Annotated in this window: 93 protein-coding genes, 2 tRNA genes and 1 riboswitch; of the genes, 37 read left to right on the top strand and 58 right to left on the bottom strand. The window is 72.5% G+C overall.

Annotation, left to right across the window (positions count from 1 at the left end; all coding sequences use genetic code 11):
• Positions 1 to 172 precede the first annotated feature (172 nt).
• The 3 genes from ACIGXE_RS18290 to ACIGXE_RS18300 form a co-directional block, all read right to left on the bottom strand.
• Entirely contained in the window at positions 173 to 1657 is a 1485-nt protein-coding gene (locus ACIGXE_RS18290) for a cellulase family glycosylhydrolase (RefSeq protein WP_399748510.1), read from the bottom strand.
• A 90-nt stretch (positions 1658 to 1747) separates the two neighbouring features.
• Positions 1748 to 2713 (bottom strand): zinc-binding dehydrogenase, encoded by a 966-nt coding sequence (locus tag ACIGXE_RS18295; protein WP_399748512.1) that lies wholly within the window; start codon positions 2711 to 2713, stop codon positions 1748 to 1750.
• Between the two features lie 372 nt (positions 2714 to 3085).
• Positions 3086 to 4297, bottom strand: a complete 1212-nt coding sequence (locus ACIGXE_RS18300; RefSeq protein ID WP_399748514.1) for an NADP-dependent malic enzyme — start codon at positions 4295 to 4297, stop codon at positions 3086 to 3088.
• Between the two features lie 535 nt (positions 4298 to 4832).
• On the opposite strand from ACIGXE_RS18300, the gene ACIGXE_RS18305 reads away from it, so the two are divergent.
• From ACIGXE_RS18305 to ACIGXE_RS18315, 3 genes are read left to right on the top strand one after another with little or no spacing between them, the layout of a single operon-like run.
• Positions 4833 to 5810, top strand: a complete 978-nt coding sequence (locus ACIGXE_RS18305) for an ABC transporter substrate-binding protein (RefSeq protein WP_399748516.1) — start codon at positions 4833 to 4835, stop codon at positions 5808 to 5810.
• Between the two features lie 32 nt (positions 5811 to 5842).
• Positions 5843 to 6784: an amino acid ABC transporter permease gene (locus ACIGXE_RS18310; protein WP_399748518.1), complete on the top strand. Its 942-nt coding sequence runs from the start codon at positions 5843 to 5845 to the stop codon at positions 6782 to 6784.
• Positions 6781 to 7542, top strand: a complete 762-nt coding sequence (locus tag ACIGXE_RS18315; RefSeq protein WP_399748520.1) for an amino acid ABC transporter ATP-binding protein — start codon at positions 6781 to 6783, stop codon at positions 7540 to 7542. Before ACIGXE_RS18310 ends, ACIGXE_RS18315 begins: the two co-directional genes overlap by 4 nt.
• A 126-nt stretch (positions 7543 to 7668) precedes the next feature.
• Here the strand turns inward: ACIGXE_RS18315 and ACIGXE_RS18320 are convergent, their stop codons facing one another.
• Positions 7669 to 8442, bottom strand: a complete 774-nt coding sequence (locus tag ACIGXE_RS18320; protein ID WP_399748522.1) for a class I SAM-dependent methyltransferase — start codon at positions 8440 to 8442, stop codon at positions 7669 to 7671.
• A 95-nt stretch (positions 8443 to 8537) separates the two neighbouring features.
• On the opposite strand from ACIGXE_RS18320, the gene ACIGXE_RS18325 reads away from it, so the two are divergent.
• Positions 8538 to 9167, top strand: coding sequence for a CGNR zinc finger domain-containing protein (locus ACIGXE_RS18325; protein ID WP_399748524.1), 630 nt, complete (start codon positions 8538 to 8540; stop codon positions 9165 to 9167).
• Here the strand turns inward: ACIGXE_RS18325 and sodX are convergent.
• The gene (gene sodX, locus ACIGXE_RS18330; RefSeq protein ID WP_399748526.1) at positions 9071 to 9505 is read right to left on the bottom strand and encodes a nickel-type superoxide dismutase maturation protease; all 435 of its coding nucleotides are present in this window, start codon (positions 9503 to 9505) and stop codon (positions 9071 to 9073) included. The two genes, ACIGXE_RS18325 and sodX, sit on opposite strands and share 97 nt — an antisense overlap.
• Positions 9506 to 9647: 142 nt before the next feature.
• On the opposite strand from sodX, the gene sodN reads away from it, so the two are divergent.
• Positions 9648 to 10043, top strand: coding sequence for a superoxide dismutase, Ni (sodN, locus tag ACIGXE_RS18335; protein WP_399748528.1), 396 nt, complete (start codon positions 9648 to 9650; stop codon positions 10041 to 10043).
• A gap of 90 nt (positions 10044 to 10133) precedes the next feature.
• Here sodN and ACIGXE_RS18340 read toward each other — a convergent pair whose 3' ends face one another.
• Genes ACIGXE_RS18340 through ACIGXE_RS18350 form a run of 3 tightly spaced genes read right to left on the bottom strand, consistent with a single transcriptional unit; the run spans position 10134 to position 12042 of the window.
• Positions 10134 to 10595 (bottom strand): GNAT family N-acetyltransferase, encoded by a 462-nt coding sequence (locus ACIGXE_RS18340; protein WP_399748530.1) that lies wholly within the window; start codon positions 10593 to 10595, stop codon positions 10134 to 10136.
• A complete protein-coding gene (locus tag ACIGXE_RS18345; protein ID WP_399748532.1) occupies positions 10592 to 11092 on the bottom strand; it encodes a hypothetical protein in 501 nt (166 codons plus the stop codon). Before ACIGXE_RS18345 ends, ACIGXE_RS18340 begins: the two co-directional genes overlap by 4 nt.
• Positions 11089 to 12042, bottom strand: coding sequence for a LysR substrate-binding domain-containing protein (locus ACIGXE_RS18350; protein ID WP_399748534.1), 954 nt, complete (start codon positions 12040 to 12042; stop codon positions 11089 to 11091). The genes ACIGXE_RS18345 and ACIGXE_RS18350 overlap by 4 nt, the downstream gene beginning before the upstream one ends.
• Before the next feature lie 190 nt (positions 12043 to 12232).
• Here ACIGXE_RS18350 and snpA point away from each other — a divergent pair, with 190 nt between their 5' ends.
• A complete protein-coding gene (gene snpA / locus ACIGXE_RS18355) occupies positions 12233 to 12874 on the top strand; it encodes a snapalysin (protein WP_399748536.1) in 642 nt (213 codons plus the stop codon).
• Between the two features lie 45 nt (positions 12875 to 12919).
• On the top strand, positions 12920 to 13378 hold the full coding sequence (locus ACIGXE_RS18360; RefSeq protein ID WP_399748538.1) for a group II truncated hemoglobin: 459 nt from the start codon (positions 12920 to 12922) through the stop codon (positions 13376 to 13378).
• A gap of 33 nt (positions 13379 to 13411) precedes the next feature.
• Here the strand turns inward: ACIGXE_RS18360 and ACIGXE_RS18365 are convergent, their stop codons facing one another.
• The 5 genes from ACIGXE_RS18365 to ACIGXE_RS18385 form a co-directional block, all read right to left on the bottom strand.
• A complete protein-coding gene (locus ACIGXE_RS18365) occupies positions 13412 to 13831 on the bottom strand; it encodes a DUF6304 family protein (protein WP_399748540.1) in 420 nt (139 codons plus the stop codon).
• A gap of 42 nt (positions 13832 to 13873) precedes the next feature.
• Positions 13874 to 14191, bottom strand: a complete 318-nt coding sequence (locus tag ACIGXE_RS18370) for a hypothetical protein (RefSeq protein WP_399748542.1) — start codon at positions 14189 to 14191, stop codon at positions 13874 to 13876.
• A gap of 26 nt (positions 14192 to 14217) precedes the next feature.
• Positions 14218 to 14802: a dihydrofolate reductase family protein gene (locus ACIGXE_RS18375; protein ID WP_399748544.1), complete on the bottom strand. Its 585-nt coding sequence runs from the start codon at positions 14800 to 14802 to the stop codon at positions 14218 to 14220.
• A 96-nt stretch (positions 14803 to 14898) separates the two neighbouring features.
• Complete coding sequence (locus ACIGXE_RS18380) at positions 14899 to 15948, bottom strand: family 2 encapsulin nanocompartment cargo protein polyprenyl transferase (RefSeq protein ID WP_399748546.1); 1050 nt, start codon at positions 15946 to 15948, stop codon at positions 14899 to 14901.
• 113 nt (positions 15949 to 16061) lie between these two features.
• Positions 16062 to 17477 (bottom strand): family 2B encapsulin nanocompartment shell protein, encoded by a 1416-nt coding sequence (locus tag ACIGXE_RS18385; RefSeq protein WP_399748548.1) that lies wholly within the window; start codon positions 17475 to 17477, stop codon positions 16062 to 16064.
• 254 nt (positions 17478 to 17731) lie between these two features.
• Between ACIGXE_RS18385 and ACIGXE_RS18390 the strand changes: the two genes are divergently transcribed.
• Entirely contained in the window at positions 17732 to 18322 is a 591-nt protein-coding gene (locus ACIGXE_RS18390) for an N-acetylmuramoyl-L-alanine amidase (RefSeq protein WP_399748550.1), read from the top strand.
• A 107-nt stretch (positions 18323 to 18429) separates the two neighbouring features.
• Positions 18430 to 19356: a 1-aminocyclopropane-1-carboxylate deaminase/D-cysteine desulfhydrase gene (locus ACIGXE_RS18395; protein WP_399748552.1), complete on the top strand. Its 927-nt coding sequence runs from the start codon at positions 18430 to 18432 to the stop codon at positions 19354 to 19356.
• Here ACIGXE_RS18395 and ACIGXE_RS18400 read toward each other — a convergent pair.
• Entirely contained in the window at positions 19335 to 20930 is a 1596-nt protein-coding gene (locus ACIGXE_RS18400; protein WP_399748554.1) for a Na+/H+ antiporter, read from the bottom strand. The genes ACIGXE_RS18395 and ACIGXE_RS18400 overlap by 22 nt on opposite strands.
• A 56-nt stretch (positions 20931 to 20986) precedes the next feature.
• On the opposite strand from ACIGXE_RS18400, the gene ACIGXE_RS18405 reads away from it, so the two are divergent.
• From ACIGXE_RS18405 to ACIGXE_RS18415, 3 genes are all read left to right on the top strand, one after another.
• On the top strand, positions 20987 to 21247 hold the full coding sequence (locus tag ACIGXE_RS18405) for a UBP-type zinc finger domain-containing protein (protein WP_399748556.1): 261 nt from the start codon (positions 20987 to 20989) through the stop codon (positions 21245 to 21247).
• 237 nt (positions 21248 to 21484) lie between these two features.
• The gene (locus ACIGXE_RS18410) at positions 21485 to 21898 is read left to right on the top strand and encodes an anti-sigma regulatory factor (protein ID WP_399748558.1); all 414 of its coding nucleotides are present in this window, start codon (positions 21485 to 21487) and stop codon (positions 21896 to 21898) included.
• The gene (locus ACIGXE_RS18415) at positions 21895 to 22878 is read left to right on the top strand and encodes an RNA polymerase sigma factor SigF (RefSeq protein WP_399748560.1); all 984 of its coding nucleotides are present in this window, start codon (positions 21895 to 21897) and stop codon (positions 22876 to 22878) included. Before ACIGXE_RS18410 ends, ACIGXE_RS18415 begins: the two co-directional genes overlap by 4 nt.
• A 204-nt stretch (positions 22879 to 23082) precedes the next feature.
• On the opposite strand, the gene ACIGXE_RS18420 is transcribed toward ACIGXE_RS18415, so the two are convergent.
• Positions 23083 to 23532: a hypothetical protein gene (locus tag ACIGXE_RS18420; protein ID WP_399748562.1), complete on the bottom strand. Its 450-nt coding sequence runs from the start codon at positions 23530 to 23532 to the stop codon at positions 23083 to 23085.
• Between the two features lie 143 nt (positions 23533 to 23675).
• Between ACIGXE_RS18420 and ACIGXE_RS18425 the strand changes: the two genes are divergently transcribed.
• Together ACIGXE_RS18425 and ACIGXE_RS18430 are read left to right on the top strand one after the other, a co-directional pair.
• Positions 23676 to 24644 carry a diacylglycerol/lipid kinase family protein gene (locus ACIGXE_RS18425; protein ID WP_399748564.1) on the top strand — a complete coding sequence of 323 codons (969 nt, stop codon included), beginning with the start codon at positions 23676 to 23678 and terminating at the stop codon, positions 24642 to 24644.
• Positions 24645 to 24963: 319 nt separating this feature from the next.
• On the top strand, positions 24964 to 25221 hold the full coding sequence (locus ACIGXE_RS18430) for a WhiB family transcriptional regulator (protein ID WP_003953983.1): 258 nt from the start codon (positions 24964 to 24966) through the stop codon (positions 25219 to 25221).
• A 292-nt stretch (positions 25222 to 25513) separates the two neighbouring features.
• On the opposite strand, the gene ACIGXE_RS18435 is transcribed toward ACIGXE_RS18430, so the two are convergent.
• On the bottom strand, positions 25514 to 26980 hold the full coding sequence (locus ACIGXE_RS18435) for a sensor histidine kinase (protein WP_399749085.1): 1467 nt from the start codon (positions 26978 to 26980) through the stop codon (positions 25514 to 25516).
• A 401-nt stretch (positions 26981 to 27381) separates the two neighbouring features.
• Positions 27382 to 27981, bottom strand: a complete 600-nt coding sequence (locus tag ACIGXE_RS18440; protein WP_399748566.1) for a TetR/AcrR family transcriptional regulator — start codon at positions 27979 to 27981, stop codon at positions 27382 to 27384.
• A gap of 85 nt (positions 27982 to 28066) precedes the next feature.
• Between ACIGXE_RS18440 and ACIGXE_RS18445 the strand changes: the two genes are divergently transcribed.
• On the top strand, positions 28067 to 28819 hold the full coding sequence (locus ACIGXE_RS18445; protein ID WP_399748568.1) for an SDR family oxidoreductase: 753 nt from the start codon (positions 28067 to 28069) through the stop codon (positions 28817 to 28819).
• A gap of 336 nt (positions 28820 to 29155) precedes the next feature.
• Complete coding sequence (nagB, locus tag ACIGXE_RS18450) at positions 29156 to 29941, top strand: glucosamine-6-phosphate deaminase (protein ID WP_399748570.1); 786 nt, start codon at positions 29156 to 29158, stop codon at positions 29939 to 29941.
• 139 nt (positions 29942 to 30080) lie between these two features.
• Here nagB and ACIGXE_RS18455 read toward each other — a convergent pair whose 3' ends face one another.
• From ACIGXE_RS18455 to ACIGXE_RS18470, 4 genes are all read right to left on the bottom strand, one after another.
• Positions 30081 to 31601 carry a glycoside hydrolase family 3 protein gene (locus tag ACIGXE_RS18455; protein WP_399748572.1) on the bottom strand — a complete coding sequence of 507 codons (1521 nt, stop codon included), beginning with the start codon at positions 31599 to 31601 and terminating at the stop codon, positions 30081 to 30083.
• A 10-nt stretch (positions 31602 to 31611) separates the two neighbouring features.
• Positions 31612 to 32475 carry a carbohydrate ABC transporter permease gene (locus ACIGXE_RS18460; RefSeq protein WP_399748575.1) on the bottom strand — a complete coding sequence of 288 codons (864 nt, stop codon included), beginning with the start codon at positions 32473 to 32475 and terminating at the stop codon, positions 31612 to 31614.
• Entirely contained in the window at positions 32472 to 33464 is a 993-nt protein-coding gene (locus ACIGXE_RS18465) for a carbohydrate ABC transporter permease (protein WP_399748577.1), read from the bottom strand. Before ACIGXE_RS18465 ends, ACIGXE_RS18460 begins: the two co-directional genes overlap by 4 nt.
• 76 nt (positions 33465 to 33540) lie before the next feature.
• Entirely contained in the window at positions 33541 to 34824 is a 1284-nt protein-coding gene (locus tag ACIGXE_RS18470; protein ID WP_399748579.1) for an extracellular solute-binding protein, read from the bottom strand.
• A 292-nt stretch (positions 34825 to 35116) separates the two neighbouring features.
• On the opposite strand from ACIGXE_RS18470, the gene ACIGXE_RS18475 reads away from it, so the two are divergent.
• From ACIGXE_RS18475 to ACIGXE_RS18500, 6 genes are all read left to right on the top strand, one after another.
• Complete coding sequence (locus ACIGXE_RS18475) at positions 35117 to 35881, top strand: GntR family transcriptional regulator (protein WP_399749087.1); 765 nt, start codon at positions 35117 to 35119, stop codon at positions 35879 to 35881.
• A 109-nt stretch (positions 35882 to 35990) separates the two neighbouring features.
• Entirely contained in the window at positions 35991 to 36245 is a 255-nt protein-coding gene (locus ACIGXE_RS18480; protein ID WP_399748581.1) for a DUF3311 domain-containing protein, read from the top strand.
• Positions 36242 to 37864 carry a monocarboxylate uptake permease MctP gene (mctP, locus tag ACIGXE_RS18485; RefSeq protein ID WP_399748583.1) on the top strand — a complete coding sequence of 541 codons (1623 nt, stop codon included), beginning with the start codon at positions 36242 to 36244 and terminating at the stop codon, positions 37862 to 37864. The genes ACIGXE_RS18480 and mctP overlap by 4 nt, the downstream gene beginning before the upstream one ends.
• A gap of 125 nt (positions 37865 to 37989) precedes the next feature.
• Complete coding sequence (locus ACIGXE_RS18490) at positions 37990 to 38508, top strand: GNAT family N-acetyltransferase (protein WP_399748585.1); 519 nt, start codon at positions 37990 to 37992, stop codon at positions 38506 to 38508.
• Positions 38509 to 38518: 10 nt separating this feature from the next.
• A riboswitch (cobalamin riboswitch) is annotated at positions 38519 to 38689 on the top strand.
• Between the two features lie 127 nt (positions 38690 to 38816).
• On the top strand, positions 38817 to 41168 hold the full coding sequence (locus tag ACIGXE_RS18495; RefSeq protein WP_399748587.1) for a ribonucleoside-diphosphate reductase subunit alpha: 2352 nt from the start codon (positions 38817 to 38819) through the stop codon (positions 41166 to 41168).
• Positions 41168 to 42184 (top strand): ribonucleotide-diphosphate reductase subunit beta, encoded by a 1017-nt coding sequence (locus tag ACIGXE_RS18500; protein ID WP_399748589.1) that lies wholly within the window; start codon positions 41168 to 41170, stop codon positions 42182 to 42184. The genes ACIGXE_RS18495 and ACIGXE_RS18500 overlap by 1 nt, the downstream gene beginning before the upstream one ends.
• Before the next feature lie 69 nt (positions 42185 to 42253).
• Here the strand turns inward: ACIGXE_RS18500 and def are convergent, their stop codons facing one another.
• The 8 genes from def to ACIGXE_RS18540 form a co-directional block, all read right to left on the bottom strand.
• Complete coding sequence (gene def, locus ACIGXE_RS18505; RefSeq protein WP_399748591.1) at positions 42254 to 42883, bottom strand: peptide deformylase; 630 nt, start codon at positions 42881 to 42883, stop codon at positions 42254 to 42256.
• A 67-nt stretch (positions 42884 to 42950) separates the two neighbouring features.
• Complete coding sequence (locus ACIGXE_RS18510) at positions 42951 to 43931, bottom strand: tetratricopeptide repeat protein (RefSeq protein ID WP_382537495.1); 981 nt, start codon at positions 43929 to 43931, stop codon at positions 42951 to 42953.
• A gap of 79 nt (positions 43932 to 44010) precedes the next feature.
• Entirely contained in the window at positions 44011 to 45348 is a 1338-nt protein-coding gene (locus tag ACIGXE_RS18515) for an HD-GYP domain-containing protein (RefSeq protein WP_399748594.1), read from the bottom strand.
• Entirely contained in the window at positions 45345 to 46964 is a 1620-nt protein-coding gene (locus tag ACIGXE_RS18520; RefSeq protein ID WP_399748596.1) for an HD-GYP domain-containing protein, read from the bottom strand. Before ACIGXE_RS18520 ends, ACIGXE_RS18515 begins: the two co-directional genes overlap by 4 nt.
• 153 nt (positions 46965 to 47117) lie before the next feature.
• The gene (gene rsrA / locus ACIGXE_RS18525; RefSeq protein ID WP_399748598.1) at positions 47118 to 47420 is read right to left on the bottom strand and encodes a mycothiol system anti-sigma-R factor; all 303 of its coding nucleotides are present in this window, start codon (positions 47418 to 47420) and stop codon (positions 47118 to 47120) included.
• Entirely contained in the window at positions 47417 to 48073 is a 657-nt protein-coding gene (locus ACIGXE_RS18530) for a sigma-70 family RNA polymerase sigma factor (RefSeq protein ID WP_399749089.1), read from the bottom strand. Before ACIGXE_RS18530 ends, rsrA begins: the two co-directional genes overlap by 4 nt.
• A gap of 255 nt (positions 48074 to 48328) precedes the next feature.
• On the bottom strand, positions 48329 to 48961 hold the full coding sequence (locus ACIGXE_RS18535; protein WP_399748600.1) for an alpha/beta family hydrolase: 633 nt from the start codon (positions 48959 to 48961) through the stop codon (positions 48329 to 48331).
• Positions 48962 to 49023: 62 nt separating this feature from the next.
• Positions 49024 to 49839, bottom strand: a complete 816-nt coding sequence (locus tag ACIGXE_RS18540; protein ID WP_399748602.1) for an SOS response-associated peptidase — start codon at positions 49837 to 49839, stop codon at positions 49024 to 49026.
• Between the two features lie 50 nt (positions 49840 to 49889).
• On the opposite strand from ACIGXE_RS18540, the gene ACIGXE_RS18545 reads away from it, so the two are divergent.
• The 4 genes from ACIGXE_RS18545 (at position 49890) to ACIGXE_RS18560 (ending at position 53416) form a co-directional block, all read left to right on the top strand.
• Positions 49890 to 50576, top strand: coding sequence for a M50 family metallopeptidase (locus ACIGXE_RS18545; protein ID WP_399748604.1), 687 nt, complete (start codon positions 49890 to 49892; stop codon positions 50574 to 50576).
• A 42-nt stretch (positions 50577 to 50618) separates the two neighbouring features.
• Positions 50619 to 51971, top strand: coding sequence for a 3-phosphoshikimate 1-carboxyvinyltransferase (gene aroA, locus ACIGXE_RS18550; protein WP_399748606.1), 1353 nt, complete (start codon positions 50619 to 50621; stop codon positions 51969 to 51971).
• Positions 51972 to 51974: 3 nt separating this feature from the next.
• Positions 51975 to 52985 (top strand): ribosome small subunit-dependent GTPase A, encoded by a 1011-nt coding sequence (gene rsgA, locus ACIGXE_RS18555; RefSeq protein ID WP_399748609.1) that lies wholly within the window; start codon positions 51975 to 51977, stop codon positions 52983 to 52985.
• Positions 52986 to 53092: 107 nt separating this feature from the next.
• A complete protein-coding gene (locus ACIGXE_RS18560; protein ID WP_399748611.1) occupies positions 53093 to 53416 on the top strand; it encodes a DMT family transporter in 324 nt (107 codons plus the stop codon).
• Here the strand turns inward: ACIGXE_RS18560 and ACIGXE_RS18565 are convergent.
• On the bottom strand, positions 53308 to 53988 hold the full coding sequence (locus ACIGXE_RS18565; RefSeq protein ID WP_399748613.1) for a TetR/AcrR family transcriptional regulator: 681 nt from the start codon (positions 53986 to 53988) through the stop codon (positions 53308 to 53310). The genes ACIGXE_RS18560 and ACIGXE_RS18565 overlap by 109 nt on opposite strands.
• 106 nt (positions 53989 to 54094) lie before the next feature.
• Here ACIGXE_RS18565 and hisN point away from each other — a divergent pair, with 106 nt between their 5' ends.
• The 3 genes from hisN to ACIGXE_RS18580 all read left to right on the top strand — a co-directional run bounded on the left by hisN (position 54095) and on the right by ACIGXE_RS18580 (position 56116).
• Complete coding sequence (gene hisN, locus ACIGXE_RS18570; RefSeq protein ID WP_399748615.1) at positions 54095 to 54889, top strand: histidinol-phosphatase; 795 nt, start codon at positions 54095 to 54097, stop codon at positions 54887 to 54889.
• A 175-nt stretch (positions 54890 to 55064) separates the two neighbouring features.
• Complete coding sequence (locus tag ACIGXE_RS18575; RefSeq protein WP_399748618.1) at positions 55065 to 55451, top strand: cyclic nucleotide-binding/CBS domain-containing protein; 387 nt, start codon at positions 55065 to 55067, stop codon at positions 55449 to 55451.
• Between the two features lie 245 nt (positions 55452 to 55696).
• Entirely contained in the window at positions 55697 to 56116 is a 420-nt protein-coding gene (locus tag ACIGXE_RS18580; protein ID WP_399748620.1) for a Fur family transcriptional regulator, read from the top strand.
• Positions 56117 to 56234: 118 nt separating this feature from the next.
• Here ACIGXE_RS18580 and ACIGXE_RS18585 read toward each other — a convergent pair.
• From ACIGXE_RS18585 to ACIGXE_RS18600, 4 genes are all read right to left on the bottom strand, one after another.
• Positions 56235 to 56308, bottom strand: a tRNA-Met gene (locus ACIGXE_RS18585).
• Positions 56309 to 56381: 73 nt separating this feature from the next.
• Positions 56382 to 58340 carry a tetratricopeptide repeat protein gene (locus ACIGXE_RS18590; RefSeq protein WP_399748622.1) on the bottom strand — a complete coding sequence of 653 codons (1959 nt, stop codon included), beginning with the start codon at positions 58338 to 58340 and terminating at the stop codon, positions 56382 to 56384.
• A gap of 183 nt (positions 58341 to 58523) precedes the next feature.
• A tRNA-Met gene (locus tag ACIGXE_RS18595) sits at positions 58524 to 58597 on the bottom strand.
• 50 nt (positions 58598 to 58647) lie between these two features.
• On the bottom strand, positions 58648 to 61617 hold the full coding sequence (locus ACIGXE_RS18600) for a UPF0182 family protein (RefSeq protein WP_399748624.1): 2970 nt from the start codon (positions 61615 to 61617) through the stop codon (positions 58648 to 58650).
• Positions 61618 to 61773: 156 nt separating this feature from the next.
• Between ACIGXE_RS18600 and ACIGXE_RS18605 the strand changes: the two genes are divergently transcribed.
• Positions 61774 to 62328 carry a PPA1309 family protein gene (locus tag ACIGXE_RS18605; RefSeq protein WP_399748626.1) on the top strand — a complete coding sequence of 185 codons (555 nt, stop codon included), beginning with the start codon at positions 61774 to 61776 and terminating at the stop codon, positions 62326 to 62328.
• A 17-nt stretch (positions 62329 to 62345) separates the two neighbouring features.
• Here the strand turns inward: ACIGXE_RS18605 and ACIGXE_RS18610 are convergent, their stop codons facing one another.
• The 4 genes from ACIGXE_RS18610 to ACIGXE_RS18625 all read right to left on the bottom strand — a co-directional run bounded on the left by ACIGXE_RS18610 (position 62346) and on the right by ACIGXE_RS18625 (position 65690).
• Positions 62346 to 63434, bottom strand: a complete 1089-nt coding sequence (locus ACIGXE_RS18610; protein ID WP_399748628.1) for a PDZ domain-containing protein — start codon at positions 63432 to 63434, stop codon at positions 62346 to 62348.
• 56 nt (positions 63435 to 63490) lie between these two features.
• Positions 63491 to 63715 (bottom strand): hypothetical protein, encoded by a 225-nt coding sequence (locus tag ACIGXE_RS18615; protein WP_399749090.1) that lies wholly within the window; start codon positions 63713 to 63715, stop codon positions 63491 to 63493.
• A gap of 312 nt (positions 63716 to 64027) precedes the next feature.
• Entirely contained in the window at positions 64028 to 64501 is a 474-nt protein-coding gene (locus ACIGXE_RS18620) for a molybdenum cofactor biosynthesis protein MoaE (RefSeq protein WP_399748631.1), read from the bottom strand.
• Between the two features lie 79 nt (positions 64502 to 64580).
• Complete coding sequence (locus tag ACIGXE_RS18625; RefSeq protein WP_399748633.1) at positions 64581 to 65690, bottom strand: SDR family oxidoreductase; 1110 nt, start codon at positions 65688 to 65690, stop codon at positions 64581 to 64583.
• A gap of 270 nt (positions 65691 to 65960) precedes the next feature.
• Between ACIGXE_RS18625 and ACIGXE_RS18630 the strand changes: the two genes are divergently transcribed.
• Complete coding sequence (locus ACIGXE_RS18630) at positions 65961 to 67397, top strand: zinc-dependent metalloprotease (RefSeq protein WP_399748635.1); 1437 nt, start codon at positions 65961 to 65963, stop codon at positions 67395 to 67397.
• The gene (locus ACIGXE_RS18635) at positions 67394 to 67918 is read left to right on the top strand and encodes an NUDIX hydrolase (protein WP_399748636.1); all 525 of its coding nucleotides are present in this window, start codon (positions 67394 to 67396) and stop codon (positions 67916 to 67918) included. The genes ACIGXE_RS18630 and ACIGXE_RS18635 overlap by 4 nt, the downstream gene beginning before the upstream one ends.
• 74 nt (positions 67919 to 67992) lie before the next feature.
• Here ACIGXE_RS18635 and ACIGXE_RS18640 read toward each other — a convergent pair whose 3' ends face one another.
• The 4 genes from ACIGXE_RS18640 to ACIGXE_RS18655 all read right to left on the bottom strand — a co-directional run bounded on the left by ACIGXE_RS18640 (position 67993) and on the right by ACIGXE_RS18655 (position 71788).
• Positions 67993 to 68748, bottom strand: coding sequence for an AIM24 family protein (locus ACIGXE_RS18640; RefSeq protein ID WP_399748638.1), 756 nt, complete (start codon positions 68746 to 68748; stop codon positions 67993 to 67995).
• Positions 68749 to 68767: 19 nt separating this feature from the next.
• The gene (locus tag ACIGXE_RS18645; RefSeq protein ID WP_399748640.1) at positions 68768 to 69448 is read right to left on the bottom strand and encodes an AIM24 family protein; all 681 of its coding nucleotides are present in this window, start codon (positions 69446 to 69448) and stop codon (positions 68768 to 68770) included.
• A gap of 14 nt (positions 69449 to 69462) precedes the next feature.
• Entirely contained in the window at positions 69463 to 71097 is a 1635-nt protein-coding gene (locus tag ACIGXE_RS18650) for a TerD family protein (protein ID WP_399748642.1), read from the bottom strand.
• 115 nt (positions 71098 to 71212) lie between these two features.
• Positions 71213 to 71788: a M48 family metallopeptidase gene (locus tag ACIGXE_RS18655; RefSeq protein ID WP_399748644.1), complete on the bottom strand. Its 576-nt coding sequence runs from the start codon at positions 71786 to 71788 to the stop codon at positions 71213 to 71215.
• A 157-nt stretch (positions 71789 to 71945) separates the two neighbouring features.
• Between ACIGXE_RS18655 and ACIGXE_RS18660 the strand changes: the two genes are divergently transcribed.
• Complete coding sequence (locus ACIGXE_RS18660) at positions 71946 to 73169, top strand: TOMM precursor leader peptide-binding protein (protein ID WP_399748646.1); 1224 nt, start codon at positions 71946 to 71948, stop codon at positions 73167 to 73169.
• Between the two features lie 40 nt (positions 73170 to 73209).
• Positions 73210 to 74559, top strand: coding sequence for an ABC1 kinase family protein (locus ACIGXE_RS18665; RefSeq protein WP_399748648.1), 1350 nt, complete (start codon positions 73210 to 73212; stop codon positions 74557 to 74559).
• A gap of 11 nt (positions 74560 to 74570) precedes the next feature.
• Here the strand turns inward: ACIGXE_RS18665 and ACIGXE_RS18670 are convergent, their stop codons facing one another.
• The 5 genes from ACIGXE_RS18670 to ACIGXE_RS18690 all read right to left on the bottom strand — a co-directional run bounded on the left by ACIGXE_RS18670 (position 74571) and on the right by ACIGXE_RS18690 (position 78448).
• Positions 74571 to 74753, bottom strand: a complete 183-nt coding sequence (locus ACIGXE_RS18670; RefSeq protein WP_399748650.1) for a hypothetical protein — start codon at positions 74751 to 74753, stop codon at positions 74571 to 74573.
• A gap of 123 nt (positions 74754 to 74876) precedes the next feature.
• The gene (locus ACIGXE_RS18675) at positions 74877 to 75200 is read right to left on the bottom strand and encodes a hypothetical protein (protein ID WP_399748652.1); all 324 of its coding nucleotides are present in this window, start codon (positions 75198 to 75200) and stop codon (positions 74877 to 74879) included.
• On the bottom strand, positions 75197 to 75574 hold the full coding sequence (locus ACIGXE_RS18680) for a WhiB family transcriptional regulator (protein ID WP_399748654.1): 378 nt from the start codon (positions 75572 to 75574) through the stop codon (positions 75197 to 75199). Before ACIGXE_RS18680 ends, ACIGXE_RS18675 begins: the two co-directional genes overlap by 4 nt.
• 174 nt (positions 75575 to 75748) lie before the next feature.
• Positions 75749 to 76093, bottom strand: a complete 345-nt coding sequence (locus ACIGXE_RS18685; RefSeq protein ID WP_399748656.1) for a hypothetical protein — start codon at positions 76091 to 76093, stop codon at positions 75749 to 75751.
• Between the two features lie 171 nt (positions 76094 to 76264).
• Positions 76265 to 78448: an ATP-dependent DNA helicase UvrD2 gene (locus tag ACIGXE_RS18690; RefSeq protein WP_399748658.1), complete on the bottom strand. Its 2184-nt coding sequence runs from the start codon at positions 78446 to 78448 to the stop codon at positions 76265 to 76267.
• A 155-nt stretch (positions 78449 to 78603) separates the two neighbouring features.
• Here ACIGXE_RS18690 and ACIGXE_RS18695 point away from each other — a divergent pair, with 155 nt between their 5' ends.
• On the top strand, positions 78604 to 78861 hold the full coding sequence (locus ACIGXE_RS18695) for a mycoredoxin (RefSeq protein ID WP_399748659.1): 258 nt from the start codon (positions 78604 to 78606) through the stop codon (positions 78859 to 78861).
• Between the two features lie 127 nt (positions 78862 to 78988).
• Here ACIGXE_RS18695 and nudC read toward each other — a convergent pair whose 3' ends face one another.
• The 6 genes from nudC to ACIGXE_RS18725 form a co-directional block, all read right to left on the bottom strand.
• A complete protein-coding gene (gene nudC, locus ACIGXE_RS18700; RefSeq protein ID WP_399748661.1) occupies positions 78989 to 79936 on the bottom strand; it encodes an NAD(+) diphosphatase in 948 nt (315 codons plus the stop codon).
• A gap of 66 nt (positions 79937 to 80002) precedes the next feature.
• The gene (locus ACIGXE_RS18705) at positions 80003 to 81421 is read right to left on the bottom strand and encodes a dipeptidase (protein WP_399748663.1); all 1419 of its coding nucleotides are present in this window, start codon (positions 81419 to 81421) and stop codon (positions 80003 to 80005) included.
• A 10-nt stretch (positions 81422 to 81431) separates the two neighbouring features.
• On the bottom strand, positions 81432 to 85064 hold the full coding sequence (locus ACIGXE_RS18710; protein WP_399748665.1) for a UvrD-helicase domain-containing protein: 3633 nt from the start codon (positions 85062 to 85064) through the stop codon (positions 81432 to 81434).
• A gap of 64 nt (positions 85065 to 85128) precedes the next feature.
• The gene (locus ACIGXE_RS18715; protein ID WP_399748667.1) at positions 85129 to 85953 is read right to left on the bottom strand and encodes a hypothetical protein; all 825 of its coding nucleotides are present in this window, start codon (positions 85951 to 85953) and stop codon (positions 85129 to 85131) included.
• Positions 85954 to 86133: 180 nt separating this feature from the next.
• Positions 86134 to 89475, bottom strand: a complete 3342-nt coding sequence (locus tag ACIGXE_RS18720; protein WP_399748669.1) for an ATP-dependent helicase — start codon at positions 89473 to 89475, stop codon at positions 86134 to 86136.
• Positions 89476 to 89679: 204 nt separating this feature from the next.
• Positions 89680 to 90021 carry an MGMT family protein gene (locus ACIGXE_RS18725; protein WP_399748671.1) on the bottom strand — a complete coding sequence of 114 codons (342 nt, stop codon included), beginning with the start codon at positions 90019 to 90021 and terminating at the stop codon, positions 89680 to 89682.
• A gap of 180 nt (positions 90022 to 90201) precedes the next feature.
• Here ACIGXE_RS18725 and ACIGXE_RS18730 point away from each other — a divergent pair, with 180 nt between their 5' ends.
• Both ACIGXE_RS18730 and ACIGXE_RS18735 read left to right on the top strand, forming a co-directional pair.
• Complete coding sequence (locus ACIGXE_RS18730) at positions 90202 to 92823, top strand: lysylphosphatidylglycerol synthase domain-containing protein (protein WP_399748672.1); 2622 nt, start codon at positions 90202 to 90204, stop codon at positions 92821 to 92823.
• Between the two features lie 197 nt (positions 92824 to 93020).
• The gene (locus ACIGXE_RS18735) at positions 93021 to 94592 is read left to right on the top strand and encodes an alpha/beta hydrolase (RefSeq protein ID WP_399748674.1); all 1572 of its coding nucleotides are present in this window, start codon (positions 93021 to 93023) and stop codon (positions 94590 to 94592) included.
• 77 nt (positions 94593 to 94669) lie between these two features.
• Here ACIGXE_RS18735 and moeZ read toward each other — a convergent pair whose 3' ends face one another.
• From moeZ to ACIGXE_RS18760, 5 genes are all read right to left on the bottom strand, one after another.
• Positions 94670 to 95848 (bottom strand): adenylyltransferase/sulfurtransferase MoeZ, encoded by a 1179-nt coding sequence (gene moeZ / locus ACIGXE_RS18740; RefSeq protein ID WP_399748676.1) that lies wholly within the window; start codon positions 95846 to 95848, stop codon positions 94670 to 94672.
• A 63-nt stretch (positions 95849 to 95911) separates the two neighbouring features.
• The gene (locus ACIGXE_RS18745; RefSeq protein ID WP_399748678.1) at positions 95912 to 96649 is read right to left on the bottom strand and encodes a spherulation-specific family 4 protein; all 738 of its coding nucleotides are present in this window, start codon (positions 96647 to 96649) and stop codon (positions 95912 to 95914) included.
• A complete protein-coding gene (locus tag ACIGXE_RS18750; RefSeq protein ID WP_399748680.1) occupies positions 96637 to 97599 on the bottom strand; it encodes an NAD-dependent epimerase/dehydratase family protein in 963 nt (320 codons plus the stop codon). The genes ACIGXE_RS18745 and ACIGXE_RS18750 overlap by 13 nt, the downstream gene beginning before the upstream one ends.
• Positions 97600 to 97724: 125 nt before the next feature.
• A complete protein-coding gene (locus tag ACIGXE_RS18755) occupies positions 97725 to 99137 on the bottom strand; it encodes a hypothetical protein (protein WP_399748682.1) in 1413 nt (470 codons plus the stop codon).
• A gap of 13 nt (positions 99138 to 99150) precedes the next feature.
• Positions 99151 to 100836, bottom strand: coding sequence for a DUF3492 domain-containing protein (locus ACIGXE_RS18760; protein WP_399748684.1), 1686 nt, complete (start codon positions 100834 to 100836; stop codon positions 99151 to 99153).
• Positions 100837 to 101034: the final 198 nt, after the last annotated feature.

Consider the following 101034-nt stretch of genomic DNA (forward strand, 5'->3'; position numbering starts at 1 on the left):
GGTGGCGTCCTCCACGAGCGAAGCGAAGTGGAGCACGCAGTCCGGACACCTCCCTCCCCCGCGGAGGCCCCGGACCCCGCGAACCCACGGGTGAAGGCCCAACACAGACGGCAGGCGTAAGCCCCCGGCCGGCCCCGCGCGTACACCCGTCAGCCCCCGACCGCCAACCCCCTCAGCCCCGCCGGACGTAAGCCCCCTCCACGCCGCCCGCCGCAAGGCCCACCTCGGCCGCAACGCCCACCTCGGCCGCAAGGCCCACCTCGGCCGCAAGGCCCGCACCCCCACCCGGCCGACGCACCGTCACCGTCACCCGCTCCCCCGGCGCCGCCAACACCACCGCCTTCCCCCGCTCGGGCCGGAGCACGATCGCCCTCCCCCGGACCGCGACCTGCCACGCGCCCGGGGGCAGGGAGAGTTCGGTGGCGTGGGAGCCGCGAGGGCCGGCGGAGTCGTACTCCAGGCGGTAGACGCCGGCCCCGGCGTCGTAGGCGTCGGCGCGGACCGTGCCGGCGACGGCCTCCGCGTAGGGCTCGGCGGTCAGTTCCTTGTTGGTGCGGAAGGCACCGGCGCCGTCCACCGCGCAGTAGCCGCCGCCGTAGCACCACTCCCAGCCCGCCCAGCCGGAGCTGTAGCGCCCGAGCGAGGCCATGGCCTCGCGGAAGAAGCGGTTCATGTTCGGCAGGGAGTTGTTGAGCGGTCCCCACTCGCCGACCACCACGGGGACCTTGTACTCCTTGGGGTACGCGGTCACGGCCTGCTCGTAGCTCTCGATCCAGCCGGCCGCGGGATCGTAGTCGGCGCCCGCCTCCATGGCGGTGTTGTAGAAGTGCGGGGCGTAGACGACCTTGGGGTCGTCGATGCGGCCGAGGCCGGTGGGGACGCCCTCGCCGACGATCGGGGTCGGCTCGACGAAGACCCAGCCGTCCCGGTCGGCCGAACGGACCGCGTCCGCAAGCCGGTTGTACATCGGCGTCAGCTGCTCGCGTTCGATCCGGCGGGCGGCGGTCGGCAGGTCCTCGCCCTCGCGCAGCTCGCCCATGGGCTCGTTGATCAGGTCGTAGCCCAGGACGGCCGGGTGGTTCCGGAAGCGCTCGGCGAGCACGCGCCACATCCGGGCCTGGGCGCGCCGCAGGTCCGGGTCCTCGTAGAGGTGGGTGAAGGCGCGCTGGACGGCCGGCTCGAAGTACTCGGCGAACCAGTCGTCGGGGTGCGGGGTGAAGGGCAGCCCGTCCGTCCGGGTGGCCCAGGCCGGGATGCCCCGGTGGCCGAACGCGGGCCCGAAGACGTCCTGGTGGGCGTCGAGGACCACGAGCACGTCGTACTTACGGGCCCAGCCCAGGATGCGTTCGATCTTCCGGAGGTACGCCTGGCTGTACCGGCCCGGCTGCGGCTCCAGGTCGTCCCAGAAGACCACCAGGCGGGCGAAGCCGAAGCCCTTGGCCCGCATGTCGCGGAAGTGCTTCTCGGTGATGCCGCTGAGCGCCTGCTCGCCGCGGTGGGCCTTGTCCGCGAGGTTCCAGCCGCGCAGGGTGAGCGCGCGGCCGCGGACGTCGGTGAGGGCGGGTATCCCGTCCCCGCCGCCGGAGTCGGCGTGAGCGGCCGTCGGGGCGAGCAGCGAGGCGAGAACGGCGCCCGCCACAAGGGTGGTTCGCAACAAGGGGACCTCCGGCACGACGATGGTGAGCGTTGTTCACGTTTCGTGTGCCGGAGATCCCATCAGCAGTACTGACGAGTCATCAAGAGGTCGTCACGAGTTGGTGAGGACGATCTTTCCGAAGAGGTCTCCCGACGCCATCTTCTCGAAGCCCTCGCGGGCCCGGTCGAGCGGCAGCACCTCGTCGATCAGCGGCCGCACTCCCGTCGCGGCGCAGAACGAGAGCAGGTCCTCCAGCTCGTCCTTGGAGCCCATGGTCGAGCCGACCACCTTCAGCTCCAGGAAGAAGATCCGGGTCAGCTCGGCGTGCGAGGGCCGGTCACCGCTGGTGGCACCGGAGATGACGAGGGTGCCGCCGGGGCGCAGCGACTTGACCGAGTGCGACCAGGTCGCGGCGCCGACGGTCTCGATGACCGCGTCCACGCGCTGAGGCAGGCGCACCCCGGGCTCGAAGGCGTCGACGGCGCCCAGCTCGACGGCCCGCTTCCGCTTGGCCTCGTCCCGGCTGGTGGCGAAGACCCGCAGGCCGGCGGCCTTGCCGAGGGCGATGGCGGCCGTGGCGACGCCGCCGCCCGCGCCCTGCACGAGGACCGAGTCCCCGGGCCGTACACCCGCGTTGGTGAAGAGCATCCGGTACGCGGTGAGCCAGGCGGTCGGCAGGCAGGCGGCCTCCTCGAAGGAGAGCTCCTTCGGCTTGGGCAGCACGTTCCAGCTGGGCACGGTGACCCGCTCGGCGAAGGTGCCCTGGTAGCGCTCGGTCAGGATGGAGCGCGGCTCGTCGGGGCCGACACCGTGTCCGGTCTGGCCGATGACGGAGTGCAGGACGACCTCGTTGCCGTGCTCGTCGATGCCCGCGGCGTCGCAGCCGAGGATCATCGGCAGCTTCTCCTCGGGAAGTCCGACCCCGCGCAGCGACCACAGGTCGTGGTGGTTGAGCGAGGCGGCCTTGACGGTGACGGTGGTCCAGCCGGGCCGCACCTCGGGCTCGGGGCGTTCCCCCAGTTCGAGGCCGTTCAGGGGCTGGTCGCGGTCGATTCGGGCAGCGTAGGCGGCGAACATGGGCCCGACATTAGGGGCCGACGCCGATCTCGCGGAACCACGCACCGGTGTGACGCATGTCAACCGGCCCCGATCCGGCTCGGCCGCACCCCCCGCAAGCCGTACCCCCCGACCGCAAGCCACACCCCTGGCCGCACCCAGCAAGCCGTACCCCCTCGGCCGCACCCTGACCGCAAGCCGCCCCCCTGGCCGCACCCCCAGCAAGCCGCACCCCCTGGCCGCGCCCCGCAAGCCGCACCCCGACCGCAAGCCACACCCCCGTACGCCACCCACGCCGTAACCCCTGGGCCGCACCCTCAGACCACACGAGAGGGCCCCGTACGTCTCCCGTACGGGGCCCTCTCGTGTGGGACGGCCGAAGTGGCTCCACCGTCAGCGGCGGGCGACGCCCTCCGCGCGGGCGGCGGCGGCGACCGCGGCCGCGACGGCCGGGGCGACCCGCTCGTCGAACGGCGACGGGATCACAAGGTCGGCGGCGAGCTGGTCGCCGACGACGCCGGCGATGGCGTCGGCCGCGGCGATCTTCATGCCCTCGGTGATCCGGGAGGCCCGGACCTGCAGCGCGCCGGCGAAGATGCCGGGGAACGCGAGGACGTTGTTGATCTGGTTCGGGTAGTCCGAACGGCCGGTGGCCACGACCGCCGCGTACTTGTGCGCGACGTCCGGGTGCACCTCGGGGTTCGGGTTGGCCATGGCGAACACGAAGGAGTTCGGCGCCATGGACGCGACCGCCTCCTCCGGGACCGTGCCGCCGGAGACGCCGATGAAGACGTCCGCGCCGGCGAGGGCGGTCTCCAGGGAGCCCGAGAGGCCCGCCTTGTTGGAGAGCTCCGCGATCTCGCGCTTGACGTCCGTCAGGTCCTCGCGGTCGGCGCTCACGATGCCCTTGCGGTCGGTCACCGCGACGTCGCCGATGCCGGCCTCCAGCAGGAACTTCGCGATGGCCACACCGGCCGCACCGGCGCCGGAGATGACCGCGCGCAGGTCGCCGAGGGTCCGGTCGGTCAGCTTCGCCGCGTTGCGGAGCGCGGCGAGGGTGACGATCGCGGTGCCGTGCTGGTCGTCGTGGAAGACGGGAATGTCCAGGCGCTCCTGGAGCTTGCGCTCGATCTCGAAGCACCGGGGCGCCGAGATGTCCTCCAGGTTCACGCCGCCGAAGGACGGGGCGAGCCGGACGACGGTCTCGACGATCTCGTCGGTGTCCGTGGTCGCGAGCGCGATCGGCACCGCGTCGACGCCGCCGAACTGCTTGAAGAGGATGGCCTTGCCCTCCATCACCGGAAGCGAGGCCTCCGGACCGATGTCGCCGAGGCCGAGCACGGCCGTGCCGTCGGTCACGACGGCCACGACCTGGGACTTCCAGGTGTAGTCGTTGACCAGCTCGGGCTGCTCCGCGATTGCCGTGCACACCTTGGCGACGCCGGGCGTGTACGCGAGGGACAGGTCGTCCTTGTCGCGCAGCGGCACCGTGGCCTGGATGGCCATCTTGCCGCCGCGGTGCAGCGCGAAGGCCGGATCGAAGGGCTCGCCGGGAGCCCCTTCCGTACCGCTGTCGCTGCGAGGATTGACGATCTCCGCTGCCATGTGGGTTGACCCCTTAAGTCTTCTTCATTTTGAGGGTGGCCACTCCCTGTTGAGGAGGTGGGCGGGTCCCGCGGCCGCCGTGTCTGGCAGCCGCGCGGGCGCGCCGCACAACGCGCCCTGAGCCCCGGATGAGGGGTGTAAGGATCCTTCTTACCGGACGGACGGGTCCGGAGACGAGTCGATACCGCATCGGTGATGCGACTCATACGTACTGCGACCGGGCGCAGACAGAGAACGACACGTCACTCGATGTCCCGATAGATGCATTCCCTACCCGAATAGCGGTGTTCGTGTCGTCCGAATGGCGAGATCGGCGGGATAATTTTCGGTGCGGGGAACACATCCCCGAAGAAGTTCCCCCTTGGGGGGACTGGTCTCCGACATTCCGGGACGTCCCGTTACCCGATTTTGACATCCGGGCCCATCGGATTGAGGCAGTCCGAATGGCAAGATGCGTGAATCACACGAGGTCGCGGCACTCGAAGGTGCGTGCGCGGCCTAAGGCAACTCCCTCACACGCCGGAGGAACCCGACCATGACCGCACGCTCCACGCGCTGTACGACCGTCGCCAAGACCCGCACCTCCCGTCTTGCCGCGGTCGCCGCCATCGCGGTCGCCGGCTCCATGCTGCTGACCGCCTGTGGCGACCAGACCGAGGGCGGCTCCACGAAGGAGGGCGGCTCCTCCTCCGCCGCCGCGAGCAAGGCCCCGCTCTTCTCGAAGCTCCCGGCCGACATCCAGAAGTCCGGCGTCATCAAGGTCGGCACGGACGCCACGTACGCCCCGATGGAGTTCAAGAAGGGCGAGCAGATCGTCGGCGTCGACCCCGACATCGCCGCCGCCCTCTCCAAGCAACTCGGTGTGACCTTCCAGTTCGAGAGCGGCACGTTCGACACCCTCCTCACCGCGCTGCCGACCGGGCGCACGAACATCGTCATGTCCTCGATGACCGACACCAAGGCCCGCCAGGAGGGTCTGGACGACAAGGGCAACAAGACCGGCACCGGCGTCGACTTCGTCGACTACTTCACCGCCTCCACCGGCATCCTGGTGAAGAAGGGCAACCCGGAGAACATCAAGTCCCTCGACGACCTGTGCGGCAAGAAGCTGGCGGTCCAGCGCGGCACCACGTACGAGCAGGCCGCCAAGGACCAGGCCGAGAAGTGCAAGAAGGAGGGCAAGCCGGCCCTCACCTTCGAGTCCTTCCCGACCGACGCCGAGGCCCAGACCCGCGTGAAGGCCGGCGGCGCCGTCGCCGACCTCAACGACTCGCCGGTCGCGGCCTACATCGCCCAGACGGCCGGTGGCGGCAACGACTTCGAGGCCATCGCCAACAAGACCGACGCGGGCTTCTTCGGCATCGCCGTCGACAAGAAGAACACCCAGCTGCGGGACGCCCTCGCCGCGGCCCTGGACGCGGCCATCAAGGACGGCAGCTACAAGGCCGCCCTCGACAAGTGGAACGCCGGGGACGGCGCCATCCCCGCGGCCAAGATCAACGGCGGCTCCTGACCCTCGTCCCGCAACACCGAAGGGCAGTCGCTGTGACTGACAAGATCGACAAGGTTCCGGCCGGGGCGTCCCCCGCCCCGGCGGGGACCCCGCCGGAGGCGATCAAGGCCATTCCGGTGCGCCACTACGGCCGCTGGATCGCCGGCGTCCTGGTCGTCGCCCTCCTGGCCCTGCTGGGCTTCGCCTTCTCGCAGGGCGACGTCCGCTGGGCCACCGTGCCGGAGAAGCTCTTCGACCCGAGCATCCTCTCGGGCCTGTGGCACACCATCCTGATCAGCGTGGCCTCGATGGCGCTGGGCCTGGTGCTCGGCATCGTCTTCGCGATCATGCGCCTCTCGAAGAACCCGGTGACCAACGGCGTCGCCTGGCTCTACATCTGGATCTTCCGGGGCACCCCGGTCTACGTCCAGCTGCTCATCTGGTTCAACCTCGCCCTGATCTTCCCGATCTTCAACATCGGGTTCTACAAGGACGAGATGACCGACGTCATGACCCCGTTCCTGGCAGCCCTCCTGGGCCTCGGCCTCAACGAGGGCGCCTACATGGCGGAGATCGTCCGCGCGGGCATCCAGTCCGTCGACGAGGGACAGACCGAGGCCGCGCACGCGCTCGGCATGTCCCAGGGCAAGACCATGCGCCGGGTGATCCTGCCGCAGTCGATGCGGGTGATCATCCCGCCGACCGGCAACGAGTTCATCAACATGCTGAAGACCTCGTCGCTGGTGGTCGCGGTCCAGTACCCGGACCTGCTGCGGGCCGCCCAGGACATCGCCTCCACCTCGTTCGCGGTGATGGAGATGTTCTTCGTCGCCTCGATCTGGTACCTCGTCCTGACGACGGTGTTCAGCATCGGCCAGTTCTACCTGGAGCGGCACTACGCGAAGGGATCGCTGCGCTCGCTGCCGCCGACGCCGTGGCAGAAGGTCAAGGCGAACCTCTCCCGACTCTCCAACCGTGAGGCGGTGGCCAAGTGACTGCCATGGTGAAGGCCGAGGGCGTCCACAAGTCCTACGGCGCCGCGCACATCCTCAAGGGCATCGACCTGGAGGTGCAGAACGGCGAGGTGTTCTGCCTGATCGGCCCGTCCGGTTCCGGCAAGTCCACCTTCCTGCGCTGCATCAACCACCTGGAGAAGATCAGCGCCGGCCGGCTCTCGGTCGACGGCGAGCTGGTCGGCTACCGCCAGAAGGGCGACAGGCTCTACGAGCTGAAGGACAGCGAGGTCGCGGCCCAGCGCCGGGACATCGGCATGGTCTTCCAGCGCTTCAACCTCTTCCCGCACATGACGGCCCTGGGCAACGTCATGGAGGCTCCGGTCCAGGTGAAGGGCGAGTCCAAGGCGGTGGCGCGCGAGCGCGCCGAGCGCCTGCTCGACCGGGTCGGCCTCGGCGACAAGATGGGGAACTACCCCTCGCAGCTCTCGGGCGGCCAGCAGCAGCGCGTGGCCATCGCCCGCGCGCTGGCGATGGAGCCGAAGCTGATGCTCTTCGACGAGCCGACCTCGGCCCTCGACCCGGAGCTCGTGGGTGACGTCCTGGACGTCATGCGCGACCTGGCGGAGTCGGGCATGACGATGGTCGTCGTCACGCACGAGATGGGCTTCGCCCGTGAGGTCGGCGACTCGCTGGTCTTCATGGACGGCGGCGTCGTCGTCGAGTCGGGCCACCCGCGGGACGTCCTGGGCAACCCGCAGCACGACCGGACGAAGGCGTTCCTGTCGAAGGTGCTGTAAGGCGCCACAGCGCTACGAAAGGGGCGGTACGGGCAAGAACCCGCACCGCCCCTTTCGCGTACGCCCACCGGCTGCGCGCCTCACGGACGCCCGCCGTACGCGCCTTTCACGTACGCCCGTCCCGGCTCAGCGCACGGCGAGGACCAGGCTGTCGGAGGGCGAGGCCCACACGGTCCGGGCCTCGGCGAAGCCGGCGGCGAGCAGGGTGTCGGCGTGCCAGCGGGGCGAGGGCGCGTCGCCGTCGGCGTGCTCGCCGTAGATCTCGAAGCGGCGGGCGGTCGGCCCGGCGAGGACCGGGTCCTTGGCGGCGAGCGCCCACCAGTCGGCCCAGTCGAGGACGCCGGCGGCCTTCTCGCGCTCCATGCGGGCGTGCCGCCGGTCGCGCTCGGCGGCGTTGATGCGGGGAGTGGCCTGGTCGATCATGTGGTCGGCGTTCATGAAGACGCCGCCTTCCCGCACGATGCCGGCGAGCTGCCCGTAGAGGGCGGCCAGGGGGTCGCTGTGCAGCCAGTGGAGGGCGGTGGCGGTCAGGACGGCGTCGTACGAGTCGTGGGGCAGCGCGTCGACCCACGCGGGGTCCTTGAGGTCGGCGGTCACGAAGGTGACGCGGTCGTCGCCGGCGAAGTACCCCTCGGCGATGGCGAGCAGGGCGGGGTCGAGGTCGACGCCGGTGCTCGTGGCGCGCGGGAACCGGGAGAGCAGCCGGTCCGTGATACTTCCCGTACCGCAGGCGAGGTCGAGCACGCGGGGCTCCGGCCCCACGAGCGCCTCGACCATGTCGAGCATGACGCCGAACCGCTCCTCGCGGTCGGGCATGTACCACTCCTGCTGGCGGTCCCAGCTCTGCTGCCAGGCCGCCCAGTCGGTTCCGGTCGTGTGCGCGTCCGTGCTGCCGGTCATGGCTCCGCCTCCACTGCCGTCGTAATACCCTCGAAGGGAAAGCGTCGCTTACCCTTTCCCGCCCCGACCCTAGCCCGCCGGAGTAAGGACTACAAGTGGAACTGGCCTATTACTCGGATTACGCCGTGCGTCTGGTCAACACCGAGGAGCCGGCCCGCAACAAGGACTCGCTCACCTCCGTCGAGGCGGTCCGGGAGCTCTTCGGCACGGCGTCGCAGATGGCCCGGCGTGCGACGGACGCCGACGTGACCCGCTTCCGTTCGGTACGCGGCCGGCTGCGCGCGGTCTTCACGGCCGCGGACGAGGGCGACCACACGGGAGCCGTGGACCTGCTGAACTCCCTGCTCCTGGAGTTCCCCGTCAGCCCGCAGATCTCCGGCCACGACTACCTCGACGAGGAGGGGCGGCCGCGCTGGCACATGCACCTCGCGGATCACCCGTCGAACGCGACCGCGGGCTACGCGGCCATCGCCGCGATGGGGCTCGCCTTCCACCTGACGGAGTTCGGCGCCGACCGCCTCGGCCTGTGCCAGGCGGCCCCGTGCCGCAACGCCTACCTGGACACCTCCACGAACCGCTCCCGGCGCTACTGCTCCGACCGCTGCGCCACCCGCGCCAACGTGGCCGCCTACCGCGCCCGCAAGCGCCAGGAGGCCCTCGACGCCGAACGCACCGGCCGCACGGAGGACAGCAGCCAGGAGACGACCACTCCGACCGACCGCTGACGCCCGGGGGTGACGGGCCGGTACCGCGCCCGCACCCGCCCGAGCACGAGCTGGTCGGGTACGACCCCGAACACCCGGCTGTCCCCCTCGGCGTCCGGATTGTCCCCGAGCACCCACCAGCCGGCGTCCCGCCGCTCGACGAGCCGTTTCACGATGAGCAGGTCCTGCTGCAGGGGATGCCGCAGCACGGCCACGTTCCCGGGCCGCAGCCGCGCGCCGTAATGCACGAACAGCTGATCGCCGTGGAGCAGCGTGGGCACCATCGACACCCCCGTCACCTCGGCGATCCCGAACGGGGCCCCGGACTCCCGCCCGGGCTCACGCCCCGATTCCACCATTCGACACCTCCCGGTCCGATCGTCCACGAGACCCATGGTGACCCTGGACTTTTGTCCTAAGCACCAGGGGGCACTCGCGAAAACAAGCTCCTCACCGAGTAATCTCCCACTTGAGAAGACGATCACGAGGAAGGACAGCAGCATGCTCTCCCGCCTGTTTGCCCCCAAGGTGAAGGTCAGCGCCCACTGCGACCTGCCCTGCGGCGTGTACGACCCGGCCCAGGCCCGCATCGAGGCCGAGTCGGTCAAGGCCGTCCAGGAGAAGATGACCGCCAACGAGGACCCGCACTTCCAGGCCCGCGCCACGGTCATCAAGGAGCAGCGCGCGGAGCTCGCCAAGCACCACGTCTCGGTGCTGTGGAGCGACTACTTCAAGCCCCCGCACTTCGAGAAGTACCCCGAGCTGCACGTGCTCGTGAACGACACCCTGAAGGCCCTGTCGGCGGCGAAGGCCTCGACGGACCCGAAGACGGGCGAGAAGGCGCTGGAGCTCATCGCCGAGATCGACCGCATCTTCTGGGAGACGAAGAAGGCCTGACCTTCCTCCCCACCCCGAAGGGGCCCGGCCGCCCGGCGGTCGGGCCCCTTCGGCGTATCCGGTCGCCGGCGCCTTCGACGCGGGGCCGGCTCAGTCCACCGGCAGGGAGAAGCGGCGCTTCTCCTTCGACGTGGCGCCCAGGCGGTCGTAGAAGCGGATGGCGCCGTCGTTCCAGGTCGGGGTCTGCCATTCGACGCGGGTGACGCCCAGGGCGCGGGCCTCCCTGCGGATCGCGGCCATCAGGAGGGCGCCCAGGCCGTGGCCACGGGCGGTCTCGGTGAGGTAGAGGCAGTCCATGTGGAGGTACTCGGCCGCCTCCCAGGTGGAGAGCTCCAGGGAGCAGGTCGCGTAGCCGGCGACGGTGCCGTCGGGGAGTTCCGCGACCAGGCAGCGCAGACGGGGGCTCTCCGTGGCGAAGAGGAGGCCGTGGAGGCGGGCGGCCAGGTCGGGGTGCGGCGGCGCGGCCTTCTCGTAGGCCGCGTGTTCGGCCGCGAGTTCGGCGACCCGCGGCAGGTCCTCGGGGTGGGCGCGGCGGGCGACGGGGACGGTCATCGGACCTCCCCCGCCAGGGCGTCCGCCGCCCACGCCGCCACCCGCTGCTCCGCGGGTCCCGTGCCGTCGAGGACGTGCCGGACGAAGGCCTCGCGTTCGTGGGCGAGGATCGCCGCCTCCCAGACGCAGGGGGCGAGCCCGGCGCGGCCCGGGCGGAGTTCGGCCGGGCGCCCGGCCGGGCCGGTCCAGATCGCGAGGTCCGCCATGTGGCCCTCGATCCAGCTGTGCACGAGGACGTAGTCGCCGTCTCCGCCCGCGTGCGCGATCAGCACCGCGAGGCCCAGCGAGCCCCGGTGGCGGCCCAGCGCCAGGTGGTCCTCCGCCAGGCGCAGGAAGGGGGCCAGCTCCGCCTCGCCCACCGTACGCCCGGGAGCCGCCAGGCCGTACGGCTTGAGGGTGTGGCCGGAGATCCGCCTCGGCCCCAACGGGCGGGCCTCGCGCGTGTGGTGGCCCTTCGACAACGCCATGACGGCGTCCCATTCCCCGTGATCGTTCATACCGTCATCATGCACGGTCCCGCCGTCCCGCCCGCGCGCAGCCACCGGCGGTACGGTGCCGCGCGCAGGGCCGCCTCGCGGTAGGCGGCGGCCAGTTCCGCGTACGGCCGGTCGAGCGGCACCCCCGGCGCCGCGTACAGCAGCAGCCGGACGGCCAGCGGGTCGCCGCGCAGGGGGCGGACGGCCATGTCCTCCCGCGGGACCGAGGTGGGCTGGCACGGGGCCACCGCCTCGCCGAGGGCGATGAGCGAGGCGGCGGTGTGGTAGTCGGCCTGCAGCACCGGCGGGTCGAGACCCGCCGCCGCCAGGACGCGGCGCAGGCCGTCCCATTCGCCGTCGACGGCCGGGTCGACCGTCCAGCGGTCGTGGGCCAGGTCGGTGAGGTCGACGACCTCGTGGCCGGCCGCCGGGTGGTCGCGGGCCATGGAGACGAACTGCGGCTCGCGCTCCACCAAAACGCGGCCTTGGAGGCCGTCCGGGACGCGCAGCGGGCAGCCCTCGACCTCGTGGACGAAGGCCAGGTCGAGCTGTCCGGCGGCCGCCGTGCGGAGCAGGGCGTTGGCGGAGACGTCCACGCGCAGCGCGATGTCGGTGCCCGGCTGCCCCTGCCGGAGCCGGCGCAGCCAGCCCGGCAAGGCGCGGCTGGCCGTGGAGCCCACGCGGAGCGCCAGGCCGCCGGTGCGGGCCGCGGCGGCCCGCGTCTCGGCGATCAGCGCCGCCAGGCCTTCGACGAGCGGGCGGGCCCGGCTGAGCACGCTGCGACCGAGCGGCGTGGGGTGGCAGCCGGTGCGGCCGCGGGAGAAGAGCTCGGCGCCCAGGGCGTTCTCGATGCGGCGGAGCTGGGTCGTCAGCGAGGGCTGGCTGACGCCGAGTTGGCGGGCGGCCTTGTGCAGGCTGCCGGTGTCCGCGATGGCGCAGAGCGCCCGCAGGTGCCTCACCTCCAGCTCCATGGTCAGAGGTTAGGGGCGCTTTCGGGACTCGCGCCAGACCACCCCGTCGATTCGCACGATGCGCCAACTCGCTTGGCCACAGGGCTTGTTGGAGGGCAGGTGATGCGATCGTGTTATCGGCGGATGACATCATTCCCCACCCGCCCCGGCTCCCCCGACACTCTCCTCAACCCCACAGGAGGAGCCCCCCATGCGTCATCCGAAGGTCCTCACGTCCCTGCTCACCGCCGCCCTCGGTGCCGGCCTCACCCTCTCCCTCGGCGCCGCCCCGGCCTCCGCCGACCAGCCGGCCGACCGGTCGTACGCGGCCTACGCCGGTTCGGCCGAGGAGGCCAGGGCCAACCAGGCGTTCTTCGACGCCGTCGTGAAGTCGGTCGCGAAGAAGCGGGCCGCCACGCCTGGTGCCACCGCCGTCACCGTGGTCTACAGCGCCGCCAACGCACCCAGCTTCCGCACCCAGATATCCCGTTCCGCGCAGATCTGGAACAGCTCCGTCGTCAACGTCCGCCTCGTGGAAGGAAGCAACGCCGACTTCGCGTACTACGAGGGCAACGACTCCCGCGGCTCGTACGCGAGCACCGACGGGCACGGCAACGGCTACATCTTCCTCGACTACCGGCAGAACCAGCAGTACAACTCCACTCGCGTCACCGCCCACGAGACCGGACACGTCCTCGGTCTCCCCGACCACTACAGCGGCCCGTGCAGTGAGCTGATGTCCGGCGGCGGCCCCGGCACGTCCTGCCAGAACGCGTATCCGAACTCCCAGGAGCGGTCGCGCGTCGACCAGTTGTGGCGCTACGGGCTCGCCACGGCCTTCAAGGCGGGCTAAGCGAGCCGGGGGTGAGGAGCGGGGCCGCTTGGTAGCGTGCGGGGCATGCCCGATGAGCGGAGCACCACCCTGTACGAGGCCGTGGGCGGCGCCGAGGCGCTGCGCAGGCTCTCCGACACCTTCTACGAGGCGGTCCTCGCGGACCCCCTCCTCGCCCCCGTCTTCGCCGACTTCACCCCCACCCATGTCGAACACGTCGCGGTGTGGCTGGCCGAGGTCTTCTCCGGTCCGGCCGACTTCACGGCGCGCCACGGCGGCCATCACGCCCTGCTGACCGCGCACCTCGGACTCGGCATCACCGAGGAGCAGAGGCTGCGCTGGATGGAGCTGATGACGGCGGCCGTGGAGAAGGAGCTGCCGGACGACGCACTGCTGCGCCGCCGGGTGGTGGAGTACTTCGACTGGGGAACCCGGATCGCCAAGGACGTCTCGGCCTCGGCGCCGGGTACGGATCTGGGCGAGCCCGGGCCCACGCCCCGCTGGGGCTGGGACGGTCTCGCCTAGCGGTCCCTCAGGGGGACGGGGCCCTGCCGTCCGTCACGCCGCCTGCGGCAGCCTCCGGCCGAACTCCGTGCCCGGCGGCAGCTGGCGGCGGACCCGGTTCAGGGCCTCCTCGAAGTCGCCGCCCGCGACGCCCGACTCGTAGGCGGCGCCGCCGTAATGGAGGGTGAGGCTGAGGTCGGCGCGCTCGCCGAGGGTCAGCAGGCAGCTGAGCGTGGCCTGCTGGGCGGTGCCGTCCGTGAGGACGGGGAGCGGGAGGTCCCACTCCAGGACGCACCCGGTGAGGGCCTGCCCGCCCTCGTCCGCGGCGCTCAGCGCGGCGAAGCTCGCGCCCGTGTACTCGATTCCCCTGATGCGGGTGGCGACCCGGCTCCCGTCGGCCGTGATGACGATCGCTTCCGCACCACGGCGGTCCCGGTACCAGCCGGTCCAGACTTCTGTCGACTCCGATGACATGCGCGGACTGTAGCGGTATGACCGGCTCCGGCGCGCGGCCGGTCACCCTGGGGCCGGACTTCTCCCGGTCTCGTCGTTCTTGCCGGTCACGTGCGTGGTCGTGGCTTCCGCACCGTCGTCCGCGGCGGTTGCCGCACCGTCACCCCCGCCGGCCCGGGAGGCCTCCGCGGAGCCGTCCTCTCCGTGCTCGGGCTCGTACAGCTCGCACCGCGGGTTGCGGCAGGGCTGCACCTCCCACTCCGGCACCCAGGCCCCCAGGACCTTGTGCCGCTTCGCGAGCACGTGACGGGGCTCCCCGCAGGCCGGGCAGGGGTGCTCGGCCCGGGGGTCCCGTGTGGTGTGCGGCGCCAGGTCGGCCATGTCTCCAGCCTAGGGCGCGGCCCCCGTCACCGCTTCCTGGTGTACGTCCGCACGACGACCCCGTTGCCGAAGCTCCGCACGTCCGCGAGCGCGAAGTCGCGGATGCCGAAGCCGGTGCCGAACATCGGCGTTCCGGAGCCGTAGACCTGCGGGTAGGACTTGATGACGAGCTCGTCGATCTCGTCGACCAGCTGACCCGCGACCTGGCCGCCGCCGCAGAGCCAGATGTCCAGCGAGCTGTCCTCGGCCTTGAGCTCGCGCACCCTCGCGGCGAGGTCGTCGGCGATCAGCTCGACGTTCGGGTCGGGCGACTCGGTGAGCGAGCGGCTCGCGACGATCTCGCGCAGATGGGCGTACGGGCTGGTGATGCCGGCGTCCAGGGCGAGGCGGTACGAGCCGAGGCCCTGGATCACCGTGTCGAAGCGCTTGTTGGGCACGCCCGCGAGGCCGACGGCCTCCCGGAAGGCGGTGGGGATCGTGTCCGGGTATTCGGTGTTCATGAAAGCGGCGTACTCCTCGTCCATGAACTGGAACATGGAGGAGGCGTCGCCATGGGGGTCGCCGATGAAGCCGTCGAGGGTGCAGGCGACGTAGTACGTGAGCTTGCGCAAACCGGGATCTCTTTCCCTAGGGGGCGTGGTGCATGCTGACCACTGCATCCATAGTGCTTCAGTTGTAGTGGTTGCGCAAGCCCCTTTTCGAAAGACTCAGCGAGTGCGCCGCGTCACGAACTCCGCGAGCGCCAACAGATCCCCGGCCGCCGACAGGTCCGGCACCGCACGGGAGAGTTGCTCCACCGCCCGGGCCATCCGCTCCGCCGCCTGGTTCTGCGCCCAGTCCCGGCCACCGGCCCGCTCCACCGCGTCCGCCGCGGCCCGCACCGCCTCGGCGTCGAGCACCGGGCGGGCGTAGAGCTCGGCCAGCTCCTCCCCCGCCGGGGTGCCCGAGGCGAGCGCCGCGACCACGGGCAGCGACTTCTTGTGGGCGGCGAGGTCGGCGCCGGCCGGCTTGCCCGTGCGCCCCGGGTCGCCCCAGATGCCGATCAGGTCGTCGATCAGCTGGAACGCGAGTCCGGCCTCGCGGCCGAACGCGTCCATCGCCGCGACCGCCTCCTCGCCCGCCCCCGCGTAGAGCGCGCCGAGCGCGCACGCGCAGCCGAGCAGGGCGCCGGTCTTCGCGGTGGCCATGGCGGTCACCTCGTCCAGGGACACCTCGCGCGGACCGCGCTCCTCGAAGGCGCAGTCCGCCTGCTGGCCCGCGCAGAGCTCGATGACGCAGGCGGCGAGCCGGGCCGAGGCCGCGCCGGCGGCCGGGTGCGGGTCCTCGGCCAGCAGCCGCAGCGCGAGCGCGTTCATGGCGTCGCCCGCGAGCAGCGCGTCCGGAATGCCGAAGACGGCCCAGGCCGTCGGTCGGTGACGGCGCGTCGGATCCTCGTCGATGATGTCGTCGTGGAGCAGGGTGAAGTTGTGCGCCAGCTCCACCGCCGCTGCCGCCCGCACCGCGGGCGCCGGGTCGGCGCCGAAGGCGCGGGTCGCGGCGAGCACCAGGGCGGGCCGGAGGACCTTGCCGCCCGCCCCGCTCGTCGGGGTGCCGTCCGCCTCCTCCCAGCCGAAGTGGTACGCGGCGATACGCCGTATCTGCCCCGGCAGGGACGCGACGGTCGTCCGCAGCTGGGGGTCGACGACGCCGCGCGCCCGGTCCAGGAGCAGCACGGCGCCCTGTTCTCCGGTCGTGGTCTCCGCGCTGGTCGCGGTCATGTTCGCAGTCACCTTCCTCGCGGGGCCCTGCACGGGCCCGGGGTTCGCGGTCCTCGGACGGGGAGGGAGGGGTGGGGGCCCGTCGGCCCGGCCCCCACCCCGGGGGCGCCGGCTCAGCGCCAGCGGCTGACCTCCACGTTCTCCAGAACGCCGAGGGCGTCCGGGACGAGGACGGCCGCCGAGTAGTAGGCCGTGACCAGGTAGGAGATGAGGGCCTTCTCGTCGATGCCCATGAAGCGGCAGGACACGCTGGGCTCGATCTCGTCCGGGAGGCCGGTCTGGTGCAGACCGATCACGCCCTGGTCCTTCTCGCCCGTGCGCATGCAGATGATCGAGGTGGTGCGGGCGTCGGAGACCGGGATCTTGTTGCACGGGTAGATCGGGACCCCGCGCCAGGTCATGATCCGGGTGCCGTCGACGTCGATCGTCTCGGCGACGAGGCCCCGCTTGTTGAGCTCGCGGCCGAAGGCGGCGATGGCGCGCGGGTGCGCCAGGAACATCTTGGAGCCGCGCCGGCGGGACAGCAGCTCGTCCATGTCGTCCGGGCCGGGCACGCCGTCGTGGGGCTGGAGGCGCTGCCCGTAGTCGCAGTTGGAGAGGAGCCCGAACTCCTTGTTATTGACGAGCTCGTGCTCCTGACGCTCGCGCAGCGCCTCGACCGTGAGCCGCAACTGCTGCTCGGTCTGGTTCATGGGCTGGTTGTAGAGGTCGGCCACACGCGTGTGGACCTTGAGCACCGTCTGGGCGACGCTCAGCTCGTACTCGCGCGGGGAGGCGTCGTAGTCCACGTACGTGTGCGGGACCAGGGCCTCGCCGACATGGCCCGCGGAGAGGTCGATGGCGGCCTCGCCGTACTTGTTGGTGCGCTGGTGCGGCAGCGCGGCGGCCTCGGCGAGGTGCCCGGCGAGCGAGCCGGCCCGCTCCGCGAGGTTGAGCACGTCGGCCCGGGTGAGCTCCAGGACGGTGCAGGCGGTGGCGGCGCGGGCGGTCCACTCCCAGGTGGCGTCGGCGCCGAGGAGGGCGGCGTCGCCGAAGTGGGCACCGTCGGCCAGGACGCCGAGGACGGTCTCGTCCCCGTACGGCCCCTCGCCGATCTGCTCGACCTTTCCGTGGGCGAGGAGGTGGACCCGGTCGGTGGACTCGCCACGGGTGGCGATGACCTCGCCCGCGGCGTAGGCGCGCTGGCGGCAGCGGGCGGCCAGCTCGGTGAGGGCGTCCTCGTCGTCGTACCCGCGCAGGGCGGGGAGCTCGCCGAGCTCGGCGGGGATGACGGTGACGCGCTCGCCGGTCTGCACGAAGGTGACGCGGCCGTCCCCCACGGAGTAGCTGAGCCTCCGGTTCACCCGGTACGTACCGCCCTGGACCTGCACCCACGGCAGCGCGCGCAGCAGCCAGCGGGAGGTGATCTCCTGCATCTGCGGGGCCGACTTGGTGGTGGTCGCCAGGTTCCGCGCGGCGGCGGTGCCGAGACTCTGCTGCGGTGCGGCCTGACCCGCGCGGACCTCGTCGCCAACCGAACCAACGGACATGGAACTCCCTCTCGTACGACAAACCTGCGAGAGGAAGCCTTTCAGCACGGAGCGTGGTCGCGCCATTACACAAACGAGTGGGAGTTGACGGTGTTCCACGAGGGCACGGCGCACGATTTCCACTCGAACAGCCCAGGGCCCTGTCCGGATCGGCTCGCACACGGTCCGAACGGATGGCACCGGAGCGCTTCCCTCCGGTACTTCCGAAGCAGAGCAAGGAACCGCCGCGCTCTCCTGCCCGAAAGGAGTCGGCCATGGCCCCACCCATGTCCGCGAGCCGCTTCCTCCACGCCCTCCGCGACGAGGGTCTGACGGTCGTCGAGGTCGGCGACTGGCGCACCCACAACCGCAACCACAAGGGCCCCTGGGGCCCCGTGCACGGCGTGATGATCCACCACACCGTCACCCGTGGCACCAGCAACACCGTACGTATCTGCCGGGACGGTCACTCGTCCCTGCCGGGGCCGCTGTGCCACGGCGTGATCGCCAAGGACGGCACCGTCCACCTGGTCGGCTACGGCAGGGCCAACCACGCGGGCCTCGGCGACGACGAGGTGCTGCGGGCGGTCATCGCCGAACAGCGCCTGCCGCGCGACGACGAGGCCACCACGGACGGCAACCGGCACTTCTACGGCTTCGAGTGCGAGAACCTCGGCAACGGCGAGGACCCCTGGCCGAAGGTCCAGCTGGAGGCCATCGCCAAGGCCGCGGCGGCGCTCTGCCGGGTGCACGGCTGGACCCAGCGCTCGGTGATCGGCCACCTGGAGTGGCAACCGGGAAAGGTGGACCCGCGCGGCTTCTCCATGGCGTCGATGCGCGAGCGGATCGCCGACCGGCTCCGCTGACCGCCGCCGTCCCCACGGCACGGTCCCGCCTCCCCCCACCGGCCCCGGCCACCGGCCCGCCCCCACCGTCCGCCACCACCCCCTCCTCCACCGGCGACAATGTCCGGGTGAACGCGTTCGATCCCGCCCGCCTGCGGCCCCGGCTCCCCTCCCCGCTGGAGCCGGTCGAGGACGAGCGCTTCGCCCGGCACGGCCTGACGCTGCTGCTCAAGCGCGACGACCTGATCCACCCCGACCTGCCGGGCAACAAGTGGCGCAAGCTCGCGCTCAATCTGCGGGCCGCCGCCGGCCGCCCGGTGCTCACCTTCGGCGGCGCGTACTCCAACCACCTGCGGGCGACCGCCGCCGCCGGCCGGCTCCTCGGCTTCGCCACGATCGGCGTGGTGCGCGGCGACGAGCTGGCCGGCCGCCCGCTCAACCCCTCGCTCGCGCGCTGCGCGGCGGACGGCATGCGCCTGGTGTTCGCGGACCGCGCCACGTACCGCGCGAAGCACGAGCCCGGGGCCATGGCCCGGCTCCTGGCGCTCGCCGGGGCCCCCGAGGGCGTCTACGTCGTCCCGGAGGGCGGCAGCAACGCGCTCGCCGTCGAGGGCTGCGTGGAGCTGGGGCGCGAGCTCCGGGGCGCGGCCGACGTGGCGGCCGTCGCCTGCGGCACGGGCGGCACGCTCGCCGGTCTCGCGGCCGGATTCGACGGCCGGGTGCTGGGCGTCCCGGTTCTCAAGGGCGGCTTCCTGGGCGAGGAGATCGCCGCCCTCCAGGAGGCGGCGTTCGGCGGCCCGCGGGGCGACTGGCGGCTCGACGAGCGCTTCCACGGCGGCGGTTACGCCCGTACGACGCCCGAGCTCGACGCCTTCGCACGGGACTTCGAGGCGCGTCACGGGGCGCGGCGTGGACTCGCCATCGAGCGACTGTATGTGGCCAAAATGCTCCACGGACTGGTGACGCTCGCCGCGGAGGGCGCCTTCCCGGCGGGCACCCGGATCGCGGCGGTGGTCACCGGCGCGCCGGAGCCTCAGCCCGTCTCCTCGCGGTAGGCGGCGGCCTCCTCCAGGTCCAGGCGGCGCAGCAGGGTGCGCATCATCTCGTCGTCGATGCGGCGGGCGTCGCGCAGCTGTACGAAGACCTCGCGCTCGGCGTCGATCATCTCGCGGGCGAGCCGCCGGTAGGTGTCGTCGGCGGTCTCTCCGGTGACCTCGTTGACGGCGCCGAGCCGCTCCCAGACGGCGTTGCGGCGCCGTTCCAGCACCGTACGGAGCCGGTCCGCGAGGGGCGGGGGCAGGGAGTTGCGCGGGTCGGCGAGGAGCGCGTCGAGGCGTTCCTCGGCGGCCCGGGAGGCCTCGCTCTGGGCCTGCGCCTCGGCGAGCGTCTCCTGGTAGCGGTCGCGGCCGGGCAGCTTCAGGATCCGGATGAGCGGCGGCAGGGTGAGGCCCTGGACGACCAGGGTGCCGATGACGGTGGTGAAGGTGAGGAAGAGGACCAGGTTGCGGGCCGGGAACGGGACCCCGTCGGTGACGACGGGGATGGAGAAGGCGATGGCCAGCGAGACGACGCCCCTCATGCCGGCCCAGCCGACGACCAGCGGCGCCCGCCAGTCCACCTCCGGCTCGCGCTCCCGGATGCGGGCGGACATCCAGCGGGGCAGGAAGGTGGCGGGGTAGACCCAGACGAAGCGGACGACGACCACGGCGAGGAAGACCCCGGCCGCGTACCGGGCCGCCTCCCCGATGCCGTACCGGCCGAGCCCCTGGACCACGTACGGCAGCTGGAGGCCGATCAGCGCGAAGACGCCGGACTCCAGGATGAAGGCGACCATCCTCCAGACCGCCTCCTCCTGGAGCCGGGTGGCGAAGTCGACCTTCCAGTTCTTGTGCCCGAGGAAGAGGCCGACCACGACGACGGCGAGCACGCCGGAGGCGCCGACCTCCTCGGCGGCGGCGTAGGCGATGAAGGGAATGAGCAGGGAGAGGGTGTTCTGGAGCAGGGCCTCGTGGAGATGGGTGCGCAGCCAGTGGATGGGCACCATGAGGACCAGTCCGACGCCGATGCCGCCGAGCGCGGCCAGCGCGAACTCCCCCAGACCGCCGGCCCAGCTGATGCCCTCCCCCACGGCGGCGGCGAGGGCGACCTTGTACGCGGTGATGGCCGTGGCGTCGTTCACCAGGGACTCGCCCTGGAGGATGGTGGTGATCCGGTGCGGCAGGCCGAGCCTGCGGGCGATGGCGGTGGCGGCGACCGCGTCGGGCGGGGCGACGACCGCGCCGAGGACGAGCGCGGCGGTCAGCGGCAGGTCGGGCACGAGGACGTAGGCGAGCCAGCCCACGGCGACGGTCGCGAAGAGCACGTAGCCGACGGAGAGCAGGGCGACGGGCCGGATGTTGGCCCGCAGGTCGAGGTACGAGGACTCGACGGCGGCCGTGTAGAGGAGCGGGGGCAGGATCAGCGGCAGCACGATGTGCGGGTCGAGCGTGTAGTCGGGCACCCCTGGCACGTAGGAGGCGGCGAGGCCGACCGCGACCAGGAGCAGCGGCGCCGGCACCGGGGTCCTCCGGGCGAAGCCCGCGATCGCGGCGCTCGCCGCGACCAGCGCCACCAGCTGCAGTGCGTCCATGCCCGATCCCCGTTCGTGCCCTCACGTCACTCGTGCCACAACGTAACCTGGCCATCATGAGCGAGTGCCTGCACGTTGCCGAAATGCCGCGCCCCGAACCGGCGCCGCTGAACGACACCTGCCCCGAGTGCCTGGCCGACGGCACGCACCCCGTCCAGCTGCGGCTCTGTCTCAGCTGCGGGCACGTCGGCTGCTGCGACTCGTCCCTGGGGCGGCACGCGACGGCGCACTTCACGGCCACCGGTCACCCGGTCATGCGGACCTTCGAGCCGAACGAGCGCTGGCGCTGGTGCTTCGTGGACGGTTCGATCGTCTGACGGCTGGGTACGTCACCCCTCCGCGGGTTCTCCGCGGCCGCCGGGCAGCCGGGGTGCGTCCTACGGGTCCGGTCCTCAAGGGGGGCGGTCCTCGGGGCGGTCCGTACGGGCCCCCGGAGACACGGCGGGACGGATCGCGATAGCGTCTCGGCGGACTGCGCAACCGACTGCGTACCGCCTGGTTCGGGAGGTTCCTCCCCGGACCCCGAAAGAGCTTGTGCCACCTTGGAGGTGAGGGTGTCCCAGATCGCAGGCGAGCCCGGGACCCAGGACTTCGTGGAAGTCCGGCTGCCCGCTGCGGGTGCCTACCTGTCCGTGCTGCGTACGGCCACGGCCGGTCTCGCGGCGCGCTTGGACTTCACCCTCGACGAGATCGAGGACCTGCGGATCGCCGTCGACGAGGCGTGCGCGATCCTGCTCCAGCAGGCGGTGCCGGGGTCGGTGCTGAGCTGTGTGTTCCGGCTGGTCGAGGACTCGCTCGACGTGACCGTGTCGGCTCCGACCACGGACGGCCGGGCGCCCGAGCGCGACACCTTCGCCTGGACGGTGCTGTCGGCACTGGCCGGGAAGGTGGAGTCGTCCGTGGCCGACGACCAAACGGTGTCCATCAGCCTGTACAAACAGCGCGGCGCGGGGCCAGGCCCGGCGTGAGGAGCGGGGACGCGACGGCCGGCATCCCTGAGCAGCAGGCCCGGCCGCACCCGGAGACGGATGCCGGAGTCGAGGCCGGGGTCCGGGTCGAGGTCGGGGTCGGAGTCGAGGTCGCTACGGATCACGCGGAGCAGGCGGACCAGATGAGCGAGCAGGAGCAGCAGGAAGCGGTTCCCGAGGTTCCCGAGGGCCCAGCGGCCCACGAGGAGCACGGGAGTCCCGTCCCGCACGACCGGACCGGGGCGCGGGCACTCTTCGTCGAGCTGCGCGGCCTTCCGGAGGGTTCGCCGGAGAAGGCGGCGCTGCGCGACCGGCTGGTGCGGATGCACCTGCCGCTGGTGGAGCACCTGGCCCGGCGCTTCCGCAACCGCGGCGAGCCGCTCGACGACCTGACGCAGGTGGCGACGATCGGCCTGATCAAGTCGGTGGACCGGTTCGACCCGGACCGCGGGGTGGAGTTCTCCACGTACGCGACCCCCACCGTGGTCGGCGAGATCAAGCGCCACTTCCGTGACAAGGGCTGGGCGGTGCGGGTGCCCCGGCGCCTGCAGGAGCTGCGGCTCGCCCTGACGACGGCGACGGCGGAGCTGTCGCAGCAGCACGGGCGCTCCCCGACGGTGCACGAGCTCGCGGAGCGGCTCGGGATCTCCGAGGAGGAGGTCCTGGAGGGGCTGGAGTCGGCGAACGCCTACTCGACGCTCTCCCTGGACGTGCCGGACACGGACGACGAGTCGCCGGCGGTCGCGGACACCCTGGGCGCCGAGGACGAGGCCCTGGAGGGGGTCGAGTACCGCGAGTCGCTCAAGCCGCTCCTGGAGGACCTGCCGCCGCGCGAGAAGCGCATCCTGCTGCTGCGCTTCTTCGGGAACATGACCCAGTCGCAGATCGCGCAGGAGGTGGGCATCTCGCAGATGCACGTCTCCCGGCTGCTGGCGCGCACGCTGGCACAGCTGCGGGAGAAGCTGCTCGTCGAGGAGTGAGCGACGGGCGCTCGTGAAGGGGCCTGGCCGGGGCTGGGGAGCAGCCTGGCCGGGTGCCACGGTGCCGGTGGCTGGTGCCACGGCGCCTGGTGCCACGGGCGCGTGGTGCTGCGGCGGGCGTGGCGCTACGGAAGGTGGCGCTACGGAGGGTGGCGCGCGTGGTGCCACCGGCGAGCGCTCGGAGCGTGCGGCTGGAGCGAGCGGCTACGGAGCGTCCTGGCCGGGCCGCTTGATGCCGAGCGCCTGGGTCGTGGCCGGACTGACCAGCATGACCAGGCCGGTCACGGCCAGGATCGCGAGGGCGATACCGGCCGGGATCAGGACCTCGTCGTGGAGCAGCTGCCAGGCGACGGGCAGCGCCAGGATCTGCATGATGACCGCCGGGCCACGGCTCCACGAGCGCCGCAGCCACAGGCCGCGGGCGGCGACGAGCGGGATGAGCCCGAGGGCGATGAGGGTGACCCCGCCCATGAGGGCCGAGGTGAGGTCGCCCGGCCGGTCGGCGAGGGTGCTCACCAGCAGGTAGAGGCCGCCGGCCGCCAGGGCGAGGCCCTCCACGCCGGCCACGACGGCCGCGGCGGTGAGACGCCCGGGCCGCGGGCCCTGCTCCGTACGCTCCGTCTTGCTCATGTCCGCACTGCTCGCACTGCTCATGCAGGCAGGGTAGCCGGGGCGGCCCGGAGGCGAAGGGCGCGGGCCGGAACGGAGCCGGCCCGCTCCGGCCGGAGGGGCGGCCGGGGACGAGTGAGGACGGACCGGACTGCGCCGGGTACCGCCGGGTAGGTACGCTGGCGACCATGCGCGCGCTTCTCGTGGTCAATCCGGCAGCAACCACCACCAGTGCCCGCACACGTGACGTGCTGATCCACGCGCTGGCCAGCGAGATGAAGCTGGAGGCGGTCACCACCGAGTACCGGGGCCACGCCCGCGACCTGGGGCGCAGGGCCGCCGACTCGGACGACGTCGACCTGGTGGTGGCCCTCGGCGGCGACGGCACGGTCAACGAGGTGGTCAACGGACTGCTGCACGCCGGGCCCGATCCCGACCGGCTGCCGGGTCTCGCGGTGGTGCCGGGCGGCTCCACCAACGTCTTCGCCCGGGCGCTCGGACTGCCGAACGACGCCGTGGAGGCGACCGGGGCGCTGCTGGACGCTCTGCGTGAGCGGCGGACACGGACGGTGAGCCTCGGGCTCGCCTCGGGGACCCCGGGCACGGAGGACGAGGGCGTACCGGAGCGCTGGTTCACCTTCTGTGCCGGATTCGGGTTCGACGCGAGTGTGATCGGCCGGGTCGAACAGCAGCGGGAGCGGGGCAAGCGTTCGACCCACGCGCTCTATCTGCGTCAGGTGGTGCGCCAGTTCCTGGGCGAGCAGAACCGCCGGCACGGGACGATCTCCCTGGAGCGCCCCGGTGAGGATCCTGTGGAGAACCTCGTCCTCTCCATAATCTGCAACACCTCCCCCTGGACCTACCTGGGGAATCGTCCGGTGTACGCGTCGCCCGAGGCCTCCTTCGAGACGGCCCTCGACGTGCTCGGACTGAGCCGGCTGTCCACCCCCGCCGTGGCCCGGTACGCGACCCAGCTGCTCACCTCGACCCCGGAGCGGGGACCGCACGGGAAGCACGCGCTGACGCTGCACGATCTGACCGACTTCACCTTGCATTCGAAGGTGCCGCTCCCCCTCCAGATGGACGGAGACCACCTGGGACTGCGTACGAGCGTGACGTTCACAGGCGTTCGCCGTGCACTGCGTGTGATTGTGTGACCAGAAGGACCGAAAGTCCTTCTACTCGAACGTTTAGGCTGCCCTCCACCCCCTAGAAGTACGGCTGTGACGGAGCCGACACCGAGGAATCAAAAAAAACTTTCCGGAAGGGGTTGTATCCGTTGCTGGGGTTTGGGAGTCTCTTCTTGGCGATCGGGACGGCCCGCAAGACCGGCCTCCACTGAGAGCCAGAACCCCTCCTCTGTAACAAGGACCACACCAGTTCACCTGGCAGTCGGCCCTTCCCTTGCGGGGGGATTCGTGAAAGCGTTCACATTCACAAGCAACTCGCACGTAACACCTGAGAGAGGTAGCAGCCATGGACTGGCGTCACAACGCCGTTTGTCGTGAGGAAGACCCCGAGCTGTTCTTCCCCATCGGCAACACCGGTCCTGCGCTGCTGCAGATCGAGGAAGCCAAGGCCGTCTGCCGCCGCTGCCCCGTCATGGAGCAGTGCCTGCAGTGGGCGCTCGAGTCCGGCCAGGACTCCGGCGTCTGGGGTGGCCTCAGCGAGGACGAGCGCCGCGCGATGAAGCGCCGCGCCGCCCGCAACCGGGCGCGTAACGCGAGCGCCTGAGCCACCTGCACAGCCTGAGGCCCGGCGGCGCGTACACCGCGTACGCATTCACCGCCCCCCGAGCCGCAGCGCGCAGCAGTAACCCACAGCATTCGAGCCCCGGACCGATTCACTTCGGTCCGGGGCTCGCTGCTGTGAACCAGGGTCGTGGACTCATGAACTCGGGTTCGTGAACTCGGGTTCGTGAAGCCAGGTTCATGGAGTCAGGTTCGTGACGTCAGGTTCGTGAACTCACACCGGTGAACTCGCATCGGTGAACTCACACCGCTGACTTCGCCCCGGTGAACTCCCTTTATTTCTGCGGCTGTACGGGAATGTCGAGGACGACCCGCGTGCCGCGCTCCGCGCCCGGCTGCATGTCGAAGCTGCCGCCGAGCTCGCCCTCGACGAGCGTCCGGACGATCTGCAGACCGAGGTTGCCGGCCCGCTGCGGGTCGAAGCCCTCGGGCAGTCCGCGCCCGTCGTCCTTGACCGTGATGAGGAGACGGGCGTCGGCGCGGGGCTCGCCGCGGACGGCGGTGACCTCGACGGTGCCCTGCTCCCCCGGCGCGAAGGCGTGCTCCAGGGCGTTCTGCAGGATCTCGGTGAGGACCATGGAGAGCGGAGTGGCGACCTCCGCGTCCAGGATGCCGAAGCGCCCGTTGCGCCGGCACGACACCTTGCCCGGGGAGATCTCGGCGACCATCGCGATCACCCGGTCGGCGATCTCGTCGAACTCGACCCGCTCGTCCAGATTCTGGGACAGCGTCTCATGGACGATGGCGATCGAACCGACGCGCCGCACGGCCTCGTTCAGCGCCTCGCGCCCGCGGTCGGAGTCCATCCGGCGGGCCTGCAGGCGCAACAGGGCGGCCACGGTCTGGAGGTTGTTCTTCACCCGGTGGTGGATCTCCCGGATGGTGGCGTCCTTGGTGATCAACTCGCGCTCGCGGCGGCGCAGTTCGGTGACGTCCCGGAGCAGCACGAGGGACCCGATCCGGGTGCCCTTGGGCTTGAGCGGGATCGCCCGCAGCTGGATCACTCCGCCGTTGCCCTCGACCTCGAACTCGCGCGGGGCGTAGCCGGAGGCCATCTTGGCCAGGGCCTCGTCCACCGGGCCGCGGGAGGGGGCGAGTTCGGCGGTGATCTGGCCGAGGTCCTGGCCGACGAGGTCGGCGGCCAGGCCGAGGCGGTGGTACGCGGAGAGGGCGTTGGGCGAGGCGTACTGGACGACGCCCTCGGCGTCGAGCCGGATGAGCCCGTCGCCGGCCCGCGGCGAGGAGTCCATGTCGACCTGCTCGCCGGGGAAGGGGAAGGAGCCGGCGGCGATCATCTGCGCCAGGTCGGAGGCGGACTGGAGGTAGGTGAGCTCCAGGCGGGACGGGGTCCGCACGGTGAGCAGGTTGGTGTTGCGCGCGATGACGCCGAGGACGCGGCCCTCACGCCGTACGGGGATGGACTCGACCCGTACGGGGACCTCCTCGCGCCACTCGGGGTCGCCCTCGCGCACGATCCGGCCCTCGTCGAGGGCGGCGTCGAGGAGCGGGCGGCGGCCGCGCGGGACCAGGTGGCCGACCATGTCGTCCTGGTACGAGGTGGGGCCGGTGTTCGGCCGCATCTGGGCGACGGAGACGTACCGGGTGCCGTCCAGGGTGGGGACCCACAGCACGAGGTCGGCGAAGGACAGGTCGGAGAGCAGCTGCCACTCCGACACCAGCATGTGGAGCCAGTCGAGGTCGGACTCGCTCAGAGCGGTGTGCTGGCGTACGAGGTCGTTCATGGAGGGCACGTGAGCGAGCGTACCCGTCGGAATTAACAGGCGGTGAACCTGGATCTCCGGGCGTCCGTGTTGGAGGATGGCCCCGGTACGACCGTGTGCGCATGGATGGACAGACAAGAATGGTCTAGTCCACAATGCCTTTCATAGAAGCCTCCATCCTCCCCGCACAGGAGGATGGACGAGGTACCCGGCGCTCTCTGCCCTGACTGCGCCGAGACCTCCCACACGGCCGAGGGACCGCACACCCCCGGCCGGGCAACTCCGGGCTGCGGTGCCGGACGGGTTGAGGGTCCCGTCGGGCGCCGCGGCCCGCGGGTGCGTCTTCACCGTTTCCCCGGACCCGGATCCCCGGGCCCCGCCCGCATCACCCGACGCCGGGCTCTCCCCGGGCCGGGCACGCGTCACCCCTCCCCGGGCCAGGCCTCCATCGCCGCCTCGGCGAGCCGTTCCAGCTCCTCCCGCGTCGCACCGTCCCTGGCCTGCTGGGACATGCCCATGAGGACGGCCCCGCACAGCCGCGCGAGGGTGGCGGAGTCGGTGGCGGCGGGGAGCTCGCCCGACTCCACGCCCCGGCGGATGAGCCCCTCGATCCGCGCGATGTTGGCGTTCCGCCGGTCGCGCAGGGCGTCGGCGACCTCGGGGGTGGAGCAGTTGACCGCCGCGGAGATCATCAGGCAGCCGGGCGGGTGGGCCGGGTCGGTGTAGTGAGCCGCGGCCTCGATCAGCATCCGGCGGATGCCGCCGCGCGCCGTCGGCTCCTGGGTGAAGGCCTCCGCGCCGAAGGCCCCGTGCGACCGCGCGTACTCCTCCACGACCTCTTCGAACAGCGTCTTCTTGTCGCCGAAGGCCGCGTACAGGCTCGGCGCGCTGATGCCCATGACGCGGGTGAGGTCGGAGACGGAGGTCGTCTCGTACCCGTGCTCCCAGAAGGCCATCGTCGCCTGCTCCAGCGCCGTATGGCGGTCGAAGGAGCGGGGGCGGCCGCGCTGCTTGGTCGTCATGCCGAAATTCTATAGCGAGCACTACGGAACGTGGGGTACGGTTCTTTCTGTAACGACCGCTAGGGAATGCGAGGGGGGCGTCGTCATGGGCGTGCTCAAGGGGAAGACGGCACTGGTCACGGGCGGCAGCCGGGGCATCGGGCGAGGGATCGCCGAGCGCCTGGCGCGCGACGGCGCGCGCGTCGCGGTGCACTACGGGACCAACGAGGCGGCGGCGAAGGAGACGGTCGCGGGGATCGCGGCCGCCGGCGGGGAGGCCTTCGCGATCGGCCAGGAGCTGGGGGTCCCGGGGGACGCGGAGGCACTGTGGAGCGCCTTCGACGCCCACGCGGACGGCCTGGACATCCTGGTGAACAACGCGGGGATCGGCGCGTCGGAGCCGTTCGCCACGATCGGCGAGGAGGAGTACGAGCGGATCTTCGCGGTCAACACCAAGGCTCCGTTCTTCCTGGCACAGCTGGGGGCCGAGCGGCTGCGCGACGGGGGGCGGATCGTGAACGTCTCGACCGGCCTGTCGCACGCGGCGGCGATGCCGGACCTGATCGCCTACGCGATGTCGAAGAGCGCCCTGGACGTGTTCACGCGCTATCTGTCGAAGGTGCTCGGCCCGCGCGGGATCACCGTGAACGCGGTGGCACCGGGCATCGTCGACACGGACATCAACGCGGGCTGGCTGCGGGGGAACGAGGAGGCCCTGGCGGGCGCCGCGGCGATGTCGGCCCTACGGAGGATCGGCACTCCCGAGGACATAGCCGACGTGGTGGCCTTCCTGGCCTCGCACGACGGGCGCTGGGTGACGGGTCAGTGGATCGACGCGACGGGAGGTTCGCTGGACTGAGCCGGGGGTGTCGGGCGGGTTGGGGGGCGAGGGGGTCGAGGTCAGCGGGTGGGCGCGGGGTGACTGCCGGGAGGAGGCGAGGTGCGGGGGCGGGTGCGGCACCCGGAGTGCGGGGACCCGGCGCGGCACCCGGGGTGCGGGACTGGGCGCGGCGCCGAGGGGTGCCGGGTGGGGTTCGAGTGGCTGGGGAGACGGGGGCGGCCGACGATGAGAAGGGCCCGTCCCGCAGGCCGGAACGGCATGGGCGGACGGCCCGCGCTCTGCTAGATTTGAGCCTAGATTGGTCTATACCACCCGGCTCCTCACCAGCCCCTCATTCAGATCGGCAGGCTCAGCGTGGAAGTTGTCATCGTCAAGGACGCCAAGGCGGGCGGAGAGCTCATCGCGGACGGCATCGCCGACCTCCTGCGCCGCAAGCCCGACGCGCTGCTCGGCGTGGCCACCGGATCGACCCCGCTGCCCATCTACGACGCCCTGATCGCCCAGGTCCGGGCGGGCTCCGTGGACGCCTCCCGGGCCCGGATCGCCCAGCTCGACGAGTACGTGGGCCTGCCCGCCGGGCACCCGGAGTCCTACCGCTCCACGGTGCTGCGCCAGGTCGTCGAGCCGCTCGGGCTGTCCGCGGACGCCTTCATGGGCCCGGACGGCTCGGCGGAGGACGTGCAGGCGGCCTGCGAGGCCTACGACGCGGCGCTGGCCGAGGCCGGCGGCGTCGACCTGCAGATCCTCGGCATCGGCACCGACGGGCACATCGGCTTCAACGAGCCGTGCTCCTCGCTCGCCTCGCGCACCCGGATCAAGACGCTCACCGAGCAGACCCGGGTGGACAACGCCCGCTTCTTCGACAACGACATCGACCAGGTGCCGCACCACGTCATCACCCAGGGCATCGGCACCATCCTGGAGGCCCGGCACCTGGTGCTGCTCGCCACCGGCGAGGGCAAGGCCGAGGCCGTGGCGCAGACGGTCGAGGGCCCGGTCGCGGCGCTCGTGCCCGCCTCCGCGCTCCAGCTGCACCCGCACGCGACGGTGGTCGTGGACGAGGCGGCCGCCTCCAAGCTGAAGCTCGCCGACTACTTCCGCCACACCTTCGCGAACAAGCCGGCCTGGCAGGGCATCTAGGGCCCGTCCGGCGGGTCGGGGCCCGGCAGGCCCCGGGCTCCCCGCGCACCCGGGTACGCGAAGGGGCCCGGCGCCTGATGCAGGCGCCGGGCCCCTCTCCCGTACCACCTCGTCCGTCCCCCCGAGCGGAGGCGGCGGCTCAGCGGCCGGCGATGACCTCGGCCGCGGCCCGGCCGCAGACGCGGGCGGCGCCGTGGGTGGCGATGTGCAGGGCCCCACGGGGCTCCGACTCGTTCAGACCCATCTCCACCACCACGGTGTCCGGGCGGGCCGCGAGCAGGGCGTCCAGGGCTCCGGACATCCACGGGTGCCGGTGGGCGTCGCGGACGACGGCGACCACGCGCCGCTCCCCCGCGGCGGCCAGGACGGCGTCCACGGTCGCCTCGGCCCCGAAGGAGCCGGTGGCGGTGCCGGGGAGCAGCCGCTCCAGCTCGGCGGCGATCCCCCACGGGGTCTCGTCGCCGACGGCGAAGTTGACGACCGGGGTGAAGGAGGCCACGTAGGGGGCGCCGGTGACCGGCTCGTACGGGCTCCGGCCCGGGGTGACCTCGAGGGCCCGGCGAGCGGCGACGAGGCCTACGTCGGTGCCGGGCGCGGTCCCCTCCTGTGACGCCGCGCCCGGCCCCGATCCAGCCCCCCTGACCCGGTGCGCCTGGGTCCAGGCCGCCAGGGCGCGCACGCGCGCCGCGGCGTCGGCCAGCCGCTCCTCGGGCAGTTCACCGGTCCGTACCGCGTTCACCAGCGCGTCGCGCAGGCGCAGTACGGTGTCCTCGTCGGCCAGCCCGCCGCCGACGCAGATGGCGTCGGCGCCCGCGGCGATCGCGAGGACGGATCCGCGCTCGATGCCGTACGTCGACGAGATGGCCTGCATCTCCATCCCGTCGGTGACGATCAGGCCCTCGAAGCCCAGCTCCTGGCGCAGCAGACCGGTGAGGATCTGCGGGCTCAGGGTGGCCGGACGGTCGGGGTCGAGCGCGGAGAGCAGGATATGCGCGCTCATCACGGCTTTGGTACCCGCTGCGATGGCGGCGCGGAAAGGTGCCAGCTCACGGGCGTGCAGTGTGGCGAGGTCCACATCGATCCGGGGCAGCGCGTGGTGCGAGTCGACGCTGGTGTCGCCGTGCCCGGGGAAGTGCTTCGTGCACGCGGCGACGCCCACGGACTGCAGGCCGTCGACGTAGGCCACGGTGTGCCGGGCGACCAGCTCGGGGTCGGCGCCGAAGGAGCGGACCCCGATGACCGGGTTGGCGGCGTTGGAGTTGACGTCGGCGGACGGCGCCCAGTTGAGGTCGACCCCGCAGGCGGCGAGCCGACGGCCGAGCTCGCGGGCGACGGCCCGGGTGAGCTCGACGTCGTCGACGCTGCCGAGCGCGTAGTTGCCGGGGAAGGAGGAGCCCTCCTTGACCTCCAGGCGGGTGACGTCACCGCCCTCCTCGTCGATGGCGACCAGGACGTCGTCCCGCTCGGCGCGCAGCTGGGCGGTGAGCGCGGCCAGCTGTTCGGGGGTGACGATGTTGCGCCCGAAGAGGCCGACCGAGGAGAGCCCCTCGCCGATCCGGCGGAGCAGCCAGTCGGGGGCGGTGGTGCCGACGAAACCCGGCTGGAGGACGGTGAGCGCGTCCCGGGTCAGGGTGTCCGTGCCGGTGGTGAGAGTGGTCATGGGGCGGACGTCATCCCTTCACTGCGCCGGCCGTCAGACCCGCGGCCATCTTGCGCTGGACGAGGAGGAAGAGGATCACGATGGGGACGGCCATCATGGTCGAGCCGGCCATCATCGGGGCGTACTCGGTGCCGTTCTTGGTGATGAAGTTGGAGAGCCAGACGGTGGCCGTCTGGTTCTGCTGGCTCATCAGCATCAGGGCGTAGAGGTACTCGTTCCAGGCCTGGATGAAGCCGTAGACCGAGGTGGCGACCATGCCCGGGGCGAGCAGCGGGAAGACGACCCGGAGGAAGGCGCCGGTGGGGGTGCAGCCGTCGACCTGGGCGGCCTCCTCCAGCTCCTTCGGGATGTTGACGATGAAGCCGCGCAGCGTCCACACCGTGAAGGGCAGGATGAAGGTCAGGTAGGTGATGATCAGGCCGCTGAGCTTGTCGTACTGCCCGAGGTCGTTGAGCAGCAGGAAGACCGGGATGATCATGGCGACGAGCGGGACCATCTGGACGGCGAGGATGCCGACGATGACGATCTTCCGGCCGCGGAAGGCGAAGCGGGAGATGGCGAGGGCGGCGAGCAGGCCGACCGCGATGCCGATGACGACCACGACGGACGAGACGAGCAGGCTGCGGGTGACCGGCCCCCAGAAGTCCGCGATGTCCAGGGCACGCTTGAAGTTCTCGAGCGTGAAGGTGGACGGGAAGAAGTGCGGATCGGGGTCGATCGCGTCCTTGGCCGGCTTGAAGGCCGTGTTGAGCATCCAGTAGACCGGGAAGCCGGCGGTGACGAAGACGAGCAGGCCGAGCAGGTTCCAGCCGAGCTTCGACCTGCGCGGGCGGCGCGGGGCGCGGGTGGCCGCGGTGGCCTTGACGGTGCTCATTCGACATCTCCGATCTTGAGCATCTGGCGCATGTAGACCGCCACGACGCCGAGCAGCAGCACGACCGTGACAAGCGCGATCGCGGAGCCGGTGCCGTAGTCGTTGACGACGAACGCCTTGTCGAACGAGTACGTGGTGAGCAGCTGGAACTCGGCCTCGGGGTGCCCGTTGCGCATCACGTAGACCTGCGGGAAGACGCCCATGTCCCAGATCACCGAGAGCGTCGTCAGCATGACGATGACCGGCTTGAGGATGGGCAGGGTGACGTAGCGGAAGACGCCCCAGGCGCCGGCGCCGTCGAGGCGGGCGGCCTCTTCGAGCTCCTTGGGCACCTGGGTGAGGCCGGCGGTCAGGGTGATGACCACGAAGGGCACGGCCCCCCAGACCACCAGGAGCATGATCACGGCTAGGCCCTGGGGGCCGCTGGCGAACCAGTTGTGGCCGATCATGTCGACGCCGGGGAGGCGGCTGAGCAGCCAGTTGAGCACGCCGTAGTCGGCGTCGAAGAGCCACTTGAAGATGGCCGTGGCGACGATGATGGGCATGCCCCAGCTCGCCACGAGCACGATGTTGATCAGCACCTTGACCCAGCCGGAGACGCGCTGGAGGAGCAGGGCGATCAGCATGCCGACGACCATGGTGACGATCACCGCGCCGGCCGCGAAGATCACGGTCCGCAGCACGACCGCCCAGAACTCGCTGTCGCCGAGGATCTTGGTGAAGTTCTCCAGGCCGGCCGACTCGGGCTCCTGGAAGCCCCAGAGCTGCGGCTGGCCGAACTTCTGGAACGAGAGGGTGACCAGGCGGACCAGCGGATAGCCGAGCACCAGCAGGAGCACGAGCAGACATGGCGCGAGGAGCAGCCATGGGATCCCGGCCCCGCCTGTGGGCTTCCCGCCGCGGGGGGCGGGCGTACCGGCTCCGGAGCCGGAGGGTGGCGATTGCCGCACCGGCGGCACCTTCGCGGTGGTTGTGTCTGCGGCACTCATCCCGTGCTCCTCAACGGTCCCTCTCGTGGTACGGGCCGGCAGGGCCCCGTCACGGTGACGGGGCCCTGCCCGAAGGTCACTTGGTGTTGATGACCTTGTCGATCGCGGCGTCGGCGTCCTTGGCCGCCTGCTCGACCGACTTCTTTCCGTTGGCGATCTCGATGAGCATCGTCTTGAGGGTCTGGGCCTTCTCGACCTGGCCCCAGCCGGGGGCGGTCGGGACGAACCAGCTGGACTCGGCCGCGGTCGCCGGGACGGCGGTGGCCGGGTCGTTCTTCAGCGGGGCGAGGTCCGCCTTGTTGTTGGGCAGGTTGCCCTTGGCGACGAGACCCTTCTGGCCCTCGGCGCCGGTGAAGGCGGCGATCCACTCGGCCGCCACGCCCTGCGCCTTGGACTTGACCGGGATGGCCAGGTCGGAGCCGCCGAGGAAGACGGGCAGGTTCTTGCCGGACGGGCCGGGCATCACGAAGTTCTCGAGCTTGTCCTTCAGCCCGCCGACCTTGTCGTTCTTCGGGTCGGCGGAGGTGGCGCCCTCCCAGCCGGCGGCGAAGATCGTCGCGGACTTGCCCTGGCCGAAGACGACGGGACGGTCGGACTCGTCCTTCGTCTTGTCGCCGTGCATGTACTTGTCGACGATGTTCTTGTACTCGGTGAGGCCCTTGATGGACTCGGGCGAGGAGAGGTTCGCCTTCCAGGTCTCGCCGTCCTGCTTGGCGATGGAGCCGCCCTGCTCGTAGACGAAGGACATCGCGGCGTACCAGTCCGGCGACGGCTGGTACCAGGCGCTGAACTTGTCGCCCTTCTTCTTCTGGATGGCGTCGAGCGCGGCGGTCAGCTCGGCCCAGGTCTTCGGGGCGGCCTTGACGCCGGCCTCGGCGGCGATGTCCTTGCGCCAGGTGCCCACGCGGCCACCGGCGTAGTAGGGGACGCCGTAGGTCTTGCCGTTGTAGGTGACGGAGTCCTTGAGGGCGTCCAGCCACTTGTCGGAGTTCTCGAACTTCGACGGGTCGACCTCGGCGAAGGCGCCCTTGGCCATGTAGCTGATCATCTCGGAGTTGCCCATCTCGACAACGTCCGGGGCCTTGTCGGTCGCGAGCACCGCGTCGAGCTTGGTGTTCTTGTCCGGCCAGCCGTAGTACTCGTGCTTGATGGTGATGCCGGGGTGCTTCTTGGTCACCGCGTCGTCGGCGGCCTTGACCAGCTCCGGCCAGTTGTTCTGGGCGTCGACCGTGAGCCAGACGGTGAGCTCCTTGGCGTCGCCGCCGGCCTTCGCCCCGCCCTTGTCGTCGGAGCCACCGCACGCGGCAATGCTGACCATCATGCCCGCGACGCCGATCGCCGCGATGAGCTTGCGCTTCACGCCACCCTCCTCAGGGATGCCTGCTCCCCCCTCCCACTGCGCGAAGACGCCAAGACATACGTCGAGTACTGCTGTGGGGCTGGGACCTGGTCTTTAATGGTGTAGACCAGTACCCGGAGCTTGGCCTAGACCTTTAGGGGTGTCAAGGGTGTATAAGAAGGGCAGTCGGGTCCGTTATCGGACCGACACCTGAGGGAGGGCGACGACCCGTGACCGGTCCGTGCCACCATGTGAGCCGCGACAGACGGAGGAGCCGGTGACGGCAGCAGCACAGGAGTCGGGAAGGCAGGCCATGGCCACGGACGCGGGCAGCACGGAGACAGAGGGCGGCGCAGCCACCCGGACCGCGCGCGTGCCCAAGTACTACCGACTGAAGCGGCACTTGCTCGACATGACGGAGACCCTGCCGCCCGGCACCCCGGTCCCGCCCGAGCGCACCCTCGCCGCCGAGTTCGACACCTCGCGCACCACCGTGCGCCAGGCCCTGCAGGAACTGGTGGTCGAGGGCCGCCTGGAGCGGATCCAGGGCAAGGGCACCTTCGTGGCCAAGCCGAAGGTCTCGCAGGCCCTCCAGCTCACCTCGTACACCGAGGACATGCGGGCCCAGGGCCTGGAGCCCACCTCGCAGCTGCTCGACATCGGGTACGTCACCGCCGACGACACCCTCGCCGGCCTGCTCGACATCTCGCCCGGCGGCCGGGTGCTGCGGATCGAGCGGCTGCGCCTGGCGAGCGGCGAGCCGATGGCCATCGAGACCACCCACCTGTCCGCCAAGCGCTTCCCCGCGCTGCGGCGTTCCCTGGTGAAGTACACCTCGCTCTACACCGCGCTCGCCGAGGTGTACGACGTGCGGCTGGCCGAGGCCGAGGAGACCATCGAGACCTCGCTGGCGACCCCGCGCGAGGCCGGCCTGCTCGGCACGGACGTGGGCCTGCCGATGCTGATGCTCTCCCGGCACTCCTTCGACGAGCAGGGCGAGCCGGTCGAGTGGGTGCGCTCGGTCTACCGCGGCGACCGCTACAAGTTCGTCGCCCGCCTGCAACGCCCCAACGGCTGACACGTTCTTGACACCCCGATCCGTTATACGGACAGGGGTTCCTAACAGCGGGACCGTCCCCTAGATTTCCCCGTCATCACGAGGTGATCAGTGAGGGGACGGTTTCGCCATGTCAGAAGCGACACAAGGGAAACAAGCGGTCATCACGCCGCTGAGAGTGGTCATCGCGCTCTGCCTCTTCGCGCCGTTCGTCGCGATGCTCTGGGTGAGTTCGTACGCGAAGGTGGATCCGATCCTGATCGGCGTCCCGTTCTTCTACTGGTACCAGATGCTCTGGGTGCTGGTCTCCACCGTGCTCACCATGGTCGCGTACAAGCTGTGGCAGCGCGACCAGCGCACCCGCAAGGGGGGTGACGCGCGATGAACGACGGCGTGAACGGCGTCGCACTCGGCGTCTTCGTCTTCTTCTTCCTGGCCGTCACGGTCATGGGCTTCCTGGCCGCGCGCTGGCGCAAGGCCGAGAACGAGCACAGCCTCGACGAATGGGGCCTGGGCGGCCGGTCGTTCGGCACCTGGATCACCTGGTTCCTGCTCGGCGGCGACCTCTACACGGCGTACACCTTCGTCGCCGTCCCGGCGGCCATCTACGCGGCCGGCGCGGCCGGCTTCTTCGCGGTGCCGTACACCATCCTGGTCTACCCGCTGATCTTCACGTTCCTGCCCCGCCTGTGGTCGGTCTCCCACAAGCACGGCTACGTCACCACCTCCGACTTCGTCCGCGGCCGCTTCGGCTCCAAGGGCCTGTCGCTGGCGGTGGCCGTCACCGGCATCCTCGCCACCATGCCGTACATCGCGCTCCAGCTCGTCGGCATCCAGGCCGTGCTGGACGTGATGGGCGTCGGCGGCGGCGAGAACACCAACTGGTTCGTGAAGGACCTGCCGCTGCTCATCGCCTTCGGCGTGCTGGCCGCGTACACCTACTCCTCCGGCCTGCGCGCCCCCGCCCTCATCGCCTTCGTCAAGGACACCCTGATCTACATCGTCATCGCGGTGGCGATCATCTACATCCCGATCAAGCTGGGCGGCTTCGACGAGATCTTCGCCAAGGCGGGCGAGGCCTACCAGACGGTCAACCCGGCCACCGGCAAGCCCAAGGGCGCGCTCGTGCCCGGCGAGGCCGGCCAGTGGACCTACGCCACGCTGGCGCTCGGCTCGGCGCTCGCGCTGTTCATGTACCCGCACTCGATCACCGCGACGCTCTCCTCCAAGAGCCGCGACGTGATCCGCCGCAACACCACGATCCTGCCGCTCTACTCGCTGATGCTGGGCCTGCTCGCCCTGCTCGGCTTCATGGCCATCGCGGCCGGCGTGAAGGTCAAGAACGGCCAGCTCGCCATCCCGCAGCTGTTCGAGAACATGTTCCCGGACTGGTTCGCGGGCGTGGCCTTCGCCGCGATCGGCATCGGCGCGCTGGTGCCCGCCGCGATCATGTCGATCGCCGCGGCCAACCTGTTCACCCGCAACATCTACAAGGACTTCCTGAAGCCCGACGCGACCCCGGCGCAGGAGACCAAGGTCTCCAAGCTGGTCTCGCTGCTGGTGAAGGTCGGCGCCCTCGTCTTCGTCCTCACCATGGACAAGACCGTCGCCATCAACTTCCAGCTGCTCGGCGGGATCTGGATCCTGCAGACCTTCCCGGCCCTCGTCGGCGGTCTGTTCACCCGCTGGATGCACCGCTGGGCGCTGCTCGCGGGCTGGGCCGTCGGCATGGTCTACGGCACGGCCGCCGCGTACGGGGTCGCGAGCCCCACCCAGAAGCACTTCGGCGGCTCCGCGGCCGAGATCCCGGGCATCGGCGAGATCGGCTACATCGGTCTCACCGCCTTCGTGCTCAACGTCCTCGTCACGGTCGTGCTGACCCTCGTCCTGCGGGCCGTCGGCACGCCGGACGGCGTCGACGAGACCTCCCCCGAGGACTACACGGCCGACGCGGGCGACGCGGGTGTCGTCACCGAGCTGCCGAAGGTCGGCACCGGGCACTGATCCTCCGCACCTCCCACCGGACGCCGGGGCCCCTGCGGGGGTCCCGGCGTCCGGGTGTTGCGGACGCGCGAAGTCCGGGAAGACCGGCGTGCGCGCGGGAGGCGCCTCGCGGGAGACTGCGGGGCATGGACTTCATGATCAGAGACGTACGCCCGGAGGAGCACGAGACCCTCGGCGAGATCACCAGCCAGGCCTACCTCGACGACGGGTTCCTGGTCCGCGGCCGGGACGACTGGTACCTGGGCCATCTGCGGAACGTGGCCGGGCGGGCCGAGGTGGCCGACGTGCTCGTGGCGGTGGCCACCGACGACGACGCCGGCACCGTCCTGGGCGGCGTCACCTTCGTCCCGGCCCCCGGGGTGATGGGCGAGCGCGCCAAGCCCGGCGAGACCGAGATCCGGATGCTGGCCGTCGACCGCGCCGCCCGCGGCCGCGGCGTCGGCGAGGCGCTCGTCCGGGCCTGCGTCGAACGGGCGCGGGCCGTCCCGGGCTGTGCGCGGATCGTCCTGTCCACCCAGACCGACATGCGCACGGCGCACCGCATATACGAGCGCCTGGGCTTCCGGCGAGTCCCGGAACGGGACTGGGCCCCCATCCCCGAACGCCCCGAATTCGTCCTGCTCTGCTACGCGCTGGAGTTGTAGCAACGCAAACGACACACAACATGTGGGGGGTGCCGCGACGGGCGCCCCCCACATGTATGCTCATCCTCGCTGTCGCCGCAGGGGAATCCGGTGGAAATCCGGAACTGTCCCGCAACGGTGTGCTTTTGCGCGTTTCGCGCACGTGCGAGTCCGAGGACCTGCCGACAGTGCGCCCGGTCCGTCCGTTCCGGGTGCCACAGACGTCCGGGCCTCGCGGAGTGGGCCGGTGGACGCGGCGCCGCCCTGCGTACGGCCGCCCGTTCCCGCCTCCCGTCCTGGCCCCGAGCCGAGCGAGGGAGAGCCCCCACGTGACCATCGCGCCCGCCGATCCGGCCGCAGCGATCGAGAACGACGGCCCCGGGACCGTACTCCTGCGGACCCTGACCGATCTCACCGCCGATCTGCCGGACACCGACCCCGGCAAGGTCGCCGCCGCCGCCCTGCGCGGCCGGCACCCCGGCTCGGACGAGGCGGAGCTGCGCGAACTGGCCACCGAGGCCGCCGCCGGCCTGATCGCCGAGGACCCCGCCTACTCCCGGCTCGCCGCCCGGCTCCTGACGCTCACCATCGCCGAGGAGGCGGCCGGCCAGGGCGCGGTCTCCTTCTCCGCCTCCGTCGCCGTCGGCCACCGCGAGGGCCTGATCGCCGACCGGACCGCCGACTTCGTGGCCCGGCACGCCGCCCGGCTGGACGCCACGATCGACGCCGCGGCCGACGACCGCTTCGGCTACTTCGGCCTGCGCACCCTCTACTCGCGCTACCTGCTGCGCCACCCGATCACCCGCAAGGTGATCGAGACCCCGCAGCACTTCATGCTCCGCGTCGCCTCCGGCCTCGCCGAGGACGACTCGGCCCGCGCGCTGGACGAAGTGGCGGCGCTGTACGGGCTGATGAGCCGGCTCGACTACCTGCCGTCCTCCCCCACCCTCTTCAACTCCGGCACCCGCCACCCGCAGATGTCGTCCTGCTACCTGCTGGACTCCCCGCAGGACGAGCTGGACTCCATCTACGACCGCTACCACCAGGTCGCGCGGCTGTCGAAGCACGCCGGCGGGATCGGCCTGTCCTACTCCCGGATCCGCGCCCGCGGTTCGCTGATCCGCGGCACCAACGGGCACTCCAACGGCATCGTCCCGTTCCTGAAGACGCTCGACGCCTCCGTCGCCGCCGTGAACCAGGGCGGCCGCCGCAAGGGCGCCGCCGCGGTCTACCTGGAGACCTGGCACGCGGACATCGAGGAGTTCCTGGAGCTCCGCGACAACACCGGCGAGGACGCCCGCCGCACCCACAACCTCAACCTGGCGCACTGGATCCCGGACGAGTTCATGCGCCGGGTCAACGCGGACGCCGAGTGGTCGCTGTTCTCCCCGGCCGACGTGCCCGAGCTGGTCGACCTGTACGGCGAGGAGTTCGACGCCGCCTACCGCGCCGCCGAGGCCAAGGGCCTGGCCAGGAAGACCATGCCGGCCCGCGACCTGTACGGCCGGATGATGCGCACCCTCGCGCAGACCGGCAACGGCTGGATGACCTTCAAGGACGCCTCCAACCGCACCGCCAACCAGACCGCCGAGCCCGGCACGGTCGTCCACTCCTCGAACCTCTGCACCGAGATCATCGAGGTCACCGACGACGGCGAGACGGCGGTCTGCAACCTCGGCTCGGTCAACCTGGGCGCGTTCGTCGCCGGTGCGGACCTGGACTGGGAGCGGCTCGACGAGACCGTCCGCACCGCCGTCACCTTCCTCGACCGGGTCGTCGACATCAACTTCTACCCGACCGAGCAGGCGGGCCGCTCCAACGCCCGCTGGCGCCCGGTGGGTCTGGGTGCGATGGGCCTCCAGGACGTCTTCTTCAAGCTGAAGCTGCCCTTCGACTCGGCCGAGGCCCGGGCGCTCTCCACCCGGATCGCCGAGCGGATCATGCTCGCCGCGTACGAGGCCTCCGCCGACCTCGCCGAGCGCAGCGGCCCGCTGCCGGCCTGGGAGCAGACCCGTACCGCCCGTGGCGTGCTGCACCCGGACCACTACGACGTCGAGCTGAACTGGCCCGAGCGCTGGGCCGCGCTGCGCGAGCGGATCGCCGCCGTCGGCATGCGCAACAGCCTGCTGCTGGCCATCGCGCCGACCGCGACGATCGCCTCGATCGCGGGTGTCTACGAGTGCATCGAGCCGCAGGTCTCCAACCTGTTCAAGCGCGAGACGCTGTCCGGCGAGTTCCTCCAGGTCAACTCGTACCTGGTGGACGAGCTCAAGCGGCTCGGCGTGTGGGACGCGCAGACCCGCGAGGCGCTGCGCGACGCCAACGGCTCGGTGGCCGGCTTCGGCTGGGTGCCGGCCGAGGTGCGCGAGCTGTACCGCACGGCCTGGGAGATCCCGCAGCGCGGTCTGATCGACATGGCGGCGGCCCGCACCCCGTTCCTGGACCAGTCGCAGTCGCTGAACCTGTTCATGGAGACGCCGACCATCGGCAAGCTGTCGTCGATGTACGCGTACGCCTGGAAGCAGGGCCTGAAGACCACGTACTACCTGCGCTCGCGCCCGGCGACCCGGATCGCCCGCGCCGCCCAGGCCAGCACCATCCCCGTCCAGCAGGCGACGCCCGACGCCGACGCCGTCGCCTGCTCCCTTGAGAACCCCGAGTCCTGCGAGGCCTGCCAGTAATGACCACGTCCACCGAAAAGAACCTGCTGGACCCGGGCTTCGAACTGACCCTCCGTCCGATGCGCTACCCGGACTTCTACGAGCGCTACCGGGACGCGATCAAGAACACCTGGACCGTGGAGGAGGTCGACCTCCACTCGGACGTCGCCGACCTCGCCAAGCTCACCCCGGGCGAGCAGCACATGATCGGTCGCCTGGTCGCCTTCTTCGCGACCGGCGACTCGATCGTGGCGAACAACCTGGTCCTGACGCTGTACAAGCACATCAACTCCCCGGAGGCGCGCCTGTACCTGTCGCGCCAGCTCTTCGAGGAGGCCGTGCACGTCCAGTTCTATCTGACGCTGCTCGACACCTACCTGCCCGACCCGGACGACCGCGCCGCCGCGTTCGCCGCCGTCGAGAACATCCCCTCCATCCGCGAGAAGGCGCAGTTCTGCTTCAAGTGGATGGACTCGGTGGAGAAGATCGAGCGGCTGGAGACGCAGGCCGACCGCCGGCGCTTCCTGCTCAACCTGATCTGCTTCGCCGCGTGCATCGAGGGCCTGTTCTTCTACGGCGCCTTCGCCTACGTGTACTGGTTCCGGTCCCGCGGCCTGCTGCACGGCCTCGCGACGGGCACCAACTGGGTGTTCCGTGACGAGACGATGCACATGAACTTCGCCTTCGAGGTCGTGGACACCGTCCGCAAGGAGGAGCCGGAGCTCTTCGACGACGAGCTCCAGGCGCAGGTCACCGCGATGCTGCGGGAGGCCGTCGAGGCGGAGCTGCAGTTCGGCCGCGACCTGTGCGGCGACGGCCTGCCGGGCATGAACACCGAGTCGATGCGCGAGTACCTCCAGTGCGTCGCCGACCAGCGCCTGACCCGCCTGGGCTTCGCCCCGGTGTACGGCTCGGAGAACCCGTTCGCGTTCATGGAGCTCCAGGGCGTCCAGGAGCTCACCAACTTCTTCGAGCGCCGCCCGTCCGCCTACCAGGTGGCGGTCGAGGGCTCGGTGGACCTGGGCGAGGACTTCTAAAAGGCCCCCATGCCGAAGGGCCCCGCTCCACGGGGGGGAGCAGGGCCCTTCGGCGTGCCTGCGGGAAGGTCAGTCGTTCGCGACGACCGGGTAGCGCGGGGTGCCCTCGGCCATCTGCTTCAGGGCGTCCTTGCGGTCGCGCTTGGAGAGCTTGTCGATGTACAGGAAGCCGTACAGGTGGTCCGTCTCGTGCTGGAGGCAGCGGGCGAAGTAGCCCGTGCCACGCACCTTGATCGGGTTGCCCTTCGAGTCCTGGCCGTGCACCTCGGCGTAGTCCGGGCGGGCCAGCGAGGCGTACGCGGTCGGGACCGAGAGGCAGCCCTCGTTGGAGTCGTCCAGGTGGCGGCGGTCGGCCGGCAGGTCCTGGAGGACCGGGTTGACCACATGGCCGACGTGCCGGACGCCCTCGTCGTCCATGCAGTCGTAGACGAAGACCTTCAGGTCCACGCCGATCTGGTTCGCGGCCAGGCCGACGCCCTCGGCGGTCCTCTGGCTGGCGAACATGTCGTCGATCAGCTGGGCCAGGTCGTCGTCGAACTCGGTGACGTCCTTGCACTCCCGGTGGAGCACGGGGTTCCCGACGACCGTGATCGGACGCGAGGTGCCCCGCTCGCGGTGTGCGAGCTCACGCGCCTCGCAGTCCTCCGTGTCCACGACGAAGCCGTCGTTGATCTGCTCGTCCGTCTCCTGCTGCGCCATGTCCGGCCGCGCCCTTCTGAAAACCCGATTCCGTCGGAGGACAGCCTACGGGCCCGGGGCCGTGACCTCAGCAGACCTCTTCGAGATCACGCCACTCACGACTGTCCGGACTGTCCGCGACCCAGCCGTCGAGCAGCCCGCGCACCAGGCCCGCGGGGGCGGCGATGCCGCACTCGCGCTCCGGGACCCACAGCTCGCCCGGCGAGCGGTGGCCCAGCGGACCGGGGTGCCCGGGCTCGCTGTGGTCGTGCGGGTCCAGGTGCTCGCCCTCGCCCTCGGCGCTCGGCATCGTCGACTCCGAGCAGGCACGGCAGAGCAGCCGTACGGAGGACGACCAGTCCTCCGCGGCGAAGCCGGCGTCGGCGGCGAGCTGCTCCAGGGCGTCCCGGTCGGCCTCGGTGGCCGCCTCCAGGAGGACCACCCAGGTGGGCACGGGCGAGGGGGCCCAGAGCTCGATCTCGTCGAAGACCGGGTACGAGGGGCCGGCCGTGGTGGTGCGCTCACCGTTCGGCACCCCGTCGTGGAGCACGACCTCGCCCCAGCGGCGGCCGGAGGACGGCAGCGGGATGGACAGCACCTCGATCCGGGCGGGGTCCAGGCGGCGGCCCCACACGACCTCGGCCTCGCCCTCCGGGGAGAGCCTCACGGCCGCGCTGCCCAGCTCCATGCCGGCCGGCTCGCCGGTGCCCGCGGCGGCGCCGGGGACCTTGAGCCCGTAGGCCTGCCAGGCGCGGCGGGCCAGCGGCCAGTCCTGCAGGGCGGTGGCGGCGATGCCCACGTTCCACCAGTCGGGGGCGCCCGTCTCCTTGTCCAGGAGTGCGACGGCGCGCAGCCCGGCGGCCCGGGCCTGCTCCCAGTCGTGCCGGAACTTGTGCAGCAGGGCCAGGTTGAACCAGGACTCGGAGAGCCAGGGCTCCAGGTCCGCCGCGCGCGTGAGCAGCGCGCCCGCGTCCTCGTACCGGCCGTCGCCGATCAGCGTGAACGCGCGGTCGGTGGCCTGCCGCCACGAGGCGGAGGGCCGATGCCGTACCTTCCCGAAGATCCTCACGATTCCCGCCTGCCGGTCGCTTCACCCTCTTGTTCGCATCCAACCATGCCCGGTCGGACGCGCGCTCATTACCCATGGGTTACCCCGGCGGAACGGGGGCGATGCCCCTCTTGACACCTCCGCGCGCGAGGACCCTGGCAAGGGCTTCGACCACGTCGGGGTGGTGGTCGTGGGCGGTGCCCAGACGCAGCCGCTCCAGGGCGCCGAGGCCGCCGCCCGGACTGCCGGCGGCGAGGTCGTCGTAGGCGTTGACGGTGCGGACGATCCGGGCGGGCAGCGGCTGCTCCCGGTACGGGTCGGCCTGCCGCTCGACGACGACCGCGACGGCCTCCGGGACGCCGGTCTGGCGCACCACGGCGCCGCCGAGCAGGGCGATCCTGCGCTGCTCCTCGGCGGGCAGCGGGGCGGTGGCTCCGCCGTCGACGGGGTCGACCAGCGAGAGCTGTCCGATGTCGTGCATGAGCGCCGCGTACTCCAGGACGGTCAGCTCGGTCCCGGACAGGCCGAGCTCGCGGCCGACGGCCCGGCTGAGCGCGGCGACCCGGTGGGCGTGGCCGGGCGGGGTGCAGCCGGCGATCTCGGTGGCCCGGGCGAGCGAGGCGATGGTCTGCCGGTTGGTGGTGCGCACGGCCGCGTACCGCCGGAAGGAGACCTGGGTGAGCAGCAGCGGTACGGCGAAGACGGGCAGCGCCCACAGGCCGGCGACGGCCACCCCGAGCGCCATGACGGTGCCGGTGGCGCACACGGCGGAGCCGATGCCGAGCAGGGCGCGCAGTTCGTCGCGGAGCAGCGGGCCGTAGGGGTGACCGGTACGGGCGCGGAGCAGCACGGCCGCGAGGACGGCGTCGCAGAGGGCGGTGAGCACCAGCAGCAGGAGCAGGAAGAGGGCGTAGGACGGGCCCTGGCCGAGGTGGGCGGTGATCGTGCCCGCGTTGAAGAGGGGCTGGAAGCACAGGGCGGCGAAGCCGACGGTGAGGATGCGCCGGGCCAGGAGGTCGGGGTGGGGGCCGCGGCCCCGGGCCACGTGGGGGACGCTCCCGGCGAGGCCGGCCGCGACGACGACGGCGACGGTCTGGAGGACGCCGTGGGTGGTGGCCCGGCCGGCGTCCTGTCCGAGCAGGGCGTACGCGAGGGCGCCGGCGGCGGCCAGCGGGGCCGGTTCCCGCTCGCCGGGCTGGGCGCCGTGGCGGGCGAGCTCGCCCAGGGCGATGAGGATGCCGAAGGCCAGGGCGTTGCCCGGTTCGTCCACCCCCTGCCAGAGGGTGGCGCCCAGCCCCGCGAGGGTGAGGAGCAGGGCGGCGGCGTGGACGGTGGCGGTGGTGGCGCGGGCGGCCGTGGTGGGGCGGGGGGGCGTGGTCGTGGTGAAGTGGGCCGCCGTGGTCGTGCCTGGGGGCGTGGTCTCGCGGGGGGTTCTCATGCCTGCCGCCTGTGCTGGGCTTTCACCCGTGGGTTCGCGGGGTCCGGGGCCTCCGCGGGGGAGGGAGGTGTCCGGACTGCGTGCTCCACTTCGCTTCGCTCGTGGAGGACGCCACCACGTCCGGACACCTCCCTCCCCCGCTCCGGCCCCGGACCCCTTCCCGCCGTCGTCGGCCGCCGGGCGGGGGCGGGTGGCTCCGGCTCCGGGCGCTTTCCCGCCGTCGTCGGCCGCCGGGCCGGGGCTGGTGGGTCCGGGTCCGGGCGCCTTTCCGCCGTCGTCGGTTGAGGGGATCTGGGGGGCGGGACCGTTTCGTCGGCGGTGACCTCTGTCTGCCAGCCGTGTTTGTGCAGGGCGCGGGCGAGGGCGTCGACCATGCGGGGGTCGAACTGGCTGCCGGCGCAGCGTTCCAGCTCGGCGAGGGCCGTCTCGACGGGGCGGGCCCTGCTGTACGAGCGGGTGGAGGTCATCGCGTCGAAGGCGTCGGCGACGGCGACCACGCGCGCGTACTCGGGAATCCGGTGGCCCTTGAGGCCGTACGGGTAACCGCTGCCGTCCATGCGCTCGTGGTGGTGCAGGATCGCCGTGCGGGCCTCGCCGAGGAAGCCGATGCCGCGGACCATCTCGTGCCCGTACTCGGGGTGGAGCTCGATGACCCGGCGCTCCTCGGGGGTCAGAGGGCCGTCCTTGCGCAGCACCCGGGTCGGCACCCCCAGCTTGCCGACGTCATGGAGGATGCCGGCGAACCGGACGACCTCCAGGCGGGGCTCGTCCATGCCGAGCTCACGGGCGATCAGGACCGAGGCGTGGCCGACCCTTTCGCTGTGCCCGCGGGTGTAGCGGTCCTTGATGTCCACGGCCTGGACGAGGGCCCGGATGGTGGCCTGGTGGGCGGCGCGTTCGCGGTGGTACTGGGCGAAGCCCCAGCAGGAGATGTACATGGGCAGCAGAACGAAGAGCGCGGCGACCGGACCGTAGCTGCTGCGCCACAGCACGGCCATCATCAGCCCGGCGAGGCCGTGCGCCGTGTGCGGGGCGAGGGACCGGCCGAGCAGTCCGCGCCAGGCGGTCCGCGGCGGGAGCTGTTCGGCGGTGGCGCGGATGCTGCCGTCCAGCGCGGTGAGGACCAGGCAGAAGACGAGCGCGGTGGCCCCGGCGGGCAGCAGCACGTACGGGAAGTCGGGGACGTCCGGCCCGCGGCCGAGCGCTCCCGGGCACTGGAGGAGCTGCCCGACGACGGCCGCGGCCCAGACGGACAGGGCCAGCTGGGCGGCGCGCCAGGCCCGGCGCAGGGCGAAGGGCGGCCGGTCGACGCGGGCGAGGACGGCGCCGGGTACCGCGGCGAGCGCGGCGGCGGACGGCGGCAGGAGCAGCGCGGCGGTGAGCAGGACGGGGAAGAACGAACCGGCCCCCGGGGACAGCGCCCGGCCGAGGAGGCGGCAGCGGGCGGGCAGTTCGCACAGCGCGTACAGGGCGGCGAGCAGCAGCGTGGTCGGCCAGGGGGTGGCCGCGCCGGGGCGTAACGCGGGCAGGCCGACCGCCGTGGCGGCGAGCACGGCGCAGCCGACGTGGACCCGTGCCGCCCGGGGCACCGGCTTCGACCGCGGAGCGAACTTCACGCCTGTCACGCTAGCGATTCGGTGCGGTGGCGGCGGGCGAGCCGGACCGATTCGCCACATCGGGTGATACAAGCGGATCAGACGACGGACACACCGGGTCGGGCACGCCGAAGGCCGGGCGAGGGACTCGCCCGGCCTTCGGTACGCGTGCGGCTACTGCTCCTGCGGGGTCGCCGTGACGTCCTGCTCGGGAAGCAGGTGACCCTCGCGGATCAGCTCGATCCGCCCCATCACCTTGGCGCGCAGGTCGGTCGGCACGTCGTCACTGCCGCAGCAGCGCTTGACCAGCTTCTTGACCGCCTGCTCCAGGCCGTACTTCTCCAGGCACGGGGAGCACTCCTCGAAGTGCACCTCGAACTTGGTGCATTCGCCGTCGGGCATCTCACGGTCGAGGAACTCGTAGAGATGGTCCAGGACCTCTGAGCAGTCCGTCTCGTGCGGCTCTCCGCAGCTCATGAGCCCGAGCCTTTCAGATCGTGCGTCGACTCTCCGGCGCCCGCGGGAACCAGCCCGCGCTCACGGGCGTAGTCCTCGAGCATGCCGCGCAGCTGGCGGCGGCCCCGGTGCAGCCGGGACATCACCGTACCGATGGGCGTACCCATGATGTCCGCGATCTCCTTGTACGCAAAGCCCTCTACGTCGGCGAGATAGACGGCGATGCGGAACTCCTCGGGGATCGCCTGCAGCGCTTCCTTCACGTCGGAGTCGGGAAGGTGGTCGAGCGCCTGCGACTCGGCGGACCGCAGTCCGGTCGACATGTGCGACTCGGCGCGGGCGAGCTGCCAGTCCTCGATCTCCTCGGCGGCGGAGCGCTGGGGCTCGCGCTGCTTCTTGCGGTACGAGTTGATGAAGGTGTTCGTGAGGATGCGGTACAGCCACGCCTTGAGGTTCGTGCCCTCACGGAACTGGTGGAAGGACCCGTACGCCTTCGCGTAGGTCTCCTGCACCAGGTCCTCCGCGTCCGCGGGGTTGCGCGTCATGCGCAGCGCGGCCGAGTACATCTGGTCCAGGTAGCCGAGGGCGTCCCGCTCGAAGCGCGCGTTGCGCTCCTCGGTCGTCTCCTCGGGGCCTTCGTCGGTCCCTGTGTCGGTCCCGGTGACCGGACCCACCTCCTCCAGCGCTGCGGCGAATCCGAACGCGGACCCGCTCGCTTCGGAGGATAGACGAGGAACCGCTCCGCCCGCCGCCCGAATAGGGGCGGTCCTCGGCCCGGGCAGCACCGTCCAGTCGAGGTCAGCGGCCTGCGGGCGCTCCGGGCAGATGGTCGAACCCATAGGACGGACTCCCTCTTCCTTGCTCTTTCCGGCACCGATGTCCGTCACAACAGACGTCCCCCGCTCCGCATTCCCGCGCCGCCCGCGCGGTCACCGAAGGGACGCGATCCACCCCGAGACCTCGCGGACGATCACGTCCAGTGCCTCTTCCTGGGTGAGCGTCGCGCGCTTCGGCACGGCGAAGCCGTGGTCGCCGTACGGGACCTCGGCGAGGGCGTACGGGCCGGCCGGGAACTCGGCGGGCTTGCCGAACGGGTCGTTGCCGCCCTGGACGACGAGGGTGGGGACGCCGGCGCCCAGGAGCTCGTCGGCCCGTGACTTCTCCGGTCTGCCCGGCGGGTGCAGCGGGAAGCTGAGGGCGAGCACGGCGCTCGCGCCGAGCTCGCCGGCGGTGCGGCAGGCGACCCGGGCGCCGGCGCTGCGTCCGCCGGAGATCACCGGCAGACCGGGGGCGGCGAGCGCGGGCCACAGCCCGCGCCAGCCGGTGTCCAGGGTCTTCGGCGCGGGGGCGACCTTCTTGCCGGCCACCCGCCAGGGCTGCTCGACCAGGGCCACGGTCACGCCCTCGGCGGGCAGCGCGGCGGCGAGCGCCTGCAGGTCGCGGGCCTCGATGCCGCCGCCGGCGCCGTGGCTCACGGCGAGGACGGTCCAGGGCTTCTTGGCGGCGACCCAGGTGATCCGGGCGTCCCCGGCGTCGGTCGGAACGGTCTCGCTCTTCGTCACGCCTCCATCCTGCACCGCCGTGCCACGCGCGCGGGTCCCGGAAACACGCTCGGGAGCGGACTTCAGAAGAGGGTCCCCTCCTCCGGTCCCTCCAGTTCCTGGAGGAGTTCGGGACCGTTGTTCCGTACGTTGCTGACCGCCGTCGACACCGGGTAGGCCCGCATCAGGCCCCCGGGCGGCGGGGCGAGCAGCGAGCGCAGTTCGTCCGGACCGGTGCGGGCCGGGTCCAGCCAGGCGTCCCACTGGTCGGCGGTGAGCATGAGCGGCATCCGGGGGTGGATGTCGGCGAGGGCGTGCGGGCCCTCGGCGGGGGCGACGCCCAGCGGGGCGGTCTCCGCCTCCGTGGTGACCACCGAGCAGGTCACCCACCAGGCCTGCGGGTGGTCGTCGGGCAGGGTCCGGTCCCGCCAGAACTCGTACAGGCCGGCCATGGCGAAGACGGATCCGTCGGCGGGGGTCACGAAGTACGGCTGCTTGCGGGGCCGCTTCCGCTTCCCCTCGACCTCCAGGTCGCGCTCGGCGGCGCCGGTCACCCACTCGTAATAACCGTCCGCCGGCAGGATGCAGCGGCGGGCCGCGAAGGCCTTCTTGAAGGAGGGCTTCTCGTGCAGGGTCTCGGACCTGGCGTTGATCATGCGGGCGGCGCCCTCCGGGCTCTTCGCCCAGGACGGCACCAGGCCCCACTTCAGGGCGCGCATCTGGCGAACCGGCCGCCGCGATTCCGCGTCTTTCAGGGGACGCTCCAGGATCGCGTAGACCTCCTTGGTCGGGGCCACGTTCCAGTCGGGGGCCAGGGTCTCCGTCGGCTCCCACTTCTCGACCTCGAAGACGTCCACGAGGTCCTCGGGCCGCCGACTCGCTGCATACCGTCCGCACATAAGTGCCACACTGCCACGGTCCCGACCCCGACCGAGGAGCCGTCCACGAAATGCCAGAAGTCCTCGGCACCCAGCCCGCCCCCGCGGAGTGGATCGTGATCGCCACGGCGGTCGCGGCCCTCGCCGCGGTGCTGCCCCGGCCGATATGGCGCCTGTCCCGGAACGCGATCACCATCGCGCACGAGGGCGGCCACGGCCTGGTCGCCATCGCCACCGGGCGGCGGCTCCAGTCGATCCGGCTGCACTCGGACACCAGCGGCCTCACCGTCTCGCGGGGCCGCCCCACCGGCATCGGCATGATCCTCACGGCCGCCGCCGGCTACACCGCCGCCCCGCTGCTGGGCCTCGGCGGCGCCGCGCTGCTCTCCACGCACCGGATCACCCTGCTGCTCTGGCTGGCCACGGCGCTGCTCGTGGCGCTGCTGGTCATGGTCCGCAACGCGTACGGGATCTTCACCGTGCTGCTCACCGGCGGCCTGTTCGTCCTGGTGTCCTGGCTGACCTCCCCGGACGTGCAGTCGGTGTTCGCGTACGCGGCGGTCTGGTTCCTGCTGCTCGGCGGGGTGCGGCCGGCCTTCGAGCTGCAGGCCAAGCGACGGCACGGCGGGGCCGGCGACTCGGACGCCGACCAGCTCGGCAGGCTCACCCACGTGCCGCCGGCGCTGTGGCTGTTCTTCTTCCACGCGGTCTCGATCTGCTCCCTGATCGGCGGCGGGCGCTGGCTGCTCGGCCTGTAGCGGGCGGGTCGCGGGCCTCCCGTACCCCCGTACAGTGAGGGCATGACCGAAAGCTCCGCGTCCATCGATCCGCTCACCGGCCTCTGGCCCGCCCCGTATGCGGGTGGCCCCGTCGACGCCACCGTCACCGTGCCCGGATCGAAGTCGGTCACCAACCGGGCCCTGGTGCTCGCCGCGCTCGCCGCCGAGCCCGGCTGGGTGCGCCGGCCGCTGCGCTCGCGCGACACCCTGCTCATGGCGGAGGCGCTGCGCACCCTCGGCGTGAAGATCGAGGAGACCGTGTCGTCCAGCTCCTCCGTCGCGGGGGACCCGGAGGGCGGCGGCGAGGCGTGGCGGGTCATCCCGGCGGGGCTGCGCGGACCGGCGACCGTGGACGTCGGCAACGCCGGCACGGTCATGCGCTTCCTGCCGCCGGTGGCGGCCCTGGCCGACGGCCCGGTCCGCTTCGACGGCGACCCGCGCTCCCACGAGCGCCCGCTGCACGGCGTGATCGACGCGCTGCGCGCGCTCGGCGCCCGGATCGACGACGACGCGCGCGGCGCGCTGCCGATGACCGTGCACGGCGGCGGCGGTCTGGAGGGCGGTGTCGTGGAGATCGACGCCTCCTCCTCGTCCCAGTTCGTGAGCGCCCTGCTGCTGTCGGGCGCGCGCTTCAACCACGGCGTCGAGGTGCGGCACGTCGGCGACCGGCTGCCCTCGCTCCCGCACATCCGGATGACGGTCGACATGCTGCGCGCGGTCGGCGCCCAGGTCGACGAGCCGGAGCACGGCGGGGAGCCCGACGTGTGGCGGGTCGCGCCGTCCGCGCTGCTCGGCCGCGACCTGGTCGTGGAGCCTGACCTGTCGAACGCGCAGCCGTTCCTGGCCGCGGCCCTGGTCACCGGCGGACGGGTCACCGTGCCGGACTGGCCGGAGCGGACCACCCAGCCGGGTGACGCGCTGCGGGAGATCTTCACCGCGATGGGTGGATCCTGCGAGCTCACCGAGCGGGGCCTGACCTTCACCGGCTCGGGCCGGATCCACGGCATCGACATCGACCTGGGCGAGGTCGGCGAGCTGACCCCCGGCATCGCGGCCGTCGCGGCCCTCGCCGACTCCCCGTCCACCCTGCGCGGCGTGGCCCATCTGCGACTCCACGAGACCGACCGCCTCGCCGCCCTCACCAAGGAGATCAACGGGCTCGGCGGTGACGTCACGGAGACCGAGGACGGGCTGCACATCCGCCCGCGCCCGCTGCGCGGCGGGGTCTTCCACACGTACCACGACCACCGGATGGCGACCGCGGGCGCGCTGATCGGCCTCGCCGTGAAGGGCGTGGAGATCGAGAACGTGCGGACCACCGAGAAGACCTTGCCCGACTTCCCGGGGATGTGGACCGAAATGCTCGGGGCCTGAGCCATGCGGCACTACGGCAAGCGCACCGACGAGGACGACATCCGCCAGCGCCCCAACCGCAAGGGCAACCGTCCCCGGACGAACATCCGCCCCAAGCACGAGGACGCCGTCGAGGGGATGGTCCTCACCGTCGACCGCGGCCGGCTGACCTGCCTGGTCGACGACCGGGTCATCCTCGCCATGAAGGCCCGCGAGCTGGGCCGCAAGGCGGCCGTGGTCGGCGACCGGGTCTCCCTGGTGGGCGACCTGTCCGGCGAGAAGGACACGCTCGCCCGGATCGTGCGGATCGGTGAGCGCAGTTCGGTGCTGCGCCGGACCGCCGACGACGACGACCCGTACGAGCGGGTGGTCGTCGCCAACGCCGACCAGTTGGCGATCGTGACCGCGCTCGCCGACCCCGAGCCGCGCCCCCGGCTGATCGACCGCTGTCTGGTCGCGGCCTACGACGGCGGGCTCGACCCGTTCCTGGTCCTGACGAAGTCGGACCTGGCGCCGCCGGAGAAGATCCTGGAGCTGTACGGCGCCCTCGACATCCCGTACGTCGTCGTCAACCGCGAGGAGTTGTACGACGGCGGGGCGGCGGACCGGGTGCGGGAGCACCTGGGCGACCGGGTGACCGCCTTCGTCGGGCACTCGGGCGTGGGCAAGACGACCCTGGTGAACGCGTTGGTGCCGGAGGAGCGGCGGCGGATCACCGGCCATGTGAACGCGGTGACCGGCCGCGGCCGGCACACCACCACCTCGGCGCTCGCCCTGCCGTTGGCCAAGGCCGACGGCTGGGTCATCGACACGCCCGGCGTGCGCTCGTTCGGGCTGCACCACGTCGACCCGTCCCGGGTCATCCACGCCTTCCCCGACCTGGAGCCGGGTACGGAGAACTGCCCGCGGGCCTGTTCGCACGACGAGGCGGACTGCGCGCTCGACGCCTGGGTCGAGGAGGGGCACGCCGATCCGGCGCGACTGTTCTCGCTGCGGCGGCTGCTCGCCACCCGGGAGCGCCGCGAAGGGGACTGACGGCGCGTCACGGCGCTCGCTCACGTTTGCGGATGCGGACTCCTGGTAAGTGCATAATCGCACCAAGTGCGACGAAGCAGTCACCGACGGCGTGGGAGGCACTGACGATGGCGTGGCTGCTGGTGGTGGTCGCCGGGCTCCTCGAAACGGGGTTCGCGGTGTGCCTCAAGCTCTCGCACGGCTTCACCCGGCTGTGGCCGACCGTCGCGTTCGCCTGCTTCGCGCTCGGCAGCTTCGGTCTGCTGACGCTCGCGCTGCGCAGGCTCGACGTCGGCCCCGCCTACGCCGTGTGGACCGGGATCGGGGCCGCGGGGACGGCGATCTACGGCATGGTGTTCCTCGGCGACCTGGTGTCCACGCTCAAGATCGTCTCGATCACGCTGGTGATCGTGGGCGTCATCGGCCTCCAGCTGTCCGGTTCCGCGCACTGAGCCATCGCCTGCGCGGAGGCCACGACGTACGAGAGGGCGAGCCGCAGCGCCAGTTCGCAGGAGCGGACGGCGGCCTCGGGATCGTCCGCGAGCAGCGCCGCCGCCCGGTCCCTGGCCTGGACGAGCAGCTCGCCCGGTGACGGCACGCCGGCGTCGGCGCGCCGCTGCTCGGGTACGGCGGCGGCGCGGGCCCCGGCGCGCGCGGGCCGCGGGACGGGCAGCCGCTCGCCCCAGGCGCCGGTGAGCAGGGCACGGAGCACGGGCCGGGCGGCGGCCGCGGCGACGGTCCACTCGGCGACGGCGACCAGTCGGCGGCCGGGCGGCCCCGGCTCGGCGAGGACGGTCTCGACGCCCCGCAGATAGTGGTCGGCCTCGCGCCGGACCAGGGCGCGGGCCAGCCCTTCCTTGCTGCCGAACTCGTTGTAGAGGGTCTGCCGGGAGACCCGCGCGGCGGCGGCCACGTCCACCATCCGCACCGCGGACCAGGGCAGCGCGCCGAGGGCCGCGAGGGCCGTGTCGAGCAGCGCCTCTCGGGCGGTCGGCGCCCTCGGAGGCTTACGGGCAGTCGGCATCGTCGCCTCCCGGCCAGGTCGGTTCTGCGCACAGCGTTGACGCGTGACCACGCACTGTCAAGGCCCGGCGCCGGCCGACCCCTGTCCGGGGGATAGAGTTTCGACCATGGCCGATTACCACGACGATCTGCGTCTCGCCCATGTCCTCGCGGATGCCGCGGACGCGGCCACCATGGACCGGTTCCAGGCGCTCGACCTGAAGGTCGAGACGAAGCCCGACATGACCCCGGTCAGCGAGGCCGACCGGGCCGCCGAGGAGCTGATCCGCGGTCAGTTGCAGCGCGCCAGGCCGCGGGACGCGATCCTCGGCGAGGAGTACGGCGTCGAGGGCACCGGCCCGCGCCGCTGGGTGATCGACCCGATCGACGGCACCAAGAACTACGTGCGCGGGGTGCCCGTGTGGGCGACCCTGATCGCGCTCATGGAGGCCGGGGAGACCGGTTTCCAGCCGGTGGTGGGCGTCGTGTCGGCGCCCGCGCTCGGCCGTCGCTGGTGGGCGGCGAAGGGGCTCGGCGCGTACACCGGCCGCAGCCTGGCCTCGGCGACCCGGATCGGGGTGTCGAAGGTCGGCCGCCTGGAGGACGCCTCGTTCGCGTACTCCAGCCTGACCGGCTGGGAGGAGCTCGGCCGGCTCGACAACTTCCTCGACCTCGGCCGCGCGGTGTGGCGCACCCGGGCGTACGGCGACTTCTGGCCGTACATGATGGTGGCCGAGGGTTCGGTCGACATCTGCGCGGAGCCGGAGCTGTCGCTGTGGGACATGGCGGCCGTCGCGATCGTCGTCCAGGAGGCGGGCGGCACCTACACCGGCCTGGACGGCCGGCACGGCCCGCACAGCGGCAATGCGGCGGCGTCCAACGGACTGCTGCACGGCGAGCTGCTCAGCTACCTGGGCGGCTGACCGCCCGGGCCGGATGACCCGGGGCCGGATCCCGACCGGCGCCCTCCGCGGGGCGCGCGTGCGCCCTCGCGCGCCATGCGCGCCCTCTTGTTGGGTGCCCGTCCTGCTGTCACTCTGAGACTCCCCCCATTTGTGAACTTGTGAAAGAGTTCTCGAACAGGAGGTGGTCCCCTTCATGCTCGTCCGAGACGCCATGAGCACGGTGGTCCTCACCATCGGCCCGGCCCACACCCTCCGCCAGGCGGCGCGCCTGATGTCGGCGCGACGCGTCGGCGCGGCGATCGTCCTCGACACCGACACCAGCGGGCTCGGAATCCTGACCGAGCGCGACATCCTCAACGCCATCGGCCGGGACCGGGATCCCGACCACGAGACCGCCGACGCCCACACCACCCGCGACGTCGTCTTCGCCGCCTCGACCTGGACACTGGAGGAGGCCGCGGACGCGATGACCCGCGGCGGATTCCGCCACCTCGTGGTCCTCGACGACCACGGCCCGGTGGGCATCGTCTCCGTGCGCGACATCATCCGCTGCTGGACACCGGACCGCCTGCCCGTCTGACGGCGGCCCGGGGCATGAAAGAGGGCCGGGCCCCGTACGGTACGGGGTCCGGCCCTCTCCTCCTCAGCAGGCGCTCCCGGCCACGGAGGGCCTGGACCGCGGCGTCGAGCCGCCTGCCGAAGTGGCCTTCTCGTCCTCGGACATCAGGCGGAAGTCGATCCTACAATGGACATTGTCCAAGTCAATCCCCCGTCCAATATCACATCGGTTCGGGACTCGCTTGCGGCGGCTGTTACCCTGACCCCATGAGTGACCTGTTGGAACGACTGCGCGGCCGCGGCTGGCGGATGACCGCGCAGCGTCGTGTCGTGGCCGAGGTGCTCGACGGCGATCACGTGCACCTGACCGCCGACGAGGTGCACGCCCGCGCCGTGGAGCGCCTGCCGGAGATCTCGCGGGCCACCGTCTACAACACGCTGGGCGAGATGGTCACGCTCGGCGAGGTCCTCGAGGTCGCGACGGACGGCCGCGCCAAGCGGTACGACCCGAACGCCCACCGGCCGCACCAGCACCTGGTCTGCGCCCGCTGCGGCGCGATCCGCGACGTCCACCCGGCGGGCAACCCGCTGGCCGACCTCCCCGACTCGGAGCGCTTCGGCTTCACGGTCTCGGACGTCGAGGTCACCTACCGGGGCATCTGCCCGAGCTGCGCCACCACGGCCTGACCCCGCACGACACGAAGCCCCCGCCGACGGCGGGGGCTTTCCCGTCTCCCGCGCGACGGGGCCGAGGAACGACGAAGGCCCGGATCCGTCTCCGGATCCGGGCCTTCGTGCTACTGAGTAGCGGGGACAGGATTTGAACCTGCGACCTCTGGGTTATGAGCCCAGCGAGCTACCGAGCTGCTCCACCCCGCGTCGGTGAACCCAACCTTACGGGACCGTTCGGAGCAGAGCAAATCGGTTCAGCGGGTGAACCATGTGAGCCGCGTTACGCCGTGAGCTCCTGGTGCAGCGCCTCGCTCAGCCGTGCCGCCCGCTCCGCCACCTCCGCCGGGCCGAGCTCCACCGCGCGGGCGCACCAGCGGCGCCCCTCGGCGAGCTCCCCGCGGCGCGCAGCGAGCAGGCCGAGCCGGAGCGCGGCCCGGCCGTGGCCGGCGTGCGCGGCGCGGGTCCACCACAGGGCGGCCTCGCGCTCGCCGCCCTCGCGGGCGAGCAGCAGCCCCAGGTTGAAGGCGCCGTTGCGGGAGCCGGCCTCGGCCGCCTCCCGGTACCAGCGGGCCGCCTCCGCCACGTCGCCGCGGCCGGCGGCGAGCATCCCGACCCGCACCTGGGCCCGGCGGTGTCCCTGCTCGGCGGCGCGCTCGTACCACTCCTCGCACTCGCTCTTCTCCTCGCGCGGGGCGCCGAGGGCCGGAGGGCCGGGCGCCGGGCGGCGCGCGTCGAGCACCGAGGCGAGCCGGAAGGCCGCCTCCGCGCTGCCACCGCCCGCCGCGCACCGCAGATGGCGCTCGGCGGCCTGCTCGTCGCCGTCGCGCAGGTACGCGATGCCGACCTGAAGGGCGGCCTCGGTGTGCCCGGCGGCGGCGGCGCGCTCGTACCAGCTCAGCGCGGTGCGGTCGTCGTCGCGTCCGGCGTGCAGGATGCCGAGGTTGAACGCGGCGTCGACGCTGCCGGCCTCGGCGGCCTTGGAGAACCACGGCTCGGCGCCGTTGGCGTCCCCGGCCTGGAGCAGCAGGACGGCGAGCGCGTTGGCGGCCTCGCGGTGGCCGGCGTAGGCGGCCCGCCGGTACCACTGCTCGGCCTGCGCGGTGCGCTCCTGGGCGGCGCAGAGCAGCCCGAGGTTGTAGGCGCCGTTCACGTCGCCCGCGTCCATGGCCGCGCGGTACCAGCGCTCGGCGGTCTGCTGCTCACCGCGGGCGGCGTGCAGCGCGCCGAGCGCGTTGGCGGCGTTGCCGTCGCCGTCCTGGGCGGCGCGCAGCCACCACACGGCGGCGCTCTCCTCGTCGCCCGCGTCGCGCAGCAGGAAGCCGAGCGCGCAGGCGGCCTTGGCCTCACCGTCCTTGGCGGAGGTCAGGTACCAGCGGCCGGCCTCCTTGAGCTCACCGCGCTTCTCCAGGAGCGCGCCGAGGTGCAGGGCGGCCCGGCGGTGACCGCGCGCGGCGGCCTGCCGGAACCACTGCTCGGCCTCGGCGAGCCCGCCCTTGGGCGGCGTGGGCTCGGGCGCGGCGGACCGGGGCGCGGGAGCCGCCTTGGCGGCGCCGGGCGCGTCGGCGGCCGAGGTGCGCAGGCCGGTGGCCGTGTCGTACGCGTGCGGGCCGCGGGCCGGCTCCGTGGCGCGCCGCTCCAGGGCGAGGGCGAGCCGGTACGCGGCCTCGCGGTGGCCCTGCTCGGCAGCGGCGCGCAGCCAGCGCTCGGCGCCGACGTCGCTGCGGTGCTCCAGGAGGTCGGCGAGGGCGTAGGCACCCAGGGCGTGCCCCTGCTCGGCCGACTGGCGCAGCCAGTACTCGGCGCCGGGCTCGTCGCCGCGCTCACGGTGGTGGCGCCCGAGGGCGTGCGCGGCGGGTGCGGAGCCGGCGACGGCGGCGACCCGCCACCAGCCGGCTGCCTCGTCCGGGTAGCCCCGCTGGTGCAGCAGGACGCCCAGGTTGTTGGCGGCGGCGCGGTCGCCCTGTGCGGTGGCCCCGCGCAGATACGGCTCGGCGCCGTCCAGGTCGCCGCGGCGCAGCAGCAGTGCGCCGAGGACGCTCATGGCTGCGGCGTCACCGCTCTCGGCGGCGCGCCGGTGGCGGGCCTCGGTCTCGGCCTCGGTCTCGTTCTCGGCAGTGGTGTCGACGGCCTCATCGACGGCCCCCGCGGCCTCGATGATCTCGTCTGCGGCGTTTCCGGAATGCCGCTGCACAAACCGCCCTGTCTCCAACAGAGTTGCCCTGTCCCCCATAAATACCATCGTCGCACCACCTGCAACCCGCGTACACCTCGTATACCGCAGCCAGTGAGGTCACTTCAGCGTTTTGTCGACATGCCCACAGAGAGACAAGTCAAACACGTCTCGCGTCAACTCACCCCATCCATACCGCTCTTCGGGGCACGACGAAGGCCCGGATCCATTGGATCCGGGCCTTGTCCGCAGTAGCGGGGACAGGATTTGAACCTGCGACCTCTGGGTTATGAGCCCAGCGAGCTACCGAGCTGCTCCACCCCGCGTCGTTGTGTTCACACGCTATCACGACGCGGGGGCAGCGCTTGACCGCTGATCAGCCTGCCGGGGCGGCCGGCGGACTCGCCGAGGTGCTGGGGGTCGCCTTCGGCCCGGGCCCGGTCCCGCCGGTGCCCGTCCCGCTCTGGAGCTTCGCTCCGGCGTCGGCCGCCCGCTTGAGCGCGTCCTGCAGGGCGTCCTGTGCCTTGCCGTAGGCCGCCCAGTCGCCCTTCTGCAGCGCCGCCTCGCCGTCGTCGTACGCCTTCTGCGCGTCCGCGATGGCCTGCTTCAGCGCGGCGTCGTTCGTCGTCGGGGGCGTCGGGGGCTTGGTGGTGCCCGGCGGCTGGGTCGTCGGCGGGGCGGTGCCCTCGACGCCGAACACCGCGTTCAGCGCGGCCGTCAGGTTGTCCTCGAACACCGTGGTGTCCTTGGTGGTGTCCCCTTCCGGCTGGTCCGCGTCCACGTACGACACCGCGACCTTCTTGAGCAGCGGGTACGGCAGGTTGCGGCCCTGGGCGTAGACCGGCTCCACGTACAGGAAGCCGCCGTCCAGCGGCACCGTGAGCAGGTTGCCGTAGAGGATGTCGGAGTCGGCACCCTTCATGTCACGGACGAACGTGGCCACGGACGGGAGGCTGTTGAGCTTGTTCTGGACCTGCTGGGGGCCCGGCACGTCCTCCCCGACCCTCAAGAGCCTTATCCGCCCGTAGTCCTTGCTGTTGGCGTCGGCGTCCACCGCCATGAACCCGCCCAGGTTGGGCCGGCCGTTCGGGGTGAACGTCGTCGTCAGCGAGAAGCGCTGGGACTGGTCCCCGGGCATCTTGATGCTCAGGTAGTACGGCGGAACCGCGTTGCCGTCCTTGTTGGTCGGGTCGTCCGGCACCTGCCAGGCGTCCGAGCCGCTGTAGAACTGCGCCGGGTCCTGCACGTGGTAGCGCGTGAGCAGTTCACGCTGGACCTTGAACATGTCCTGCGGGTAGCGCAGGTGCGCCATCAGCTCGGGGTTGATCTCGGAGCGCGGCTTCACCGTGTCCGGGAAGGCCTTCATCCACGTCTTGAGGACCGGGTCCTTCGTGTCCCACTGGTAGAGGTTCACCGTGCCGTCGTAGGCGTCGACGGTGGCCTTCACCGAGTTGCGGATGTAGTTGACCTGGTTCTGCTGGGCGACCACCGCGCGCTGCTGGTTGCCGACCGTCAGGGCGTCGGCCGTGCTCTCGCCCAGCGTCGTACGGGAGGCGTACGGGTAGCCGTTGGTGGTGGTGTACGCGTCGACGATCCACTGGATGCGCCCGTTCACGACCGCCGGGTAGGCGTCGCCGTCGATGGTCAGCCACGGCGCGACGGCCTCGACCCGCTCCTTGGGGGTGCGGTTGTAGAGGATCCGCGAACCGTCGCCGATGGCCCCCGAGTAGAGGATCTGCGGCTCGCTGAACGCGACCGCGTAGGCGGCCCGGTTGAAGGCGTTGGAGAGGTTGACCCCGCTCTTGCCCGCGTAGCTGGTGGTCTTCTCGCCGTTCTCCTCGTAGTCGAGCTCCTTCTGGGGCCCGCCCACGATCGAGTACTGGTCGGTCTTCTCGCCGTAGTAGACGCGCTGCTCGTACGGGCCGAGCTGGCCCGTCGTCGGCAGGCCCTGCTCGGTGAAGACCGGGGAGCCGTTGGCGTCCGTCTGCGTACCCGTGGCCATGATCGCGCCGTAGCCGTGGGTGTAGGTGAAGTGGTCGTTGATCCAGTTCCGCTTCGGAATGCCCCGGATGTTGAGCTCACGCAGACCGACCACGGTGTCCTTGCCCTGGTAGCGGTCCACGTCGAGGGTCAGCGGGAACTGGTAGTACTTCCGCTTCTGCTCCAGCTGCTGGAAGGTCGGCGACACGATGTTCGGGTCGACGAGCCGGTAGCTGGCGGCCGTGTCGGCGTCGGCGCGGAGCTGGTCCTTGGCCTTGACCGTGGACTTGCCCGAGTACTCCTCCGGCTTGGTGGAGTCGATGGCGTAGGCCTTGCGCGTCGCGTCGATGTTCTTCTTGATGTACGGCGCTTCCTTGGCCTGCTCGTTCGGCTGGACCTGGAACTTCTGCACGATGGCCGGGTACAGGCCGCCGATCAGGATCGCCGAGAGCACCATCAGACCGAAGCCGATCACCGGCAGCTGCCAGGTGCGCCGCCACAGGGTGGCGAAGAACAGCACCGCGCAGATCACGGCGATGCAGAACAGGATCGTCTTCGCCGGCAGATACGCGTTGGCGTCCACGTACCGCAGGCCGGTCCAGTTGCCGGTCGCCTTGAAGTCGCTGGACTTCACGGCCAGGCCGTACCGGTCGAGCCAGTACGCCACGGCCTTGAGGGAGACGAAGACGCCGAGCAGCACCGAGAGGTGTCCGGTGGCGGCGGCCGTCGCGCGGCCGCCCGGGCTGGTGATCCGCAGACCGCCGTACAGGTAGTGCGTGAGGGCGGCGGCGATCAGCGACAGGATCGTGGCGGCGAAGCCGAAGGCCAGCAGGAAGCGGTACCAGGGCAGGTCGAACGCGTAGAACGCCACGTCCAGCTGGAACTGCGGGTCCTTCTCGCCGAACGAGACCCCGTTCACCCACATCAGCCAGGTGCGCCACTGGCCGGAGGCGGAGGCGCCGGCGATCAGGCCCACCAGGGCGGTGACGGCGATCAGCACCCACTTCTTGAAGGGCGCGAGCCCCATCCGGTACCGGTCGAGGCTCTGCTGCTCCAGCGACATCGCGCTCAGCGGCGGCCGCAGCCGGTACGCCAGCCAGATGTTCAGGCCGACGGCCAGCGCCATGAGCAGACCGAAGACCAGGAAGAGGCCGATCTTCGTCCAGAGCGTGGTGGTGAACACGGACGAGTAGTGGACCGAGCGGAACCACAGCCAGTCCGTCCAGAACCCGGCGAACATCACGAACGCCATGGCGAGGACGGCGAGGACGCCCAGCGTCATCAGCAGCGTACGGGCGCGCCGGGAGGGCCGGCCGACCCTGATCCTTGGCCCGGAAGGACCTGTGCCGCCTCCGCGGTCCGGCATCTGGAAAGCCAACGTGCGCCCCTCGAGGTTGATGCGTGAGAACGGTGCGTTCACTGCGTTCTAAGCAGGCTCCGCGATCGTAGAGCCCACTGATGCAACTTACTGAGGCTTTACCTAGTTCCCGTCTCCCGGGAAAGACGAGGCAGGATATTGCTCATGTCCAACGTTTCCCCCTCCGGCCCTCCGATGGCCGCGAGCCCCCTCACCCGCGCCGTGCTCGAGATCGACGAGTACGCGTCCGGCCTCGGCTGGGACCGGCCGGCCCGGCTGTTCGCCCTCGTCGACTCCGCCAGGCTGCGCGCCCAGGAGCCCCGGCTCGCCGCCCAGCTGGGTGTCGGCGGCGACGACACCACCGCGTACACACCGATCGAGCAGGAGGAGCTGCCGGCCGGCAAGCCCCTCGACGAGTTCCTCGGCACCATCGCCTGGCCCGACGCCGTGGCCGGCTGCGCGCTCACGGTGGAGCGTCTGATGCTGCCGCCGTCGGCGGAGGCCGCCGTGCCGAAGGGCCTGAACGAGGCCGGGCTCGCTAAGTGGGTGGCCGCTCACCCCGACCGCCAGGAGGTGCGGATGACCGTGGCCGTGCTGCGGGACGGGGCCCGCGAGGCGGCGATCCGGCTGCGCGAGAAGGACTCGCCGAACGAGGTGCTCACCGGCCCCGACCTGGTGCCGGGGCTCGCGGACGCGCTGGCGGCGACCTTCGCGTCGTAGGCCGCCGCCCGCCGGGCTCAGCCGTGGGAGCAGCTGGGCAGGGACGCCGTGTCGCCCCTGCGCAGCTTCTCCAGCGACTTCGTCGCGTCGTCGATGGTGTTCACCTTGACGAGGGTGAGGCCGTCGGGGGTGTCCGCGGCGGCCGCGGCGCAGTTCTCGGCCGGGGTGAGGAAGTACCGGGCGCCGGCCTTGCGGGCGCCGACCAGCTTCATCTCGATGCCGCCGATCGGGCCGACCTTGCCCTTGTCGTCGATGGTGCCGGTGCCGGCGACGAACTTGCCGCCGGTGAGCGACTCCGGGGTGAGCTTGTCGACGATGCCGAGCGCGAACATCAGGCCGGCGCTGGGGCCGCCGACGTCGGCGAGCTTGATGTCGATGGTGAACGGGAAGACGTGGTCGGTGCCGGCCTGGATGCCGACGATGGCCCGGTCGCCCTCCTCCGACCTGGTGGTCGTGATGACCACCTTCCGGGTGGTGGTGGCGTCCTTGTGGGCCTTCTCCGCCGCGGCGGCCTCCTTGGCCGGGACGATCGTGAAGACCACGTCCTGGCCCGGCTTGCGCTGGGTGACCAGCTTCGACACGTCGCCGGGCTCCTTGACGGCCGTGCCGTCCACGGCGCGGATCACGTCGCCCGCGTGCAGCTCCCCCTCGGCGGGGGTGCCCTTGACGACGGTCGCGACGACCACGCGGGTGGTGACCGGGATGCCCAGCTCCTTCAGGGCGGCGACCTTGGCGCTCTCCTGGGACTGGCTGAACTCCTCGGCGTTCTCCTGGCTCGACTGCTCCTCGGTCTTGCCGTCCGGGTAGAGCGTGTCGTGCGGGACCACGACGCTGTCGTGGGCGAGCCAGCCGTAGACCGCCTCGACGGCGTTCATCTTGTAGTCCGCGCTGGTGACCCGAACGGTGGTCATGTTGAGGTTGCCGGTGGTCGGGTACGTCTGGTGACCGGAGATCTGCAGGACCGGCTCGCCGCGTGCCTCACCGAGGGTGTTCACCGTGGGGCCGGGGCTCATCTCCGAGTACGGCACCGGAATGAGGACGCCGACACAGAGCAGCGTGATCAGGACCAGGGTGGAGGCGAGCATCGTCGCGGTGCGGCGTGGCATGGAACGACAGTACGGGACCGGCCTGTGAGTGCACCCCCGGGGCGGTCCGTACGGGATCAGCCGGTGGTCGCCGCCGGGGTGGTCTCACGCTCCGGGCGGACGGAAGCGGAGGCGGGGGTGGTCGTGGTGGCGTGGGACCGCTCCATGGCGTCCCGGAAGCGCGCATAGCCCGCCAGCTCGGCGACGTCACCGATGGTCTTGTTCCGCGAAGCCCAGCTTCCCCATATCGCCGCGCCGACGACTGCGAAAACCGGAATCAGCAACCAGGCGAGCGCTGCCATCCCGACCTCCCATCCCCAATGATCCTCAAGTGAGTTGATCAGCAGATTATTCATCCGCGAGACCAACGCTCACGCCTGGGGGGCGGTTACGCAAATCGGGGCGTTCGACTACACCTGGTCGGCGTGGCGCCTTGCGGCCGAAGGAGGTAAAGGCGAGCCCTCAGCAGGCCCGTCCGGCGGGCGCTCAGCAGGCGCCGACCCTCCCCCAGCCTTCGGCCGGGGGCACCCCCAGACCGTCGGGCAGGCGCTCAGCAGGCCCCCACCCTCCCCCAGCCTTCGGCCGGGGGCACCCCCAGACCGTCGGGCAGGCGCTCAGCAGGCCCCCACCCACTCCTCGGTGCCGTCCGAGAACTTCTGGTGCTTCCAGATCGGGACCTCGTGCTTCAGGTCGTCGATCAGCTTGCGGCAGGCCTCGAAGGCCTCGCCGCGGTGCGGGCAGGAGACCGCGACGACCACCGCGAGGTCACCCACATGGAGGTCGCCCACCCGGTGGACGGCGGCCAGGGCTCGGACCGGGTAGTTCGCGACGACCTTCTCCGCGACACGGCGGAGCTCGGCCTCGGCGGTGGGGTGGCAGGAGTAGCCGAGCGCGTCGACGTCGGCGCCGCCGTCGTGGTTGCGCACGGTGCCCACGAACAGGGTCGTACCGCCGGCCGCGTCGTCGCCGACCGCGCGGAAGACCTCGTCGACCGAGAGCGGGGTGTCACGGATCGCGAGGAGCTTGATCGGGTCGTCCGCGGCCCGCTCGCCGGGGTGGTCGTCGGCGTGGGCGTGCATGTCTGCCATGCCATCCATCGTGCCGTACGGCACCGACAGCGCGGAATAGCGTTTTCCACCGGCCGGCCGGAATCTCCGTAGGAGGGTCCTACAGGCCGCGCCGCTTCCGCATCTGCCGGACCAGGGCCGCCGTGCCGAGCAGCGCCACCGTGGCACCGGCCGCGCCCGCGGCCGTCGCGTCCTTGCGGCCGAGGCGACGCCCCGCGACGGTGTGCCGGCCCTGGACCTCCTCCAGGAGCGCGGCCAGCACCTCCTCGTTGGTCCACTGCGGCCGCCAGCCGGCGTCGTGCAGCCGGCCGACGCTGACCACCCAGGGGTGCATCGTGTAGGCGAGGTCGCCCGCGGGGGACGGGGTGAGGCCGATCCGGTGCAGCCGGGCCGCCGCGCCGAGGGCCACGGCCGAGGGCAGCTCCATGCGCCGGATGCCCGACAGCTCCTCGACCTCCTCCTGCTCCAGCCAGCCGTCGCAGCCCACCGCGAACTCGCCGTCGACCTTCTCCAGGGCCGCGTACTCCAGCGCGCTGACCAGGTCGTCCACGTGGCAGAACTGCCAGGTGGGGCGCGATCCGGCGACGACGAGGAGGCGCGGCGACTCGAAGTAGCGGGTCAGCGCCGTGTCCGTGCCGCCGACCAGGATCGCGGGACGGACCACGGTCACGTTGAGCCCGGGGTGGGCGCGCGGGGCGCGCCGGGCGAGCCGCTCGATCTCCAGGAGGTCGCCGACGCCGGTGGCCTCGGCGGTGGCGCGCAGCTCGGCGTCCTCGGAGAGCGGGATGTCGTTGTCCGGCAGCGCGCCGTAGACCATCGCGGAGGTGCACAGCACCACCCGGTGCACCCCGGCCGCGGCGGCGGCCGTCAGGACGGTCTGTGTGCCGCGCACGTTGAAGGCGGTGCGCGCGGCCGGGTCGGTCTCCAGGTCGAGGTCGACCGCGAGGTGCACGACGACGTCCGCGCCCCGCAGCTTCTCGGCGATGGCCGGGTCGCGCACGTCGAGGATGTGCCACTGCGCCTCCGACACCTCGCCGCGGCGTTCGTCGATGGCGATGACCTGCTTGATCTCCTCGGACGCGGCGAGGCGCCGGGTCAGCAGGTCGCCGATGCCGGACGCGGCACCGGTGACCGCGACGACGGGGCCGCGCGCGGCGGACCTGGTTGAGGGGTTTCGCGCTCCGCGAACCTGAGGATCTGGGGAACTCACCGGGCGTCTCCAGCGGTTGTCTTCAGTACGTACCCGAATGACGCGTACGTACCAGGTGGCGTCCATCCTGCCGCAGGCCACGGCCCGGCGGAGCACCGAGCCCGGATCCGGTGCGGATGTCGGGTGGTGGCTCGCCGGTCGGGCCGGGTCGCGGGCCCGGCCCGACCGGCGAACCACCACCTACGCTGGTGGTGTGGAGTCGGGGAGGCGAGCCGAGCCGAGAACCCGCCGTCGGTATCACGCCGGCGGCCCTACGAGCCGAGGAAACCTGTGAGTGACACCCCATTCGGATTCGGCCTTCCGCCGGAGGAGCCGGAGAACGGCGACGAAGGCAAGAAGAAGGACCCCGCCGGAGGTGGCCAGGGGTCCGGTGGTCAGGGCGGCGGCGATCCGTTCGGTTTCGGCGGGCTGCCCGGGATGGGCGGACCGGGCGGCGCGGACAATCCGTTCGCGGCGATGTTCGGCTCGCTGAACCCCCAGGACCTGGGGGCGGCCTTCCAGCAGCTCGGCCAGATGCTCAGCTACGAGGGCGGGCCGGTCAACTGGGACATGGCCAAGCAGATCGCGCGCCAGGTGGTGGCGCAGGGCACGTCCGACGGCACCAAGGACGCGAGCGTCGGCCCGGCCGAGCGGTCCGCGGTCGAGGAGGCGGTGCGCCTGGCCGACCTGTGGCTGGACCAGGTGACCTCGCTGCCCTCGGGCGCGAGCACCGCCGTGGCGTGGAGCCGCGCCGAGTGGGTCGAGGCGACGCTGCCGGCCTGGCAGCAGCTGGTCGACCCGGTCGCCGAGCGGGTCGGCGCGGCGATGGGCGACGTGCTGCCGCAGGAGATGCAGGCCATGGCGGGCCCGCTGATCGGCATGATGCGCTCCATGGGCGGCGCCATGTTCGGCCAGCAGATCGGGCAGGCCGTGGGCGTGCTCGCGGGCGAGGTCGTCGGTTCGACGGACGTCGGCCTGCCGCTGGGCCCGGCCGGCAAGGCGGCGCTGCTGCCGCTGAACGTGGCGGCCTTCGGCAAGGACCTGGGCGTCCCGGCGGACGAGGTGCGGCTGTACCTGGCCCTGCGCGAGGCCGCTCACCAGCGCCTCTTCGCGCATGTGCCGTGGCTGCGCTCGCATCTGTTCGGCGCCGTCGAGGGCTATGCGCGGGGCATCAAGGTCGACACCTCCAAGCTGGAGGAGGCGGTGGGCCAGCTGGACCCGACGCACCCCGAGCAGCTGCAGGAGGCACTCCAGCAGGGCATGTTCCAGCCGGAGGACACACCGGAGCAGAAGGCGGCCCTGGCCCGTCTGGAGACGGCGCTCGCGCTGGTCGAGGGCTGGGTGGACGCGGTGGTGCACGAGGCCGCCAAGGCACGGCTGACCTCGGCGGACGCGATGCGCGAGACGCTGCGCCGGCGCCGGGCGACGGGCGGCCCCGCGGAGCAGACCTTCGCCACCCTGATCGGTCTGGAGCTGCGCCCGCGCCGGCTGCGCGACGCCTCGCGCCTGTGGGCCTCGCTGACGGACGCCCGCGGGGTGGACGGCCGGGACGGCCTGTGGGAGCACCCGGACATGCTGCCGACGGCGACCGACCTGGACGACCCGGACGGCTTCGTGCACCGCGAGCACATGGACTTCTCCGAGCTCGACAAGATGCTGGGCGAGGCCGCCAGGGGTGACGGCGGGAACGCCGAGGGCAAGGGCGACGGCGAGGGCGACAAGGAGTGAGCCTGTACGACGACGCGGTCCTGGTACTGAAGGAGTACGGGGACCAGCCGGAGCTCCGTGACGTCTACCTGGAGCACCTCTCGGCCCATCCGGACGGCATGTACAAGCCCTGCCAGGCGGGTCACCTCACCAGCAGCGCGCTGGTGATCGACCCCTCGCGCGGGCGGGTGCTGCTGACCCTGCACAAGAAGCTGGGCATGTGGCTGCAGATGGGTGGCCACTGCGAGGCGGGGGACGCGACGCTGGAGGAGGCGGCGCTGCGCGAGGCCCGCGAGGAGTCGGGGATCGAGACGGGTCTGACACTGCTGCCGGGCGGCCCGGTGCGGCTCGACCGGCATCCGATCCCGGCGCCCTGCCACTGGCACCTGGACGTGCAGTACGCGGCGCTGGCGCCGGCGGACGCGGTGGCGGAGATCAGCGACGAGTCGCTGGACCTGCGCTGGTTCGCGTACGACGAGGTGGCGGGCGTGGCGGACACCTCGGTGGTCCGGCTCCTGGAGAACACGCTGAGGCGGCTGTAGCGCCGATCGGCGGAGGCGTAGCGGTAAGGGGCGGTCGCCGTAGCGACCGCCCCTTACCTGTGCCGTGAGGAGGCTCAGTTCCAGACGTTGTTCTGGTTCTGGGCGCGCGAGCCGTGCTGACCGACGCCGAACTGGGCGGCGACGCCCTGGCCGACGGCGGCGTTCTGCGGCGGCATGACCTCGCTCGGCTGCACCAGGGCGAAGCCCTGGCCGAGGAAACTGAGCTCCCAGCCCTCGCCGGTGTTGCCGCGGCGGCGCATGACGCTGCTGTTGACCGTCTGCGCCTGCATCTGGACCCGCAGTCCGGTGGACCAGGCGACGATCGCGTCCGCGTCCACGTTGACGTACTTGTCGGGCGTGACCTGCATCATCAGCGGCTGGCCGGAGGTCATCAGGGCGACCTTGCCGCGGCCGGTGATGTTCAGCTGGTACTTGCCGGTGCCGGAGACGCCGTACTGGCTGTCCACGGCGATGACCTCGGTGTGCAGCGTGGAGTCGAGCGCCAGCACGTAGGAGCTGTCGACGGTCAGGCCGTCCTGCTCGATGTCGACGACGTGGACGTACTGGGCCAGGTTGGCGAAGTAGACGGTGCCCTGCCCGGAGCAGCGCATCAGGTCGAGGCCCTCACCGGTGCGGGCGCGGGCCCGGCGCTGGTTCGGGGTCTGGTACTCGCCGTCGAAGTCGACGAGTCCCTGGTAGGCGACCATGGCGCCCTTGCGGGCCAGGATGTCGTCCGAGCCGCCCAGGGTGACCCGCAGCAGCTGCGGGTTCTGGATGACGTAGCGCTCCTGGCTCTGCTGTTCGGCGTGGTTGAAAAGCGGGCTCTGCATGATGTGTTCTCGCTCCCCCTCAGCCCCGGACCCGCAGGCGGTCGGTGCTGTCCTCGCTCGGCTGTACGACGACGATGCCCTGGCCGGAGAAGGCCATCTGGTAGGCCTCGCCGCTGCCCCGTCCGATGAGGGAGGAGGCCTTGAAGCTGCGCTTGCCCTTCACCTTGAGCCCGGGCGACCAGGCGACGAGCGCGTCGGGGTCGACGTACGTCTCGTCCTCGCCGCGGCCGCAGTCGACGACGATCGGCGTGCCACGGGAGGTGAGGGCGACCCAGCCGGTGCCCGCGATCTCCACGTTGAACAGGCCCTGCCCGGCGAACTTGGCGAGGCCCTTCACCCGCTCGACGCCCCACTGGAGGTGCGCGTCGAAGGCGAGCACGTTGGAGCCGTTCACGGAGATCGAGTCGTTCTGGAGGTTGATCACGACGACGTCCGCGCCGTAGTCGGCGAGGTAGAGCAGCCCGTCGCCGGAGCACTTCATGACGGGCGCGCCCTCGCCGGTGAGCCACTGCTGGGCGAACTGCCGGACGGCGGGCGGGTTGGGCTCGTAGGATACGAAGCCCTCGTAGGCGACCATCGAGCCGGTGCGCGCGTAGAGGTCCTGGCCGGTCGCCATGGCGACCTTGAGCATGGAGCGGCCGTGGTTCTCCATGCGGGCCGTGACCGGGGTCGGGGCGTAGCCCGCGAGTTGCTGGTTCATGGTTCCGGGCTCCCTCAGACCTCGTAGGGCTGGACGACGATGAAGTTGCCGGGGGCGCCCCGGAACTGCAGGTTCACGGTCTCCCCGCTGTGGCCCGGGTAGGCGTTGCGGCGCAGTCGGACCTGGCTGGAGAGGACGACCTGGGACGCGGCGGACCAGGCGACGACGGCGTTGCAGTCGGCGAAGGTCGTCGGCGTGACGGGCAGCACGACGGGGATGCCGTGGGTCTTCACGACCACGGTGCCGGTGCCCTGGAACTGCATGGTGAACAGGGCGCCGCCGGGGATGCCGTGGCCCTCGATGCGCCGGACCTCGTGCTGCAGCGACTCGTCGAAGGCCAGCACGTTCTCCGCGGAGACGCAGATGGCGTCGCCCTGGAGCTCGATCGGGTGCAGGTGGGCGCCGTTCTCGGCGAGGAAGACCTGGCCGCGGCCGGTGCAGCGCATCAGCTGCATCTCCTGGCCGGTGGCGTTGCCGACGATGCGGCCGGCGAATCCGGCTCCCTTGTAGGCGAAGTCGACCTTGCCCTGGTACATGACCATGGAGCCCTGCCGGGCAAGCACGGGGACGCCGCCCATGGCCAGGTCCACCCGCATGAGCTGCTGGTTCTGCGGGGTCCAGCGGGCGCCGGTCGCGGTCTCCTTGTACGGCGCGAGGGCATTGGCGAGGCCGGCGCCGGTGGCGGGCACGCCCTGCGGCACGCCCTGGGGCAGACCCTGCTGCGGGAGCTGGCCGAACTGCTGCTGGCCGTACGGCTGCTGGCCGTACGGGGCGGGGGCCGGCTGACCGTAGGGCGCGGGCGCGCCGGGCGGCGGGGTCTGGCCGGGGACCTGCCCGTACTGCGGGGGCTGCGGCGGCTGTCCGTACGGCGCCGGGGCGGGCGCGGGCGGGCCGGGCGCGGGGGCCGGGGCGGGGGCCGGCGGTGCGAGCGGTGCGGCCATGGTCGGCTGGGCGTGCATCGGCGCCGGCGCGGGAGCCGGGGCGGGCGGGGCGCCGAACGCCGGGGCGGGCGCGGGCGCCTGGGGCGCGGCGGGCGCGCCGAAGGACGGCGGTGCGGCGGACTGCGGCGGCGGGGCGAAGCCGGGGGCGGCGCCCTGCGGCTGCTGCGCGGCGGGCTCCTCCTCGGCGACCTCGCCGCCGAAGTTCTTCAGCAGCGCCTCCAGGCCGCCGTCGAAACCCTGGCCGACGGCGGCGAACCGCCAGACGTCCTTCAGGTAGAAGTCGCCGAGCATGACCGCGCGCTCGGTGGTGAACTCGGCGCCGTTGAACGCGTAGCGGGCGACCTCCTCGCCGCCGGCGACGATCCGGATCCAGCCGGGGCCGACCTGCGACATCTGCCCGGCGCCGTCGATCGTCGCCGTGAACGACAGCTTGTGGATGTGCGCGGGAACGCGGTCGAGAGTGACGCGGAACGACTCGGTGTCACCGGCCTGCGCGCCGAGCAGCTGGATGGACTCCTCGGGCGACTTGGGCTGGTTGAAGAAGACGAAGTAGCGGTCGTCGGAGAGCCGTTCGTCCGCGTCGAGACCGAAGCAGCTGATATCGAAGGTCAGACCGGGCGCCGAGATCTGCACACCCACGTACAGATCCGTGCCCGACGTGAGATCACTGATCTTGGCCTTGTGGCCGCGTTGGAATTCCCTGGCCATATGTGACGACCGTCCCCCATCCCGAATTACGAATGCGTCGCGCCAGGCTAACGGCTGTTCGTGAGATCGGGGCAAGCCCGTACCCGTTCGGTACAGAACCGGAGCACGAGCGTCGTCACTCTTCGCGAGCGTGCGGCAGGTGCGGCAGCCGGCCGGCGGCGACCACGCCCTCCAGATAGCCGCGGGCCCGCTCGGTGCGCGGGTAGGCCTCCAGGAGCCGCCAGAAACCCGGCCCGTGGCCCGGCACGAGGAGGTGGGCGAGCTCGTGACACAGGACGTAGTCGATGACGTACTCGGGCATCCCCTGGAGCCGGTGGGAGAGCCGGATGCTGCCCTCGGAGGGGGTGCAGGAGCCCCAGCGGGTGTTCTGGTTGGTCACCCAGCGGACGGACGCGGGGCGGGCGCGGCCGTCGAAGTACTGGGCCGACAGGCGCTCGGCGCGCTCGGTCAGCTCCTGGTCGCCGAGGACCTTCTTGCTCTCCTGGGCCGCCAGCTTCTCGAGCATGACGCCGACCCAGCGCTGCTCCTCCGCCTCGGACATCCGGGCGGGGATGAGCACGATGGTCCGGTCGCCCTCGCGGTAGGCGGAGACCGTCCGGCTCCGGCGGTTGCTTCTGCGCACCTCGACCGCACTCGTCCCCGAGCCGCGGGGCGGTCTGCTGGTCACGCTGCGCTGTGGGTCGGCCGGCACGGTCCCGACGTTACCCGGTGGGCGTGGCGGAAGTCCCGCACCATTCGAATGATTAATCCCTCCCCCCTGTGGACAACTTTCCGCACCGCTTGCCCGGCCGGGGCAATCTGACCTCGACGACGAAGCGCGAAGAAAGATCGTTACGGGGGGTGGGGCCATGCGTCCGATGGTGAAACCGGCGCTGCGGCGCGCCTGGCGGAATCTGTCGTACGTGCAGTTCGGGGTGACGCCCGCGCACGCGGTGGTGCTGGGGCCGGTCGACACGGCCACGGGCAGTCTGCTGGGTCTTCTCGACGGGACACGCGGGATGGAGCTGCTGCGGGCGGAGGCGGCGGCCCTCGGTCTGCGCGAGGGCCGCCTGGAGGCACTGCTCGGGCGGCTCGCCGACGCGGGGCTGCTCGCCGACGCCTCCGTGCGGCCGCCGGGCGGACCGCCGGGCGGCTCCTCGGACCTCGGCGCTCCGGGCGGCTCCTCGGGCCTCGGCGGCCGGGGCGGACCGCCGGGTGCACCGCCCGGGGCGCCGAGGTCCGAGCTGGACCCGGTGCGCGCGGACCTGGCCTCGCTGTCCGTGGTGCACCGGGCGCCGGACGGGGCGGCGCGGGCGCTGGCCGCGCGCCGGGCCATGCGGGTCCAGGTGCGGGGCGCGGGCCGGGTGGGCGCGGCGGTGGCGGCGCTCCTGTCGGCGGCGGGGGTCGGACGGGTCGAGGTCCTGGACTCCGGCACGGTCGCGCCGTGGGAGGTCTCGCCGGGCGGACTGCCGGCCGAGGCGGTCGGCGAGCGCAGGGCCGTGGCGGCGCGGCGGCTCGTGGGGCGGGCGGCACCGGGCGGGCGGCCGCCGCGGGGCGGTCCGGGCGGTCCGGGTGACGGGGCCGGCGAGCCGGGACTCTCACTCGTGGTGGTGACACCGCGGGACGGCCTGGGCGCCTATGTGCCCGACCCGTTGCCGGCCGAGGCCTGGCTCACCACCGGCACCCCCCATCTCTACGCGGGCGTGCTCGAAGCCACCGGTGTGGTCGGGCCGTTGGTGCTGCCGGGCGGCACGGCCTGCGCGGGCTGCATGCAGCGGGAGCGGGCGGACCGGGAGCCCGTGTGGCCGCGGCTGCCCGCCCAGTGGCGCTCCGGCGCGCCGCATCCGCTGCCCGCCTGCGACGTGGGGATGGCGCAGGCGGTCGCGGGGCTCGCCGCCGCGCACGCCCTGGCCTTCCTCGACGGGGACCTGCCGTCGAGCACCGGGGCGCGCTGGGAGGTGTCCCTGCCGCTGCTCGAGTGGCGCTCGGCTCCGGTCCGGGCGCACCCGGCGTGTCCGTGCGGGGCGCGTCGCGACCCGGAGGGGGAGCATGCCTCGGCGGCGCGGCGTCCGCAGGACACAATGGCGGGGTAACGGCCCTGCGCGGCACGGCAGTCTGGGATCTGGAGGGCGCATGTCTGATCTTCCCCGGAAGGCGGTCACCCGGACCGCCAAGTTGGCCGCGTTGCCACTCGGCTTCGCGGGGCGGGCCACCTGGGGCCTGGGCAAGCGGATCGGCGGCAGGTCGGCGGAGTTGGTAGCCCGGGAGCTCCAGCAGCGCACGGCCGAGCAGCTGTTCAAGGTCCTCGGCGAGCTGAAGGGCGGGGCCATGAAGTTCGGGCAGGCCCTGTCCGTCTTCGAGTCGGCGCTGCCCGAGGAGGTGGCCGGGCCCTACCGTGCGGCGCTCACCAAGCTCCAGGAGGCCGCCCCGCCGATGCCGACGCGGACCGTGCACGGGGTGCTGGAGGAGGGGCTCGGCGAGGACTGGCGGGCGCTGTTCCTGGAGTTCGAGGAGAAGCCGGCGGCGGCCGCCTCCATCGGTCAGGTGCACCGGGCCGTGTGGCACGACGGGCGCGAGGTCGCGGTGAAGGTGCAGTATCCGGGCGCGGGCGAGGCGCTGCTCTCGGACCTGACGCAGCTGAGCCGGTTCGCCCGGCTGCTGGGCCCGCTGATCCCCGGCATGGACATCAAGCCGCTGATCACGGAGCTGCGCGACCGGGTGTCGGAGGAGCTGGACTACGGACTGGAGGCCGCGGCGCAGCGGGAGCACGCCGAGGAGTTCGCGGGCGACCCGGACGTGGTGGTCCCGGCCGTGGTGCACCAGTCGGAGCGGGTCCTGGTCACGGAGTGGATGGACGGCATCCCGCTCTCGGAGGTGATCGCCGACGGCACTCCGGAGCAGCGCGACCGGGCCGGGCAGCTGCTCGCCCGGTTCCTCTTCTCCGGGCCGGCGCGCACCGGCCTGCTGCACGCGGATCCGCATCCCGGCAACTTCCGGCTGCTGCCCGGGCCGGAGGGCGCGGACGACGGCGAGGCGGCCGCGTGGCGGCTGGGGGTGCTCGACTTCGGCACGGTCGACCGGCTGCCGGGCGGGCTGCCGGAGACCATCGGGACCTGTCTGCGCATGACCCTCGCCGGCGAGGCGGACACGGTCTACGGGCTGCTGTGCGAGGAGGGCTTCGTGAAGAAGTCCGTCGCGCTCGACCCGGACGCGGTCCTGGAGTACCTGCTGCCGATCATCGAGCCCGCGGAGGTGGACGCCTTCGGATTCACCCGCGGCTGGATGCGCGCCCAGGCGGCCCGGATCGCCGATCCCCGCTCCCCCGCCCACCAGTTGGGCAAGCAGCTGAACCTGCCGCCCTCGTATCTGCTGATACACCGTGTGACCTTGAGCACGATCGGGGTGCTGTGCCAGCTGGGCGCGACGGTGCGGCTGCGGGACGAGCTGGAGGCGTGGCTGCCCGGCTTCGTCGCGGCGGAGTAGCGGACCGGCGGTCACCACCAGGAGGAGTCGAGGCGGCCCTCGATGGCCCGGATGTTGGCCCGGGCGCAGGCTTCGCAGAAGTACTGGCGGGTGCCGTTCTCCACCGAGCAGGTCCAGGTGAGAGGCAGCTCCTGGGCGGTCTTGCCGCAGCGGGCGCACACGACGGGGCGCTCGTTCGTGGGGGCGTTGTTCACCTTGGTGACGATAACCCGACGAGCGCCCGCGAACCGGGCAACGCACCGGGGGGGCCGGTCCGTTCGGACCGGCCCCCGCGTCTGAGGTGTGCCTGGGTCAGTGCCTGGCGCCCGGACGGCGCGTCAGTGCATGACCGCCATGGCGAGCGCGCGGCGGGCGCGCATCGACACGCGCTCGGCGCGTCGCTGCATCCGCCGGGCGGCGACCAGGCGCGCGGCCTGGCGTTCCGCGTCGGCTTCCCGCAGGCGGTCGTGCATATGAGCACGGGCCAGGGCTTCTGGAATGAGTTGCATGGCTCGGGTCCTGTTCTGGCGCGAGCGGTTGGCGCCACTGATCGAAACGTTCGGGGTCGCGGAGCCGGAGGGCTCGAAGGCGGGCGAGGTCATCGGGGCCTGCTTCTGGGGATCGTGCGTGAGGGGGCGGTCGACGGTTCCGGTGGCGTTCATGCCGCGACCGGGTTCTTGCGCGGGCGGCCGCGGGGCCGCTTGCGGGCGACGACCACGCCCTGGACGAAGAGCTCGCCACCCCAGACGCCCCAGGGCTCGCGGCGCTCCTTGGCGCCTTCGAGGCAGGCCGCCATGAGCGGGCAGGTCCGGCAGAGCGACTTGGCGTACTCGACGTCGGCCGGGGACTCGGCGAAGAAGACCTCGGGGTCGTACGAGCGGCAGGGGACGGGTACGCCGAGGTTCTCGATGGCGTCGTCGAGCGCGGTGAGCGCGGTGAGGGGGGTGAGGGCGGTCAAGGTGGAGTCCTCCGTGAGGCCGGGCGGGGGGATCGTTTCGGAAGGCGGTACGGACGGGGCGTGCGCTTCGAGTTGCACGGGTTTTCTTCCTCGTCTGTTCGTTCCGGCCTGTTGGGCCGGGGTTTCGGCTGGTACCGGTTACTGCTGGTCCCGAGGCCCCCTCGCTCCGTCAGCCCCGTTCGGGGACAAACAGAAGGGCCGCGGATCCCTGATGGGGTTCCGCGGCCCTGAAGGCGCCGGCCTGATCGTCGATCAGGCTGGATCACTCCAGGGTTCGAGCCCACGGAAGGCCCACATCGTGTGGTGCTGCGTCGTCTGCTGCTGAATACCGGCACCGGTCAGGGTCGCCGCAAAGCCGTAGGCCGTGGCCTGGGCCTTGCCCACTACTCCTGCTTCCAGTGCCTTGGTCGGTCGCTCATTGCGCTCGAGGCGATCCATCAGGAGTCCGGGCATGCCGAGCGGCAGACCGGAACCGGACAGACCGGTGCCCCGGAGAGTGGAGGACGCGGCGGCGGAGAGGCCGAGCGAGCAGGCGGAGACGACCGAGCGATCGGTCATTTTGGCGGTGCTGGTCTTGATGTTCTTGATGCTGATCACTGGAATCGCCTCCTCTCGGCGTCTCGGAGGGCTCGGGGTGAGCCGGACCCTCATGTTCATTTGGACAAGTACAGCACGAAGACAGGGCTTCGAAGAAGCCGCTGCGTCCGTGGTTAAGAACCTATGGGGCTTGACGGGGCGGGCGCAAACTATTTTTCCGACGAGTTTTCCTCAGACCTCGTCGTCGCTTCCTCCACGGGCCTCACCTGCGCAGATGGCGAGTACGTCGGCGCCGAAGCGGTTCAGCTTGCGCACGCCGACGCCGGAGATCGCGGCGAGCTCCCCGTCGGAGTCCGGCACGCGCTCCGCGATCGCCATGAGCGTCTTGTCGGTGAAGACGCAATAGGGCGGCTGGCCCAGCTCCCGGGCCTGCGCCGCACGCCACTCGCGCAGGCGCTCGTACAGACCCTCGTCCATGTCCGACGGGCAGTCCTCGCAGCGCAGCAGCTTCATCTCGCCGGCCTCGGTGAGCGTGGTGCCGCAGACCCGGCAGCGCACCGGTCCGCGCCGGCGCCGCCGGCCGGCGAGGGCGCCCCGCTCGACACCCGCCGCCGCGCCGCCGCCCGTGGTGACCGTGCCGAGGGACCCCGAGCCGGGCCGAAGGCCCTTCAGGAAGCGGGTGGGGCGCCGGGAGGGCCGGCCGCCCGGGGAGCGCGAGAGCGCCCAGGACAGCGACAGGTGCGACCGGGCCCGGGTGACGCCCACGTAGAGCAGGCGGCGCTCCTCCTCGATCTGCTCGTCGGTCTTGGCGTACGTGATCGGCATCATGCCCTCGGTGAGACCGACCAGGAAGACGGCGTCCCACTCCAGGCCCTTGGCGGCGTGCAGTGAGGCGAGGGTCACGCCCTGGACGGTGGGGGCGTGCTGGGCGGCGGCCCGCTCGTCGAGCTCGGCGACCAGGTCGGAGAGGGTCGCGCCGGGCTTGGCCCGGGCGAAGTCCTCGGCGAGCCGGACCAGGGCGGCCAGGGACTCCCAGCGGTCCCGGACGGCGCCGGAGCCGGCCGGGGGCTCACCCGTCCAGCCCTGCCCGGAGAGCACCGCCCTGACCTGGGCGGGGAGGTCCTCGGCACCGTCGAGCAGGGAGTCGTTCGCCCCGAAGCGGGCCGCGCCCCGCAGGGCCGCGCCCGCCTCGCGCACCTCCTGGCGCTCGAAGAAGCGCTCGGCGCCGCGCAGCTGGTAGGGCACCCCGGCGTCGGCGAGGGCCTGCTCGTAGACCTCGGACTGGGCGTTGATCCGGTAGAGCACGGCGATCTCGCCGGCCGGGACGCCGGCGGCGATCAGGTCGCGGATGCGGCGGGCCGTGCCCTCGGCCTCGGCGGGCTCGTCGCCGTACTCCGTGTAGCGGGGCTCGGGGCCGGGGTCGCGCTGCGAGATCAGCTCCAGGCGGTGCTCGGCGGCTCGGCCGACGGCCTGGCTGAGCAGCCCGTTGGCCAGGTGGACGACCTGGGGGGTGGAGCGGTAGTCCCGGGCCAGCTTGATCACGGTTGCGTTCGGGTGGCGGGTGCGGAAGTTCAGCAGGTGGTCGGGGGTGGCGCCGGTGAACGAGTAGATCGTCTGGCTGGCGTCGCCCACCACGCAGAGGCTGTCGCGGTCGCCGAGCCACAGGTCGAGCAGGCGCTGCTGGAGCGGGGAGACGTCCTGGTACTCGTCCACCACGAAGTGGTGGTACTGGCGGCGGATCTGGTCGGCGATGTCGTGCCGGTCCTGCAGGATGCCGACCGTGAGGAGCAGCACGTCCTCGAAGTCGATCACGTCCCGGTCGCGCTTGAGCTGCTCGTACATCGCGTAGATCTGGCCGATCTCGGCCGGGTCGCGCGGGGCGTCGCGCAGCGCCTTGGCGACGGCGGCCGGGTAGTCGGCGGGGACGGTCTGGGTGACCTTGGACCACTCGATCTCGCTCGTGACGTCCCGCAGCTCGTTCCGGTCGAGCCGGACCCGGCAGCGCGCCGCGGCGTCGGCGACCAGCTGGACCTTCCGCTCCAGGAGCCGGGGCAGCTCACCACCGACGGCTTTCGGCCAGAAGTACTGGAGCTGACGGAGGGCGGCGGAGTGGAACGTCCGGGCCTGCACCCCGCCCGCGCCGAGCTGCCGCAGCCGGCCGCGCATCTCGCCCGCGGCACGGTTGGTGAACGTGACGGCCAGCACACTGGAGGGCACCAGCACGCCCGCCCGGACCCCGTAGGCGATGCGGTGGGTGAGGGCCCGGGTCTTGCCCGTGCCGGCTCCGGCCAGGACGCACACCGGACCGTGCAGCGCCAGGGCGACCTCGCGCTGCTCCGGGTCGAGCCCGTCGAGCACCGCGTCGGCCGTCTCCGGGACCCGCGGGAAGAGAGTGGAGTGCGTTGCTGCTGTCACCCCGCCATGCTGCCAGGTCCGCGGGAGCGGTGCGGAGCGTTGTCCACAGGCGCGAGACGGTGGTCATACGAATTCCGGGAATGGCCGGTAGAGGACGTACGTTCTTCTTCTCGGCACCGACCCCGAGCATTCGCGACACAAGAGGAGCGCCTGGCATGCAGGGCACTGTGACGATGTACAGCACCACGTGGTGCGGCTACTGCCGCCGGCTGAAGAGCCAGCTGGACCGCGAGGGCATCGCGTACACGGAGATCAACATCGAGCAGGACCCGGAGTCGGCGACCTTCGTCGAGAAGGTCAACGGCGGGAACCAGACCGTTCCGACCGTCCGTGTCGTCCCCTCGGCCGGCGGCGGCGAGGTCGTCATGACCAACCCGAGCCTGGCCCAGGTCAAGCAGGCTCTCGCCGCCTGACCGACACCCGTGCGGTGACTGAAAACAGCCCCCTCCCGACCGACCGGGAGGGGGCTGTTCCGCTTCCGCTTCGCGTCTTCGACTACCGCTTCGCGTCTTCGACTACCGCTTCGCCTCTTCGAGCACCTCAGGCCACGTCGCCCGGCTTCGGCAGCGGCTTGCCGTACCAGAGCTCGATCAGCCGGGACGCGATCGAGATCCCGTACGGCGGCAGCACCTCGCCCGACTCGAAACCGGCGGCCAGGTCCTCGCGGGAGAACCAGCGCGCCTCGTGGATCTCCTCGCCGTCCACGTCGATCTCCGACGAGGTCGCCTTGGCGAAGAAGCCCAGCATCAGGCTGGACGGGAACGGCCAGGGCTGGCTGGCCACGTACTCGACCTCGCCGACCGTGACGCCCGCCTCCTCGAAGACCTCGCGCACCACCGACTGCTCGATGGACTCGCCCGGCTCGACGAAGCCCGCGAGGGTGGAGAAGCGGCCCTCGGGCCAGTGCACCTGGCGGCCCAGCAGCGCCCGGTCCTGGTCGTCGGTGACCAGCATGATCACCGCCGGGTCCGTACGCGGGTAGTGCTCGGCGCCGCAGGCCTGACAGCGGCGGACGTGCCCCGCCGCCGCGACCACCGTGCGCTCGCCGCAGCGGGAGCAGAAGCGGTGCAACCGCTGCCAGTTCTCCAGGGCCACCGCGTGCACCATCAGGCCGGCGTCGCGCGGCGACAGCAGCAGCCCCGCCTCGCGCAGCCCGGCGGGCCGCGCGGACTGGTCCATGCGGCCCGGCAGGCTGTCCTTCTGGAGCGCGAAGTACGAGACGCCGTCGGCGTCCGTGCCGAGGAAGTAGCGGTGGGTCTCGGTGACCGGGGCCTCGAAGGCCGGGGTCATCACCAGCTCCGTGCGCCCGTCCGGCGTGTCGTCGATCAGCACCTGGCCGCCCGAGACCACGAAGACCCGGGTCGTCGGGTGGCTCCAGGCGGCCGCGAGCCACGCCTCGTCGAGGCGGTGGTGGGCGGCGCGGTCGATGCCGCTCGGAGCGGTGAGCGAGATCGGCCGGTCCGCGGACGCGTTGTTCATGGTGCTCACAGGTGCTTCCAACTCCCCCGGATCGGTGTCAGTGGGTTCGACGTTCGGCGTGCGGCGGCATGCGGCTCAGCGTCCGGCGTCGGTGAGGGCGGCGGGCAGGTCGCCCCAGAGATGAGCGGTCGTCTCGACGCCCTTCATGAGGAGGTCGAGCTCGATCTTCTCGTTCGGGGCGTGCCAGCCGTCGGACGGGACCGAGATGCCCAGGAACAGCACCGGGGCGCCCAGGACGTCCTGGAGGTCGGCGGCCGGTCCCGAGCCGCCCTCACGGGTGTAGCGGATCTTGGCGCCGTCGAAGGCGCGGCTCATCGCGGCGGCCACCACCTTGAGGGCCGGGTGGTCGAGCGGGGTGAGGCACGGCCGGGTCGGGGCGCCGAAGACGATCTCGTACCGGATGCCCGCCGGGACCAGTCCGGCGAGCCACGCGCGGACGGCGGCCTCCAGGCGGTCCGGGTCCTGCCCCGCGACCAGCCGGAAGGACAGCTTCAGGTGTGCGGAGGCGGGGACGATCGTCTTGCCGCCGGGACCCTGGTAGCCGCCGCCGATGCCGTTCACCTCGGCCGTCGGGCGGGCCCAGACGCGCTCCAGGGTGGAGAAGCCGGCCTCGCCGAGGGTGCCGTGCGACTTGGCGGTGGCCAGCCAGCCGCTCTCGTCGAACGGCAGCTCGGCGATCAGCGCCCGCTCGGCGTCGGAGAGCTCGGTGACCCCCTCGTAGAAGCCGGGGATCGCGACCCGCTCGTCGGCGTCGTGGAGGGCGGCGACGATCCGGCCCGCCACGGTGGCCGGGTTCGGCACGGCGCCACCGAAGGAACCGGAGTGGATGTCCTGGTCGGGGCCGAAGAGGTCGATCTCGCAGTCCGCGACGCCGCGCATGCCGGTGCACACGGTCGGGGTGGTCTCGGACCACATGCCGGTGTCGGAGACGATCACCACGTCGGCGGCCAGCCGGTCGGCGTGCTTCTCCACCAGCTCGCGGAAGTGCGGCGAACCGGACTCCTCCTCGCCCTCCACCAGCAGCTTCAGGTTGACGGCGGGCGCGGTGCGGCCGGTCACGGCGAGGTGCGCGCGGACGCCCAGCGTGTGGAAGAACACCTGGCCCTTGTCGTCGGCGGCGCCCCGCGCGTACAGCCGGCCGTCGACGAGGGCCGGCTCGAACGGGTCCGTGTGCCAGCCGTCCTCGCGGTCGGCGGGCTGCACGTCGTGGTGGCCGTAGACCAGGACGGTCGGCGCACCCGGCTCGTCCGAGGGCCACTCGGCGAAGACGGCGGGGGCCCCGTCCGTCTCCCACACCTCGACGCTCGTGAAGCCGGTGTCGGTCAGCTTGTCGGCGAGCCACTCGGCACTGCGCCGCACGTCCCCGGCCCGGTCCGGGCGCGCCGACACGGAGGGGATCCGCAGCCACTCGACGAGGTCGCCGAGGAAGGCGGATCGGTGCTGCTCGATGTACGTGCGTACGGCGTGGACGGCGTTGTCCGGGGTCTCGCTCATGGCTCCGAGCCTATCCGGCGCCGGAAGCGGGCCCGTCGTCGGCGTCCTCGGGGTACGCGAGGGCCCCGGGGCGGGCGGTGACCTCGGGGTATGCGGGGTCCTCGGAATCCCCGGCCGGGCCGCCCCGGAGCACCGCCTCCAGTTCGGCCCGGCCCGGCAGCCGGGCGGGGCGGACCACCTCCCCCGTCCGTACGTAGACGAACGCGGCGGCCACCTCCTCCGGTGCGAGACCGTGCTGCTCCGCCCAGGCGAGGCGGTAGATCGCCAGCTGCAGCGGATCGGCGTTGCGCAGGTGGCTGGTCTTCCAGTCGACGATCTCGTACGCGCCGGTCTCCGGGTCCCGGTAGACCGCGTCGATCCGGCCCCGGACCACCCGGCCCGCGAGGGACAGATGGACGGGGACCTCCACCCGGTACGGGGTGCGGCGGGCGTACGGCGTGCGGTCGAAGGCCTCCTTGAGCGCCTCCAGGTCCCGCTCGTCCAGGATCTCCGGCTCGCCCGCGAAGTCCTCGCCGCCGGGCAGCTCGTCCGGGCCGAGCATGGGCAGCGGCAGCTCCTCGAAACGCGACTCCACCCACGCGTGGAACCGCGTCCCGCGCCTGGCCGCCGGCTGCGGCGGCTTCGGCATGGGCCGGGCCAGCTCCTTGGCGAAGCCGTCGGGGTCGGCGGCCAGGCGGAGCACCTGGGAGGCGGAGAGGTAGGCGGGGAGGAGGACGTCCCGGGTGGTGGCGCGGGCGCGGTGGAGTTCCGTGGTGAGGGCGGTGAGGTCGCGGTCCCAGGAGGCGATGGTTCTGGCGTCCTCCTGGGACAGGGGGTGGAGCTCCTGCCGGGGGGCGGGGACGTGCGGCTCTTCCGCAGCGGCCTCCAGGTCCTCCAGGGCCTCCAGGTCCCGCGGGTTCTGAGCGACCTCCAGGGCCTCCAGGTCCTGCACGTCGCCCAGGTACCGCGGTTTCTGCGCGTCGTCCTCCAGGGCCTCCGGGTCCTGAGCATCCTCCGGGTCCCCCAGGGCCTCCAGGTCCGGGACCTCGTCCAGGTCCCCCGGGAGCCAGAGGTCGTCGTCGTCGTTCGGGGCCGGGAGGACCCGTGGAGCCGTCGCGGGACCGTGGCCGCCCTCCCCCGGGCTCCGTCCGTGGGTGCCCCCGTCGCCCCGCGGAACGAGGGCCCACAGCCGGGTCAGGACGTCGTCCGCCGCCTGGCGCCTGCGCTCCAGGCTCTCCTTGTCCAGGGGCAAGGGCCAGGCCTGGTCTGCCAGGGCCGGGGTCAGGAGGGGGTTCGTCGCGCCCTCTTCCGGTTCGTCCGCCCAGGCCTCGATCTCGCCGTGGCCGGCCGTGCAGTGGTCGTACAGGGCGTGGAGGAAGTCCGAGGGGCCCCGGGGCTTCTTCTGGGACGGGCCCCACCAGTGGGCGGAGCCGAGGAGGAGGGAGCGCGGACGGGTGAAGGTCACGTAGCCGAGGCGGAGTTCCTCGGTGTGCTGGTGGTCCCGCATGCCGTTCTTGAAGGCCGCGAGGGACTTCGCGTCCCAGCTGTCGAGCCGCGGCAGCGTGGCCGCGTCGCCGCGCAGGGCGTGCGGGAGGACCTGGGGCTGGGCCGTCCAGGACTCGCGCGCGCGGGTGGACGGGAACTGCCCGGTGACCAGGCCCGGCACCGCGACGACGTCCCACTCCAGGCCCTTGGACTTGTGGGCGGTCATCACCTTGACGGTGTTCTCGCCGCCCGGGAGGGCGTTGTCGAGGCCCTTCTCGTACTGCGCGGCGGTGCGCAGGAAGCCGAGGAAGGCGAGCAGGGTGGCCTCGCCGTCGAGGGAGGCGAAGCCGGCCGCGATGTCGAGGAAGTTGCCGAGGGTCTCGCGGCGCCGGGCGGCCAGGGCGTGCGGGGAGGCCGACAGCTCGACCTCCAGGCCGGTGGCGGTCAGCACGCGGTGCAGTACGTCCATGAGCGGGTCCGCGAGCGAGGACCGCAGGGAGCGGAGCTCGGCCGCGAGGCGGGCGAAGCGGACGCGGGCCTCGGAGGAGAAGGGCAGGCCGTCGTCGTCGCCGCCGGAGTCCAGGAAGGTGTCGAGCGCGTCGGCGAGGGAGATCACCTCGGCCGGGTCGACTCCCTCCACGGCGGCGGCGAGCCGCTGGTCGGCGTCGGCGGAGTCCTCGCCGGGCCGGTGCACGAGGAGCCGGGCGCGGCGCCCGAGGAGGGCCAGGTCGCGGGGGCCGATCCGCCAGCGGGGGCCGGTGAGGAGCCGTACGAGGGAGGCGTTGGCGCCCGGGTCCTGGAGGACCTCGCAGACGGCGACCAGGTCGGCGATCTCGGGCAGCTGGAGCAGGCCGGAGAGGCCGACGACCTCGACGGGGACGTCACGGGCGACGAGGGCGGCCTGGATCGCCGGGAAGTCGGTGGCCGTACGGCACAGGACCGCGATCTCGCCGGGCGCGGTGCCGGTGCGCACGAGGTGGGCGAGGGAGTCGGCGAGCCAGTCGATCTCCTCGGCGTGGGTGGGCAGGAGGGCGATGCGGACGCCGCCGTCGCGCTCGGCGCCCGGGGCGGGGCGCAGCGCCTCCACGCCCGCGTGCATGGCGCGCAGGGGCGCGGCGAGGGCGTTGGCCAGGTCGAGGAGCCGCCCGCCGCTGCGTCGGTTCTCCGAGAGGGCGTGTCGGGTGGCGGGGCGGCCGTCCGCGTACGGGAAGTGTTCGGGGAAGTCGTCGAGGTTGGCGACGGAGGCGCCGCGCCAGCCGTAGATGGCCTGGCAGGGGTCGCCGACGGCGGTGACGGCGTGCCCGGTGCCCTGGCCGAAGAGGCCGGAGAGCAGCAGGCGCTGGGCGACGGAGGTGTCCTGGTACTCGTCGAGGAGGACGACCCGGAACTCGTCCCTGAGGATCGCGCCGACCTCGGGCCGGGTGGTGGCGAGCTCGGCGGAGAGGGCGATCTGGTCGCCGAAGTCGAGCAGGTCGCGGGAGCGTTTGGCCGCGCGGTAGCGGACGACGAGGTCGAGGAGCTCGCGCCGGGCGGCGCCGGCCTCGGGAAGTTTGCGCAGGTCGGCGTTGGTGAGCTTGGCGCCGGCGAGCTCGGCGAGCAGCTCGGTGTCGTACGCGAGGAGGCGCTCGGGCCGTACGAGGTGTTCGGCGAGCTCGGCGTCGAGCGCGAGCAGGTCGCCGACGAGGGTCGGGAAGGAGCGGGTGAGCGCCGGATACGGGCCGGGGGACTCGCGCAGCACGCGGGCGGCGAGCTGGTAGCGGGTGGCGTCGGCGAGCAGCCGGGAGGTGGGCTCCAGGCCGATGCGCAGCCCGTGGTCGGTCAGGAGCTGCCCGGCGAAGGCGTGGTACGTCGAGATGCGGGGCTCGCCCGGGGGGTTGTCCGGGTCGATGACGTCGGGGTCGGTGACCCCGGCCCGGACGAGGGCGGTGCGGACGCGCTCGGCGAGCTCGCCGGCGGCCTTGTTGGTGAAGGTGAGACCGAGGACCTGCTCGGGGGCGACCTGGCCCGTGCCGACCAGCCAGACCACCCGGGCGGCCATCACCGTCGTCTTGCCGGAGCCGGCTCCGGCCACGATGACCTGCGGGGCGGGCGGCGCGGTGATGCAGGCCGTCTGCTCCGGGGTGAACGGGATGCCGAGCAGCTCCTTGAGCTGCTCGGGGTCGGTGATGCGTGCGGTCACCCGAAAGAGGCTAACGGGGCCCACCGACAGTCCGGGTCCGACGGGATGTCCGTCACACCGTCCGTCAGCCCGCGGTGCGCTGGTCCAGCTTCGTCAGGTCGACGGTCTCGTCCGGGGGCGGGACGGTGACCTTCACGGGCTTGTCGTAGTCGGAGAGGACCACGCTGCCGGGTTCGGTGCCGCCCGTCTTGACCATCTTGAGGATGTAGGGCTTGCCGCGCTCGGAGACGGACACGGTGGTGGTCTCGCCGCCCGGCTTCCGCTTCAGGACGGTGGCGACGGGGGTGTGGTTCACCTCGGCGTCGGGGCCGCGGACGAGCCCGGTGCGTTCGGCCTTCTTCTCGCCGAGGTCGGCGAGGAGTGCCTTCAGGTCGCAGACGCCGCTGAGGTCGCCGCTGCCGGCCTGCCCGGGCGCGATCTTCAGCCAGCGGCCCTTGAGGAGCTCGATGGTCGCCTCGATCTGGGGGGCGGGCATGCCCTGGGAGGTCATCGAGGCGCGCCAGAACTTCTCGTCGCCCTTCATGTACGTGAGCCCTCCGGTCTGGCGGAGCTCGGCGACGCCGCCCTGGAGTCTGATCACGCCGGTGCACTGCTTGTGGTCGTTGACGGAGAAGTCGACGTCCAGGGGCTGCCCGCCCGTGGTGAGCCGGCCGGCCATGCGCAGCGAGGTCGCGGACCGGGTCGCGGCGACGGCCTTGTCGGCGATCTGGTCGGCGGTGAGGCCGCGGAAGGGGTCGGGGGACGGGCTGGGGGCCCGTAGCGCCACCGGTGGCGCCGGTGTCCGGGCCTGCGCCGGGGCCGCCTGGCCAAGGGTGGCGGGTCCGGCACCGGCGATCAGCGCGACGGCGACGGCGGTGGCGACACGGAGCTTGGTGGTGCGGTACACCATGCGAGCCTCCTCGCGGACTCTCCCCGAGTCCCCCGGTTCCCCGGTTCCCCCTGTTTCCCGGGTTCCCTCGGCTCCCCCTGTTTCCCGGGTTCCCCCGGTTCCCCAGTTTTCTCCCGGTTTCTCCCGATTTCCTGGTTTCTCCAGGGTGCCGGAGTGGGCGGGCCGTCGCGACTTCGCGCCCTACTCCACGATGTGGCGGCCTTCCGGGAGGGCGCTGCACGAGGCGCGGAAGGTGCAGGTCGTGCAGTGCTGGCCGGTGGTGGGGGTGAAGCGCTCGTCGAGGACGCGGCCGGCGGCGGTGGCGAGGAGGTCGCCGATCCACTCGCCGTCGAGCGGCTGCTGCGCCTGGACCTTGGGCAGGGCGTCGCCGCCCTCCTTCTTGGGGGCGGCCTGGCGGAGGTGGACGAGTTCGGCGCCACCGGGTTCGGGGGTGCGGCCGCCGAAGACCTCGTCGACGGCACCCTCGCGGACGGCGAGCTGGTAGACGGCGAGCTGCGGGTGGTGGGCGACCTCGTCCTTCGTGGGGGCGGACTTGCCCGTCTTGAAGTCGACGACGTAGGCACGGCCCTGCTCGTCGGCCTCGACCCGGTCCATGGAGCCGCGGATGCGGACCTCGTACGCGCCGGCGCCCAGGGTCACGTCGAAGTCGTGCTCGGTGGCGGCGGCGGTGCGGCCGGCACGGTCCATGACGTGCCAGTGCAGGAAGCGCTCCAGGGCGACCCTGGCGTTCTCCTTCTCCTGCGCCGACTTCCAGGGGGCGTCGAAGGCGAGCGCGTCCCACACGGAGTCCAGGCGGGCCATGAGGACGTCGAGGTCCGCGGGGGTACGGCCGGAGGCGACCTCGTCGGCGAGGACGTGGACGACGTTGCCGAAGCCCTGGGCGGCGGTCGCGGGGGCGTCGGCCTTGACCTCCCGGCCCAGGAACCACTGGAGGGCGCAGGTGTTGGCGAGCTGGTCGAGGGCGGAGCCGGAGAGTGTGACGGGGTGGTCGCGGTCGCGCAGCGGTACGGCGCTGCGGGTCGGCTCGGCGAGGCCCCACCAGCGGTCCGGGTGGGCGGCGGGTACGAGCGGGTTGCCGTCCTCGTCGGCCAGGGCGGCGAGCCGGGCGAGCCTCTCGGCGGCGGCGGCGCGCAGCTCGGGCGAGGCCTCCGGGTCGACGGTGGTGGCGCGCAGCTCGGCGACGAGGGCGGCGACGGCGAGCGGGCGCCGCGGCCGCCCGGCGACGTCCTTGGGCTCCTGGCCGAGCTCGGTGAGGAAGCGGGAGGGCTGGTCGCCGTCCTCGGCGGGCGCCTTGACGGCGGTGACGACGAGCCGGTCGCGGGCGCGGGTGGCGGCGACGTAGAAGAGCCGGCGTTCCTCGGCGAGGAGGGCGCCGGGGGTGAGCGGTTCGGCGAGGCCGTCGCGGCCGATGCGGTCGGCCTCCAGGAGGGAGCCGCGGCGGCGCAGGTCGGGCCAGAGCCCCTCCTGCACGCCGGCGACGACGACGAGGCTCCATTCGAGGCCCTTGGAGCGGTGGGCGGTCATGAGGCGGACGGCGTCGGGGCGGGTGTGCCGGCGGGTGAGGGTGTCGGCGGCGATGTCCTGGGCGTCGAGCTCTTCGAGGAAGTTGAGCGCGCCGCGGCCGCCGACCCGGTCCTCGGCCCGGGCGGCGGTCTCGAACAGGGCGCACACGGCGTCGAGGTCACGGTCGGCGTTGCGGCCGGCGGGGCCGCCGCGCAGGGCGGCGCGCTCCAGGCGGCCCGGCCAGGGCGTGCCGTTCCAGAGCAGCCACAGGGCCTCTTCGGCGGTGCCGCCCGCGGCCAGCCGGTTCCGCGCGGAGCGCAGCAGCTCGCCGAGCCGCCTGGCGCCCCGGGCGTACGACTGGTCGTGCGCGACGAGCCGCTCGGGCTCGGCGAGCGCCCGGGCGAGCAGCACGTCCGAGGGCGGCGGCACCTTGTTCCCGCCGGCCCGCTCCTCGTCGCGCAGCGCGCGCCCGAGCCGGCGGAGGTCGGCGGGGTCCATCCCGGCGAGCGGCGAGGCGAGCAGGGCGACGGCGGTCTCGACGTCGAGCCACGGGGAGCCGCCGTCGTCGTGGGCGCCCGGGTCGTCGACCTCCGCGCCCTCGGGCTCCGCGCCCTCCGCCTCCGCTCCCCCGCGCGCGTCCGCGTCCGTCTCCACGTCCGCCACCGCGCCCCCGTCCACCGCGACGCCCCCCGCCGCCGCCCGCAGGGCGAGCAGCAGGGGGGCCACGGCCGGTTCGTGGCGGAGCGGGGTGTCGGCGGCGTCGGTCTCCACGGGGACGCCGGCGGAGGTGAGGGCGCGGCGGAGGGCCGGGAGGTGGGCGGCGGCGCGGGTGAGGACGGCCATCTCGTGCCAGGGGACGCCGTCCTCCAGGTGGGCGCGGCGGAGGAGGTCGGCGATGTTGTCGGTCTCGGTGGAGGGCGTGGGGTACGTGTAGACCTCCGCCCGGCCCCCGCCGCGTACCGGTGCGAGCTCGCGGTGCGCCCGTACCTTGTCGGCGGGCAGGCGGGGCAGCGGCATCCGCTGGGTCACCAGCCGGGTGGCGGCGAGCAGCGCCGCGCCGGAGCGGCGCGAGGTGCCGAGGACGCGTACGGCGCCGCCGAAGGTGTCCGGGAAGTCGAGGATGCCGTTCACGTCGGCGCCGCGGAAGGCGTAGATCGACTGGTCGGGGTCGCCGAAGGCGACCACCGCGGGGGCGGTCAGGCCGCGCAGGAGCCGCACCTGGGCGGGGTCGGTGTCCTGGTACTCGTCCACGAAGATCGCGTCGTACGCCGGGAGCGTGCCCGGCGCGGCGGACTCCACCAGCAGCACCGCCCGGTGGACGAGCTCGGTGTAGTCGAGGACGCCCTGGAGGTCCATGACGTCGAGGTACTCGGCGAGGAAGCCGGCCGCCGCCCGCCAGTCGGGGCGGCCGACCCGGCGGGCGAAGTCGTCGAGGGCGCGCGGACCGAGGCCCAGTTCCCGGGAGCGCGCGATCACCGCGCGCACCTCGTCGGCGAAGCCGCGGGTGGTGAGGCAGGCGCGCAGCTCGTCGGGCCAGCGGAGCCGGCCGAGGCCGAGCTTCTCCAGGTCGATGTGGCCGGCCAGGAGTTCGCGTACGGCCAGGTCCTGCTCGGGTCCGGACAGCAGCCGGAGGGGTTCGGCGAACAGGTCGGCGTCCTGGTGGGCGCGGACGAGGGCGTAGCAGTACGAGTGGAAGGTCGTGGCCTGCGGGGGCCGGCGCCCGCCGAGCCGGGCCGCCATCCGGTCGCGGAGTTCCACGGCGGCCTTGCGGCTGAAGGTGAGGACGAGGATCCGTTCGGGGTCGGCGCCCTGCTCCACGCGGGCCGCGACCGCCTCCACCAGCGTCGTCGTCTTCCCGGTGCCGGGTCCGGCGAGGACCAGAAGCGGTCCTTCCGCGTGCTCAACCACCGCCCGCTGGGCTGCGTCCAGCACAGGGGGCCGCACCGGCGCCGGGACGGCCCGCACCAGCCGGTACGCGCCGGGGCCCCGCGTGTGCCGAAGGGTGGAGGAGGAAGTCACGTGGGTCGCCGGTCCTGCTGGTGGGTGTGCGGGGTGGACGGGCCCGCTCGGGCCGCTCGCGCCGCAGGGGACGCGCGCGCCGCTCGGGCCGCCCGCGCCGCTCGGGGTGCTCCGGAGAGCGACGCGGGCTTCGACGTTACGCGATCCCGCCCGCGTCCCTCACGTGTCGCGCCGTCAGGCGCGGCACGGGTGCCCGTGGCGCCCTCACCCGTCCGTGCCGTCCCACCGGGCGCGCTGCATGTCCAGCTTGACCGGGCCGCCCCTGGGCTCGCGCAGCGGTGTGCTCTCCGCCCGGTAGTGGCCGAGCGCCCGCCGCTCGTGGCCGGGCAGCAGCGCGCCGTCCGCGCGCACCACGCGCCACCAGGGAACCGAGCCGCCGTACAGCGCCATGACCCGGCCCACCTGACGGGGTCCCCCCTCGCCGAGCCATTCGGCGACGTCGCCGTAGGTCATCACCCGCCCGGGCGGGATCTCCTCGGCGACCTGAAGGACCCGTTCCGCGTACTCGGGCAGCTCGGGCAGCTCCTGGTTCTCCATTCGGCCCATCCTGCCGCACCGCACCGACAACCCCCTGATGCCTCCGTACGGCCCCGTCTCGTGCCACCATCGTCCGGGCGGTGACTGGTGATACGAGATCAAGAACACGAGACGACGACGGCAACGACGGCAACGACGGCCCCGGTGGTGACGCCGGCGACGACGACGGAACGGCATGCAGAGACGGACATGGTGATGGCGCAGGACAGCCCGCCCGAGCGCACGCCCGAGCGCGTATCCGGCGACGAGCCGCTGCTCGCCGCCCGCGTGCACCGGCCGTCCGACCTGATGCGGCTGCTCATCGGCGTCCTGGCCATCGCCCTCGTCCTCGCCATCGCCGCCTTCGCCCACGGCACGACCTCCGGCCTGGAACAGGACATCAACAAGGGGGCCGGTGGCGCCCCCGACGTCTTCGTCAAGATCGCGGGCCTGGTGTCGTCCATCGCCGTCCTGCTGGTCCCGGTGGCGTTCGCCATCGAGCGGCTCGTGAAACGGGACGGGCTGCGGATCGCCGACGGCGTGCTCGCGGCCGTCCTCGCGCACGGCGTGACGCTCGCCACGGATCTGTGGGTGGCGAAGGCGGCGCCCGGCACCATCCAGGACGCGCTGACCCAGCCGCAGTCCGGCGGCGGGCTCACCGACCCCGTGCACAACTACCTGGCACCGGTCATCGCGTACATGACCGCCGTCGGCATGGCTCGCAGGCCGCGCTGGCGCGTGGTGCTGTGGGTGGTGCTGCTGCTCGACGCGTTCACGATGCTCGTGGCCGGGTACACCACCGCCTTCTCGATCATCCTCACCGTGCTGATCGGCTGGACCGTGGCGTACGGCACGCTGTACGCGGTCGGCTCGCCCAATGTGCGCCCCACCGGGCAGACGCTGCTCGCGGGCCTGCGCCGGGTCGGGTTCCGGCCGGTGACGGCGCTGCGCGCCGAGGGCGTGCCGGACTCGGCGGACACCGGGGACCGGGGCCGGCGCTACATCGTGACCCTGGAGGACGGGCCGCCGCTCGACGTGACGGTCGTCGACCGCGAACAGCAGGCGCACGGCTTCTTCTACCGGGTGTGGCGGCGCATCACCCTGCGCGCGATCACCACCCGGCGCTCGATCGTCTCCCTGCGCCAGGCCCTGGAGCAGGAGGCGCTGCTCGCGTACGCGGCGATCGCGGCGGGCGCGAACGCGCCCAAGCTGATCGCGACCTCGGAGCTCGGCCCGGACGCGGTGATGCTGGTCTACGAGCACCTGGGCGGCCGGACCCTGGACTCGCTGGACGACCAGGAGATCACCGACGACCTGGTGCGCAGCGCCTGGCGCCAGGTGAAGGCGCTGCAGTCACGCCGGATCGCGCACCGGAGGCTCGCGGGGGACGCGATTCTGGTGGATCGTTCCGGCAAGGTGATCCTGACGGATCTGCGCGGCGGCGAGATCGCCGCGGGCGATCTGATCCTGCGGATGGACATCGCCCAGCTGCTCACCACCCTCGGCCTGCGGGTGGGTGCCGAACGGGCGGTGCGGGCGGCCGTGGAGGTGCTCGGGCCGGACGCGATCGCCGACTGTCTGCCGCTGCTCCAGCCGATCGCGCTCAGCCGGTCGACCCGCGCGGAGCTGCGCCGGCTCGCCCGCGAGCGCTCGAAGCGGGAGCGCGAGGCGGTCCTCGCGGCCTCTGAGGCGGCCAAGCAGGCCCGTGCGGAGGCGCGGGCGCAGAGCAACCTGACGGCCGACCGCAAGGCCGCCCGGGCGGAGAAGCTGGCGGACAAGCGGGCCGAGAAGCGGGCGCTCGACGAGGCCCTGGACGAGGCCCGCGAGGAGGACCTGCTCGCGCAGATCCGCCAGCAGGTGCTGAGGATCCGGCCGCAGGCGCCGGTGGAACCGGTCCGCCTGGAGCGGATCAAGCCCCGGACGCTCGTCAGTCTCCTCGCGGGCGCCGTCGCCGCGTACTTCCTGCTCTCGCAGATCGCCCGCACCCCCCTGTCGACGGTCAGCGAGGCCGACTGGCGCTGGGTGTCGGCGGCCGTGCTGTTCTCGGCGCTCAGCTATGTGGCGGCGGCGATGAGCCTGCTCGGCTTCGTGCCCGAGCGGGTCGGCTTCTGGCGGACGGTGGTGGCTCAGGTCGCCGGGTCGTTCGTGAAGATCGTCGCCCCGGCGGCGGTCGGCGGCGTCGCCCTGAACACCCGGTTCCTGCAGCGCGCGGGGGTACGGCCGGGGCTCGCGGTCGCGAGCGTCGGCGCCTCGCAGCTCTTCGGGCTCGGGGCGCACATCCTGCTCCTGCTGTCCTTCGGCTATCTGACCGGCACGGAGAAGTCGCAGTCGTTCACCCCGTCGAGGACGGTGATCGCCGGTCTGCTGACGGTCGCGGTGCTGGTCCTCGTCGTGACGGCGATCCCCTTCATGCGGAAGTTCGTGTCCACCCGGCTGCGCTCGCTGTTCGCGGGCGTGGTGCCGCGCATGCTGGACGTGCTGCAGCGGCCGGTGAAACTGGTCACCGGCATCGGCGGCATGCTGCTGCTCACCGGCGCGTTCGTGCTCTGCCTGGACGCCTCCATCCGCGCCTTCGGGCACGGTCACCAGACGATCAGCTACGCGAGCGTGGCCGTCGTCTTCCTCGCGGGCAACGCGCTCGGCTCGGCGGCGCCGACGCCGGGCGGTGTCGGCGCGGTCGAGGGCGCGCTCACCCTCGGTCTGGTGGCGGTGGGCCTGCCGATCGAGGTCGCCACTCCGGCGGTGCTCCTCTACCGGCTCCTGACGCTGTGGCTGCCGGTCCTGCCGGGCTGGATCTGCTTCAACTGGCTGACGAAGCGGGAAGCCCTGTAGCGGGAAGCGCGGGAGCGGGCCGCACGGGAACGGGCCGCACGGGAACGGGCCGCACGGGAACGGGCCGCACGGGAGCGGGCCGCACGGACGCGGGACCGCCCCGGCGGGGTGGAAGGCCCGGCCCGGGCCACCGGTGTGCGCCACCCGCATGGCCCACCGCCCGCGCGGGGGTCCGGCGGGCGGCACACGATGGGGTCATGCAGATCTCCGCAGCTCAGCGAGCCGCCCTGCTCACCGCGACCACTCTGCTCCTCACCGCCGGGTGCTCGGACGGCGGGGACAAGAAGGCGGCTCCCGAGGCGAGCGGGCCCGTCGGACTCGACGCGCTCGCGGCGCAGAAGCTGGAATGGGCGCCGTGCCTGCCGCCGTCCCCGGCGGAGGGCGGTGGTCCCGCCCCGTCGCCGCTGCCCGGCGGGACCCCCTGGGAGTGCACGTTCATGAAGGCGCCGCTCGACTACGCCAAGCCCGAGGGCGACACCGTGGAGCTGGCCCTCATCCGCGCCAAGGCCCGCGACAGGAGCCGGCGGATCGGCTCGCTGCTCTTCAACTTCGGCGGCCCCGGCGGCTCCGGCATCACCGGCCTGCCCGGCTTCGCGAGCGACTTCGAGGGCCTGCGCTCCCGCTACGACCTGGTCTCCTTCGACCCGCGCGGCGTCGGCCGCAGCGAGCCCGTCGAGTGCGCCACCGACAAGGAGCTCGACGCCTACTACGCCCTGGACTTCACGCCGGACGACTCCGCCGAGGAGAAGAGGCTCGCCGAGGCCCAGAGGAAGTACACGACGGGCTGCGAGGAGCACTCGGGCCCCCGGCTGCCGTACGTGGGGACGGAGAACGCCGCCCGCGACATGGACCTGATGCGCCGGGTCCTCGGCGACGACAAGCTGCACTACTTCGGCATCTCGTACGGCACCGAGCTCGGCGGCGTCTACGCGCACCTCTTCCCGAAGACCGTCGGCCGTGCCGTCTTCGACGCGGTCGTGGACCCGGCGGCGGGCGTCGAGGCGGGCGCCCTCGGCCAGGCGAGGGGCTTCCAGCTGGCGCTGGACAACTTCGCGAAGGACTGCGTGGACCGCGGTGACGAGTGCGTGCTGCCGGGCTCGTCGGTCGGCGAGGTCGAGGGGTTCATCACCGGCCTCCTCGCGGAGCTCGACAAGAAGCCCATCCCCGGCATCGGCGACCGCATGCTCACCCAGACCCAGGCCACCAACGGCATCGCGCAGGCCCTGTACTCGAAGGAGTTCTGGCCCTATCTGGAACAGGGCCTGGACGAGGCCGACGGCGGCAACGGGGCCCTGCTGCTCGCCCTGTCGGACTCCATGAACGGGCGCGGCCAGGACGGGAGTTACAGCAACATCCAGTCCGCCAACGCCGCCATCAACTGCGTGGACTTCAAGGAGCGCTTCACCCTCGGCCAGGCCAAGGAACGGCTGCCCGAGTTCCGGAAGGCGTCCCCCGTCTTCGGCGACTTCATGGGCTGGGCCCTCGCGAGCTGCGCCCCCTGGCCGGTCCCGGGCACCTGGGACCACCCCGACGTCTCGGCCGCCGGCTCCGCCCCGATCCTGGTGATCGGCAACACCGGCGACCCGGCCACCCCGTACGAGGGCGCCCGCTCGATGGTCGAGGCCCTCGGCCCGGGCGTCGGCGTGGAGCTCACGTACAAGGGCCAGGGCCACGGCGCCTACAGCAGCGGCAGCCGGTGCGTGAAGACGGCGACCGACGCCTATCTCCTGGACGGCAAGGTGCCGGCCTCGGGCACCGTCTGCCAGTGACGGACCGGGGCCCGGCGCCGTCCGTCGGATCGACGGACGACACCGGGCCCCTGTGCGCTACGGGACGGCGCGGGTGATCAGTAGATCGGCTTCTCGGGCTCGATCTGGTTGACCCAGCCGATCACGCCGCCGCCGACGTGGACCGCGTCCGCGAAGCCCGCGGACTTGAGGACGGCGAGGACTTCCGCACTGCGGACACCCGTCTTGCAGTGCAGGACGATGCGCCGGTCCTGCGGGAGGTCCTGGAGGGCGTTGCCCATCAGGAACTCGTTCTTCGGGATCAGGCGGGCGCCGGGGATCGAGACGATCTCGTACTCGTTCGGCTCGCGGACGTCGATGATGTCGATGTTCTCGCCGTCGTCGATCCACTCCTTGAGCTGCTTCGGAGTGATCGTGGAGCCGAGCGCCGCCTCCTGGGCCTCCTCGGACACGACGCCGCAGAAGGCCTCGTAGTCGATGAGCTCGGTGACGGTCGGGTTCTCGCCGCAGACCGCGCAGTTGGGGTCCTTGCGGACCTTGACCTGGCGGTACTGCATCTCCAGGGCGTCGTAGATCATCAGGCGGCCGACCAGCGGGTCGCCCACGCCGGCGAGGACCTTGATCGCCTCGGTGACCTGGATGGAGCCGATGGACGCGCACAGCACGCCCAGGACGCCGCCCTCGGCGCAGGACGGGACCATGCCCGGCGGCGGGGGCTCCGGGTAGAGGCAGCGGTAGCAGGGGCCGTACTCGGACCAGAAGACCGAGGCCTGGCCGTCGAAGCGGTAGATCGAACCCCACACGTACGGCTTGTTGAGCAGCACGCAGGCGTCGTTGACCAGGTAGCGGGTCGCGAAGTTGTCCGTGCCGTCGACGATCAGGTCGTACTGGCTGAAGATGTCCATCACGTTCTCGGCCTCGAGCCGCTCTTCGTGCAGGACCACGTTCACGTACGGGTTGATGCCGAGCACGCTGTCGCGCGCCGACGCGGCCTTGGAGCGGCCGATGTCGGACTGGCTGTGGATGATCTGACGCTGCAGGTTCGACTCGTCGACCTCGTCGAACTCCACGATGCCGAGCGTGCCGACGCCGGCCGCGGCCAGGTACATCAGGGCCGGCGAGCCGAGACCGCCGGCGCCCACACAGAGCACCTTGGCGTTCTTGAGCCGCTTCTGCCCGTCCATCCCGACGTCCGGGATGATCAGGTGGCGGGAGTACCTGCGGACCTCGTCTACGGTGAGCTCGGAAGCCGGCTCGACCAGGGGTGGCAGCGACACGGAGTCTCCGATGGTCGGTATGTCAGTACGGTTGTTCTCCGCACAACACTGCCACGGCCCTTCTCATTCCGAGACACCCCGTCCGATACGCGAGACAATTTCGTCCCAGTAGCCGGGCAGCGTGTGGAATTGGTCGCTTTGTCCGGGCCGGCCCCTGCGGTCGGTCATGAACACCGTGCCGGCCCCCTGCCAGCGGGCGATCCGCAGTGCTTCGTCCAGGTGTGTCCGGGGCACCCCGTGGACCAGGTGCACGAACTTCCCCGCCGGATGGTCGGCGGTCCACTCCGCCACCTGCGACCAGCGGTAGTCCGCCCACGCCCCGGAGAAGGTGACCAACTGGTCGGCGGTCTCCGCGTATCCCGGGTAGGGGTGGGTGCCGTGGCCCAGGACGAGATGGACCTTGTCCTCGCGGAGCGCCTCCAGGGTGGCGGCGATCCGCCGGACGCCCGGCAGGTCCGCCCGGTCGGCGGGGGCCCGGTCCAGGTAGAAGCCGCCGACCTTGTACCAGTCGAGGAAGCGCTGGGCGTCGGACACCAGCTCGCCGAAGGGGCGCGAGCCGTGCCGCAGGTCGAGGTGGCCGAGCACGCGGACACCCGCGTTGCGCAGCTTCCCGGCCGCGTCCAGGCAGTGCGGGTCGGGCCGGTCGCCCGGCCCCTCGGCGACGTTGAGCACGGCCCAGTGCACGGGGGTGCCGGGGCGGGTGAGTTCGGCCCATTCGACGGGCGCGAGCAGGGGGTGGGCGTAGCCGGGGACGCCCACCCCCATCTCGGTGACCGTCCCGGTGGCGGTCAGATGCGGCATGCCGCCTCCATCCAGATGTCCGCGAGGGACTCCTCCAGATTGATCCGGGGCCGCCATCCGAGCCGGTCCCGGGCGGTACGGACGTCGGCCTGCTGCCAGGGGCCGCAGCCGTCGGGGTACGGGTAGGGGGCGGCGGCCAGCTGCTCGGCGATGGTGGCCTCGGTGCGCGGGGCGCCGATCACCGGGCGCGGCGGCGGTCCGTCGAGCTCGTGCAGCTGGCCCGCGTAGCCGGCGACCCTGGCGAGGACGGCGGCGGCGTCGCGGAGCTTCACGGCCCGGCCGGTGCCGATGTTGACCACGCCCTGCGCGGCCGAGAGCGAGGCGGCGTGCACCGCCCGGGCCACGTCCCGGACGTCCACGAAGTCCCGCTGCACGCCGAGCCCGCTGAGCTTGAGCTCGCCGTCACCGGCCTGCATGGCGCGGCGCATCGCCTCGGCGAGCCGGCCGAGCGGCGAGCCGGCCGGGGTGCCGGGCCCGACCGGTGAGAAGACCCGCAGCACGACCGCGTCCAGGCCGGAGCCGAGGACGAGCTCGGTCGCGGCGAGCTTGGACACGCCGTACGGGCCGCCGGGCCGGGGCACGGCGTCCTCGGCGGTGGACGAGCCGGGCTGGCTCGGCCCGTACTCCGAGGCGCAGCCGACCTGGACCAGGCGGGCTCCGCAGCCGCTGCGGCGCAGCGCCTCGCACACGGTGGCGACGGCGACGGTGTTGTGCCGGGTCAGGTCGCGGGCGCCGCCCCGGGTGGCTCCGGCGCAGTTGACGACCACTCCGGGGTGGACCGCGTCGAGGAACCGGGTGAGCGCGCCGGGGCTGCCGGTCGCGAGGTCGAACCGTACGTCGGCGTCGTCGCCGCGGCCGAGGGCCGTGAGGTGCACCGCCGGGTCGGCGAGCAGCCGGTCGGCGACGAACCGGCCGATGAATCCGTTGGCTCCGAGCAGCAGCACCCTCATCGTGCGGCCCCTTCGTGCCGACCGGCCGTGGCGTGGGGTTGGGGGGTCATGTCTCTTTCGTCTCCTTCGGAGGGCTTACGTGGGAGGGGTGCGCCCGCGACGTCGGCTCCGCGGGTGCACCGGGGTCAGGCGTGGGCCGAGGCCCGGGAGAGCGCCGAGGTGGCGTGGACGAGCAGGGCGAGGGCCGCGCCGCCGCAGACGAGGGCGGGTACGGCCGCGGGGCCCCACCGGTCGACGACCGCGCGAGCCGGCGCGCCGAGGACGTCGCAGCCCGGGAGCCGGGCCGCGAGGACGCTCGCCAGGACGAGGGCCTCGCCCGCGCAGGCGGCGCCGAGGACGCCGGCGGCGCGCTCGGGGTAGCCGTGCGCGGCGAGCAGCCGGGCGAGCAGGAGCAGGGTGCCGAGGGCGAGCGCGCCGGGGTGGAACCCGGTGAGGACGAGCAGCCCGGCGAGGGCGGCGAGGTGCAGCGTGACGCCGCCGAGGAGCAGCGGGCGGACACCGGCCGCGAAGTCGTCCAGCGCACGGCTGGCGGCGAGTCTGCGGCGGGCGCGGACGGCGAAGAGCCGGGCGCACCAGGCGGCGGGGACGACGGAGAGGGCCAGCGCGAGCAGGGGCCCGGTGTCGACCCCCCAGACGCCGTCCGCCGCCCGGTCGAGCACGGTGACGACGGTGGGCCCGCCGTCCGGCCCGCCGCTGAGCAGCTGCTCCAGGAGCCCGTCCCCGGCCGCCGCGTACGCGAGGAGCCAGAGCGCGCACAGGGCGGCGGCGGGCGCGGTACGGCCGGAGGCCCGCAGCGGCCCGCGCCGCACGGCGCCGAGCAGCGCGCCCGCCAGCCCCAGTGCCCCGGCCGCGCCGATGACGAGGCGCGGGACCCCGGTGGTGAGCGCCAGTCCGACGCTGCCGGACGCGGCGACGGCCCCGGGCCCGCAGGCGGCGAGCGCCCAGCCCCGGACCGCGCCCCGGTCCCCCGCCGGCGCGGTCACGGCCCGCTCCGCGCCGCCCTCGCCGCGCGGCACGCGCGCGTACAGCTCCTCGGCGAGCGAGAACACGTCCCGGTGCCGGAACCGCGCGGCGGTCCGGTCGGTCACCCCGTGCGCCTCCAGGCCGGCGGCGATCTCCAGCGGGTCCACGGCCCGTTCGCAGAGCTCCCGGTGCCGGTGCATGAGCGCCTTGACGGGATCGGCGGGCCCCCGCCGGGCCCGCACGCCGGGCGTGGGCGCCGGCACGTCCTGCTGAATCGCTTCGGCAGGAACGCCGGGGGCGGCGGCTGGAACGAGGACGGACGCGGGCGCGGGGAGAGCCGGGGCGGTGGGGGCGACGGGGACGTCCGGCCCCTCGGCCGGGACCCCGCACGCGAGGGCGGCGAGGGCCGGGTCCGCGGGGCGGGCCGAGAGGTCCAGGCCCGCGGGGGCTGCCGAGAGGTCCAGGTCGGGGGTGGCGGGCTCGGCCGCGTCCGTCGTGAGGGCGGGCGCCTTGAGCAGGGCCTCCGAGCGGGAGTCCCAGGGGCCGGGGCTGGTGGGGGCGGCGGGTCCGCGCATGGCTGTGCCTCCTTCAGGCATCGGGGTCTCCCGTGCCGGCCGCGGCGGTGACCGGTTGGTCCGCCCAGCTGCCCGGCACATGGGCCTCGGCCGGGTGCGCGAAGGGCACGCCGCTGGTGGTGCGGCGGCGGACCGGCGAGTGGGAGAGAAGTTCGAGGTAGATGCCCCGGAACGCCGCGAGGTTCTGCTCGACGGTGAACAGCTCCAGCGCGCGGGCGCGGGCGGCGGCGCCGAGCCGGTGCCGCCGCTCGGGGTCGCGCAGGAGCGCCAGGCAGGCGTCGGCGAGCGCCTTGGGGTTGCGCGGGGGCACCACGAGCCCGGTGCCGCCGATGACCTCGACGACGGCGCCGACGTCGGTGGAGACGGTGGCCCGGGCGCAGAACATGGCTTCGACGAGGCCGACGGGGAAGCCCTCGACGACGCTGGAGAGGACGACGACGGCGCTGGCGGCGTAGGCGTCCTCCAGGGTGGGGGCCTCGGGACCGCCCAACTCCTCGAAGGAGACCGGGTTCTCGCCGACCGCGTGGGCGCCGGCCGCCTCGTCGGGGAAGAGCTGCTCGGCCAGGCCGCGGCAGTGCGCGAGGTAGGCGGCCGCGCCCGGCTCGCGCACCGGCGCGGCGACGATCCGCAGCCGGGCGTCGGGCTGCTGCCGCCGCACCTCGGCGAAGGAGTGCAGCAGGGCGACGAGGTCCTTGGCGGGTTCGACCCGGCCGATCCAGGAGAGGGTGGTCGGGTCGCCGCTCTCCTCGTCCTCGCCGACCTCGGCGAAGCGCTCGGCGTCCATGCCGGGGTAGACCGTGCGCAGCCGGGCCCGGGCGGCGCCGCACTTCTCCTGCCAGCGGCGGGCGTGCGCGTTGCCGGGGGTGAGGAGCGCGGCCTGCCGGTAGACCTCGCCGGCGAGCCGCCCGTGGAAGGCGGCGAGCAGGGCGCGGACGGGCGTGGCGAGCGCGGCGCCGGTGGCGGCGAGGTAGTGGGCGCGGAGCTGGACGCCGTACTCGGTGACGAGCAGCGGGGTGCCGAAGAAGCGTTTGGCCAGCAGGCCGGGGAGCGCCGCGGCCCCGGCGGAGGCGGCGTGGCAGAGGTCGACGAGCCCGAGGCCGCCGGCCCCGCCGGGCCCTTCCTCCTCCCCGTACCAGCCGAGGGAGAGCGGGCGCAGGGCGCGCTCCAGCTGGTCGGTGAAGGCGAGCTGGTCGGGGACGGTGGCGGCGGCCACGCTCCGGCGCGCACCGGGCGCGCGGCAGGCGGACTCCAGGACGCGGACGGCGCTCTCGGAGCGGAGCGCGGCGCTGAGTCCGCCGCGTTCGCGGGCGAGTTCGGCGAGACCGTAGAGCCCGGCGGCGAACCGCTCGGCGTGCGCCCCGGCGCCGCGGCCGGCGTCCCGGCCGACCGCCTCGGCCGTGGCGTCCGGCGCGGCGCACAGTCCGTCGGCCAGGTCCTTGAACGCGGCCTCGAAGCGGCGCCGTTCGCGGCGCCCGTAGCCGCGTCCGTCGTCCTCGACGGTCCACAGCGGCGCGGTGCGCACCGCGCGCACGTTGGGCGGGAGCGGCATCCGGCCGCCGGCCTCCTGGCGGGCGTCACGGCTCAGCGCGTACAGGTCGAACTCGTGCGGGGCGAGTCCGCGGACGAGCCGGTCGCACCAGAGTCCGGACTCGCCGGCGGCGAACGGATAGCCGCCCTCGGTGAGCAGTCCGATCCGCATGAGCACACCCCCGTTCTCCCGTGTCGGCGGTCACCGTTTCGGTCCGGTGACCCGCAGCGGGAAGAACGTAAGCGGACATGACGGTGGTGGGGGGGGGGGGGGGGGGGGGCCCCCCCCCCCCGGGGGGGGGGGCGAGACTGTGGCACCCCCGGCGCGGTCCGGGGGCGGAAGGGGCGACGCGACAACACAACCGCAGGC

Origin of the sequence: Streptomyces sp. NPDC053431, assembly GCF_044544925.1 — a bacterium.
Taxonomy (GTDB): Bacteria; Actinomycetota; Actinomycetes; order Streptomycetales; family Streptomycetaceae; genus Streptomyces.

Excerpts from the sequence above, each read along its gene's own strand:
- sodN (WP_399748528.1), top strand. The coding sequence starts at position 9,648 with ATGCTCTCCCGCCTGTTTGCCCCCAAGGTGAAGGTCAGCGCCCACTGC.
- ACIGXE_RS18420 (WP_399748562.1), bottom strand. The coding sequence starts at position 23,532 with ATGAGCAGTGCGAGCAGTGCGGACATGAGCAAGACGGAGCGTACGGAG.
- ACIGXE_RS18465 (WP_399748577.1), bottom strand. The coding sequence starts at position 33,464 with ATGAGTGCCGCAGACACAACCACCGCGAAGGTGCCGCCGGTGCGGCAA.
- ACIGXE_RS18660 (WP_399748646.1), top strand. The coding sequence starts at position 71,946 with ATGCGTCCGATGGTGAAACCGGCGCTGCGGCGCGCCTGGCGGAATCTG.
- ACIGXE_RS18340 (WP_399748530.1), bottom strand. The coding sequence starts at position 10,595 with ATGACCGTCCCCGTCGCCCGCCGCGCCCACCCCGAGGACCTGCCGCGG.
- ACIGXE_RS18455 (WP_399748572.1), bottom strand. The coding sequence starts at position 31,601 with ATGACCACTCTCACCACCGGCACGGACACCCTGACCCGGGACGCGCTC.
- ACIGXE_RS18590 (WP_399748622.1), bottom strand. The coding sequence starts at position 58,340 with ATGGTATTTATGGGGGACAGGGCAACTCTGTTGGAGACAGGGCGGTTT.
- ACIGXE_RS18750 (WP_399748680.1), bottom strand. The coding sequence starts at position 97,599 with ATGAGGGTGCTGCTGCTCGGAGCCAACGGATTCATCGGCCGGTTCGTC.
- ACIGXE_RS18460 (WP_399748575.1), bottom strand. The coding sequence starts at position 32,475 with ATGAGCACCGTCAAGGCCACCGCGGCCACCCGCGCCCCGCGCCGCCCG.
- ACIGXE_RS18295 (WP_399748512.1), bottom strand. The coding sequence starts at position 2,713 with ATGTTCGCCGCCTACGCTGCCCGAATCGACCGCGACCAGCCCCTGAAC.
- ACIGXE_RS18615 (WP_399749090.1), bottom strand. The coding sequence starts at position 63,715 with ATGGCAGCGCTCGCCTGGTTGCTGATTCCGGTTTTCGCAGTCGTCGGC.
- ACIGXE_RS18735 (WP_399748674.1), top strand. The coding sequence starts at position 93,021 with ATGCAGATCTCCGCAGCTCAGCGAGCCGCCCTGCTCACCGCGACCACT.
- ACIGXE_RS18435 (WP_399749085.1), bottom strand. The coding sequence starts at position 26,980 with ATGAACGACCTCGTACGCCAGCACACCGCTCTGAGCGAGTCCGACCTC.
- ACIGXE_RS18380 (WP_399748546.1), bottom strand. The coding sequence starts at position 15,948 with ATGACCGCGACCAGCGCGGAGACCACGACCGGAGAACAGGGCGCCGTG.
- ACIGXE_RS18425 (WP_399748564.1), top strand. The coding sequence starts at position 23,676 with ATGCGCGCGCTTCTCGTGGTCAATCCGGCAGCAACCACCACCAGTGCC.
- ACIGXE_RS18705 (WP_399748663.1), bottom strand. The coding sequence starts at position 81,421 with ATGAGCGAGACCCCGGACAACGCCGTCCACGCCGTACGCACGTACATC.
- ACIGXE_RS18650 (WP_399748642.1), bottom strand. The coding sequence starts at position 71,097 with ATGGCCAGGGAATTCCAACGCGGCCACAAGGCCAAGATCAGTGATCTC.
- rsgA (WP_399748609.1), top strand. The coding sequence starts at position 51,975 with ATGCGGCACTACGGCAAGCGCACCGACGAGGACGACATCCGCCAGCGC.
- ACIGXE_RS18675 (WP_399748652.1), bottom strand. The coding sequence starts at position 75,200 with ATGAACGCCACCGGAACCGTCGACCGCCCCCTCACGCACGATCCCCAG.
- def (WP_399748591.1), bottom strand. The coding sequence starts at position 42,883 with ATGGCGCAGCAGGAGACGGACGAGCAGATCAACGACGGCTTCGTCGTG.
- ACIGXE_RS18515 (WP_399748594.1), bottom strand. The coding sequence starts at position 45,348 with ATGAGAACCCCCCGCGAGACCACGCCCCCAGGCACGACCACGGCGGCC.
- ACIGXE_RS18300 (WP_399748514.1), bottom strand. The coding sequence starts at position 4,297 with ATGGCAGCGGAGATCGTCAATCCTCGCAGCGACAGCGGTACGGAAGGG.
- ACIGXE_RS18760 (WP_399748684.1), bottom strand. The coding sequence starts at position 100,836 with ATGCGGATCGGACTGCTCACCGAGGGCGGCTATCCGTTCGCCGCCGGC.
- ACIGXE_RS18645 (WP_399748640.1), bottom strand. The coding sequence starts at position 69,448 with ATGAACCAGCAACTCGCGGGCTACGCCCCGACCCCGGTCACGGCCCGC.
- aroA (WP_399748606.1), top strand. The coding sequence starts at position 50,619 with ATGACCGAAAGCTCCGCGTCCATCGATCCGCTCACCGGCCTCTGGCCC.
- ACIGXE_RS18565 (WP_399748613.1), bottom strand. The coding sequence starts at position 53,988 with ATGCCGACTGCCCGTAAGCCTCCGAGGGCGCCGACCGCCCGAGAGGCG.
- ACIGXE_RS18640 (WP_399748638.1), bottom strand. The coding sequence starts at position 68,748 with ATGCAGAGCCCGCTTTTCAACCACGCCGAACAGCAGAGCCAGGAGCGC.
- ACIGXE_RS18445 (WP_399748568.1), top strand. The coding sequence starts at position 28,067 with ATGGGCGTGCTCAAGGGGAAGACGGCACTGGTCACGGGCGGCAGCCGG.
- ACIGXE_RS18400 (WP_399748554.1), bottom strand. The coding sequence starts at position 20,930 with ATGGACGCACTGCAGCTGGTGGCGCTGGTCGCGGCGAGCGCCGCGATC.
- ACIGXE_RS18390 (WP_399748550.1), top strand. The coding sequence starts at position 17,732 with ATGGCCCCACCCATGTCCGCGAGCCGCTTCCTCCACGCCCTCCGCGAC.
- ACIGXE_RS18695 (WP_399748659.1), top strand. The coding sequence starts at position 78,604 with ATGCAGGGCACTGTGACGATGTACAGCACCACGTGGTGCGGCTACTGC.
- ACIGXE_RS18345 (WP_399748532.1), bottom strand. The coding sequence starts at position 11,092 with ATGAACGATCACGGGGAATGGGACGCCGTCATGGCGTTGTCGAAGGGC.
- hisN (WP_399748615.1), top strand. The coding sequence starts at position 54,095 with ATGGCCGATTACCACGACGATCTGCGTCTCGCCCATGTCCTCGCGGAT.
- ACIGXE_RS18665 (WP_399748648.1), top strand. The coding sequence starts at position 73,210 with ATGTCTGATCTTCCCCGGAAGGCGGTCACCCGGACCGCCAAGTTGGCC.
- ACIGXE_RS18600 (WP_399748624.1), bottom strand. The coding sequence starts at position 61,617 with ATGCCGGACCGCGGAGGCGGCACAGGTCCTTCCGGGCCAAGGATCAGG.
- ACIGXE_RS18350 (WP_399748534.1), bottom strand. The coding sequence starts at position 12,042 with ATGGAGCTGGAGGTGAGGCACCTGCGGGCGCTCTGCGCCATCGCGGAC.
- ACIGXE_RS18490 (WP_399748585.1), top strand. The coding sequence starts at position 37,990 with ATGGACTTCATGATCAGAGACGTACGCCCGGAGGAGCACGAGACCCTC.
- ACIGXE_RS18370 (WP_399748542.1), bottom strand. The coding sequence starts at position 14,191 with ATGGCCGACCTGGCGCCGCACACCACACGGGACCCCCGGGCCGAGCAC.
- ACIGXE_RS18440 (WP_399748566.1), bottom strand. The coding sequence starts at position 27,981 with ATGACGACCAAGCAGCGCGGCCGCCCCCGCTCCTTCGACCGCCATACG.
- ACIGXE_RS18755 (WP_399748682.1), bottom strand. The coding sequence starts at position 99,137 with ATGCGCGGACCCGCCGCCCCCACCAGCCCCGGCCCCTGGGACTCCCGC.
- ACIGXE_RS18745 (WP_399748678.1), bottom strand. The coding sequence starts at position 96,649 with ATGCCGCATCTGACCGCCACCGGGACGGTCACCGAGATGGGGGTGGGC.
- sodX (WP_399748526.1), bottom strand. The coding sequence starts at position 9,505 with ATGGTGGAATCGGGGCGTGAGCCCGGGCGGGAGTCCGGGGCCCCGTTC.
- ACIGXE_RS18580 (WP_399748620.1), top strand. The coding sequence starts at position 55,697 with ATGAGTGACCTGTTGGAACGACTGCGCGGCCGCGGCTGGCGGATGACC.
- ACIGXE_RS18560 (WP_399748611.1), top strand. The coding sequence starts at position 53,093 with ATGGCGTGGCTGCTGGTGGTGGTCGCCGGGCTCCTCGAAACGGGGTTC.
- ACIGXE_RS18405 (WP_399748556.1), top strand. The coding sequence starts at position 20,987 with ATGAGCGAGTGCCTGCACGTTGCCGAAATGCCGCGCCCCGAACCGGCG.
- ACIGXE_RS18730 (WP_399748672.1), top strand. The coding sequence starts at position 90,202 with ATGGTGATGGCGCAGGACAGCCCGCCCGAGCGCACGCCCGAGCGCGTA.
- ACIGXE_RS18500 (WP_399748589.1), top strand. The coding sequence starts at position 41,168 with ATGACCACGTCCACCGAAAAGAACCTGCTGGACCCGGGCTTCGAACTG.
- rsrA (WP_399748598.1), bottom strand. The coding sequence starts at position 47,420 with ATGAGCTGCGGAGAGCCGCACGAGACGGACTGCTCAGAGGTCCTGGAC.
- ACIGXE_RS18430 (WP_003953983.1), top strand. The coding sequence starts at position 24,964 with ATGGACTGGCGTCACAACGCCGTTTGTCGTGAGGAAGACCCCGAGCTG.
- ACIGXE_RS18360 (WP_399748538.1), top strand. The coding sequence starts at position 12,920 with ATGCCCGATGAGCGGAGCACCACCCTGTACGAGGCCGTGGGCGGCGCC.
- ACIGXE_RS18605 (WP_399748626.1), top strand. The coding sequence starts at position 61,774 with ATGTCCAACGTTTCCCCCTCCGGCCCTCCGATGGCCGCGAGCCCCCTC.
- mctP (WP_399748583.1), top strand. The coding sequence starts at position 36,242 with ATGAACGACGGCGTGAACGGCGTCGCACTCGGCGTCTTCGTCTTCTTC.
- ACIGXE_RS18365 (WP_399748540.1), bottom strand. The coding sequence starts at position 13,831 with ATGTCATCGGAGTCGACAGAAGTCTGGACCGGCTGGTACCGGGACCGC.
- ACIGXE_RS18545 (WP_399748604.1), top strand. The coding sequence starts at position 49,890 with ATGCCAGAAGTCCTCGGCACCCAGCCCGCCCCCGCGGAGTGGATCGTG.
- ACIGXE_RS18575 (WP_399748618.1), top strand. The coding sequence starts at position 55,065 with ATGCTCGTCCGAGACGCCATGAGCACGGTGGTCCTCACCATCGGCCCG.
- ACIGXE_RS18715 (WP_399748667.1), bottom strand. The coding sequence starts at position 85,953 with ATGGTGTACCGCACCACCAAGCTCCGTGTCGCCACCGCCGTCGCCGTC.
- ACIGXE_RS18305 (WP_399748516.1), top strand. The coding sequence starts at position 4,833 with ATGACCGCACGCTCCACGCGCTGTACGACCGTCGCCAAGACCCGCACC.
- ACIGXE_RS18620 (WP_399748631.1), bottom strand. The coding sequence starts at position 64,501 with ATGGCAGACATGCACGCCCACGCCGACGACCACCCCGGCGAGCGGGCC.
- snpA (WP_399748536.1), top strand. The coding sequence starts at position 12,233 with ATGCGTCATCCGAAGGTCCTCACGTCCCTGCTCACCGCCGCCCTCGGT.
- ACIGXE_RS18610 (WP_399748628.1), bottom strand. The coding sequence starts at position 63,434 with ATGCCACGCCGCACCGCGACGATGCTCGCCTCCACCCTGGTCCTGATC.
- ACIGXE_RS18540 (WP_399748602.1), bottom strand. The coding sequence starts at position 49,839 with ATGTGCGGACGGTATGCAGCGAGTCGGCGGCCCGAGGACCTCGTGGAC.
- ACIGXE_RS18385 (WP_399748548.1), bottom strand. The coding sequence starts at position 17,477 with ATGTCCGTTGGTTCGGTTGGCGACGAGGTCCGCGCGGGTCAGGCCGCA.
- ACIGXE_RS18480 (WP_399748581.1), top strand. The coding sequence starts at position 35,991 with ATGTCAGAAGCGACACAAGGGAAACAAGCGGTCATCACGCCGCTGAGA.
- ACIGXE_RS18725 (WP_399748671.1), bottom strand. The coding sequence starts at position 90,021 with ATGGGCCGAATGGAGAACCAGGAGCTGCCCGAGCTGCCCGAGTACGCG.
- ACIGXE_RS18320 (WP_399748522.1), bottom strand. The coding sequence starts at position 8,442 with ATGACCGGCAGCACGGACGCGCACACGACCGGAACCGACTGGGCGGCC.
- ACIGXE_RS18475 (WP_399749087.1), top strand. The coding sequence starts at position 35,117 with ATGGCCACGGACGCGGGCAGCACGGAGACAGAGGGCGGCGCAGCCACC.